The organism is Seonamhaeicola sp. NFXS20, from assembly GCF_049132085.1.
Lineage (GTDB): Bacteria > Bacteroidota > Bacteroidia > Flavobacteriales > Flavobacteriaceae > Seonamhaeicola.
Genome location: NZ_JAFMPU010000015.1, coordinates 1 through 100,296 on the forward strand (window position 1 = coordinate 1; position 100,296 = coordinate 100,296).

Consider the following 100,296-nt stretch of genomic DNA (forward strand, 5'->3'; position numbering starts at 1 on the left):
TCTTTGACAATTTTTAAAATCAGTCGTTTGTCATAGCGTTCTTGTTGGTTTGATCGTAATACATAATTTTCCTGTTTTGATGTTTCCATACACTTGTTTTAGTGTATAGCTATTCTAGGACAAGACATATACAGGTTAATAAATAAATCCTGATATTATTAGGTACACTAAACTATTTATACACTCTAACACACAACTTTTTAGATTGCCCTGAAGCTTGCTTGGACCCGGATAGGTAAAATGTGTCCTCCACGAGTTCCTGAGCCTTTCTACCACATACTTCGAGACTGGCACAAAAAAAGCTCCTAAAAAGGGCTTAAAAAAGGTTTTTTTTGCTGTTCAAGCACTTCTGCAACGCTTACCGGCTCAAGTTTGATTTTTTTGATTGGCTTAAAGTTTATTTAAGTGAACTCTTGTTCCATATTTCATAATAATTAAAGAAGTAATTTCATTCGAGCTATCTCTTATAAACTCTCCTTTAAAGTAAATATCAGTTTGACCAAATATCTTATCAGTTGTTTCAAAATAGAAAAAATCCATATCTTCAAGATCTCCATTCATAACGCCTATTAAGTCATTGTCTTGTATCTGAATTTTATAGTTCCAATCAGGAAATTGACCATTAAAACCTTCAACCTTTACAACCTTAAAAGTACCCACATATTCTTTTAGTTGTGCTGTTGTTAGATGAACTAAATTATGTGGTATAAAATCGGGAAGCGGTTCATTACTTTCAACAAGTGTGTTAATTTGTTTGTATGCATTAATTGCGTTTTCTCTAAATTGCATAACATGATAACTTGCCAAATTTTCACAGCCAGCATTTTGGTATAGATTTACATCATTTTTATAGTAAGGGTCATTCAGGAAAAAATCAATCATCTCATCTTCTAATTGAGGTCGTTCTAATCTGTAATACCAGTCTTTACTTTTGGCTAACTCGTCAATCACTCTATCTGTAATCAAGTCCATTCGATTATCGAACTTGTCTATTTCGTATTTGTTATAAATATAGATCTCGTTTAATGGCTCAATAACTGCTTTTAGCTTTTTTGGAACATTATCAACATTTTCTGTGAGGTTAGTATATCCATTTTCATGAATTTTCATATGAAAAGCGTCCATAATAGCATATCTTAAAGCATTTTGATAATCATTTTTATAATCATCATAGGTTAGTTTATCTGTTTGTATTAAGTTGATGATTGAATCTTTTGTTTTATAATAGGCAATTAGTTCGTCCGATTTTTGAATATCTAGCCCTAAATCATGTTGTACTTCCTTTAAAATAGAAACAATCTTATTTTCGGATTTACGCTGTTCGTTTTTATTATTTATTTGAAGTGCGATAAGAATACCGATAATAACAAGTACAATCTCGCCTATAGCGTATAGTAAGTATTTACTTAATTTATTTTCTGAGAGCAGTTGTTGTCTTATACGTCTGAAGAGTTTTATCATTTGGTTAATGGTTGGTTATAATGAAGTATGATGGTAAATATGTTACTAGTAAGCGATTTAGAAGCACTACATTCAATACGGGCTAACCCCCTTTTATTTATAGACATTTTGCCTATACATTATTGGGGAGTACTTATTTTACCAGTATTTCATTGATATAGATTGAACGATATTTTTCAGGATATTCAACTTGTACGCCGTGTGTTCCATTTTCAAATAAAAACCATTTTTTAGAGGGTGCGATAAGTGTATCGAAATATGCCTTTGCTACTGACGTTTCGGTAAAATGATCATTGTCTCCCTGTAAAATATAAACGGGCACTTTCAATTCCGGAACATCACGCATTAAATTCATATCGATAGCAGTAGATTCTAAAATTTTAGATGCTGGATAGTAGGATTCAGGACTATTTATCATATCAGTAAATTTTTCCTTAAATGTCAATCCGTTATCTAAAAACATACTTTTAATAAAATTAAAATCGGTATCCAATTTTATCGGAGCATACTTCATTACAATTTGTCGTTCTATTTCAAAGGCCTCGGTTACTGAATTTTTTGAATTTTTAACATAAGGCGGTCTTCCAATTTGTTTTAATTGGTTAATTGAAATGGTGTCATTGTGTTTTTGCGATTCCGACATGGCAAATTCATAAGATAATTCTTCCGAAAGTGATTGGTTCGCCATCAAACCGCTACCAATATAGGCGTGATATAATTCGGGTTTCTTTTGAACCATATAAGCTGCTACCGCTGTTCCCCACGAAAGACCTTCGATGTAAATTTTATCTTTTTTGAAAGTTTTTCTTAAGTGATTTGATAGTTCCAAACCATCATTTACAATATGGCTTAGGGTAATGGACGAATCAGGTATACTGTCATTATAAGCTAGTCCAGAGCCTCTTTGTTCCCAATAACAAACCGTAAATAGATCTTCCAAATTAACACCTGTGAGTTTGTATATTACAGGTAAAATGGGTGCTCCTGGTCCTCCGTGAACTATTAGTAGCACGGGATTATTCTTGTCTTTTCCTCTAATGGTAATCCTTTGTGGTACTCCGTTTATGGTCATATCCTCGTGCATGGCGATACTATTTGGTAGCACATTGCCTTTTTCGTCTAAAAAAGGCTCTTCGTCTCCAGAACTATTAATTCGGATTGCTAGTAAAACAACTAAAATAAAAGCAACAAAAGCTCCAATTAAAATCAAAAACCATTTTCCTATTTTCTTTAATATTTTCATATGTTCTTAATATTAGTTCTATGGTTTTTCTTATTACATTCAACGTTAAGCATAAGAATCCCTTTCAATACTGAAACAAATTCAGCACAGGTAATTTATATCCAATAGGAAGCTAAGTTAGAATTTTCTTATTAAAAAGCCAATACTTACTTACACGTAAATTTTTATTGATATGATTTTGAGATGATAAAAGCAGTTTAGTTGGTCTCAATTAACTTTATTTCACAATCTGTAAGAATGTAATTAAAATGCTCTACATCATCAGCATTTAATTTTAATTTTCCTGTTACCGTTACAATATCATCGGTTCTAAGGTTTTGTTTTTCACTAAACTGAAGTTCTATAGCAGTTTCGGGGCCACCAACACCACAAAAAAAGCAAGCAGACATTGGTCCTTTAGATAGCATATATAATTTGTCTTTTGGTGAAATATGCAAAAAATAACCCGATATATTTACTGTTTTTCCTTCTAAAGCTTTTACAGATTCTGAAAACTCTGGAACTAGAAAACTTTCATCATAGGCAGGGAAGTATTTTTCAACAAATTTTACTTTAGCTAAATCATCCCAAGTTATTTTATGTTGAGAAAAACAAGAAGAAAATGTTAGAAGATAAAAAAGTATTATGATGTTATTTTTCATTGCTTAATATTGTTGAAATATTCATTTTTAAAATAGGGTAAATAGCTAATGCTACCGACAAAGTTACCATTATAAAAACTAATACACCAATTTGTAATATGTCTTGAAATTCTAATTCTCTAATTATGTTTTGTTTATACCCAAGGTTTGTGAATTTTAACATAAAGTACAAGCCTGTTTTTACAAGTATAAACCCTAATGCAAAAGCTGTAAAAGCAACAATTAGCGCTTCATAAGCTACCATTTTTATAATTTGAAAATTACTAGCTCCATAGGTTCTTAAAAGAGCCAAATCAAAGGCACGTTCTTTAATCATTTTATATAAATTAATAAAAATAGTAATACCAGAAATTATTAGAATTAAGTAGGCTATCCAAGTTATGGTTTTAAAACCAACACTTGTGTATTGGTATAATCTATCTAATTCATATCTAGGGATTGCAGCTTGTAAATTACTACTTTCGTTAACTTTTCTAGGAAAAGTTAAAAATGCTGCAGGACTTCTAAACCTTATTAATAAAGAGGTGATTTCTTTATCATCATCGTGGTGTTCATGTGCATGATGCTCTTCTAGTTTGTGAGTTTCTTCATCGTGCTGTTCATGCTCATCTTCATCATGATCATCATGCATATGAGTATCTTCATTTTCGTTATGGTCTTCTTCATGCGCGTTGTGCTCACTTTCGTCATGGTCTTCATGATTATGTACATCCCAAACACTTTGTAAATTTGTAATAATTAGGCGGTCTATAACTTTTTGTGTAGGTTTTAAAATACCTACTACGGTTAATTCATCATCATGAACATCTATAGTATTTTCAACCAGACCATGAGAGCTTACAAATGTATCGCCTATTTTAAGGTTTTGTTGGTTTGCAATATTACTACCAATAACAACTTCCATAGATTTTTCTACTAAGCGTCCTTTTTCTAATTCGGCATTATAAAATGAAAAGAATTCATTGGTAGTTCCCACAATTCTGTATCCTTTGTAATTATCGCCATAAGAAATGGGAACAGCAGATTTAACTAAAGGGTTTTTACTTAGTTTTTTAGCTTCATTGTACTTAATATTTCCAGTAGGATTGTCTAAATGTAGAACCGAAGCTAAAATAAGTTGTAGCGGGCTTCCTTTAGCGCCTACAACCAAATCTATATCTCCTAAATTGTTTTCCATTTGGTATTTAAATGAACTTTTAAGTTGCTGAATACCTAATAGAAGCGTTATACTTAATGCTAATATAATGATACTTAAAAACGTATAAAATGATTTAGATTTTAGATTTTTTATACTAATCTTCCAAATATTCATAATGTTATTGTGTTTTGAAAGAAAGGTTTAATTCTTTGGTCGTGCGTAATTACAATTAAATTGGCTTTGTTTTTTTTGGCTTGTTTTTTAAGAAGATTTATAACTGCTTTACAGTTTTCATCGTCTAAACTAGAGGTAGGTTCATCTGCTAAAATAACTTGCGGATTGTGTACTACAGATAAAGCAATGCCTAATCTTTGTAATTGTCCTTCGCTAATTTCGTTTACTTTACTGTTTTTACAGTTGCTTAAATTTAATTCTTCTAGTAATGCGTTAATAGTATTTTGTTGTTTACTTTTTTTACAAAAAAATAAACGAGCTTGTAAATTTTCATAAACACTTAACGATTGTATGGCATGCTTTTTTTGAAACACTAAACCAATATTTTGGCCTCTAAACTCGTCTAATTTACTATTGGTAAGTGTATTTATATTAACATTGTTAATGGTAATGTTGCCAGTTTTGGGTTGTAATAAACCCGCTAATAAATGCAGAAGAGTTGTTTTACCTATACCAGAATTACCCAGAATAAGTAAGCTTTCTTCTTCTTTTAAGTCTATTTCAGGAAAGCTAAAAACGTGTTCTTTATTATTATATTTAAACGTAAGATTATTAGTTTGTATCATCTTAAATTTTAAGTGTGTGTGTTATTTAACGAACTCATAAGAGGTTTAATATTTTTGTATGGCATTTTTTAAAGTAGCAGGTTCACTGCCAGAACCAATGGTTAAAAGTTTACAACCAGTAATGGGAATGCCATTAAATGGTCTAATATAAATTTCTCCATCAGGGGTGCGTTCAAAATACGTGTATTTTTCATTTTTACCAATTTTTGTACATCCTTTAACCCTTAAGATACTTTTAGGTAAAGCATTGCAGATTTTATATATGGCATTTTCTGTGTCTAAGTATGGTAAATCTACAGAACAAGATGCCCAATGTACTTTGAGATGTTCAAATTTTTGGACTGAATTATTAGATGGTAATAATTCTGGCAGCAGTAGAACATCTAAATCTTGAATAGGGATAATTTTAGCTGTAGGATTTAATTTTTTTAGTTCTTTAATAACAATGCTTTTTCGTGTTGCATCTGTTTTTTTAAGATGTGTAAGAACAATGAGAGAAGATACTTGAATTTGGTTTGCTTCTAGCTCATTATGATCTTCTCTTTTTTGCCAGTTCTTAACATCTACAACCGAAATTTGAATAGGAGGTAAGAACCTATCTTGAAGTCCAACACCTAAAAACTCCATTAGCGAGCAAGCATCAGATGTTCCGTTAGCTTCAATTAAAGTGATACCATTTTTACGCTGGGGTATTCGGTTAACTGTTTCTCTAAGTTCTACAATACCACTGCAACAAATACAACTTCCACTTAAAGGTTTAATAGTGTTTAAATTTAGTTGCTCCCTAAAATGTTGTACATCTATATTGGCATTCTCATAATCGTTAAGAATAACATAAGGATTCCAGCCCTTATCGGTGAAATTTTTAATTAAATATTTTAGCAGTGTTGTTTTACCAGCACCTAAAAAACCAACAATTGTAATGATAGCTTCCATTATTTTTTCTTGGGTCTAAAGGGTTTAATAACAGCTTCGTTACATTCTAAATAAGGACCTTCCATTAGGTCTATACAATAGGGTATAGCAGGAAAAACAGCATCTAAACATTCTCTAATAGATTTTGGTTTTCCAGGTAAATTTATAATTAAACTACTGCCTCTAAGTCCAGCGGTTTGCCTTGATAAAATGGAGGTTGGTACGTATTTTAAAGATTCAGCTCTCATGAGTTCACCAAAACCAGGCATCATACGGTCACAAACAGCCTCTGTAGCCTCTGGGGTAACATCACGTTTTGCGGGACCTGTACCGCCTGTACTAATGACAAGGCAGCAATTTTCATTATCAACCAAATCAATCATTGTTTTTTCAATAAGGTCTTGTTCATCTGGAACAATTTTATAAACAGATTGCCACTCTGAAATTAAATAATCATTAATAGTATTTATAATGGTTTTGCCACTTATATCTTTGTAAATACCTGTGTTTGCTCTATCACTTACAGTTATAACTCCTATTTTGGCTATTGGCATATTTTGTATTTGTACTGCAAAATTAACTTTATTTATTACTTACAAGATTTTTGTGAGGTTAACTCTTTTGCTATTGCACTAAGAATTTTATGAGTTGTGTTTTATGAATTCTAAACAAGAGATACTTTTTTTATTTTCAGCAGGTAATGTTAGTTCACAGTTTTATTAGTATTTGTTTTTACTCTTTTTGCAAAGCGTTTAAAAATTCAGTTCTTATTTTGGGTTTATTAAATTCGCCTCCATATTCTATAGTGGTAGTAAAACTATCTTTATCTTTTATACCTCTAGAAGAGACGCAGAGGTGCTTAGCAGAAATCATGACTATAACATCTTTAGTCTCTAAAGTGTTTTGAAGGTCTTTTAATATTTGAAGTGATAAACGCTCTTGTACTTGAGGACGATGTGCGTAATAATCAACCAATCGGTTAATTTTAGACAATCCTATGACTTTGTTATTGGGTATGTATGCAATGTTTGCGTGTCCAGTAATTGGTAGAAAATGGTGCTCGCAAGAAGAGTCTATTGTAATGTTTTGTTCAACAATCATTTTTTTATAATGATACTTGTTTTCAAACACCGATAATTTAGGTTTGTTTTTTGGGTTTAAACCGTAAAACAATTCTTTTACATACATTTTAGCAAATCGATAGGGTGTGCCAGATAAGCTATCATCTGTTAAATCTAGTCCCAATTCTTCCATGATTTTAGAGAAGTGAAACTGAATTGCTTTTATTTTTTCATCATCAGATTTATCAAATGCAGTTGTAACCATAGGTGTTTCTACACTTGATGAAATATGGTTGTCTCCTATTATTTCTATTTGTTTTTTATCCATTATTTGTACAGCATGAATTGGTTTTACACTGGCAGTAATTTAAATTGTAAATGTGTAGGCTAACTAAAGTTAAAGCAGCTATGTACATTATTGTTTCAGGTATAGCAAACCATTCTAATTTTTCATTTAATATTAAAGTAAAAAGTATAGCCCAACTTAGCCAAAGTGCTTTTTTTAATATTAGATTAGTTGATGTTTTATTGGAACGATAAACAGCAACAAATGAAATGATTATAAAAATAAAATCTATAGCATGCCACCATGTGGGTACAGCCTCATGTGCACAACATGCAGCAACAGTTGATTGAGCCATAAATACAAAAGGTGTAGCAATGCAATGTATTAAACAAATAGAACTTGCTAATGCACCTAATGTATCGGGTTTTTTAATAGATATGTTCATTTATGTTTACGTTAATGCAACTAAGTTGCAAATATACTTATAATATTTGTTAATGCAACTTAGTTGTATTAAATTTGTGATATGGGAGTTGTACGTAAAACGCAATCGGTTAACTTAGTTCTAGAAGCTTTTAAAGTTGAAAATAAGGCTATTTCGGTTATAGATTTAGTTGATAGGTTTAATAATAAAGTAAACAAAACTACGGTGTATCGTGTTTTAGATAGGCTAGAAGACGATGGGGTTTTACATTCTTTTTTAGGAACCAATGGCATAAAATGGTATGCCCCTTGTAAAGGTTGCAGTGAGCATAAGCATACTGATGTGCATCCGCATTTTCAATGTACTGATTGCGGAAAAATTGATTGTTTAGATGTAGATGTTAAAATACCAAGCCTGCCAAATAGGGAAGTATCAGGGGCTCAAGTGTTAATTCAAGGAAGGTGTGAAGCTTGTATTAAAAATTAGCTTTTAATAACCTCTTTGTATTCTTCAAAAAAAGCTTCAAAAAGGCTCATTTTTTCATTGAAAAATTCCATAACTATTTGCCATGAGTTTTTGTTGTGAATAGACACTTTTGCATCTAAAGGCACATAAATTCTTGAGATTTCTTTGTAATTATCTAGTATATATGCTTCATCAAAAATAGCATTGGGTAAATAATCATTAATTAAAATAGATTTTAGTGCATTAAGTTTTTCCCAGTATTTTATGCGGTGTTCTAAATCATCTTCTAAATCAAGCGCTACCAAAGCTTTTTTTGTATCAAAATAAAATTTAAAACTAAATCCTTTTAGTTTGGTGTTATATAATATCCATTTTCTTGGAAATGATTTTCCAAAGCTTGTCCAAAATTCTTGTCGTAATAATCTAGATTCTTCCTTACTAAACATAAATCTATATTAAATAAGCTATACCAACACCTAAAATAATGGCAATAAATTTAGACATGTTAAACTTATGTCCGTCACTACTTTCAAATAAAATAGTTGTGGAAATATGAAAAAAGATACCAATAACAATAGCATTTAATATATGACCGTAATGAGCTATTGTTTCTGAAGTATTAGATATAAGCGTGCCTAAGGGTGTCATAAAAGCGAATATTGTTAAGAATATAAAAACCTGAAATTTGTTATAATTGGCTTTAAATAAAAACATGCTAATTATAATAGCAATGGGTATTTTATGTACTAAAACACCATAAACCATATCATTATGTTCATGTATAGCAAACCCTTCTAAAAAGCTATGAATGCATAAACTAATAAATAATAACCAAGGAAAAAGAGTTTTGTCTTTATTGGCATGCATATGGCCATGTTCTGCACCTTTAGAGAATAGTTCTAAAATAATTTGGAGCAAAATACCACACATAATATACAGTCCAGCAAGTTTAGTATTTAAATGATGATACACTTCTGGTAGCAATTCAAAAAGCGTTAAAGCTAATAGAAAAGCACCACTAAAAGAGAGTAGTAGTTTGGTATTCCAAGATTTGCTAGTTTTAGTAAAACTAGCAATAATAACGCCTATAACCACGGCAAGAAAAGGAAAAAGATAATCGCTCATTTAAAAAATATACTAGTAAAAATTAAATAGTGCCTAAAAAAGATTTATTTAAAAATCATAACCAATCGTTCAGAGGTTTTAACATCAAACTTATGCAAGTTATAATCTCCAAAAACATCTAGCAAATGTACATCGGCTTTTTTAAATAAATCTTCAAAATCATTTAAAGTAAAAGCTCTAACGCGTTCTTGATAATGGTGTAAGCGTTCATTAACGGTAAATTTAATGTCTTTAATTATGTAACCGTCTTCAACATAACGTTTTAAATTAAAGGCTATATCATCAATAACCTTTACTTCTTCGGGTACTAAATTATTAATTACATATTCACTATTCATGAAATCTATAACCCCAAAACCATAGGTGTTTAAATTAGCTTTAATAGCTTTAATAGTATTAAGGTTATCGTCGTCGTCGTCAAAATAACCAAAGCTGGTAAATAGGTTAAAAACGGCATCAAACTGTTTGCCGTAAGGCTTACACATATTGTGTACATCAAATCTTAAACGATGATTTTCAAATTTTTTAGCAAAGGCAATACTGTTTTCACTTAAATCAACCCCAGTAACATCGTATCCAATTTTGTTTAAATAGCGCGCATGTCTTCCGCGTCCACAAGCTAAATCTAAAATGGTACCGTTCTCCGGAATATTTAAATACTCAGTAAGTTTTGCCATAAAGGCATGTGCTTCGGTATCGTTTCTATCCTTATATAAAATATGGTAATATGGTGTATCAAACCAAGAAGAAAACCATGTGGTAGTATTTGCTGTCATTAATCATTTTTATGGGGTTACCACGCTTTAGCGCGGTCAGGCTTTTCGTTATATCTTTTGTAAACAAAAGGAAGCCACTTTAATTCTTAACCCAATTTCACTTATCCAAATATTAATCAAAATTACGCTATTTTTGCAACCTATTAAAGTAAACCAAATAAGTAGTAGCAAAAAATGGATGGAAATTTCAAAATGGTAGCCAAAACCTTATTTGGTTTTGAAGACTTATTAGCAAAAGAACTTACCCAATTAGGAGCACAAGAGGTTAAAAAAGGTGTTAGAAATGTAAGTTTTGTAGGAGATAAGGGGTTTATGTATAAAGCCAACTTAGGATTGCGTACTGCCATTAAAATTTTAAAACCCATCCATACGTTTAAAGTGAACAATGAGCAAGATTTGTATAACAACATATACAAAATGACTTGGGAAGATTATTTAAAACCAACGGGCTCATTGGCTGTAGATGCTACCATACACTCGCATTTATTTAAACACTCACTGTACATTGCTTTAAAAACAAAAGATGCCATTGTTGATAGATTTAGAGATAATACTGGACAGCGCCCCAATGTAGATTTAAAATTCCCCGATTTAAAAATAAATATACATATAGACCGAAACCAGTGCACGGTGTCTTTAGATACTTCGGGAGATTCATTACACAAGCGTGGTTATAAAACCGCAACCAATATTGCACCCATTAACGAGGTGTTGGCTGCAGGTATGATTATGCTATCTGGTTGGGATGGACAATGTGATTTTATGGACCCCATGTGTGGTTCTGGAACCATGCTTATAGAAGCTGCTATGATTGCCTGTAACATACCACCAAACCTTATGCGTAAAGAGTTTGCTTTTGAACGTTGGGAAGATTGGGATGTAGATTTATTTGAAAAAATTGAAGCATCTTTACTTAATAAAACCAGAGATTTTCACCATAAAATTATAGGGTATGATAAAGCTCCAAGTGCCGTTTATAAAGCTAAAGACAATGTAAAAAATGCGCAGTTAGACGATTTTATAACTGTTAAACACGAAGACTTTTTTAAAACCCAAAAAGGAGGCGATGAAAAGCTGCATATGGTATTTAATCCGCCCTACGGAGAGCGTTTAAATATAGATATGGAAGCCTTTTATAAAAATATAGGCGATACCCTTAAACAAAAATACCCTAATACCAATGCGTGGTTTATTACTAGTAATTTAGATGCTTTAAAGTATGTTGGTTTACGCCCCAGTAGAAAAATACAACTCTTTAATGCTAAATTAGAATCTAGATTAGTTAAATATGAAATTTATGCTGGTAGTAAAAAGGGGAAGTATATGAAGTAGTTTTTTGGGAGTTGAGTTTATTGGATTGATTAGCTATAAGGTTCGGTGTTGGGTTTTGTTAGTGTGGGACGATTAATTTTTCAAAGGAGATGTTTCAAAATTGACGTAAAAAGTAATGATTTGTAACCTTGTTGTGTTTAGTTTTTTATGTCAGATACAGTTACTGACTAAGATGTAGATTCTATATCAAAGAGTTTCTTTATCATAATCTTACAAAAGATAATTAAACCTTTTTAAGGTATATTTTCTGAAAGTTTAAATAACTTTGAAATAATACAAAAATCAAATTATTTAGATGTTTTAATTTATGTGTTTATGGTAAAGTATAATATTATCAGCTCTATGCATTTATTCTTCAAAATCATCACTATTTAAAAGGTTTAAAAAATTTAGACAAATACTTTCTTCTTTTTGACTGTGAACCTCTTTATCATATATCGAAAATTGTTTATTAACGTGGTCAAAATAGTATGTTACATTTAGATTTGGATTTTCTTTTTTAAAATTATTAAAAATGGTTTTTGTTCTTTCAAGAATTCCTACATATTCTTCTTTGTAATTTTTATTGATGTCCATAACATCTAAATTACTATATACCATTGTTGGCCCTGACTTATTCATATTGAATTATGTGTTAAATATTGTTTGCTCGTTTTATGTTATTTACATATTTCCATCTTACATCACTTGGTTTTATCCTATCAAAAAACACTAATAAATTATCAAAACCATTAGTGAATTTAATTATTATACTGCCTAATGAAAGCCTATGATAATGCCAAGTATAAGGGAAGCTTTCTGATGCAATAAGTTTATTACAACGATTTTTCATATCTCCCATTGAGGGAATTAAAGAGGCATACGTATTTCCTAAAATAGCAATAGGGATACCAATAATTGCTATTGGTGCCCTAAGTATTGTTGCTTTTTCGTAAACATAAGAAAGTCCGATGAGTGGATATAAAAACAATATATTCCAAACAAAACTTAGAGGGAATAGTAATAGTCCAAAAGTTAGATGTATTAAAATTCCGAGTATAAAAGTCGTTATAAGTTGAATAGGGGCAACTACAAATCCTAAAAGACCTAAAATTATTTCTAAAATTCTATTTGTAATCATTTTTTCTTCTTGAAATCAATCTCAAATTAAGTCCAACATTAAGGATACAAATCCAGTTCAACACTGAGACAAGTTCAGCACAAGTGATTTATGATTTATATCTACTGACTAGCGAAGTTAGAATTTTCTTACTAAAAAATCAATATGTACTTATAACTATTTATAAACAAGTTGTAAACCAAATTAACGCAAGTATTTGGTGCTATGTAGTTTAGTTAATTTCAATTGTATTTTAAGAGGTTATTAATTTACAACAGTTTGGTATAAGTTATTTTTATCCAAAACATAAATGTTTTCATTCAAAATTTGAATACCATAAGATTTTCCCTCAAATAGAATGGAATCCTCTTTTTTAGTTAAAAATGGAGTAACATTTTTACCGTTATTATCAATTTTAAAAACAAAAGGGTTTCCTTCATCATAAAATGTAATTGAGTTGGTAACAAAAGCTGAATTATTATAAATTGCTATATCAGACACCTCACCGTAAGGCATATTAATTTTGTTCCAAGTTTTTCCTGAATCATCTGTATATAGCAACAAGCCGTTTAAACCTCCAATGAACCCTTCTTTAGAGTTAAAAAAGGCTATGGAAGATAGTACGCTTTTTTTATCTGAATAAAGTAATTCCCAAGTAATAGCCCCATCTATACTTTTATAACAATTTCCTGATAATGTAGTAATTATTATTTCATTAGCAGAAAGAATCTCTAAATCTGATATGCCTTTATCGTTTTTTAATTGATTAGTTGTATTAATTAATTCCCAGTTATCACCTCCATTTGTTGTTTTTAAAATAACAGCTTTTTGTTGGTGTTCTCCAACTATAAACCCTATTTTTTCTGATAAAAAACGAACTTTATAGTACTTGAATTTTTGAAACCTACTTTGGTCATCTTTAAAAAAATACTTTGTATCAAGAACGCTCCAAGTTTCACCTAAATCCTTACTCCTAAAGATATAATTACTGGCTCCTACAATAAACATGGTATTTCTTGAAAAAGCAATAGATTCAAATTTGTTAGCAAATCTTGAAAAGCTAAATTCTTTCCAACTTTTTCCACCATTTTCAGTAATTCTTGCTCTTAATCTGGTGCCTCCAACTATAACGCCTATATTTTTATTTTTAAATTTTACATCTTGGTAAAAATGAAATCCTGTTTCATCTAAATGATGTAATATTTTAACACCCTTTTTTGTTGCGGTATTAGTAAACTTATTTTGTTCTTGTTGGATATTAGTGAGCGTGCTAAACTCTATATCTCCAGCTTCTTTTAAGGGGATAAAACTTTTGCTTATCTCTTTTGTTTTTATTGCTAAATCATTTTTATCTGAGGCTTTATTTAAACATGAATAGAAAAATATACAGATGAAAGGTAAAATGGTAAGTAGGTTTATTTTCATAAAATGAAGTAATGATTTTTTATAGTAACTTTAAAATTTATCTTTTGATATTTTATTGAGAAAAAATGATAAATTAGGTAGTACTCAGTTTTTAACTAAAAATTTGAAAGTATTTTATTAACTAGTAAAATTAAAATTTTTCATCAAAAAATCAATATATAATTCATGGTGTTTTGGTTTAAAAAGGCTTTTAGTTACAGTTGTTTAATTTTTCATCAATTTGTTCCATTAAAGCCCATAAATAGATATGATAGTCTTTAGTGTGATAGCCCCAGTTTGGATAATTAGGGTGACTTTTTTCATCTTCTAAATCGTTTGGTCTTTGGTCGTTTACAAGTGGGTTATGGCTAACGCTTAATACCACTTTTTGCATGCCTTCTCTTTTATGTTTTACAGAATAAAGGTTATTAAAAGCAATAAAATTATTATCACCACCTAAATTATAGCTAGCATCTGGTGCTATGTAGTTTTTTAAGGTAGAAGTATTTTCATTATAATAACTAAAATCTTGAACAAACCAATCATTGGTTTCATTAAAAGCTCTGTAAACAAGTCCGCTATTAATTAAATAGGGATTAAATTCAGGTAAACCATAATTAATTTCTGGTATAGTTTGTTCATCATCAAAAGAAGCCCAATTATGTACACATCCACATTCATTAGTGTTTGTGCATAAGGGTATGTTTTTAAACCAACCACCACTGTATTTACCTTGTTCTGCATATATATAGCCCATACCTCCTAAAGCGGCAGTTACTAATTTGCTTCTTAAACTTTCGTTGGTATCAAATAAATCTCTTAACAGTAAAGCAATAAGGTAAGAGCCTTGAGAGTGTCCTGCTAATATAATTTTGTTACCATTGTTATAGTTATTAAGATAATTTAAAAATGCTGCTTTTACATCGCTATATGAGGTAGCAATAATGTTTGCTTGTAATTCTTTATCTATGTTATCACCGTATGTTATTCCAGATGATTGCCTGTAATGTGGGGCAAACATGCGTCCATATTTTGATAATAAGCCACCTTGAGCTATAATGGTAAGTCCTATGTTAATTTTATCTTGCTCTTCTATAGGTATTACTTTAACAGAGCTTATACTTTGAGTGGTGGATAGTAGTGTAGGGTGTACCCAAAACACATCAACACCTGTATTTGTAGCAGCATTATTGATAATAGGAATAGATTCTTCTATTTGTAAATCTTTATTAATAACAGAAATATCTAAATTGTAATAGGGCAGGATAGTAGTTTTATTGGGGTGAAAAGACCAATTTTCTAAATTAGTATAATCTATTATAGAAGTTGGTATTTCTATTGTTTCAAGTTCTGTATCTTCTTTAGTTTCTACAGGTTCGTTTTTAGAACAGGAGAAAAATAACATGGCAAGTATTAAGAGGGTATTTTTCATTTTATAATACATTTGGGGCTTCTTAATGTTTTAAAAATACAATATAAAATGTAAAATAAAACTTATTTTTTAAATATGTGTTTAAGGCAACGAAGTATTGAAAGTTATTAGAGTATTGTACTTAAAAAGATTACGTAATATAAGTCTAAAGATACAAGCTTCAACTTAATAGATATATTATTAGTTAGATAGGGTAAGTTTTTAATTTTTTGTACTAGCTATTAAAGTATCTTTTTGTTCTTTCATCCACTGTTTTATGGCTTCTTTAAGTTCTTCAATTTTAGAATAATACACTGGATTGTTTGCAAGATTATTCATTTCTTCCGGATCTTTACTTAAATCGAAAAGTTGAAATTCAGGGCGTTTTCTATAGCGTTGTACTAAATTATTAGCTGTTTTATCATAGCCAGCTTTAGTAAGCCAAGAAAGGTACATTTTACGCACATGTCTGTCCTCCATTTTATCTACATAGCCAAAATCAAATCCATTTATGGTTCTTACTGCATACAGATTATTTGGTGTTAAATTCCAAATTAATTTATAACGACCATCGGTTACGGCTCTTGTGGCAAATTCGGGTCCTTCGGGTCCGCTATTGTATAAAAAAAATGCATAATCTCTGTGTTTGGTTGTGTTTCCTTTAATTACAGGAAGTAAGCTTTTTCCATCTAAATATTCAGGAACGGTCCCACCAGCTGCATCAATTAAGGTTGGTAAAATATCACAATATTGTGCAATTGCCGAAGTTACTAACGCATTATTATTAGCTGAAGGCCACTTCATTACACAGGCAGAGCGTACTCCCCAATCATAAGTAGTCCATTTTCCCCCTGGCATTCCTGCACCATTTTCATCAAGTACCATTAGGGCTGTATTAGTATCAAGTTTATTTTTCTTAAGAAGTTTTCTGGCTTTACCTACTTGTTCATCAAAAAGCCTAATTTCACCTAAATATTCTTTAAAGTAAGTTCTTGTTTTTTCTGTATCTACTAAGTTAGAAGGTAAAACTATTTTGTTTGCATCCCAAAGGTCTGAATTTCCAGCATCCCAAGGCGAATGTGCATTAATAGAACAAATAATTAAACAAAATGGTTGGTCTGGATTACGGGTAATAAATTCTTCAACTCCATCCCAACTTTCTGGAACTGTACCACTTTTGTTACAATTTTTTTCAAAACCATCTATAAACTCAAATGGGTAAACAGATTGTGGTTTAAAATGTCTTTTTCCTGTTAATGCAACACGGTACCCATATTTTTGTAAATGTTGAACAATACTTAGTGTACCAGTTTTTGTTGCTGCATGATTTTTAGAACAGCCATTTTTGTAAGGCATTAATCCGGTATATAATTCGGCTCTGGTTGGTGCACATATGGCTTCGGAAACAAACATATTTGTAAACCTGATTCCCTCATTTGCTAAAGCATCAATATTTGGAGTTGTATTTGGATTTTTAGAATTATAACACCCAATATTAGAAGCACTTATATCATCACCAAGGATAATTAAAAAATTAGGCTTTTTTACTTGACTTAATAAGAGGTAGTTAGAAAGTAAACCACTTAAAAGTATTACGGTACAAATAAAATGTTTCCTCATGAGCTTGTTTTGTGTAATATATCAGTAGATTAGATTTACTAAATTATATTTTTATAAACACAATTTAAACCAAAAAAGAGTTTAACAGTGTTATTTAGCTTTTTTATAAAGCGGTATTCTGTAGGCTAGGGTATAGCTGTAGCTAGTGCCTATGCTGCTACTATCATAGGTTTTACCAAAACCAGGTATAAATACATTCTGAAAGTTATCTGGTTCTTTTTCAGTAACTAAGGTTTTAAGCTGTACGTTTAAACCCATGTAAAGGTTGTTAAAGAGTTCTACCTTCATTCCTAAAATGAGTTCGCCCCAAAAAGCGGTTAAGCCACTAAATTCTTGCACTTCATCTGATGAATATTGAGGTTCCCAATATTGATTGGTATGATAAACAGTAAAACTGTTTAAATCATGACTAAAGGTACTGGCACCCACTCTAAATCCGGCATAAATCATATTATCCATGTCTAACCAATTATCATACATATTAAGGTCTATACCTGCTTTTAAATAAGATCCTGTTGTGTTAATATCTAAATAATCGTTAACGGTACTTTTTTCTTCAAAACCTAATTCTCCAGCAATGTATAAGTCTTTTTTTAATCTAAAATCTGCTGCTATTTCAAAGCCTGTGTACTCATCATCAAGAAACGAGCGTGCTAGCTTGCCAATATCGCCAGCAATTCTAAGTCCGTATTTCTGTTTTATTACTAAGGAGTCATTAACCGCTTTAGGGATACTATCATTTTGTGCATTAACAGACACACAAAATAAAATCATTGTACTAATGAAAAATGTAAAAATGCGTGTCATAGTCATCTTCTATAGGTTCGTTATCGGTTAAGTTTTCTGTTGAAATTATCCAATTGTCACCATCGTCTTCAACAGTTATTTCTACACTCTTATAAATGGTTTTATAGCCACATGCACGAGAAACATATATCTCTTCTGTTAGATAATTTATAGTGATAATATCTTGGTTTCCGCCAATAATATCATCGCTGGTGTCATCGGGAGTGTCATTATCATCATAACTATAATCTTTATGAAGAATGTATGTGGTTGAGTTGGCATCAGTTTTTAACGGTAGTACTAATTGATTGGTAGTAACAGATTCATAATCAGATAAAATTTCATCATTGTCTTCTCCGTATACCACCATATTATAAGCATTTTTAGAGCTATCAGGGTTATCGCTATCGTATAAATCAATAATTAAATTTGGTGTTGTAGAGGTGCTTTCGGGACAAATATCATCTCGTTCGCAACTTATACTAATACCAACTATAAGCAGTATAATTGGGATAATAATTAATTTTATTTTTTTCATTCTTTGTTATAAAATAGATTCTGCTTTACTTACCTTTTTTCCAAAAGTACAACATTTTCTACATGGTGCGTTTGCGGAAACATATCTACAGCTTGTGTTTTAGTAACCTTATAAACAGCATCCATAAGAGCCAAATCTCTAGCTTGTGTAGCACTATTACAGCTTACGTAAACTACTTTTTTGGGACTAATGTTTAGTATTTGTTGTACTACGTCTTTATGCATACCATCCCGAGGAGGGTCTGTTATAATAACATCGGGTTGCCCGTGAGTTTTAATAAACGCAGTGTTAAAAACGTGTTTCATATCTCCTACAAAGAATTCAACGTTATTTATATTATTTAATTGTGCATTTTCTTTGGCAGCAGCAATGGCATCTGGAACCGATTCTACGCCTACTACTTTTTTAGCTTTTTTTGAAACAAATTGAGCAATGGTACCTGTGCCTGTGTATAAATCGTAAACCAATTCATTACCAGATAGTTTTGCAAAATCTCGTGTTATTTTATAAAGCTCATAAGCTTGTTCTGAGTTGGTTTGGTAGAAAGACTTGGCATTTATTTTAAAGCGAAGTCCTTCCATTTCTTCAAAAATATGATCGGTGCCTTTGTAGCAAATAACGTCTTGATCGTAAATAGTATCATTTGCTTTTTGGTTAATAACATATAGAAGGGATGTTATTTCAGGAAAGCTTTCAGATAGGAAATCTAACAACAATTCGCGTTTAGTTTTATTGTCTTTAAAAAACTGAATAAGTACCATAATATCACCAGTTGATGATGTTCTAATCATCATGGTACGCAACAAACCTGTTTGATTTCTGGTATTAAAAAACTCTAAACCATTATCTATAGAAAATTGTTTTACTGCATTGCGTATGGCGTTAGATGGGTTTGCTTGTAAATGACACTTTTTAATATCTAATATTTTATCCCACATTCCCGGAATATGAAATCCTAAAGCGTTTTTATCATCTAGATTTTCATTACTGTTAATTTCTTCTTGTGTTAACCAACGGCTATCACTAAAAGAAAATTCCATTTTATTACGATAAAAGTATTGCTTTTTAGAGCCTAAAATAGGAGTGACTTTGGGTAACTCAATATGGCCTATTCTGGTTAAATTATTAGTAACCTCGTTTTGTTTGTACTCTAATTGGTACTTGTAATCCATGTGTTGCCATTTGCAACCACCACAAGTACCAAAATGCTCACAAACAGGTTGTGTTCTTTTGTCTGATAGTTTATGAAATACGGTTGCTTTACCCTCGTAATATGCTTTTCGCTTTTTAAAAGTTTGCACATCTACCACATCGCCAGGTACAGCGTTTGGTAAAAAAATAACTTTGCCGTCAGGCGCCTTAGCAACTGTTTTGCCTTTAGCTCCAGCATCAATAACTTCAACGTTTGTAAAAACTTGTTTTCTTTTTCTTCTAGACATTGTGCAAAAATAATAATAGCCGCAAATAAATGTCCTTTTATTTCTGTTAACTTTAAATGATTTTGATTTTTATAATGAAAAAAAGCAAATTTCTTAGTTTTCTGTAAAACAATGAAAATAGTTTTTTGTAAATAATATTTGCTACCTTGCAAACCTATCCAGGGATGATTTCTCTCCCACGCTGAATTTTCGGAACTTTCTGAAAGGATAAAGGTAGAGCAGGAATGGTTATTTTATTAATTAAAAACTTTTTAAAATGGCTGTTTTAGAAAAAATAACATCACAGCAAGCAATTGAATTAGAAACAACGTATGGATCCAACACATATCATCCGCTACCAGTAGTTTTAAGTAGAGGGGAAGGTGTATATGTTTGGGATGTAGATGGAAAACGTTATTACGATTTTCTTTCGGCATATTCTGCGGTAAACCAAGGGCATTGTCACCCTAAAATTATTAATGCTATGGTTGAACAAGCCAAAACGTTAACGTTAACGTCTAGAGCATTTTTTAATGACAAATTAGGGTTATATGAAAAGTATGCCTGTGAGTATTTTGGCTTTGATAAATTATTACCTATGAATTCTGGTGCCGAAGCAGTAGAGGCTGCTATTAAGGTGTGCCGTAAATGGTCTTATGAGGTAAAAGGAATTCCAGAAAATCAAGCTAAAATAATAGTATGCAATAGTAATTTTCATGGGCGTACCACAACCATAGTATCGTTTTCTAGTGATAGTACATCTAATAAAAACTTTGGACCTTACTCTGATGGTTTTATAAGTATAGATTATGATAATTTAGAACAATTAGAGTTGGCTTTAAAAAATAATCCAAATATAGGAGGATTTTTGGTAGAGCCTATTCAAGGTGAAGCTGGTGTATATGTGCCTTCTGAAGGCTATTTAGTAAAAGCAAAAGCACTTTGTGAAGCACATAATGTTTTATTTATAGCCGATGAAATACAAACGGGTATTGCTAGAACTGGTAAGCTATTGGCGGTTCATCATGAAAATGTAAGACCAGATATTTTAATTCTAGGTAAAGCCTTAAGTGGAGGCGCTTACCCAATTAGTGCGGTTTTGGCAGATAACCCAATTATGGATGTTATGACTCCTGGAACTCACGGAAGTACATTTGGTGGCAATCCATTAGCAGCAGTTATAGCTATTGCAGCTTTAGAGGTTATTAAAGAAGAAAATTTAGCCGAAAACGCTGCTACTTTAGGCGAAATTTTTAGAACAGAATTAAACAACTATATTAAAACTAGTAATATAGCCACTTTAGTTCGTGGTAAAGGTTTGCTTAATGCAGTAGTAATTAATGATACAGAAGATAGTGATACCGCTTGGAATATTTGTTTAGCCTTACGTGACAATGGCTTAATAGCAAAACCAACACATGGTAATATTATTAGGTTTGCGCCACCTTTAGTGATGAATAAAGAACAACTATTAGATTGTGTTAGTATAATAACTAAAACCTTTAAACAGTTTGAATCATAAAAAAAGCGACCTAAATGGTCGCTTTTTTTTATTTAATAGCATGATTATTGTTGTCCCATTTGTTTTAAGGCTTCTTGATATTGTTCCATTATTCCAGAGTAACCAACTGTAGCAAACATAAATATTACATAGGCTACATATATAGCACTAAGTATTACACCTATTATTGCTAGTATTTTTCCAGTTTTCACGTTAGAATATCCTGTATAGGCTTCTGGGTTTTCTGCATATACTTTTGTAGCTTTATTAGCTAATACTATTGCAATAATACCTAGAATTAAACCTATAATACCATAGCAACAGCAAGTTACTATTGATAAAATTCCGAAAACTAGAATAAGCGTTGAATTTGGTAATTTTTGTTGTTCCATTTGATTGGTTTTAGTGTGTTATTTTTATTAAGTAGCTAACCACAACTATTAAAACCGTTAAGAATATTAACCCCATTTTAATTTTATAGTCGTGTTTAAATTTTATAAACAGATTAAATATAAGAAAAATCAGTAATATGAAAATATTGTAGATGGCAGGATACATATAAAAAGCCTCTACAAATTCTCCTTTAAAAATTAAAGCAATAGATCTTTGTATGCCACAACCTAAGCATTCAACTCCAAAAAGTTGTTTGTTTAAACATGGTAGCATAAAATCGTTTAAGTTCTCCATTTTTTATCTAGGGACCTAAAATATTAAAAGGGTAGTGGTTAATATTTCTTAATACCCAATTAATAATTACTATTAGTTTTTGAGTGAATAAATATAATAAAAAGTCTTACTTAAACTCTCAATTAATAAATTAAATTAAATAACAGTTGTTAGTTTATTATTACTTTTTTAGTAATTGCTTCTTTGTTTTCAAGTGTAATTTTCACTACATAAATACCATTACTAAAAGTTTTTGTTGAAATTTGGTGTTCTTTGTAATTAGGAAGTCGTTTTCTACGTACAACAGATTTTCCTAAAATATCATAAATATAAATAGAGCTTATCTCGTGTAAATTAGGATTTAAAATGCGTAGTTGAGATTGGTTGTTATTTTGAAAAACTGTTAAATCTTCAATTTTGGTATCAATAGTTGTTAAAGTTTGTTGACTGAAAACAATTTCAAAGCGTTCGTTATAATTACCAGCAGATAGGTTAATTTCAAAATTTTCATTTCTTAAATCTGTATATGTATTTGTTTCTTTATCAACAATATAAATAGATTGATTTGAGTCGAAATTTTGAATATCTACTATTCTTATTCTAACAGGTATTTCGTTTTGAATTTTAAAATATAGCGGAATCTTTAAACTTTCATTAAATGGCAAGGCTTCAGCAAGATAAGTGTTTTCACCAGAGTTAAAGTATGCATCATTATCTAACAATTCACTTGGGTGAGCTTTAATCTCTAAGCCATAATCAAAACCTTTTGATGCAGATTCATGGAATGTTTGTACTAATTGTCTGGTGTAGGTGTCATTAAAATCAATATTTAATCTAAAACGTTTATAATCATTTGGTACACTAGAAAATGTATTGTCTGTATTGGTTTTAGATTTGGTAGTTTTAAAAAATTCACTATTTGCATCAGTTTCTTTAACAAATACTCTGTGGGAGTTTTTAGCTTTTACGTAACCTGTTGCAATGCCTTCTACCATAAAACCTTGCCCTATAGGAATGTATCTACTAGCTGTTTTAGATCCCGAACCCGTATTACTAACGTTAATGCTACCATCTCCGTTATAGGTATTAAAAACTGCATGAATAAAAGTTTCTGTACCACCATCAGAAGAAATAGTATAAGTAGCATAACCTCCTTCATAATCTGAAATATAATGAGAGTCTACACTAGGGTCTTGTTCCCAGTAGTGTAAAACACCAGTAATTGCAGCTACATTATCAGGATCATGAATATAAGCAACAGCATCTATTGCAGATGGGTAAGGGTTACCTGTAAGTGTAAAATTATTATTTAACACCTTTGTGTTAATGGTTCCGTTATTAGGTTTTCCTCTAAAATCAAAAAGTTGATTAGATCCAGAACCTGTTGTTCCTTTCATGGTAAACCCTTCGCCTGGGTTTATAGTGGTTGCAGATTTAACATGTATCCAATCTGAATAGTCGTCAGATGCAATATACTTCCAAATCCAATAGGGTTCAATATTTAAAGGGCTTGAAGTTCCTGTATAACTTGGGGAGCTATTGTAGGTAGCAGGTGTTGATGTAATTAATCCTGTGACATCGTTTAAAAGCGATATTCCGAAAGCATTATTATTGTTGTTATCTGTTTTGTCTCCAATAGGAGAGCACCAATAATTATATTCATAAGCTCCAACATTGGCGTTTTGATATACACTTAACTCACCAATACCAGAGTTTCCTGTTGTACCAGCCCCTTGAATAACTTGAGCTTCGTTTCTTAAATATATACGACTATTACCTTCATTAAGGTTTATATAATCTTCAACAAAAACTATAACATCGTTAGCAAAAACATAATTATCATTACGCACCGAAAGTTGGGCATAAATAGCATTACTGGCAAACAGTAACAGTAGAGAGGTCTTAAAGTTCATAGATTTGTGAGAATAGCAAAATTACCTTGCAAATATATAAATATTTTGATTTATAATGTATTTTATCGTTAATAAATGTATTTAAACGTTATTTATGCATAATAAATTAATAAGTATAAACTGTTTATAAAATTAATTTTAGCGTAATTTTGTAATTTAAATTCCCAAGTATTTTTATAATGAAATATTTAAATTATATATTAATTGTTATTGGTGCCATTGTTGCGTTGTATGCTAATAGTGAAGAGGAACAAAACCAATATATATTAATAGCAGGTATTGTTTTGCTTATGGTAGGTATTTACAGAATTTCTAAAACAATACCTAGTAAAATAGATAAAGACGATAACCAAAATACTTTAAATTAAGTGAATTTTAAGATAGGAGATACTGTTTTTGTTTTAGATGAAGATTTATCTGGAATTGTAAAAAATATTAGTGCTGATACAGTTTCTATTGAAACAGAAGATGGTTTTTTACTAGATTTTAAACCAGAAGCTTTGGTAAAAGCCAAATCAACCTCTTTTAAAAATGATATTTTCTCGCATTCAAATTTAAGTGCAATTGTTTCTGAAAAAGAACAAGCCAAAAAGCGAAAACAACCAAAGGTAAAAGCAAAAGAGCGTTTTCAACCAACATTAGAGGTAGATTTACATATAAATCAGTTAGTGAAATCTACAAAGGGTATGACTAACCACGAAATGTTAACATTACAACTAGACACTGCTAAACGGCAATTAGAATTTGCAATAAAAAAACGTATTCAAAAAGTGGTGTTTATTCACGGTGTAGGTGAAGGTGTTTTAAAATTAGAACTAGAATATTTATTTGGACGTTACAACAATATAAAATATTATGATGCCAACTACCAAAAATATGGTTTAGGTGCCACAGAGGTTTATATCTATCAAAATGTAAAGCCTAATTAAATACAGGAGTAAGAGTCTCAGTTTCACTTGTATTACTATCACTTAAAGTACCAAAATATAGACTTTCTATTGATGCTTCGTTTATAGAAATATCATTTACAGTTACTGTTACTAAGTAAGATTTAGATACAGTATGAGTTCTATACTCGGTAGCTGGGATATTGTTTGAAACTTCTGGATTTAGATAATCTGGACCAACATCTTCATTAGTAACATCATTAGTAGGGTTATTATCTTGACTAGAAGTTTCTTCATCACGGGTGTTTACGCCATCACCATCATCATCAGCATCTAAGTAGTCTGGAATACCATCATTATCTGTATCTTGAGCATCACTTAAATCGCCATCGCCGTCTGGGTCTGGGTTTTCATCTTTAGTTAGTACATTATCGCCATCGTCATCAACATCTTTATAGTTTGGTATACCGTCATTATCTGTGTCGTCATCTGTTAAATCGCCATTTCCATTAATATCCTCTAATTCGCTATCAATACCATCGCCGTCATCTTCTGTTAATACAGTGAGTATATCTATAGTACTATCATCACTCACTTCGTTGCGGGTTATGTTAACAACATCAGGGATATCTTCGCAAAATAAATTAGAGACGCTTTCATCACTATATGTTCTGTAATAAAAAGTAACCGATTTATCTGTAATCTCAAGTGTGTCATTATCTGCAACATCAATAAGGTCTTCTATCGTAAAGTTTGAAATAAGTATTGATAATGATTCTGAAGGATCATCTTTAGTTTTATAAAGAACCAAATCTGATACACCTTCGCAAGCATAAAATTCATCGTCAAAATCAAGATTAAATTCAATAATATCGCCATCATCACATGAATAAACACTGATTAAAAAAATAGAAAATAAAACAAAAATTAACTTGCACATTGAGTATATATTTTAAAGCAAAAATAATAGAATTGTTATTTATAACGTATCATATTGAAAATAATTTTATTTCAAGTATTTTTGAGCCCTAAAAGGAAACAAATCCTTAAATTTTTTTACCATGAAGCCTGTTTATTTTGATAATGCAGCTACCACTCAATTAAGAGAAGAAGTAATTATTTCTATGCGTAGTGTTATGGAAGGAAATTACGGAAACCCTTCATCTTCACATAGTTTTGGAAGAGCTTCAAAGGCTTTGGTGGAACAATCTAGAAAAACTATAGCTAGTTTTTTTAACGTGTCTGCTAGTGAAATTATTTTTACTTCGGGAGGTACAGAAGCCGATAATTTAGTATTAAGAAGTGCTGTTAGAGATTTAGGTATTGAGGAAATTATTACTTCAAAAATTGAACATCATGCCGTTTTACATACTATTGATGCACTTGCTAAAGAGTATAATGTTACTGTTAAATATGTAAAATTAGATTTAAATGGTAGTATAGATTTACATAATTTAGAAAGTTTGCTGCAGAATACAACCAAGAAACAGTTAGTTAGCTTAATGCAAATTAATAATGAAATAGGTAATATTTTAGATTTAAATACAGTGGCAGAAATGTGTGAAACGCATGGTGCTTTGTTTCATACCGATGCGGTACAATCTGTGGGGCATTATAATTTAGATTTACAAGAAGTTAAAATAGATTTTTTAGCTGCATCTGCTCATAAATTTCACGGACCAAAAGGGGTAGGTTTTGCTTTTATTAGAAAAAGCACAGCTTTAAAGCCGCTTATTTTTGGAGGTGAGCAAGAACGAGGTATTAGAGCAGGAACCGAAAGTGTTCACAATATTGTGGGTATGGAAACTGCTTTAAAATATGCCTATAGTAATTTGGAAAAAGAAAGCCAATACATAAAAAATTTAAAACAATATTTTATAGACAAAATAAAGAACACTATACCTGAAATTACATTTAATGGACTTTCTGATGATATAAACAATAGTGCCTATACACTAGTAAATGTTTGCATGCCTAAAACCTTAGGTAGTGCTAGCATGTTACAATTTCAATTAGATTTAAAAGGAATAGCATGCTCTAGAGGTAGTGCCTGCCAAAGCGGAAGTGCACAAGTTTCTCATGTTTTAGCAGAAATTCTATCTGATGATGCTATTCAAAAACCATCATTGCGTTTTTCTTTTAGTATATATAACACAAAAGAAGAAGTTGATTATGTAGTTGAAACTCTAAAAAGCTTTATTAAAGCCTAGTTTGATGATACTAATATTTTTCTTGTAGCAATCTCTTTTTTATCTAAAACTAATTTAGCATAATAAACGCCATTACTTAGGTTTTTAGATTTCCATTTAAATTTGGTTTGCCCATTAATAAATGGAGATGTATAAACTATTTGTCCTAAGGTATTGTATATTAAAATCTCAACATTTCCAGTAGTGTTTTTAAATGAAAATGTAGTTTCATAATTAAAAGGATTAGGATAGTTGGTAAGGTTAACAGATTCATTTTTAACCAAATTATTAATTCCTAAATTACTGTCTATGGTAAGCTTTAATGCAACGGGTCTGTGGTCTGATACATTTTCATCATATTCAGAAAAACCGCCAGAAAGGTAATTGTCAATTTTAATGGTTTCAATAGTTGCACTGGGTAATTGAAATTCATCAAATAATTCGTTAGTAATTAAAATATGGTCTAAATGCGAAGGCCATGAAGGATAAGACCATTCTGTATTAACGCCATTAGCAATATTGTAATCTGTAAAGAAATAATTGCTAGAATCATCAATTAAATTTTGAAAAACGTTATTGCTTTCGCTATCAGAAAGTGAGTCATTTAAGTCGCCTAAAAGGATAACATTCTCATTAGCAAGGTTAGTGTCAATATAACTTTTAAGTAAATTCAACGCTTGGTATCTTCTGTATTCTTCATCGGCAGTATTACCAGAATCTAAATAACCATCACCACAACATTTTAAATGATTATTAATGATAAAGAGTTGTTGGTTATTGTAAGTAATATCAATTACCATAGGGGCTCTAGGGAATGTGTTCCAATAATCTGATGTCTCAAAAATTCGGTAAACATAATTAATTTGAATAGTATTGGTTTTATATAAAAAGGCTAATCCATCATAATCGGTAGATTCAATAAACCCACTATAATTAGTTAAATCTGTTTTTAATTGATTAAAATTTGTTTCGTTATTTATTTCTTGAATGGCTATAAAATCAACATCAAGAGCTTCAATGATTTGTGAGGTATAATCAATGGTAGTTTGTCCGTTTTTTGGAAACGATTCTATGTTCCACGTCATAATTTCAAACGTATCTTCAGTTCCAAAATATAGGTTGTTAATACTTTGAGCAGGTACTAAAAAGTACGAAAAAAACAGAGCTACCTTTAAAAGATATTTCATTAAAAAAAATATAACAGAAAATTACTGAAATTTATTAGAATTTCATAGTAGTTCTCACGTTAAAAACACGTGGTGTTAAATAATTTGGAATAGCGTATTGTTGCTTACTATATACATCTCTTACCCAAGTGTTTGTGATAGAGTTTTGTACATCAAACATGTTAAAAATTTCAAAGCCAAAAGAAAGTTCTTTAAAAGGTTTTTTCCATCCGCGGTTAAATTGCTTTTTATCATCAACTAAAACCCATTGCAAACCAAAATCGGCTCTTTTATAATCGGGTAATCGGTTTTGGTACACATAAGGGTCTGCGTAACTAGGTGAGCCACCCGGAACCCCAGTGTTATAAACCAAATTTAGGTACATTTTTAGGTTAGGTACGTTGGGTACATAATCTTGAAACAAAGCCGCAAATTTTAAACGTTGGTCTGTAGGTCTTGCTATGTAGCCTTGATTATCAATGTTTTCTTCGGTCTTTAAATAACCAAAACTAAACCAAGATTCTGTGCCAGGAACAAACTCTCCATTTAATCGCATATCTAATCCGTATGCATAAGCTTTGGCGTTGTTATTAGCGCTGTAACGAATTCTTACATTTTCTATGGTGTACGGGTTTACATCTGTTAAATTTTTATAATAAATTTCAGAGGTTAGTTTAAAAGGTCTGTCCCACATTTTAAAACTATAATCATTTCCTAACACCAAGTGGAAAGATTTTTGAGCTTTAACGTTGGGTTGAACCGTTCCTGTAGCATCTCGCAATTCTCTGTAAAAAGGTGGTTGATAGTACAAACCTGAAGCAACTCTAAAAAGCATGTCTTTTTCCCAATTTGGTTTAATTGCAAATTGAGCTCTTGGGCTAAAAACAGTTTGGTTAGATGAGGAAATGCCATCTCCTTTAACAGACCAATTATGCACTCTAACACCAGCATTATACCAAACATCATTATTGCCTAATGTAGCGCGTTTACTCCACTGGGCATAAGCTTGTATTCTGTTAATTTGTGTGTTATTTGTTGCTCTTATATTTTGATAAGGCTCTAATGGACCACTATATGGCGCGTAAGGTTGTTGGTTAGTTGGTTCTGTTTTTGGAGGTCTTATTGAAAAACCTGCAGAGTCAATTACCTCCCATTCAACCAAGCGGTCTCTAATATCTTCATGGGTGTATTTTACAGACCATTCAATGCGGTTGTCATCAATTTTAAAATCACCTTTATGTTCAATATTAGTAATCAGTGCGTCTAAATCATTTCTACCATGATTTAGTTGGCTTCCTATACCTTCGCTAAATTCTACTTCACCAATATCTTCATCGCCAATATTGGTGTTTACTTCACCTAAACTGTATTGTGCTAAAATATCAAAATACTCTTCTTCAGTGGTGTGATAGGTTGAGGTTATAAGTTTTAGGGTTAGGTTATCATTAGCAAAATAAGTGCCTTTAAATGCTCCAAAATAGGTTTGGTACTGGTCTTTTTCTTGTCCTTCGTAAAACACTAAAAGCGCAATAGGATCTGTTAGTGTACCAAAATTAGTTTGACGAGTTTGTGGCTGGTAATTATATTTATTTATTGAGGCGTTTCCTAAAAAACTTAAATGAAATTTATTTGTGAATTTATAGGTTAGGTAAGCCTGAATATCTGCAAATGTGGGGTTAAAATTGGTTTCGGTTTCTTTTGCATTTACAAGTAAACTGTTATCACGATAACGAGCACCTATAATGCTTGTAAATTTTGAGTCTTTACTAATGTTTTCTAAAGAAACACTACCACCTAACAGACTTAAATCTGCATTTACTTCAAATTGATAAGGTGTTTTGTAAGTTATGTCTAATACAGATGATAACTTATCTCCATATTTTGCTTGAAAGCCTCCCGCCGAAAAATCGACATTTTGAACCAAATCGGTATTAACAAAACTCAATCCTTCTTGTTGCCCAGAGCGAATTAGAAACGGCCTGTAAACCTCAATATCATTTACATATACTAAGTTTTCGTCATAATTACCACCTCTAACAGAGTATTGCGTACTTAATTCATTATTATTGCTAACCCCAGGAAGTGTTAAAAGTAAATTTTCAACACCTGCATTGGCTCCAGGTATTTTTCTAATAACTTCTGGTTGAAGGGTTACAATACCTTCTACTTCTTTTCTTCTGGTTGAATTGATGATTACCGTTGAAATTTGTTCTAACGATGTTTTCATAACCGGATTAAACTCAAACGCTTCACCATTTTTTAAATTAAAAGTACTTACAATTTTTTTATAAGAAAGATGGGTGAATTCTATTGAAACACCTATGTTAGAAGGGATTTCTAGTATATAAAAGCCATTAGAGTTGGTTTTAGTCCCCAAGCCATTTGCTTTAATATTTACATCTACTATAGGTAAATTATTTTCATTTAAAATAACCCCTCTAATGGTGGCAGTTTGCGAAAAACCTGTTAATGTGATTAAAAAAAATAAAACAAACCAAAAGCTTTTGTGGGATTTATTGAGAAGGTACTCACAAGAAGTGGTTTTTAATTTTAATAAAAACTTAGAAGTAATTAAATCTCGATTACCGAGTGGAAATTTTGTTCTCAAGGGTGGTTAAAGTTTATTTTCTGTAAAACAACGCTTCAAAAGTAGAATTATTTCCAACATTATCAGTAACAATTACTTTTAAATTGTTCTTTGTATCGGTAACAACACCATCGTTAAAATCGTGAGTTAAGGTTTTTGTTTTGTAATCATACTCCATTAAAATCCATTTTCCATTTACGGTAGCTCTGTAATTTGATACTCCAGAGAGTTTATCGTCAATTTTAACTTTTAAATATCTATACTTACTTAGCCATTGTCCGTTTTTAAAATTTAAAGGAGAAATGGTAGGTTTTATGGTATCTGTAGCTAGGGTATAAGTACCAAGGTATTTTGTGGTAGCTGTTAATAAATTACCTTTTCTTTTTGTTGATGTATATGCCGGATATTTTTTGTAACCTAATAATCTAGCAATGTATAGTTTACTTTTATCTGGGTCTTTATAGTTACTAATATCATAGGTTATTTTAAAACTCTTTTTGGCAGGTATTACATTTTCATGAAGTTTTAACGTATCATTATTAACTTCAAAGTCTATATAAAAGTCTTCGTAAAAGGTGCCTTTATAAAAATCAACAGTTACTTTTTGTTGTTTTAAATTAATGGCTTGGTCTGCTTTTATGTAATAAGGAGTTGTTTTTGGTTTTAAAGGGGGTAATGCTTTGTTTTTAGTTCCTTTTATATTTAAAGTTACCCAAGTTTCATTGTTTTTATAATCTGCAACTCTAATTTTATAGACAGAATAAGTGCTATCTTCTATATTTAAAATACCATTATTTAAGACTTCTTTATAAATACTAAGTGGGTTGTTTATTTTGAATAATTTTTGAATGCGCTGCTTTTTAGTAACATAGTGTTCATAATCTATTAATTGATTAATATGTTTAGTTTCAGCAAAAGAAAAGCGTTTAAAATCTAGCTCAAAATTATTATTACCATTAAAAAAGGTTCTAATATTATACACACCGTTAGAATTGGCTGCAAGGTTTTGTCTATCATTAGTTTCAATTCCAAAACCAATATTTCCAAAAGCTTCAATATTCTCTACCACATAATCGCCATTTTCTATCGGAATTAAGCGTAGTTTTTGTTTTTCATGAGAGTTATTAACAAAAGAGTTTTCATCTAAAGGATATGCGTAAATTGATTTTACGTATGGTTCTTTAGTGTCTGCTATATCAATTCCAAAAAGCATAGGATTTATAGGGCGTTCTGCATTATCTCTAATTTCAAAATGTAAATGCGGGCCACCAGAACCACCAGAATTACCACTGTAAGCAATTAAACTACCTTTTGTTATAGGTAAAGTTTCAGCGCTTGGAAACATTTCAACTTCATAAGATTCCTTTTTATATTGCTGTTTTTTTACATAAGCTTCAATAGCAGGAGCAAATTTTTGTAAATGAGCATAAACCGTAGTGTAACCGTTAGGGTGGGTTATGTAAAGTGCTTTACCGTATCCATAATGAGACACTTTAATTCTACTAACATAACCATCGGCAGCTGCCTTTACTTTTAACCCAACACGTTGCTGTGTTTTAATATCTAAACCAGCGTGAAAGTGATTAGAACGTAACTCTGCAAAAGTGCCAGATAATATTAAAGGAATATCTAAAGGATTACTAAAATAATCCTGTGGATATTTATTTTGAGCACCAATTAAAAAAGGGAAAACAAAAGTAAGTAATAGGATTAATCTCATAGAATTCTTTAATGGCTAAAATATTAATTTGATATGAATAAGCAAAGAGAAAACAAAAATCAAGCCATTGTTTTATGTGAAAGCCCATTTGACATACTTTTAAAAATTTTATAAAAACAATTGTTATTTAAGTTCAGGTATGTTAACTTTGTGAGATAAGTATTGAATTTTGTAAATGAGTAATATTGAAGATATTGTAGATTCTTTAGAAAACAAAATTAGCAAGGTATTACACAAACTAGAGCTTTTAAAGCAAGCTAATTCAAAATTATCTGAAGAATTGGAAGCTTCAAAACAAGAAATTCAGAACCAAAAGAGGCTTAATGCCCAATGGGAAGAAAAGTATGAAGCTCTAAAAGTTGCAAATACAATACTTGGTAGTGACGATAATAAAAGAGAAACTAAGCTTAAAATAAACGCATTAATTAGAGAAATAGATTATTGTATTGCACAACTCTCAGATTAATGTAACATAAAATTCAATGTCAGAAAAGCTTAAAATAAAGCTGTCTATAGCTAATAGAGTATATCCTTTAACTATTGAAGCGAGTCAGGAAGAAGGATTGCGTAAAGCTGCAAAAAACATTGAGTATATGATTAAACAGTTTGAGCAAAGTTATTCTGTTAGAGATAAACAAGATGTATTGGCAATGTGTGCCCTACAATTTGCATCTCAAGTAGAACAGAAATCTATTGATAAAGAGAATGTGAATAACCATGTAGAGGTAAAGCTTAAAGAGCTTAACCAATTGTTAAATTCACATTTAAACTCTTAAACGTTCTTTAAAATAAACTAAAGTTACTGCCTGCATTAGTTATTTTTTTTGATAAACTCAACGTTAATTCTTTAAAAAGGGTGAGTTTAAGTTGTAAAAGCAAGCCACCTTGTAGTGGATCCTTGATCAGCTTGTTAGCCCTAAACTTGTTTTTAAGGAGTTTATACAAAACTTTATACTAGTGTAGGCTTTTTTTATATATATAATACAACTAAATTTAAGAATGGATAACCCAATCATAATGGCCGTAGGAGGCGCAATTTTAGGCTTAATAATAGGATTTATAATAGCCAAAGCGTTAGAGAAAAGTAAAGCTTCTAAATTAATTAAAGAAGCTAAAAAAAATGCCACCTTAATATTAAAAGAGGCAAGGAGTGAAGGAGAAAATATTAAAAAAGATAAGATTCTTCAAGCTAAGGAGAAGTTTATAGAACTCAAGGCAGAGCATGAAAAAGTAATTTTGTCTAGAGATAAAAAAATGGCTGAGGCCGAAAAAAGAACAAGAGACAAAGAGTCTCAAATTTCTAGTGAACTTTCTAAAGGGAAGAAATTAAATCAGAGCCTTGAAAGTAAAATAAAAGATTACAATTACAGGCTTGATGTGCTAGAAAAGAAACAAGAAGAGCTTGATAAACTACATAAAAGCCAAGTTCAGCAATTAGAAGTTATTTCTAGTCTATCTGCCGAAGAAGCTAAAGAACAACTTGTAGAGTCGTTAAAAGGAGAGGCTAAAAATGATGCTATGGCATTTATTCAAAGTACTTTAGAAGAAGCTAAATTAACCGCAGAACAAGAGGCTAAAAAAGTTATAATTAACACCATTCAGCGTATTGGAACAGAGGAAGCAGTTGATAATTGTGTGTCTGTTTTTAATATAGAGTCTGATGATGTTAAAGGTAGAATTATTGGACGTGAAGGACGTAATATTCGTGCTATAGAAGCGGCAACTGGTGTAGAAATAATTGTAGACGATACACCAGAAGCAATCATATTATCTTGTTTTGATTCTGTAAGAAGAGAAATTGCTCGTTTATCTCTACATAAGTTGGTTACAGATGGTAGAATTCACCCTGCACGTATTGAAGAGGTTGTTAAGAAGACTCAAAAACAAATTGAACAAGAAATCATTGAGGTTGGTAAAAGAACTGTTATAGATTTAGGTATTCATAACCTAAACCCAGAGCTTATTAAAATGGTAGGACGAATGAAGTATCGTTCGTCTTACGGACAAAATTTGTTACAGCACTCTAGAGAAGTAGCAAAACTTTGTGGTGTTATGGCTGCAGAATTAGGGTTGAATCCTAAATTAGCTAAACGAGCTGGTTTGTTACACGATATAGGAAAAGTGCCAGATGCTGAAGCAGATATGGAAACACCACATGCTATTTTAGGTATGCAATGGGCTGAAAAATATGGAGAAAAAGTTGATGTTTGTAATGCTATTGGAGCTCACCACGATGAAATTGAAATGAAATCGTTATTAGCACCAATTATACAGGTTTGTGATGCTATTTCTGGTGCACGCCCAGGGGCTCGCCGTCAGGTGTTAGATAGTTACATTCAACGTTTAAAAGACCTTGAGGATATTGCTTTTGGGTTTAATGGCGTTAAAAAAGCCTATGCCATTCAAGCAGGTAGAGAACTTCGTGTTATTGTTGAAAGTGAAAAAGTAAATGATGATAAAGCAGCAGATTTATCATTTAATATTTCGCAAAAAATTCAAACAGATATGACGTATCCTGGTCAGGTTAAAGTAACCGTTATTAGAGAAACCAGAGCAGTAAATATTGCTAAATAAAATAATTCAAGATTTTAAAATATTGAGAATCCGGTTTATACCGGATTTTTTATTTTCTAGGATGATACTTTTCAACCACTTTAGTTAAGTGACTTTTGTCTACATGTACATAAATCTCGGTGGTAGTAATGCTTTCGTGCCCTAACATAAGTTGAATGGAACGTAAATCGGCATCATTTTGTAATAAATGTGTCGCAAATGAATGTCTAAACGTATGTGGTGATATGCGCTTTTTTAATCCTATTTTTTCGGCTAGTTGTTTTACAATAGTAAAAATCATAGCTCGGGTGAGTTGTTTACCTCTTCGGTTTAAAAAAAGCGTGTCTTCACACCCCGATTGAATTTGTAAATGATTTCTAACATGATTTTTATAAATATTGATATATTTTTGTGTAGATTCTACTATGGGTACAAACCGTTGTTTATCACCCTTACCAGTTACTTTTATAAAACCTTCATCAAAGAAAAGATCAGATATTTTTAAATTAACAAGTTCGCTAACACGTAAACCACAGCCGTAAAGTGTTTCTAACATAGCTCTGTTGCGTTCTCCCTCAGGTTTGCTTAAATCTATGGCTGCAATTATTTTATCAATTTCTTCTTCTGATAATGTATCAGGAAGTTTTCTTCCAATTTTAGGAGATTCAATAAGTTCTAAAGGGTTTTCTTTTCTGTAATCTTCAAAAACTAAATAAGAAAAGAAACTTCGTAAGCCCGAAATAATTCTAGACTGTGAACGTGCATTTACTGTTTTAGCAACTTCATAAATAAATTGCTTAATAGTTTCGGCTGGAATTGAAATGGGAGAAATGTTAATCTCATTTTCTTCAAGATATTTAATAAGTTTTATTACATCACGGGCATAATTATCTATAGAATTATCAGATAATCCGCGTTCTATTTTAAGATATAATTTATAATCTTTAAGTAATTGTTCCCATTTCATAATGAGTAAAAATAATATAATTAATTATAATATATAACTCCTTGAAACGCATATAAATTGGATTAAAAACATTTTTTTTGAAAGAATTTATTTGTTTTTACCAAAAATAAGAGCGTTTTTTGCTGTCAATTAAACAAACTTTAAACTTAAAAATTATGAAAAAATTATTAATGAGCGCTGCAATTGCAGTTTTAGCATTTTCACAAGTAAATGCTCAAGAATTAGATGGAAATCAAACGTCTAAAGGGAAATGGTTAATTGAAGTTAATACAGGTTTTAGTGGAGCAGGACAACTTAGCTTATATCAGCATACTGCTAACACGAGTTTTGGATTGAATTCAATAGAAGGTACGACCATTTGGTCTGTAGGAACAGAGGGTGGATATTTTGTTATGGATGACTTAGCTGTTAAAGCAGGATTAGGGTACACAGATTATGATGGAACTTCAATATTTTCTTATAAACTAGGGGCAAAATATTATGTAATTAGTCAAATACCAGTTCAAGTTGATTTAAGCGGTGCGAGCATACAAGATGAAGATGATAATCCACTTTGGTTAGGATTACAAGGAGGTTATGCTTTCTTTTTAGGTAAAAATGTGAGTATTGAACCAGGAATAAGATATAGTGTATCATTAAATGAAGAAGTGACAGATGAAGGAATTTTTGAAGCTCGTATAGGGTTTGCATTACATTTTTAATATTTAAGCTAAATAATTATAAGGCTGAAGTTTTTAAACTTCGGTTTTTTTATGCATAGATTTTAAATATATTTACTTTATGAAAAAAATTATCATTATTAACGGACCCAATTTAAATTTATTAGGTAAACGAGAACCTAATATTTACGGTAGTTTAACTTTTACTGAGTTTTTTGAAGAGCTAAAAGTTAAATACTCCAATGTAAACTTAAGTTATTATCAATCTAATATAGAAGGAGAATTGATTGATAAATTGCACGAAGTTGGTTTTAGTTATGAGGGCATAATTTTAAATGCGGGTGCATACACGCATACATCTATTGGTATAGGTGATGCTATAAAGGGTATAGAAACACCTGTTGTAGAGGTACATATATCTAATACTTTTGGTAGGGAGGAATTTAGACACCAATCTTATATTTCACCAAACGCTAAAGGTGTCATTCTTGGCTTTGGGTTGCAGAGTTATGAATTGGCATTAGAAAGTTTTCTGTAAAAACCCCTCCTAACCTCCCCAAAGGGGAGGAACACCTACTCGAATGGATAAAAAAATGCGATTCAATTTTGAATCGCATTTTTTTATTTATTGATGTTTTTTACTTGTAAGGGTTTAATTTCTCCCACTTTTGTGAGGGGAGGAAGGTCACACCACACCATTATCTAAATGTGTATACACTCATCATAAGCATCTGCAACAGCTTCCATAACTGCTTCACTCATAGTTGGGTGTGGGTGAACCGCTTTTAAAATTTCATGCCCTGTTGTTTCTAATTTTCTAGCTACAACAGCTTCTGCAATCATATCGGTTACGGCAGCTCCAACCATGTGGCATCCTAACCATTCGCCATATTTGGCATCAAAAATAACTTTAACAAAGCCTTCTTTATTTCCACCAGCACTAGCTTTTCCAGAAGCAGAGAATGGGAATTTTCCAACTTTAATATCTAAGCCTTTTTCTTTAGCTGCTTTTTCTGTTAAACCAACACTAGCAATTTCTGGGGTACAATAAGTACAACCAGGAATATTACCATAGTCTAATGGTTCTACATGCATACCTGCTATTTTTTCAACACAAATAATACCTTCGGCAGAAGCAACGTGAGCTAAAGCTTGCCCAGGAGTAACATCGCCAATAGCGTAGTAACCAGGTATATTGGTTTGGTAAAAATCGTTAACTAAAATTTTATCTCTATCTATAACAATACCAACGTCTTCTAAACCTATATTTTCAATGTTAGTTTTAATACCAACAGCACTTAAAATAATATCGGCTTCTAGAATTTCTTCTCCTTTTTTAGTTTTTATGGTTGCTTTTACGCCATCTCCAGAAGTATCAACACTTGTTACTTCGGCAGAGGTCATAATTTTAACACCATTCTTTTTAAATGAGCGTTCTACTTGTTTAGATACGTCTTCATCTTCAACAGGAACAATATTTGGTAAATATTCTACAATAGTTACTTCTGTACCCATAGAGTTGTAGAAATATGCAAACTCTACACCAATAGCACCAGAACCAACTACAATCATTTTCTTTGGTTGTTTTGGTAAGCTCATAGCTTCGCGGTAACCAATTACTTTTTTTCCATCTTGTGGTAAACTAGGTAATTCTCTAGAGCGCGCACCCGTTGCTATTATAATATGATCTGCACTATATTCAGTTCCATCAACATCAATCTTTTTTCCCGGTTTTAAAGTACCGTAGCCTTTTATAACGTCAATTTTATTTTTTTTCATTAAAAACTGAACGCCTTTACTCATACCATCTGCAACACTACGGCTGCGCTTAACAACAGCATCAAAATCGTGAGAAGCTTCTTTAACATTTAAACCGTAATCTTCAGCATGTTTTAGGTATTCAAAAACTTGTGCAGATTTCAATAGAGCTTTTGTAGGGATACATCCCCAATTTAAACAAACACCGCCTAAGCTTTCTTTTTCTACTATAGCTGTTTTAAAACCTAATTGAGAGGCTCTAATGGCTGTTACATATCCGCCTGGGCCACTTCCAAGAACAATTATATCGTATTTACTCATGTGTTAAAATTTAGGCTACGAATTTACAAAATGCTTTTTGAATAAAGAATTTAGAGCACCATAAATTTATATCTTTTACTACATTTGCACTATATGAATATTCCAAGGACAAGTTACCCCAGAGTTATAATTATTGGAGGCGGTTTTGCAGGTGTAGCTTTAGCTAAAAAATTATCTAAACAAGAAGTTCAGGTTGTTTTATTAGATAAGCACAATTATCATACATTTCAACCTTTACTTTATCAAGTTTCTACAGGTGGTTTAGAACCAGATTCTATTGCTTACCCAATTAGAAAAATATTAAAAGATTTTCCTAATTTTTATTTTAGATTAGCCAATGTTGAAGAAATAAATACCGAAAAGAATAAAGTAAAGACTAATATTGGTGATTTAAAATTTGACTATTTAGTTATTGCTTCGGGCTCTACCACAAATTATTTTGGTAATGCACAAATAGAAAAGTATAGTATGGCTATGAAAACCATACCTCAATCGCTTAATCTCCGTAGTTTAATTCTTGAAAATTTTGAAGAGGCTTTACTAACTTCAGATTTAAATGAACGCAATGCACTTATGAACTTTGTGATTGTTGGTGGTGGTCCTACAGGAGTAGAACTAGCAGGAGCTTTGGCCGAAATTAAGAAAGGTATCTTGCCTAAAGATTATCCAGATTTAGATACACGCTTAGCGCAAATACATATTGTGCAATCTGGCGGTTGTATTTTAAAAGGAATGAGCAATAAGGCTTCTCAAAAAGCTGAAGACTTTCTTGAAAAGTTAGGGGTAAATATCTGGAAAAATGTACGTGTTACTAACTATGATGGCAAAACGGCAACAACAAATACAGATTTAACTTTTGAAACGGCTACACTAATTTGGGCTGCAGGTGTAAAAGGAGCAACAATTAACGGTTTAGATGGCGAAAATTTTGTAAATAAAGGAAACAGAATTCTTGTAAATGAATTTAACCAAGTAAAAGGGTTTAACCATATTTTTGCCATTGGAGATGTAGCTTGCATGGAAACAGAAGCTTTTCCGTACGGTTTACCAATGATGGCACAACCTGCTATACAACAAGGTGAACAATTAGGCGACAATTTATTGAATTTAATTGAAGCTAAACCTATGAAACCTTTTGAATATAAAGATAAAGGTGCTATGGCTACTATAGGAAGAAATAAAGCGGTAGTTGATTTAAAAAACTGGAAATTTCAAGGAGTTTTTGCTTGGTATGTTTGGATGTTTGTGCACCTATTTTTTCTAATTGGTTTTAGAAACCGTATGGTGGTTTTTATAAATTGGGTATATAATTATATCAGGTTTGATAGAGAAGCTCGATTAATTATTCGTCCTTTTAAAAGAAAAAATAATGGATAATTTATAAGTCGTCTGTAAAGAGGCGTTTACCTTTTTCGTTACTAAATTTTTCTTCATTATAACTATTAGAATTACCTTTAGGTATAGATAACGATTGCCAATCATTACCTTTTAAAAGTTTTCCTAAAAATACAATTTGCCCTATGTGATAGGAGTAATGAGCGAGTTGTCTATTAATAGCTTCAATTACCGTGTGTCCGCCATTTCTAATAAAAACAATATGTTCTAAATCATTTTCATTGAGAGCTTTAATAGTTTTAAAAAGACAAGACCAGCCACTTTCCCAAGCAGCTATAAGTTCTTCTTTGGTGTTAAAAGAACTTATAAATTCATCATCACGATTTCTCCAAGGTTTTTCACCGTCTTCAGTCAAAAAATTTGTCCACCTACTTAGCATGTTTCCAACCAAATGCTTTACAATTATAGCTATGCTATTAGCATCTTCATTACTTTGCCAAAGCATTTCATCAAACTCTAGTTGATTAAAAGTTTTATCTCCTAAACTTTTGTAGTATTCAAATTGTTTTATAATACTTGCTAAGTAACTTTCCATAGAGTAAATATAAATTATTTCTTTGGAATAAATTTTAAAGCAACTCCATTAATACAATGCCTTTTACCGGTGGTTTCTTTGGGGCCATCATTAAATACATGTCCTAAGTGGCTACCGCATGTTGCGCAATGTTCTTCAGTTCTAGCATAGCCCAAATTATAATCTGTAGAGAAGGCAACATTTCCCTTTATTTCTCTATCAAAACTTGGCCATCCGCTACCCGAATCATACTTATATTCACTTTTAAATAAAGGTGTTTCACAGGCTTTACAAACATAAATACCTTTTTTGTAGTTTTTGTTTAACGGACTAGAGAAACGTTGCTCAGTTCCAGATTTTCTTAGTACATAATATTCTAAATCTGTTAATTGAGCTTTCCATTGTGCTTCAGTTTTTGATATTTCAAATGATTGTTGAGTCTTATCATTTTTTTGAGCAGACGTGTTGCAACTATAAGCAATTAAACATAAAAGTGAAACTATTAATCTTTTCATAATGTCTATTTTTTATAGATAATAGGTCGGTATTACTTATAAAACTTATCAAAGTATTTGAAAATAACTGTGACTAATAAAAAAACAGAGTGTCATAAATACATGAAGGTACAATTTTTGTATTTTTATAAATAAAATAAATACTTAAAATGAAACTGAAAAATACATTTATATTAATAGCTTTTGTGGTATTATGCTTTGCATGTGCAACAAATCCTTTTACAGGAAAAAAAACGATGGCTTTAGTGCCTAATTCACAATTATTTCCAACGGCGTTTGCGCAATATGACCAGTTTTTAACAGAGAATAAAGTTGTTACAGGTACAAAAGATGCTGAAATGATTACTAGAGTAGGGCAACGAATAGCAGTTGCAGCAGAACGTTGGTTAAATGCTAATGGGTATGAAGGGTATTTAGAAGATTATAAATGGGAGTATAATTTAGTAGATGATAAAACAGTAAATGCTTGGTGTATGCCTGGAGGTAAAATAGTTTTTTACACAGGAATTTTACCAATTGCTAAAAATGAAGCAGGGGTTGCTGCCATAATGGGGCATGAAGTGGCGCATGCGCTTGCAAATCATGGGCAACAACGTATGAGTGCAGCCTATATTCAAGCAGGTGTAGCCTTAGCAGGAAATATTGCTATTAAAGATGAACAAGATAGAAATGCGTTTAATCAGTATTACGGTGTAGGTAGTCAAGTAGGAGCGATGTTGCCTTTTAGTAGAGCTCATGAAACTGAAGCAGATAAAATAGGTATCTATTTAATGGCTATTGCAGGCTATAACCCAGATGAAGCTTCGTTGTTATGGGAACGTATGAAAGCAAACAGTGGAGGCAGTTCTACACCAGAAATTTTAAGTACACACCCTTCAAATGATTCTCGTATTGCTAACCTTAAAGCATTAGCACCAAAAGCAAAGGAAGAAGCTGCCAAATTTGGTGTAACAACGTTTAGAGAATAATTTTTTAACATAGGAATAAAAATAATTGTTTACTTTAGGAGCTGCTCATAAAAGAGCAGTTTTTATTTATGGCAGTATTAGAAAAGGGTAGTAAAAAATTACTTCACGCTTGGGCGTTTTATGATTGGGCAAACTCTGTTTACCCCTTAGTTGTTTCTTCGGCAGTTTTTCCAATTTTTTACGGAGCTTTAACAATTATTAAAGATGCAGACGGTAATAAAATAAGTGATACGGTTACTTTTTTTGGTTACGATTTTAATAACGATTCGTTAATAAGTTATGTTACTGCTTTAAGTTTTTTAATAGTCTCTTTAATTTCTCCAATACTATCTGGTATTTCAGATTATGTAGGTAACAAAGAAAACTTTATGAAGTTTTTTTGTTATTTAGGTTCATTATCATGTATTGGTTTGTATTGGTTTTCTTTAGATAATTTATTTTTTGGACTCTTATGCTACCTATTAGCATTGGTTGGGTTTTGGGGAAGTTTGGTGTTTTATAATTCGTATCTTCCAGATATAGCATATCCTGAGCAACAAGATAAAGTTAGTGCCAAAGGATTTTCTTTAGGTTATATAGGTAGTGTTATACTATTGGTGGTTAATTTAGTAATGATTCTTTATTATGATTTATTTGGTTTTGCAGATGCAGGAGTGCCTACTAGAATAGCTTTTATTATGGTAGGTATTTGGTGGATGGGGTTTGCGCAATATACTTTTAAACATTTACCAACGGGAACTCATGAAGGGCATAAAGTAACACGCTCTGTTTTGGTTCATGGTTATAATGAATTAATAAAAATTTGGAAAGCTGTAAAAATAAATAGAGTTTTAAAGACATATTTAAGCGCCTTTTTTGTTTATAGTATGGCGGTTCAAACTATAATGATTGCCGCAACTTATTTTGCTGTTGAAGAATTAGATTGGGGAAAGCAAGACTCTACAACAGGATTAATTATTAGTATTTTATTAATACAATTAATTGCCGTGGTAGGAGCAAATTATACTGCTAAGGTTTCAGAGAAATATGGTAATATAAAGACTTTAATAGTGATTGTTTTTTCTTGGATTGTTATTTGTGCGTATGCTTATTTTGTGGTTACACCAATTCAGTTTTATATCACTGCAGCTTGCGTTGGTTTGGTTATGGGAGGCGTACAATCATTATCAAGATCAACTTACAGTAAACTAATCCCGTTAGATACTGAAGATTCGGCATCTTATTTTAGTTTTTATGATGTTTCTGAAAAAATAGGAATTGTAATAGGTATGTTTATGTATGGTTTTGTTGCAGAATTAACGGGTAGTATGCGCTATTCTATATTATTCTTAATCACTTTTTTTATTATAGGATTAGTGCTTTTATATAGAACAAAAAAAGTAACAAAAATTTAAAAAAGAAAAGCCGCTCATTGAGCGACTTTTTCAATACAAATTAAATTATTTTAAGATTCAGTAGGCTTTTCAGCTTTTTCAATTGATATTTTAAGTTCATCAATCTTTTTATCTAAATCTATTTTAATTTTATCACCTTCTTGAATGTTAGAAGCAACAATTTCTTCAGCTAAAGCATCTTCAATGTATTTTTGAATAGCTCTTTTTAAAGGTCTAGCTCCGTATTGTTTGTCAAAACCTTTTTCGGCAATATAATCTTTAGCACTATTAGTTAATTTTAAAACATAACCTAAGCCTTTAATACGAGCTAATAGTTTTTCTAATTCAATATCAATAATTTTATTGATGTCTTCTTTTTCTAACGGATTGAAAACAATAACATCATCAATTCTATTTAAAAACTCAGGAGCAAAAGATTTCTTCAAAGCATTTTCAATAACGCTTCTAGCATTGGCGTCTTCTTGCGCTTTTTGTGCTGCTGTACCAAAACCAACACCTGTACCAAAATCTTTAAGTCTTCTAGCACCAATATTAGATGTCATGATAATAATAGTGTTTCTAAAATCTATTTTTCTTCCTAAGCTATCTGTTAAATATCCATCATCTAGTACTTGAAGTAGCATATTGAATACATCAGGATGTGCTTTTTCAATTTCATCTAATAATATAACAGCATAAGGCTTGCGTCTAACTTTTTCGGTTAACTGTCCACCTTCTTCATAACCAACATATCCTGGAGGCGCACCAATTAATCTTGAAATTGCGAATTTCTCCATGTATTCACTCATATCAATTCTAACAAGAGCATCTTCGCTATCAAATAATTCTCTTGATAAAACTTTAGCTAACTGTGTTTTACCAACTCCTGTTTGACCTAAAAATATAAATGAACCAATGGGTTTGTTTGGGTCTTTTAATCCAGCACGATTACGCTGAATAGCTTTAACTACCTTACTAACAGCTTCGTCTTGACCAATTACTTTACCTTTAATTAAGTTAGGTAATTCTGCTAATTTATTTATTTCGGTTTGTGCAATACGGTTTACAGGAACTCCAGTCATCATAGAAATAACATCGGCAACATTGTCTTCTGTTACAATTTCACGATGTTGTTTAGTGTCCTCTTCCCATTTTTCTTGAGCTATGGCTAATTCTTTTTCAAGACGCTTTTCGTCATCTCTTAACTTAGCAGCTTCCTCGTATTTTTGTTTGCGTACTACAGCATTTTTAGTTTCCTTGATGTCTTCAAGCTGTTTTTCTAGTTCAATGATTTGTTTAGGAACATCAATATTTGTTATATGAACACGAGAGCCTGCTTCATCTAAAGCATCAATGGCTTTGTCTGGAAGAAAACGTTCTGTCATATATCTATTGGTTAATTTCACACAAGCCTCAATAGCTTCTGGTGTGTAATCTACATTATGGTGTTCTTCGTATTTACCTTTAATATTATTTAAAATTTCAATGGTTTCTTCCACACTGGTAGGTTCTACAATCACTTTTTGAAAACGACGTTCTAAAGCTCCGTCTTTTTCTATGTATTGTCTGTATTCATCAAGTGTAGTAGCTCCAATACATTGAATTTCACCTCTTGCTAAAGCGGGCTTAAACATGTTAGAGGCGTCTAAACTTCCTGTAGCGCCACCCGCACCAACAATAGTATGAATTTCATCAATAAAAAGAATAACGTCATCATTCTTTTCAAGTTCATTCATAACTGCTTTCATACGTTCTTCAAACTGTCCACGGTATTTAGTTCCTGCAACTAAACTTGCTAGATCTAAAGTAACTACACGTTTGTTGAAAAGTATTCTAGACACTTTTCGTTTTACAATTCTAAGCGCTAATCCTTCAGCAATGGCTGACTTACCAACTCCAGGTTCTCCAATTAAAAGCGGATTGTTTTTCTTTCTTCTACTTAAAATCTGTGAGACACGTTGTATTTCCTTTTCTCTACCAACAACTGGGTCTAGCTTACCTTCTTCGGCAAGAGCTGTTAAATCACGACCAAAATTATCTAAAACAGGTGTTTTAGACTTTTTGTTAGACTTACCAGTTGTGGGGTTAAAAATATCTTTTGAAGATGAATCTTCGGGATTTGGATTGTCATCTTGAAAAGATTCTGATTTTGGTTCTATATAATCGTTGTCGTTTGTAATCATAAATTTAAATTGTTCTTTAACATTATCGTAGTCTACTTTTAGCTTATTTAAAAGCTTGGTAGTGGGGTCGTTTTCGTTTCTAAGAATACACAATAGCAAATGTGCTGTGTTAATTGATGAGCTTTGAAATAATTTAGCTTCTAAAAACGTGGTTTTTAAAGCGCGTTCTGCTTGCCTTGTTAAGTGTAGGTTCTTTTTTTGGTTTGAAGCTACAGATATATTGGGGTTTGCAGGACTTAATATTTCTACTTTTCGCCTTAAATGATTTAAGTCAATATCTAAAGCGTTTAATATATTAATGGCTTTACCATTACCATCACGTAAAAGCCCAAGCATTAAGTGTTCAGTACCAATAAAATCATGACCTAAACGCAATGCTTCTTCTTTGCTGTAAGCAATAACATCTTTTACTCTTGGTGAAAAATTATCATCCATAATTAAGTTCCTTTCTGCATTAAAAGTAATAAAACATTTAACTAAAGGCAAAAACTATACCTTAAATTAACTGAGAAATGCTAATTGACGAAAAAAACTTTATAAAATCAAAATATTTGGGTACATACTTATTAACTAAAAAACACGTTAAAATTGTTAATAAAATACGTTAAAAAACTAACTCAAATCAGTTATTGTCACTAACGAAATGCGTATATTAGCATGTTTTGAAAAATTCTTAAAAATTTAATAGATAATTTATGGCAGAAGGAGAAAAATTGATACCTATTAACATTGAAGATGAAATGAAATCAGCCTACATTGATTATTCAATGTCGGTCATTGTGTCACGTGCGTTACCAGATGTAAGAGATGGTTTAAAACCAGTGCATAGACGTGTTTTATACGGAATGCATGAGCTTGGAGTTAGAGCAAATTCGGCACATAAAAAATCTGCTAGAATAGTAGGTGAAGTTTTAGGTAAATATCACCCTCATGGAGATACATCAGTTTATGATACTATGGTGCGTATGGCTCAAGAATGGAGCCTTCGTTATTTATTAGTTGATGGACAAGGAAACTTTGGTTCTATAGATGGAGATAGTCCTGCAGCAATGCGTTATACAGAGGCGCGTATGCAAAAAATATCTGAAGACATGTTGGCAGATATTGATAAAGAAACTGTAGATCATAAATTAAATTTTGATGATACACTACAAGAACCAACCGTATTACCAACTAGAATTCCAAATCTTTTAGTTAATGGAGCATCAGGTATTGCCGTAGGTATGGCAACCAATATGCCACCTCATAATCTAAGTGAAGTTGTAGATGGAACCATAGCTTACATTGAAAATAATGATATTGAAGTTGATGAGTTAATTAAATATGTAAAAGCTCCAGATTTTCCAACGGGAGGTACTATTTATGGGTATGATGGTGTAAAAGAAGCGTTTCAAACGGGGCGAGGTAGAATAGTTATTAGAGGAAAAGCCAATGTTGAAGAAGTACAAGGAAGAGAGAGTATTGTTGTGACAGAAATTCCTTATCAAGTTAATAAAGCTGATATGATTAAAAAGACAGCAGACTTGATTAACGAAAAAAAATTAGATGGTATTTCTACTATTAGAGATGAGTCTGATAGAAATGGGATGCGCATAGTGTACGTTTTAAAGCGTGATGCCATTCCAAATATTGTACTAAATAAATTATATAAATATACCGCATTACAGTCATCTTTTAGTGTTAACAATATTGCATTGGTAGATGGTCGTCCTCAACTGTTAAACCTAAAAGATTTAATTCATCATTTTGTAGAACACAGACACGAAGTTGTTGTTAGAAGAACAAAATACGAACTAAGAAAAGCAGAAGAGCGAGCACATATTTTAGAAGGATTAATAATTGCTTCAGATAATATTGACGAAGTAATAGCTTTAATTAGAGCATCATCTAATGCAGATGAAGCTAGAGAAAAGTTAATGGAGCGCTTTAAATTAACCGAAATTCAAGCTAAAGCAATAGTTGAAATGAGGTTGCGTCAATTAACTGGTTTAGAACAAGATAAGTTGCGTGCAGAATATGAAGATTTGTTAAAAACTATAGAAGATTTAAAAGATATCCTAGATAAAAAAGAACGTAGAATGGATATCATTAAAGAAGAACTAGCTACAGTAAAAGATAAATATGGTGATGAGCGTCGTTCTACTATAGAATATGCTGGTGGAGATTTAAGTATAGAAGATATGATTCCTAATGAAAAAGTGGTTATTACCATTTCTCATGCGGGTTATATTAAACGTACTTCTTTAACAGAATACAAAACACAAAACAGAGGAGGCGTTGGTCAAAAAGCATCAACTACCAGAAACGAAGATTTCTTAGAACATTTATTTGTGGGCACTAATCACCAATATATGTTGTTTTTCACTCAAAAAGGAAAATGTTTCTGGATGCGTGTTTATGAAATTCCAGAAGGAAGCAAAACATCTAAAGGAAGAGCTATCCAAAATCTTATAAATATTGAGCAAGATGACAAAGTGAAAGCATTCATTTGCACACAAGATTTAAAAGATTCAGACTATATCAACAGCCATTATGTAATTATGGCAACTAAAAATGGTCAAGTTAAGAAAACCGCTTTAGAACAGTATTCTCGCCCAAGAACTAACGGCATTAATGCTATAACCATTAAAGAAGGCGATGAACTATTAGAAGCTAAGTTAACTACAGGAGATAGCCAAGTAATGTTAGCGCTTAAATCTGGTAAAGCCATTCGTTTTGAAGAAGCCAAAACAAGACCAATGGGTCGTGGCGCTTCTGGTGTGCGTGGTATTACATTAGCAGGACCAGATGATGAAGTAATAGGTATGGTAACCATTAACAAACCACAAGAAGAAACTGTATTGGTGGTTTCAGAAAATGGTTATGGTAAACGTACCTATATTGATGATCCAGAAGATGGAGAACCAGTATATAGAATAACTAATAGAGGTGGTAAAGGTGTTAAAACTATCTCTATTACAGAAAAAACAGGAAGTCTTGTTGCAATTAAAAGTGTTACAGATAATGACGATTTAATGATTATTAATAAATCAGGAATTGCCATTAGGTTAAGTATTGAGAATTTAAGAACCATGGGTAGAGCAACTCAAGGTGTAAAATTAATCAATCTTAAAAATTCAGATTCTATAGCAGCGGTAGCAAAAGTTATGAAAGATGAAGATGATGTTGAAGAAACTAACGAAGCTGAAAGTACTGAAAACACTAGCAATTCAGATGATGGCACAACTCTTGATAACAAATAAATACACAACACAGATAATTAATTTAATAGTATTAAAAAATGAAGAAACAAATTATTATAGCTTTATCATTAGCGATATCTAGCTTTTCATTTGCTCAGAAAAAAGAACTAAAAGCTGTTGAAAAGGCTATTAAAAGTGGTAATTATGCCGAGGCTAAAGCAGCAATTACTCAAGCAGAATCTTTATTATCTGCAATGGATGATAAATTAAAAGACAAGTTTTATTTTCTAAAAGGAAAAGCTTTATATGCAAATGGAGCGGGTTCTATGGCAGATTATGATAAGGCTATAGAAAATTTTGACAAAGTAAAATCTGCTTATGCGGGTGAAATTGGTAATCTAAAACAAGATATTGCTAATAGTTTAATAAAGAAAGGTAATACTTCATACGAAGGAAAAGATTACTCATCTGCATCAAAATATTTTGAAAAAGTATATAATTTAAAAAAGCAAGACACAGTTTTTCTTTATTATGCAGCAGCAACAGCAGTAAATGTACAAGAGTATGATAGAGCTTTATCATTATATGAAAAATTAAAAGATTTAGGATATACAGGTATCACTACACAGTATTACGCTATTAACAAAGAAACTCAAAAGGAGGAGTCTTTTCAAAGTAAAGAAATGCGTGATATTAATGTAAAAGCAGGTACGCATATTAAACCAACTGAAAAAAAGACAGAATCTAAAAAACCAGAAATTGTTAAAAACATTGCGCTTATTTATGTAAGTAATGATGATAGCGAAAAAGCTATTGCAGCAATGAAAGAAGCAAGAGCAGAAAGTCCAGATGATGTTAATTTAGTTTTAACAGAAGCTAATTTGCATTATAAAATGGGTAATACTGAAGAGTTTAAAAAGCTTTTAGAACAAGCAACAGAGATGGATCCAAAAAACCCAGAATTACAGTATAATTTAGGGGTAATAGCTGCAGAATCTGATCATCCTGAAGAAGCTAAAGCTCATTATGAAAAAGCTATTGAATTAAACCCTGATTACGTTAATGCCTATATAAACTTATCTGCATTAATTTTAAGTAAAGAGGAAGCTATAATAGATGAAATGAATGGGTTAGGAGCTTCAGCAGCTGATGACAGACGTTATGAAGAGTTAAGAGTGCAGAGACAAGAACTTTATAAAGAAGCTGTACCATTTTTAACAAAAGCACTTGAAATTAATCCTGAAAGTCTAAGCGCCGCAAAAACATTAATGAATATTTATAGTGTTTTAGGGGAAACTGATAAGTATAAGGAAACTAAAGAAATAGTTGAAGCTTTAGAGGCAGGTAATTAAAATAAAATACTTTAGTAAAAAAAAAGTCGCTATTAATAGCGACTTTTTTTTATATAATCTTTTTAATAACTCTTAGTTTATGAGTATGCATTTTTTTATCAACATTATAAATACCAGAATGGTCTAATCTGTCAATTCTAACTTTTCCGTGTGCGTGAATAATGTAGTTATCTTTCATTATAATACCTACATGCGTAATGATGCCTTCGGTGTTATCAAAAAAAGCTAAATCACCAGGTTCACTTTCTTCAATAAAACTTAAGGCTTCTCCTTGGGTTGCTTGTTGAGATGCATCTCTTAAAAGTTTATAACCATTAAGTTTATAAACCATTTGTGTAAACCCAGAGCAATCAATACCAAAAGGCGTTTTGCCTCCCCATAAATAGGGGGCTCCTAAATAAAGAAAAGCCGTTTGTATTATATTCTTTTTATCTGTTTTTTCTTGAATGGAGTTACCGTCATGTGAATGGTTTAAAAGATTTAAACCATTTAAAGTAGAACCAATTAAAATTGGGTGTAATTGACTAGCAGAATCTTGAATAAATTCTACCATATCTACGGCAAGCTTAGGGGGTTCATTATTTAGTAATTGGTAGTTTTCTTCAGGAATTTCTATATACTGCTTACTGTCTATCCATCCTTCATAGCCATCAAAAGCTAAACGAATTCTACTCCAATTTTTGCGTTGTTCTAGTACTTTAAAAAACTCACCATATAGAACCTGTGTAACAAGTTCACTAACATCGGTAGGTTCATTTCTTAAAGGCACTACACTTAAACTACAAATTCCGTACTGCATTAAATAGATTTAATTTCGTTCTAAAACAATTGCTGATGCGCCACCACCTCCATTACAAATAGCTGCAGCACCAATTTTCCCATTGTTTTGCTCTAAAATATTTAAAAGTGTAACTATAATTCTAGCCCCAGAACAACCCAAAGGATGTCCTAATGAAACAGCGCCACCATGAACGTTTACTTTAGAATCATTTAACCCTAAAATTTTCATATTAGCTAAACCAACTACAGAGAAAGCTTCGTTAAATTCAAAGAAATCTACATCTTTAATATCAATACCAGCTTTATTTAAAGCTTTCGGAAGTGCTTTTGCTGGAGCAGTTGTAAACCACTCTGGTTCATGAGCAGCATCTGCATAACTTTTAATAGTGGCTAAAGGTTTTAAACCTAACTCATTGGCTTTTTCTTTACTCATTAACACCATTGCTGCGGCACCATCGTTTATGGTTGAAGCATTAGCTGCTGTAACAGTACCGTCTTTTGTAAAAGCAGGACGTAGATGAGGGAGTTTATCCATTTTTACATTTTTAAACTCTTCGTCCTGATTCACTATAATGGGTTCTCCTCTTCTTTGAGGAACTTCAACAGGAATAACTTCGTTATCAAATTTACCAGCTTTCCAAGCTTCAGCAGATCGTTTGTATGATTGAATTGCAAATGCATCTTGGTCTTCTCTAGTGAAACCATATTTAAGGGCACAAGCATCGGCACAAACCCCCATAGCATTTTGGTCATAAGCATCTACCAAACCATCTTTTTGCATACCGTCTATTAAAGTGGTTGGCCCAAATTTGGTAGCTGTTCTAGAATATAAGTAGTGTGGTATTAAACTCATGTTTTCCATTCCTCCGGCAACTATTATATTAGCATCTCCACACGTAATAGCTTGAGTTGCTTGCATAACAGTTTTCATACCAGAAGCACAAACTTTATTAATGGTTGTACAAGGAACGGTATTTGGTATTCCAGCATATATAGCAGCTTGTCTTGCAGGTGCTTGACCTGTTCCTGCTTGTACTACATTACCCATTAAAACTTCTTCAATCAGTTCTGGTTTTAAGTTAATTCTACTTAATGCCGCTTTAATGGCTGTAGCGCCTAATTTAGGAGCAGGAATAGTAGATAGATTGCCTAAAAAACTACCAATAGGAGTTCTTACAGCAGAAACAATTACCACTTCTTTACTCATTTTTTAAATCTTTGAAATACTTGCAACGAAAATAATCAATTTTTAATACATTTTAGAACGATTTCTGTTATTATAAAAAAGTAAAAACCTAAGAATTTACTACATTTGGAAACATTAACTTATTAGATGAAAGACTTTATAAATAAATTATACAGAAACCATTCCCTAATTTATAAAGCCCTATTATTTATAACTACCACGTTTTTAATAGTATATCTTTTTCCTAAAAGTGGTAAGTTTAAATATAATTTTGAAAAAGGGAAACCATGGCAATCTGAAAATTTATTGGCACCTTTTGATTTTGCAATAAAAAAAACGGAAGAGGAGATTAATATTTCAAAACAAGAAATACATGATAATGCGGTTCTTTATTTTAATCTTGATAATACGGTTTATCCAAAAGTTAAATCAAATTATGAACAGCAGTTTAAAAATACATTTTCAGATTCTCTACAAAATAAACTACTTAGAAAGTTAAAAACTACGGGTAGAACTGTTTTAGAGGAATTATATGCTTACGGTATTTTAAATGAAGAGTATGATTTTTCAGAAAACACAAAAGTTGCTATTCTAGAAAATAGAACAAAAAAACAAGATGCTTTCTTTTCAAATTTAGTAGAACAAAATCAAGTCTCTTCAGTTATAGAAAGGGTATTAAATAAAGAAGGTTTATTTAGGTATAAAGGCGAGTTTACATCACTTTTTTTTGATTTGGTAGAGCCGAATTTAACTTTTGATAAATCATTCACAGAAAAGGTCATTCAGGAAGAACTCGATAAGATTTCATATACAAGAGGTAGCGTAGCTAAGGGTACCTTAATAGTTTCTAAAGGAGAAGTGGTTGAAGGAAATAAATATCAAATTTTAAAATCACTACAATCAGAATATGAATCTCAAGTTTGGAGTAAATCTAACTACACATGGGTTTTAATTGCATACGCACTATTAGTGGCTTTAGCCATGTTAATGTTACTGTTATTTTTAAGAAAATATAGAAATGAAGTTTATGAAAATAACACCAAGGTAACCTTTATTTTCTTCAATATATCATTAATGGTTTTTATTACTACTATGGTTGTAAACTACAATTCAAAATATATCTATATTGTACCTATTTGTATTTTACCATTGGTTTTAAAAGCTTTTTTTGATGCGCGTTTAGGTTTGTTTACGCATGTTTTAACCGTTTTACTTTTAGGTTTTGTAGTTCCTAATAGTTATGAGTACATGTTTTTACAAATAATAGCAGGTATTGTTACTATATTAACTGTATCTGAGTTGTATAAACGTGCTAATTTATTTATATCTGTAGGGCAAATAACACTTATTTATATTGTTGCTTATTTTGCATTTTTTGTAATTCATGAAGGAAGTGTAACAACTTTAGAATGGGAAACTTTCATTTGGTTTATTTTATGTGGTTTAGCAACTCTTTTTGTACAACCATTAATTTACGCCTATGAAAAACTATTTGGTTTAGTTTCTGATGTTTCTCTTTTAGAATTATCAGACACCAATTCAAAATTACTAAAGGAATTATCAGATAAAGCTCCAGGTACTTTTCATCATTCTTTAAATGTAGCAAATTTAGCAGAGTCATCTGCAAATGAAATAGGAGCCAATGCTATGTTAGTTAGGGTAGGTGCATTATATCATGATATAGGTAAAATGAAGAACCCTACTTATTTTACAGAAAATCAATCTACAGGAATTAATCCGCATGATGTATTATCTGCAAAGGAAAGCGCTAGAATAATTGTTAATCATGTAATAGACGGAATTGAAATAGCAAGAAAAAATAATTTACCAGATAGAGTAATAGATTTTATAAGAACACATCATGGAACTAGTGTGGTGTATTATTTCTATATGAAAGAAAAAGAAGATTTTGAAGATGTAGATAAACAAGATTTTAGTTACCCTGGTCCTAAACCGTTTAGTAAAGAAACAGCTATTTTAATGATGTGCGATAGTATAGAAGCAGCTTCAAAAAGTTTAAAAGAGCCAACATCAACCAAAATAGAGGCTTTTGTTGAAAATATTATTAATAAACAAGTAGAAGAAGGACAGTTTTTAAATGCAAATATTACTTTTAAGGAAATTCAATCTATAAAAAAAGTGCTAAAACACAAGCTAGCAAACATTTATCATTTACGTATAGAGTACCCAGAATAAAATTTATAAAAAAATAAATAAAATAGTTGCGTTCTTTGAAAGGATGAATTACATTTGCAACCGCAATTTTTAATTGCAAAGGTTCTTAAAAAAATAATAGGAGAGGTGCCAGAGTGGTAATGGAGCAGATTGCTAATCTGTCAACGCGTAAGTGTTGCCCGGGTTCGAATCCCGGTCTCTCCGCATTTTTTATATTTATTCGGGGTGTAGCGTAGCCCGGTTATCGCGCCGCGTTTGGGACGCGGAGGTCGCAGGTTCGAATCCTGCCACCCCGACGAACCTAGTAATAGGAAACATTAAAACACTGTTAATTGTATGATTATCAGTGTTTTTTGTTTTTTACACACTTCTTAGATTTCATTTAAAACCATAATAAAGGTGTGCAATTCGGTGTGCAATGTTTCATCAAAATTGTACTACCTTTATAGGGCTTTCGGGTATGATTTGACTTTTGATTTAACAAATATTGTTTAACTCAAAGTCATTGAAAATGAAGACAAAACAAACTTTTTCGGTAATCTTCTTTACCAGAAAATCAAGGAGTAATCCTAAACAACTTTGTATTTATGTACGTATTACGATTAACGGAAAACGCTCAGAAATAAGTTTAAAGCGAGTTGTTCTAGTCAAAGAATGGGACAGTAACAAAAGCCGAGGCAGAGGCTGTTCGCAAAAAATAAGAATCCTAAACGCTTATTTGGACGAAGTATATAGCAGACTTTTGGAATGCCATAAAGAACTTTTGGCAGAAGGTGAGTTTATATCTTCGGAAGCTATCAAAGCTCGGTATTTGGGAGAAGACGATAACAGTAAGACATTACGAGAACTCATTGCGTACCATCACGAGAATATGGCATTTGTCCTAAAAAGTGGGACAATGAAAAATTATTATACCACCGAAAAATACCTGTTCAAATTCCTACTAAAGAAAAGTAGGTTAAAGGATATCTATGTGAAACAATTGAACTACGAATTTGTAACCGATTTTGAACATTTCCTTCGAAATTACAGGAATTCAAAGAAACAGCTCATGTTAAGTAACAATGGGGTTATGAAACATTTGGAACGCTTCAAAAAAATGGTAAATCTGGCTGTTAAATTGGAATGGATGCACAAAAACCCCTTCAACCAATTCCAAATGAAGTATCATAAATATGATAGAGCTTACTTGACTGAACGAGAATTACAGCTTTTAGAAGGAACAGAATTTACAAATGAAAGATTACAGCGGGTAAAAGATTGTTTTGTGTTTTCTTGTTATACGGGACTGTCTTATGTGGATGTAAAGGAACTTACCGAAAACAATATAATAAAGGGTATAGATGGGAACTATTGGATATTTACCAATAGAGAAAAGACAGACGAACGTGTTAAAGTACCATTACTGCCAAAAGCATTGGAGATTATTGAAAAGTATAGAGTTTTTCAAAAAGTAGATTTTACAGATGGTCTATTGCCCATCAGTTCTAACCAAAAAACCAATAAATACTTAAAAGAGATAGCAGGATTATGTAACATCCATAAGAATATTACATTCCATGTGGCACGACACACCTTCGCTACTACGGTGATGCTTTCCAATGGCGTGCCTATCGAAACTGTATCTAAATTATTGGGGCATTCCAAGCTTACTACTACGCAGCTATATGCAAGGGTTGTCGAGACTAAGATAGGAGAGGACATTCGGAACCTGTTGGAGCGGTTCAAGGAAAAAGAGACCAAAAAAAGTTTAAGTAAAAATTGAAGAAAAAGGGAGTGAAAATAAAGCTCCCTTTTCAATGAAAAACCGTAAGTTAGAGAGAAACTTTTACAAATTATATATTGGCTTGTGCAACGATTACCATTGTTGTAAACAGTTTTTTTATTCGTTATCGTAAAATTCTATTGTATTCAAGAGTTGTTTTTCGAAGCGATAAATGTCATCTACAGATTCGATTTTCTCTCGTGTTTCATTTTTGTCTTGGTCAAACAGGCTTATGTATTTGACTCCTCCATTTAAATGAAGTCGACAAATCGGTTTTCTATTGTTGTCGTCTAATAAAATTCCGAAATAAGATTGAGTATCTCTATGGACAATTCTCTCTTTTCCGATTTTTCTTCGCAGAATAGCAACAACAATTTGATAGCCTTCCATTTCTTCTTCGGTGGTTTCAACCTTACTTTTCGGTTGTTCTACAACTTGCTCTTCCGCTTGTTGTTTTTCCTGTTCTTTGTTTAATGCAGAATTCAGTCTGTCGTTTACTCTTTCGCTGATTATTTGGTTAAACGCTTTATTTACAATTTCTGTAAATTCCTCCATTACTTTTGAAGTCAGCCGTCCACCATAAGCTCTGTTTGCAAATAGTTTTACAAAATCTTGTGAAGGTTCTGCAATTTCTTGGTCAATCAGAGATTTTATTTCACGAGTGTATTTTAAGTTACTTGCATTATCAACGATTGAAGAAATGTCAAATTTTGACTTATGGAATTTTTCAATTTCCTTAACTGTACTTTCTTTGAGTTTTGTAATGTCAAATTCCAAGAATGGTTTTTCGTCCATTTTGTTGGTTTCCTCCAAATCCGTGTAAAACCTGTATTGTATTCCGTTTGTTAAAAGAGCGAAACGTGTTTTTGTGACGTGAAAATATCTAAAAAGTTGAGAGTTATGAACATCTAAATTTTGTTTCCAATGTTTGCACTCAACAATTAAAATCGGAATTCCGTTTTGAAATATAGCATAATCAACTTTTTCTCCCTTTTTTAGACCTAAATCGGCTGTAAATTCAGGCACAACTTCTGTCGGATTAAAAGTGTCGTATCCTAAAATATTGATAAAAGGAAGTGTGAAAGCATGTTTAGTCGATTCTTCAGTATCGATCTTGTCTTTCAGTTGGTCGACTTTCTCTGCAAGTCCTTTAAGTTGGCTATGTAATTCCATATTTTTTATTTTATGTTTTTTGTTTCGTTTGTCTAATTACTTTGTCATTTTTGTACATAATGTTTAAAATTATGTAGCCTTTATTCAGGACGGGGCATAGGCGGGGCAACGGTTTGACTATGATTTCTTTGCGGAAAAATCTGTAGGATTCTTATCGCTGTAAACCAAAGATAGTAAATTTGCAGGAATTTTCCACATAAAAAATCCGAAGTAATGAATTATAGCTCCTGTTACCAAATGTTGATTTATGAACAAAAAAAGCAGAATAGTTTAAAAAGCGAAAACATTGTGCAGCGGTTACCACATGTTTTTATTTCAGTTTACAAGTTTCAGCTTCGTTATTTATTTTCGAAGTCAGAGTTGAGTCAGTAAATTAAGGTATTTCCATATAAAAAGTGTTCCATAAATTCATTTTCTATATGTAAGTTTCGATTTTTCTTTTTGATTTCCGTATACACTTAATCTCCTTCTTTTAAAATCATAAATAATACTGTATCTAATATCTTTCATATTCTCAAAGAAAACTAACTCCCAGTTAAAGAATTTTTATGATTAATCCATTCATACTTTTCAAGTTTAGTTGGGTTTTCTATTTAAGAGAATTTTATAGGTTCGGATTTACAAGAAGTTACAAGATTAAAATTCCAATTCCAAAAGTTAAAGTTTTGCTCATAAGTATATTCTTTGCAGGTAACGTGTTTAAGATTAGCTGCGGCTAAAATCCTCAATGATTTTCTTAAGTAGGCGAGAACTAGCCTTTAATTATAAACGGATATAGGGTTTTACCATTCAGAAATAGGTTTAGAATATTCAATTGACCATTCATTGTTTTCTTTTTTTAATATATAGAGGGTGCTACTCCCTGCTAGTCTACTTCTACTAACTCCAAGATTAAAAAGTACTTTTTTATTGTTTTTAGAGAAATGGAAGTTAGAAAACCAAAATAACAAATCAAAGTCTTTAAAATCCTTAAATTTTTTCAATTCAATTGTGTCAGCAATCACAATTTTATGACCTTTTTTGCTTGATATACCATTTAACGTAATTTTTTTTGGGGAATTATCCAGAATTTTGAATTTATCAAGATATTCTTCAGGAATCTTTATTAATTCTTTTTCTGAAAAAAAATCGGTTGTTGGATATAAGGCTACTTTAAGTTTTATTTTTAGTAAAGAGTCTGCTATTTTTTTGCTAATAATTATTGTTGAATCGTTTATAGGCGGAGGAGGAGGCAATGGAAACGCTTTTTTATCAATCATAAATGATATAACCTCATTAATGTCTGAACAATCTGTTTTGTGATTACAACTTGTGATTAATAAAACAAAGAACAGTATAATTAAGTTTTTCATGATTAATTACAAATTTGAATATTAGTTTCTACAATACTACGTAAGTTATAATATTGGGTGTCTTCTGCTTCTGTAAGTCTTTTAGCAGTATATCCAGCATCTCTTAAACCCTCCCAACCATAAGCCATATAATAATCCAGAGTATATCTATTACTGTCTAATTTCTGTATAGCACTCGCTATTGGTTTTACATAATTTTCAACCATATAGGCATGGTGTGCATCATTTTTCCAATTATAATCTGCATCTTGGCTGTTTTCAGCCCATTCTTTATAATATGCATATAGTTGGAATAATCGGGGTCGATTATTTGGGTCAACACCAGATTCATACCTGCTAACAAATCTATGGATTTCAGCATGTATTGATTCATGTAAGATTAATGCGGCAATACTTAAAGCACTTTGATTAACATCTTCTATAGTAATAACAATATTATTAACGTCGCTAGCATCTGTGCAGGCATCATTAGTTGTAGTACAATTTCCATTTTGCAAAATTAAGTTATACTTAGGGTCATCAATGAATTCACCAATTGTTTTTTTGAATAAATTATTATTTGTTTCTTTTAGATTATCATAGACGCATTTAGCTTTTCCTGTTAGCTCATTTATGACTTGGTCGTCCTCTTCAGTACTCCCACCGCCTCCGTATTCCTCATCATCGCAAATTCCGTTCCAGTTTTCATCAATACAATCAATTGTTTCATCCTCATCGCAAATTCCATTCCAATTATAGTCAGCACAACCGACCTCTTCATCTTCGTCACAAATTCCATTGTAGTTATCGTCTTGACAACCATTAGGAACGTTAATTATCACTTCGTCCAATTCCTCGTTACATCCTAGTGGTTCTATGCTATAAAAATAGTATTCCAACTCGTCTAAAGTACCATCACTATTAGTATCATATTCAAAAAAATGGCATTTTAAACCTTCATAACTCTCAGATTCCTCATAACTTATAAAACCATCCCCATCACTATCTAGTTCTTCAAAGAAAACTATAGTTTCATATTTTGCATAAAAATTGTTGTTCTTGAGGTACTTTTTTTGCTCGTTTTCCTTGTTTATTAGTGCAAACTTAGTTTGCTTCTTAATTGTATCAGTGCCTTTGGGACGAAACACTTTAGTGTAAATATAGCTTTTGGATTCTTTGGATTTAAATGAGCTTACTAAATTTCCTTTTATAGTATAATTAACTGTTGTTGTTATAGTAGTATTATTACTTTGTTTTTTATCGTAAAAAGAATAAAAAGCACGAAATGAATTACCTTTTATTGTGGCTTTCAATTTAACTTTGGAATATTTGCTTCCAAGTTCCAAAGGAACATAAACAATAGATTCGTCTTCATAGTCATATACAGTAGCATTTTCCCATTCGATAAAATTTGTCAAATCAGAATTTCCAGTTATTTCTATGTAGTTTTTTAGTTCTTGAAGGTTGTTATTAGTTTCTAGTAGAACGTTATTTTTTTCACAGCTTGTCAGCAAAAAAGAAATCTCAAAGATTAAGATTCCAAGTTTAAGATAATTTTTCAGTTTTTGCTTTTTCATGTGTTTCATTGTTTAAAATTAGTTAAAAAGTTTCTAAGTGGATATATTGTACTTAAATGGTGATTTTTTTCGTTTTTTTTTTTTTTTTTGTATTGTTAAATGAACTTCGGTTGATTTTCTAAAATCTATGCTGAAATGTGTTCTTAGTGTGCTATTTTTTTGTGCTAATTCAGTGTTTATGATGGTTTGCTTTAATCCATATAAGAGCTCCTATGCAAAGGATGGTAACATCTACAGACAAACTTACCGAGCCTGCTGATTGGTCTTTTGGGATCTCCCCATCAATAGCATTACCTATTTGGGTTTGCCCAAATAAAACTGTAGTAGATGCTGCCAAAATTAAAAAAAACGTAATTTTTTTCATAATAAATAAAGTTTATTAAATACTGTTTTATGGATACCTTTTGTTAATTAAGAACATATATCCATCCGGGAAATTAGGGCAATTGTTTCTATAGTTGTTAGTCTACTGTAATAACTATGCTTGTTTTTGTTGTAACTGTATGTGTTTTTGTTGTGACCTAGCTTTTTAATTACGCCACCAGCACTTTAACGATTCTATTGTATTTATAACCTGTAACAATTACAATTAAAAACAAGTCCTATAAGGTGATACTTACAACAATAGAGCTTATAAGCACAAAACACTTGTCCTTGAATCTTTGTTAGCGTATAATTCACCCCTATCCGTTTGGTCACAGCTAATAATTATTGAGCGTTTTTCCCCTATAGAAAGTTACTCATTACAAGCACTGACTATTATAAAAAGTTCTCTATACAAAGTATATTTGCTAATCTAAGGGAAGAGCAAGAGGGTAACACGCTGCGCGATGTTACATTTTCATGTTCCTCCGGAACACCAGTGAAATAAGGCAGTTTAAAAGGTTGTCCGCTTTTTAGTTTTGTTTTCAATGAAGAATTTGCAGCAAATATTGTGGAAAGCCCTATTAAAAGGTTCTTTTTTGCAGCAAAGAACCACAGAAAAACGTTCTTAACCTATCAATAGATACATTTTATGTATGGATGTCTAGTTAAATACAAGATTATTTTTTAGTTCAAAATTATAATTTGTAACTTAAATTTCCTTTCAATGCACTCCCGTCGTTTAGGTGAGAAGTGCATTGAAAGGAAATTCATTATTAAGCCTAAAAAATAATTGATTGGATTGGTATTGTTAAGTCGATGTAGAACTTTTGTTTATATCAAAATAGTACCTCATGAAGTCTTTTTAAGTTCTGAGAGTTGTTCTGTTACTTTATCTAAAAAACACATTTGGCTATCAGGCAATATGTCTAAAACCATTTCCAGTACGCGACAAATACTATCCTCTTTGGTTATGTGTTTATTGCTAGGGGATAGTAACATGCCATTGCCATCTAGTGCAAAAACACAAACCTCTAATAAACTGGCGATATTAAGTATCAGACCATTATTATCGCTTACGTTAAAACATACCTTGTAGGTTTCCATATCTCTTATTTTTTCAGGGCATAGCAAGCCTTCTAAATTTTTGTGAAGTTTCTGAATGTTTTTGAGTGCTCTTTTTTTCTTCTTTTTCATCTGTTAATTTTTTTTGTTTTTAAAGTTTCATCCCATTATTGCCTGTGACTGCAATTCGTTGTCTGCATTGGTTAAGATGTTTTCTGTACAATGCTTCTACCTCATTGATAAAACCATTAAATTCAGAACGTATACTGTGAATCTGTGCTTCACTTATTTGATATTCATCACCATACCGTGCCACACTATAGGCATGTTCTAAAAGAAGTAGCAATTCATTATTGTCTTGTTTTGAATCTTTTAAAAAGGGTTTAAGTTTGGGAAAGTAGGGCTCACAATATTTTATATGACTGATGATACTATGGGTGATTTTACTTTTACCTATGCACATCTGCTCTATAAACCGAAAGCTGAGTTCAAAGGCCTGATGTAAATTGAAAGCGGCAATGCCTAATTGTTTTTCGGTTATAAGTCGGTCAGCAGTTTTATTAAAGGCAGCTATTTTACGCATTTCTAGACTAAAGTACCTAACTGTTCTTTTAAGTAGTTTATTTACAGGTAAGCTTTGGTAATCTAGAGTGGTCTCCCCTTCTGAATTTGCGTATACGATAAAGCCTAAACAGCAATGCTCAACAAAATAAAGACTGCCTCGCTCCAAAGCTGTTTCCGAGGTAGCTTCTGTATATATCCGTATTTTAAAATAAGGGTATTCCTTTTCTATTTTAGCAATAATATTTATCACTTCATTGGGGATAGGGTCTATATTAGCATCAACAAATGCCGTGATAAAATAATAGGGATTTCCTCCTTCGTTTTGAAGTTCTGATAAAAATATAGTATCAAGAGTTAGCATATTGAGTATGCTATCTAGTAAGGCTGATAGTTTTTCTTCCTGATCAAAATGCTCTGGGATGTTAACGTAATTGTTCATGATTATAAGTTTTAAGTGTTACCATTGATTTATTAGTTGATGAATCTTAGCTTTGGGTATGCTTCTTTTTACTAGTTCTTTAAACCTCATGCGTTCCCAAACAAGACCTTCGTTTAACCTTAAGACTTCTTTAAAGCAGTTTATTTTAGAGATTACATATGGAACTAGGTTAAAAGGAATCTCAATTTCACAGATGTCATTATGTTTCTTGTCAATCCTAAGTATCGTATACCTCGTATTAGCATAATCATTTGAAAATATTGGCCATTCAAAATATTTTATGATAGCAATGGGCTCTTGGCTATTGATGATTTTTTTTAGAAGTTTAGAATCCATTTTATTATGCTTTTGGTTCTTATAAAGGAACTATTGAATTTTGGTGTACCGAACCAAAGGAGCTTGTACTTTACAAATTAAATCTTGTATTTTACCAATAATATTTAAGAAAATTCAACTAACTTTACTTACAGAATAAATGTAAATTGTATTATATTTGAACTATGAGTACAGCAACAAAACCAAATCATATAGGCAGAAAGATTAGTCGAATCAGGGAATTACGTGGAATGAAGCAAGAAGCTCTTGCTATGGAACTTGGCATTAGCCAGCAGAGTGTTTCTTTAATAGAACAAAGCGAAACTATTGAAGATGATAAACTGGAGGAAGTAGCAAAAGCTTTAGGGGTAACTAAAGAAGCAATAGAAAATTTTTCAGAGGAATCCGTTCTTAATATAATGTCTAATTCTTTTCATGACAACTCAGTTTTAAATGGGGTTTTATACAACCCAACATTTAATCCAATCGATAAAATTATGGAGTTGGTTGATGAAAATAAGAAACTCTATCAAGAGTTGTTAAAAGCTGAGAAGGAAAAAAATGCTTATTTAGAGAAACTATTAAATAAAAAATAATTTTTCTTTGTTAATAGAGAATTTAAAGTGTTAAAAACCATAAGTGATTTCACCTAAAGACGAATTGTTTATGGGTTTAAAATTTTATACAAGAAATAACCCCTTTGCAACTATCTACAGCAAAGTAAGATGTTTTTACAAAGGCAATAATACATCTTAAATTGCTATTCAAAATATCCTTCGGAATTTATTTTAATCTACTTAGGGTTTCCCAATAAGCCATTTTGCTGTAAAATAAAAATGAGTTAATTTACATTTTTCACACAGTTTTCTGAGATAATTAAGCTATATATACTATTTTAGATACTTAAAAATGGAATAAGCGAAGCGAAATCAAAAAGACTTACGAACACCTATAAAAATTAATTGTGCGTGAGTATTCAATGAGCCAATTAAAAAATAAACAAGACCGAATGAAATGAACAGAATTAAAGAAGTGTTGGAACAGAAAGGAATTAAGCAGACTTGGTTGGCTGAGAAGCTTGGAAAAAGCTACAATATGGTAAACGCTTATGCTCAAAACCGACAACAACCGCGTTTGGAGACCTTAATGGAGATAGCGGAAATTTTAAATGTGGACGTGAAGGAATTGATAATATCAAACAAGGAAAAATAGATGCCAGTAGACTTTTCAAAAATATTAGTGGTAGGTGTTTCTTCGAGAGCACTTTTTAATCTCGAAGAAGAAGAGCAAATTTTTAGAGAAAAAAATATTCGGGGATTTCGGGAGTACCAATTAGCTAATGAAGACAAGCTACTCGAAAAAGGAACGGCATTCCCTTTGGTTGAAGCATTATTAAAACTGAATACACACGTTGACAAGAAATCTCCAATTGTAGAGGTGGTCATTATGTCAAAAAATAGTCCTGAAACAGGCGTAAGAGTTTTAAAGGCTATTGAACATTACAAACTTCCAATTACAAGATGGGCGTTCGCAGCAGGTGAACCTTTAGCTCCATTTATAAAAGCATTTAACGTTGATTTGTTTCTTTCAAAAGACGAAAAAGATGTTCAAAAGATTATAGACACATCAGATTGTGCAACTGCTTTGATTTATGATCCCCCAGAAAACTTTAAACCTGAAACAGACCGCGTAAAATTTGCTTTTGATGCAGATGTGGTTGTGTTCTCGGAAGAATCTGAACAAATCTACAAAGAACAAGGCATAGAAGCATTTCACAAGCACGAAAAGGAAAACGAGGATGTTGCTTTGAATGATGGACCGTTTGCGGCATTATTGAGAAAATTATCTTATATCCAAGATTTTTTGCCAGTTGAAAAAGAACTGTCCCCTTTAAGAATTGCAATAGTTACTGCAAGAAACTCACCCAGCCATATGAGAGTGATAAAGACCTTCCGTAAATGGAATGTATATGTAGATGAAGCTTATTTTATGGGTGGTTGGCCTAAAGCACCAGTTTTAGAAGCTATCGGAACACACATCTTCTTTGATGATCAAGACAGCCATTTAAGCGATTCTAAAACAAAAGTTCCTTGTGGTAAAGTATTGTATAAAACGAACTCCATTCTCAAAAACTATGAGAAGGAAATTATTGTTGAACCCAAGAAAGTAAAAGAGAAATAATATGCCAACACTCCATTGGATAGGAAAAGAAAAAGTGGTGAGCCACCACCAAGATGTGCCATACCGAGTATTGGAACACAAATACGGATTTACAGCCGACAATGGCGAACAAACTGAACCAACCAACAGCGGAAACAAAATCATACACGGAGACAACCTGGAAGCCCTCAAAAGCCTGCTGCCCGAATACGAAGGAAAAATAAAGTGCATTTACATAGACCCACCTTACAATACAGGGAACGAAGGTTGGACTTACAATGACAATGTAAACCACCCAAAGATAAAAAAATGGTTAGATGAAACTTTAAAAGCCAAAGAACAAGATAGAGTAGCTGCAATTGGAGTTGACGACCTAACAAGACACGACAAATGGTTGTGTATGATGTATCCAAGACTTCAATTATTACATAGACTGCTTTCTAAAGATGGGGTGATTTTTATATCCATCAATTTTCCAGATGAGCATCATCATCTAAAATGTATTTGTAACGAGATTTTTGGTGAAAATAATTATTTAGGAGACTTAACTTGGGAATCGACTACACAACCAATTAATTCAGGTTCAGCAAGGTTCAATCTTCAACAAAAGACAGAACCAATTTTATTCTATTGCAAAAACAAAAAATTTCAAAACGGATTTATCCTTGAAGAAATAGAATCAGGATTAAAGTACCCTCATCAGGGTAAATTGGGTAAATGCCGTTTTGAAATAATCGAAAAGTCTGATGCGGGTGATTATCAAAGAGACACAATGAAATTTCCAATCTTAGGTCAGTTACCAAGAGAAGGAAAACGATGGCAAATTGGAGAAGATACTGCTAAAGACTTGGTAAGTCGAGATAGATTGGAAATCGTAGATGGTATGATTAAAAAAGCAGTATACCCAGAAGATGAATTAGACAAAAAGAAATTTTATCCGTTTTGGTCACACTTCAGTGCTGCCGATGTTGGGTCAGCTCTGCTTGGAAAAGATATTTTAAATGAAGTTATGGGTAGAGCAATTGGTTTTGATACAGTTAAACCACCAAAATTAATTGAAGAACTAATATCTCATTTTTCACCTGACTCTATTATTCTTGATTCTTTCGCAGGTTCAGGCACAACAGCACACGCAGTTCTAAACTTAAACAAGCAAGACGGTGGCAATCGCAAATTCATTTTGGTAGAAATGGAAGATTATTCAGAAGAGATTACCGCACAAAGAGTAAAACGAGTAATGAATGGTTATGACTTCCAAGGAAAGAAAAAGGAAATCTATAAAAGCTATTCTGTTAATGTTACGAATTTGAAAAAATCTGATAAAATACTTGAAGAATATGAAAACCTAAAAAAAGATGACTCATATTCAAACGTATCTATTGAATCCAAAAACGGAAACATTTCAATTATTACAGAAAAAGAAGTAACGGGTAAAACAGAAGGTCTTGGCGGGGCATTTGACTTTTACGAACTCGGTTTACCGCTCTTTGACGAAAACCAAAACTTAAATGAAGAAGTGGGCTTGCCAAAAATTAGAGAATACATTTGGTTTTCAGAAACACGCACCTCGTTTACAGAACCCGATGCTGAGAAATACTTTTTAGGTAAAAAAGAAGACTCTGTGTACTATTTCATTTACGAGAAAGACCAATTAACCACCTTGGATTATGATGCATTGGAGCTCATAAAAACCAAAGGCGAGCAATACATCATTTATGCCGACAATTGCTTGTTGCCAAAAGATTTTATGGCAAAGCACAACATCATTTTCAAGAAGATTCCAAGAGACATCACAAGATTTTAAGCTATGGATGAAATAAAAATACAAAACCTGCCACCAAGTGTTGATTGTGAGTCTGTAGCTATTTTAAAACAGCTTAACAAAGCTTCACGCGCTTTAGGCCAATTAAAAGGAGAGGTTTCTAAAATACCTAACTCCCAAATATTGCTCGATACACTTACTCTACAGGAAGCAAAAGACAGTAACGAGATTGAGAATATTGTTACAACGGATGATGAAATGTACCAAGCCAGTATTGACGAAACGGTAGCTTCGGTAACGGCAAAAGAAGCTCTCAATTACTCAAATGCGATAAAATTGGGATTGGATATTGTTCGTAAGAAAGGTTTGTTGACCATTAACGACATTTCCCGAATTCAGCATATCATTTCGCCCAATCACCCCATTCGGAAAATTCCAGGAACGGTTTTAAAAAATCCAAGAACTCAAGAAGTAGTTTATACGCCACCACAACATTACGATGAAATAAAGAGTTTGCTCGATAATTTAGAACGTTATATCAACGTACCAGAGTTTCACGACACCGATGCATTGATAAAAATGCCCATCATCCATTTTCAGTTTGAGAGCATTCACCCTTATTTAGATGGTAACGGAAGAACTGGCCGCTTGCTGAATATCCTGTATCTGGTACAGCAAGGTTTATTGGATATTCCTGTGCTCTACCTGAGTAGCTACATCATAAAAAACAAAAGCGATTATTACCGCCTGTTGCAGGAAGTACGAACCAAAGGCAGTTGGGAAGAATGGATTATATGGATGCTAAAAGGGGTGGAAATTACCGCCAAAGAAACCATTGTGGTGGTTAATAAGATAAAAGTGCTGATGGACGGCTATAAAAAGGAAATACGTGACAACTATAGTTTTTACAGCCACGATTTAATCAACATCCTTTTTAAACACCCTTATACCAAGAACAGCTTTTTGGAACGGGAATTAAATATACATCGAAATACAGCAAGTAGTTATTTGAATACGCTGGCTGATGCAGGGCTGCTTACCAAAGTAAAAGTGGGCAACAGAAACTATTACTTGAATGAACCACTACTCAAAGTTTTAAAAGAAAGATGATAGGTGAATCAAAGTATGCACAAGAAATATCGTTTTGTTGTGCAAAGAATCAAAGTATGCACAAGAAATGGCGTTTTGTTGTGCAAAGAAATAGGGTGTGCACAAGAAATGGCAGCTTATTGTGCACGTTAAAATAGTAGAATATGGAATTAAAAAGTTATCAACAAAAGGTCATCGAAGACCTTGAAGAATACTTGAACTATGTTCAGGAATACAAGGATTTACGCAAAGCCTTCAACCAATATTGGGAAGACAAGATTGGTCCGTACAACCCATTGGATGGAACAGGGATGCAACCCTATAAAAACAACATCCCGAATGCAGCCCACGTATGCGTTAAGGTACCGACCGCAGGAGGTAAAACCTTTATAGCGGTCAATGCCTTACATTCCATTTTTCAGGCTTACGATTCCAGCAAACCGAAAGTAGTTATTTGGCTGGTACCGTGGAGTAACCTATTGCAGCAGACCGTAGATGCACTTTCCAATCCCGAACATCCATACCGGCAAAAACTTAATGCCCTTTTTAACCACCGGGTAGAAGTGTATCAAAAAGAAGATTTGTTACAAGGCTCCAACTTTAACCCAACAGTGGTAAAAGACCAGTTGAGCATTTTTGTAGTGAGCTTTGCCAGTTTACGGGCAAGAAAGAAGGAAGATCGAAAGGTTTATCAAGAAAACGGACAGCTTGATTCTTTTGTCTCCCAGTTTAAGAACGATGAACATATTTTAGAAGGTATAGACGACACGGCATTAATCAATGTTTTGCGTTATCTCAACCCCGTTTTGGTAGTGGACGAAAGCCACAATGCCGAAAGTGAATTGAGTGTGGACATGCTCAAGAACCTAAATCCATCCTTTATTTTAGATTTAACGGCAACACCTAAAGAAAATAGCAATATTGTAAGCCTTGTCCCGGCCATAGAATTAAAAAAGGAACACATGGTGAAACTTCCCGTAATCGTGTATAACAACCACGACAAAACGGAAGTCATCAATAATGCCTTGCACTTACAGCGCAAATTGGAGAATTTGGCGAAACAGCAAGAGGTCGACGGCGGTAAATACATTAGGCCCATAGTTTTGTTCCAGGCACAACCCAAGACAAAAAATGATAATACAACTTTTGAAAAACTAAAAGAGCAGTTACTTGGTTTGGGCATTCCGGAAAATCAAATAAAGATCAAAACCGCCAACATTGACGAGCTAAAAGGCGTGGACCTAATGAGCAAGGAATGTGAAGTCCGCTATATAATAACGATCAACGCCTTGAAAGAAGGTTGGGATTGTCCTTTCGCTTACATCTTAGCTTCCTTGGCAGACAAATCGAGTGCTGTAGATGTAGAACAGATTTTAGGTCGTGTATTGCGTCAGCCATATGTACAAAGACACAAGTCTTTTCAATTAAATCTTTCTTATGTTTTGACGGCTTCTGCCAAATTCAACGAGACTTTGCAAAGCATTGTAAAAGGTTTGCAAGAATCGGGATTCAGCGAAAAAGATTATCGCAAAGTCGATAAGATGACAGAAGAAGAAAAGAAAACGGTTACTGCTGACCCAGTGGAATCTTTCCTTTTCCCTGAACAACAAACGGAACAAGAAGAAGATGAAAACATTGACACCAATCGAGTAACGTTTGACCCAAATGCAGTTGAAGAAGAAACCGAATCTACAACGGTAATTGAAGAAATTGAAGCATTAGCGGAAGAACAGAACCGACAATTAGAAGAACAAATAAAAGAACAGGAACAACAGCCTGTTGACGAAAATATTTTTCAAGAAATGGGTGATAAAGTAAAACGCTACAAGGTCAAAGAAGCCTACAAGGAGTTTATAGACAAAATCGAGTTCCCGCAGTTCTTCATCAAAGTAACTGCAAGCGACATTTTTGGAACAGATGAAGAATTACTGAATAGAGAATCTTTGCTCAAAGACTTCAAGCTATCAGACGAAGACACTAAAATTGACTTTGACAAAATTTCTTCGGACTTATACAAAATTGACTTGGAAGAAGCAAAGAAAAACGAGTATAGACCTTCATTCACAAAGATTGAAGATAATTTGGTGAAAGACCCAATTGCCGAATACATTTTAGCAAAACCAAAGGAAAATCAGATAACCGATATCACACATCAAATGATGCAGATTATCGGAAATATGTACCCAATTCCTGACCAAGAAATCAAGGTTTACATTGGTCGAATTCTCAACAGTATGACTACTGAGCAACTAAGAGATATTTTGGTACGTAAATGGAGCTATACGGACAAAATAAAAACCAAGATTAGACAATTGGCTGATGCGTATGCAGAAGGACGTTTTATGGATTTAATCAAATCGAAAAGAATCAGTACCAAAGGCAATTGGAATTTAAGCAAAGAGATAGTTCCAGGAAATACAGGTTCTTCGATTGGTAACTCACTTTACGAAAAAGAAGGCTCAATGAACAATTTTGAAGAACGAGTAGCAATGGAACTCGGTACATCTTCAAACATTGAATGGTGGCATAGGAATTTAGAACGTGGAAAAGGTTTTTACATCAACGGCTTTAAAGCCAACCACTACCCTGACTTCATTATGCGGACAAAATCGGGAAAAACGATTTTAGTAGAAACGAAAGGCGACCATTTGGATAATGCCGACAGTGCTGCAAAATGCCGACTTGGAAACGAATGGGAAAAGCAAGCAGGCAATGACTTTGCTTACTTTATGATTTTTGACAAGAAAGAAGTGGACGGAGCATATACGTTGGATAAAGCCAAAGAGTTAATAATAGGGATGTGAGATATTAACCTAAATAATGTAGCGAGTTGCTAAACTTTAAGTATCTAAACTAATATGGACTATTAGCATTTAAAAAGATTATAAAAATTCTTGATTATATAGAAACAGGAATCTATTATGAAATGGAAAAACTTGATTTTCTTGGTTAGAAAAGAAGATAAAACAGGTTTTAATTAAATAAAATAAATACTGATTAAGTCCTTCAAAGTTAATATTCAATAATTTTCATACCTTTATAATATCATAGGAGTTCAAATTATATCTCCAAAGTTCTTTTTTTAGTTTTAGTGTGCAATCAGGTGTACACAAACAAATGAAATTTAAAGAATAACAGTAGTAATAAGGGTAGGAGACCTTAAGAATAGGCCTGCCACCCCGACAAAATTGATTTATTGAAAACTAAATAAACATTAAATAAATGATTTTCAGGAATTTAATGTTTATTGTTTTCAATTGATTTCATACGAATTCATTGCTAAAGATGTCCTATAGGGTGTCCTATTCATTTGAGATGGATTTCGTAAATTGTCTTTCCTACGGGACTTTCCAGAGATTTGACTTTCACTTTAATCATTGTTTAACTAAAGTGAAAAGTAATGAAAACCACAAAATCATTCAGTATTGGCTTTTGGCTGAAAAAGACAGCAATCAAAAGCGACGGACAAATTCCTATTTATGCACGTATCCGTGTCGATGGAAAAAGTGCGGACATCAGTGTTAAGCGTACAACCTTGGAAACCCATTGGTGCTCGGAATCTTCAAGACTTAATCCACGGGTTAAAGGCGCACAGAGTATAAACTTGTATTTGGATGATGTTTATGCCGATTTAATGGATTGCCATAGACAACTGTATTCCGAAGGTCGGCCCATAACTTCCCAGAAAATTAAACTCCGTTATTTGGGAAAGGATAAGACTTTTGATAAGCTATCCGATATTATAACTTACCACAAGGAAGTTGAAGCGCCAAAATTATCAAAAGGCACTTTAAAAAACTATGGAGCTACGGAAAAGTATCTTAAACGGTTTATACAACATCAATATATAACCAGCGATATCCAGTTGCACTTTATCGATTACCTCTTTATTGTAGATTTTGAAAATTATTTAAGAACCTGTAAGCCGCTAAGGTCTTCACAACCATTGAACAATAACGGTGTTATGAAACACATGGAACGGTTTCAAAAACTAATCAATATTGCTGTTAAATTTGGGTGCTTTACGACCAACCCTTTTAATCTGTATAGTTTAAGGTATGATGATTATGATAGCGCCTTTCTGGAATTAAAAGAGCTAAATAAATTAAGGTCTGTTAAGTTAAAGGAGCCAGGTTTACTACTTGTAAGGGATTTGTTCTTGTTCTCTTGTTATACAGGCTTAACCTATACCGAGGTTGAATTGCTTAAAAAAGATGATATAGTAGAAGGTGTTGATGGGGATTTATGGATTGATATTAAGCGAAAGAAGACCAAAACAACAGTAAAAGTCCCTTTATTGCGCCAGGCTAAAGAAGTTTTGAAGCGTTATGCTAATTATCCAAACCACATTAATCAAAACAGACTTTTACCCGTAATTTCCAATCAGAAGGTCAATAAACATTTAAAAACCATTGCAAAGCTTGCAGGGGTAAACAAACACCTTACGTTTCATGTAGCCAGGCACACCTTTGCAACAACAATTACCCTGCTTAACGATGTTCCATTTGAAACGGTGTCTAAACTATTAGGACACACTAAATTGTCGACTACCCAGAGGTATGCCAGAGTAGTTGAAAAGAAAATAAGTAAGGATATGGGGAAATTGAAAGATGTTTTATGTAAGGAGGAAACTAAAATTGCTTCAATACCAAAAGGACAAAAAGCTCATCTACGAATTGTGTAAAACCTTTTGCAGATGCAGATTGTTTTGCAGCAAAAGCTTTGGTTTTTGAGGGAACTCATTTGGTTTTAAGGATTACTCTAATTGGATGTAAAAAAATTAATTGTGTTATCTTTATTCAATTGGGGTTAACGCTTTTTAATTTGTGTTTTCTGCCATATTGACATTGCAAAAGGTTGGTTTTCAAAATTGTTAAGCTAAATGTTGAATTTTCTTAAAGTGGTTAGGTTTTTGATTTGTTAGAAGCAAACTAATTTACCAATGGGAGATAGATTAAAAAGTGCGTGGGAGATTTCTAAAAATTTTCTAAAAGATTTAAAGGTTGTGTTTTCAAATAAAAATGAAAATCAAGAACAAAATAATGTTAGCTTGTTTGACTCTTTATCTCCAAAGTCGTTAAACCCTGATAAAGTAAAAATTTACTTAGAAGCACTAACAAAAGGAGTTGAAGATAAAGGCATAAATAATATTGCTTTAACAGGTTCATACGGTTCTGGAAAAAGTAGCTTAATTAAAACTTTTGAAGAAACAACAAAAGGTAAATTTAGCTTTTTAAAGGTTTCTTTAGCAAGTTTTGAGAAAGCCAATTTAAATAAAAATAAAGATTTAGATAGACAATTAGAACTGAGCATTCTTCAACAAATTTTTTATCATGTAAAATCTGAAAAAATTCCAGATTCTCGTTTTAAAAGAATTAAAAATATTACAACAGGACAACTTGTTAAATTTTCTCTATGGTTTGCTATTTGGTTTTTAAGTGCTCTAATCATATTTAGTTTTAATTATTTGCAAAAGCTTAATCCAGCAAACTGGACATGGAGAATTATTGAGTTAGATTTTCAAGCATTAATAGTGTTTATCCTCTTTTTTTTAGGTGTTGCTTTATTGGCAAAGAACATAATTAGAGTTTTAAATAATTCGAAAATTAGTAAAGTAAGTATAAAAGGAGAACTAGAATTAGGTAAGGATATTGATAAATCAATATTAAATCAATACTTAGATGAACTTATTTACTTCTTTGAAAGAAATTATTATAATGTTGTTGTTATAGAGGATTTGGATAGATTTGAAAGTGTAGAGATTTTTACAAAATTGCGTGAGATTAATACTTTATTAAATAATTCAGAACAGCGAAAAGGAGATGTGGTTTTCCTATATGCTGTAAGAGATGATATCTTTACAGGAAAAGACCGAACTAAGTTTTTTGATTTTTTAGTACCAGTAATTCCAATAATTAATAAATCTAACTCAAACGAAAAATTAAGGGAACGGATAGCTTCATTTGGATTCGACAAAAAACCAACCCTGAAATTTATTGACGATATAGCATTATTTATAGATGACATGCGTTTATTAAATAACATATGTAATGAATATGTTATATACAGAAGTAACTTAAGTTCAAAACTAATTCAGGACAATCTTTTAGGTATGATTGTTTATAAAAACATGAGACCTGACGATTTTGTCGAACTACATAATAGTGAAGGTAAATTATATAATATATTAAGTAATAAAAATCAGTACATAAAGGAAAGGGTTAATGAAATTGAAAAGGAAATTGAGAGATTAGGTGAAAATGTATTGAATATTGAGAGTGAAGGAATAAAAAGAGTAGAAGAATTGAAAGCCATATATATAAACGAATTAAATAAGGTTTTGGATAAACCGGTTTCAATTAGAGTCAATTCAAAATATTATTCTTTGGAAGAATTAATGGAAGATGAAGTATTTGAGGAGTTTAAAGAGTTGAAGAGGTTCGTTTATAAACGGTATGATGCGGTTTATGATAGAATATTAAATATAAATTCAGATAAATCATTTAATAGTTTAGAATTGTCTGTTGATTCAGAACGTAGCTTTGAAAAAAGATTGTCTTATGTGAATTCAACTAATTTTAATGAAGTCTATTCGATAAATGATGAGATAAAAAAGCTAAAGGAAGAAAAGGGGGAAGTTCAAAATTATACTTTAAAACAGTTATTTGAAGAAATTAATTTAATGGATATTCTTGGAAGCGAGTCGTCAAAAGATAAGCTTACAATTTTTCTTTTGCGAAATGGTTACATTGATGAGAACTATTACGATTATATTTCATATTTCCATGGTATTAGTATGACAAGAAGTGATAATGAATTCATGCAAAGTGTTAAAAGTCAAATACCAAATTCGTTTAACTATCGATTAGAAAAAGTTGAAGCTATCGTAAAGAGGTTAGATACTGAATATTTTAAAAAAGAAGCTATTTTAAATTTTGATTTGGTAGATTTTATATTCAAGAATAATAGTAAGTACAAAAGAAAATGTAATGCTATTATTAAACAGATTTCTAATAAAAAAGAGTTAGCTACTAAGTTTTTAGACGAATATATTGATAAAGGACAGCAGGTTAGCGAAATCATAAAATCATTATCTAGCTGGCGTGATTTTTGGAAATATGTTGAAGAAGCCAAATTCACAGAAAGTCAAAAAGACAAGTATTTAAAATTAATATTTGATAACTGTAATGTAGGAGATTTATGGAGTTTATCATTATCTTCTAATCTAAAATTATATTTGGCTGAGAAGAGTAACCCTTTAGCTCTTTTGTCCTCATTTGAAGACCGCGAGAAAACAAAGAAAGCTATTTCTGAATTAGATTTAGAATTTGAAAAATTAGAAGTTCCTAAAGTTGAACATAAAGATATGTTTACTTTTCTGTTAGAGAACGAATTCTATAAATTGAATCTTAACAATATTAAATTAATTCTAAAAAAAAATAATAAATATTTAAAAGATGCTGAAGTTCTTGAAAAGAATTTCACGACAATTATTAATTCAAAAAACACAGATTTAATAAAGAAAGTAAATAATAATATTGAAGAATACGTTAATGATGTCTTTTTGAATTTAGAAAGCAATCATGAAGAATCCGAAGAAGCTTTAATTTTATTGTTAAACAATAAAGATTTGAGCTTAAATATAAAAGATGCAATTATTCTATATTCGATTACTTCAATATCTGATTTATCAAAAATTGATGAAATAGAGGTAAAAGAAAAACTTATATCAAATGAATCAGTTAAAGTTTCATGGAATAACGTGTCTAGCTATTATAAATCTTATGAAACAAAAAATTTAGATTCAATACTTATAAACTATCTCAACAAAGAAAATGTCTATGAAGAATTAAACAAGTCATCGTTATCAATTATAAATGAGGATTATGAATATAAGAAGGAATTAACTCTATCAATACTTAATTGTAATGATTTAGACTTTGATTCATTTGTTAATTTTGTTCCTAGTACTCCACATACATGGGACAGTTTAAGCTTTGATGAGTTAGACTCTAATAAGGTTGAGTGGTTAATTAGAAGTAAAAAGCTTAACCTTACCATAGAGAATTATGATAAATTAAAAGAAAACTTTGTTGATTTTAATATTCTCCTTATAGAATTACATTTTACAAAATTTATTCAATCTTTTGAGGATTATGAGTTAGATGAAGAAGATTATAAAAGCTTATTTAGTTCTGAATTCTTATCGTCTAAACAAAAGGGGGAGTTGTTTGATAAATTAGATGAAGAATACATTTTGGGTAATAAGTCACTATCTAGTTTGATTGTTGAATTACTATCAAATTATTCATATAAATCATTATCTTTTGATTTTGTAAATGGACTTTTTGGTCAAAGTGATTCTAATCTTGATAGAGTTAAATTGTTTAATTTACAATCAAATAATTTAACATCATCCGAGGCAAAAACTTTAGTCACAAAATTAACTGCTCCTTTTGGTCGTTTGTTGATTCCAAGAAAAAGAACAAGGTTGAGTAAGACAAAAATAAATTTAGAATTTGTTGATAATTTACTTAATAAAAACCTTATTTCTTCGAGAGAAGTAGGTGAATCTTACATTAAAGTAGTTTCCAAATATTAGAGGTTTACATGTTGAAACCTAGCAGATTTTTGTATTAATAATGGTTCTTTACATCCGTGGAAAGCAGGAAGGAATAAGGGAAGGTGTAAACGTATGATTAATAGTTTTTGTGTCTAAAATTAGGGAAGGCTACAGATTGGGTAAGGCTACAGAATAGGGTAGTTTTAATTCCATTTTGGCGTGACTCCACTTGCATTTTTTTGAAGGAAAAATGCAAGCGGGTCGGGTCATCCGCTATATCTTTTGTGGTTTTATGAACCGCAAAAGGATGCCGCTGCTACCCCTCACGCAAGATGCGAGCCAGATACAGATAATTTAAATAATATTTTCAGTACGTTTCTATGCATACCGACAAGCTCCATTTCGGGAAAAGCACTTCACAAAACTATCTTGGACACAAGCTTAATATCAAAAGCGTATTTAATTGGTACGGAGTTTTGATTTTAAGCCAGAGTCCGCTGCCACCGCCCAGCCCTAACAAAAAAGGAAAGGGTTAATATTTTTGATTTAAAAACATAATAAGGAAAGCCAGCTCTGGCATTTTCTTGACCGCCCTGTTGGCAAAGCCTTCTCGGGACTTTGCTCGCCAGTTCTCAAAAATACCACAGCTGTCAAAGCATTTTAAGGGGTTTGTAATGTTTGGGGCCTTTGTTGGTTTTTGGTACAGCAAAAACCAGGCATAGCCCAAGGTACTTCTATCATGAACCGCCATACCGCCCTTTGCTCAACTTCCCGTACCCGCAGGTCGCCATGGGGTTCATAAGAAGGCCTAAGGCTATTGTGGAACTTGTCAAGACCATGCGGATTTTATCAAAACTTAAGGTTTCTACTTCCTTGAAAATCCAAGGATTTTGCTACGTCGCAGACACTCCTGAACTTTTGATAAAAGTCTTGACAAAACCCAGCCCAAACATGGTCCTCTTTTAGAGAGAACTGAACAAAGCACCCCTTAAAATTCAAGTTCAATTGAAATCTAAACAAGGGGCATTTATTAACCTTTTAAATTTTTTAACCATGAGTACATTAAGAAACAAAGTACAGTTGATTGGGAACGTAGGCCAAGAACCTGCCGTTACCAAGTTGGACAGCGGTAAAAAAGTTGCCCGAATTTCACTGGCTACCAATGAGAACTACAAAAACTCCAAAGGCGAAAGACAGAACGAAACCCATTGGCATACGATTGTCGCTTGGGGCAAGACCGCCGATATTATCGAGAAGTATGTTGGCAAGGGCAAGGAGATTGCCATTGAGGGGAAACTGACCTCCCGTTCCTATGACGACAAGGAGGGCGTAAAACGCTATGTTACCGAAGTGGTGGCTTCTGAAATCCTTTTGCTGAGTAAATAGCCCTAAAAACAAGAGGGTGCTCCCTTTTAACTCAGCACCCTCTTTTGGTTTTAAACTTCAAAAATTGAAGCTCATGAAAAGCAAAGTTAACGAAATACAGATAAGCTACAAGGAGCAATTAAAAACTTCGGTAGCCATAACCAGCTCGAAAACGGCCCATGAGGTCATTTATGGACATTGGGACAAAAACACAATCGCGGTCTACGAATCTTTTAAAGTGGTACTGCTCAATAATGCCAATAAGGTGAAAGGTATCTATCAATTATCCACTGGCGGTATGACCGGCACTTTGGTCGATGTCCGCCTGTTGTTCGCCATTGCATTGAAAGCCCTGGCAACGGGAATAATTTTATGCCACAACCACCCTTCGAATAAATTAAAGCCCAGTGATATGGACAAGCAGATTACGGAGAAAATCGTAAAAGCTTCCAAACTGTTGGACATCAAAGTACTGGATCATATCATCGTTACGCCAGAGGGTGGTTTTTTCAGCTTCGCCGATAATGGACTAATTTAAAATACAGAACCATGATCTATTTGAATTATACCAATTTGGATGGCGAGACGCAAGAGCGATTGATGCAGACATCAAAAGCTGATATTGAACACAAATTTGGCAACTCGCTAAAAGCCTATGTACTAAAGCACCATTTGAACTATCAATCGGTTTTGGAAGAAGAAGCGACACGGAATTTATACCGTTATAAGTTTACTTTTAGGATATAAAACACCATTTAACTTTAAACAAAGCGGCCTCCTTTTCAGGGGGCTTTTTTCTTTTCAAAAGTTGCACTTTTCCCAAAACCATATTTTTGGTGCCAAAACCAAGTATTTGGAACCTAACGGCGGTTCGTTTTGCGCCCCAATCAATACCTATAAAAGAGCTGGAATACAGTGAAAAGCAACTGACTTTTTCAGTTAGGTTGTATGAAAATTTTGTTCGCCTGCAGCGAACGAAATCGAATAGCAAGAGGGTAACACGCGTTGCGGTGTTACGGTTTGATTTTTATATTTAACCACCTGAATATCAGTTATTTGTGTTTGTTTTAATTGTGCTGGTTTTCAGGGGGTTGCAGCAAATCTTTTGAAATCCATTGTAAACAGGCTATTTTTTGCAGCAAAAACCACAGTCAAAGTTCTCACACTATTATTTTAAAAGGCAGGCAACATGTATAGTAAGCCTAATTAAATAGGAGGCTATATTCAGTTTGAATTATATTTATAGCACAAATTTCCTTTCAATACCCTGCCGTTTTTTTTTTTTTTTGAGGAGTGCATTGAAAGGAAACTCTTCTTTAAACCAAAAATATTGTTTTTGAAATCGTGAAGAAACCTAGGGCCACAATCAGCAAAAGCCAGAACAGTCTGGATTTTGATGCCAGGATCAGTAGGGGCGATAAGGAGGTCGGCAAAACACGTTCGGATGTGTTCTTTCGGTTGAAGGAAGGTGAGTTTATCGCTTTTGCAGATTGAAAGGACCGTAAGGTAAAGCTTAAAACCCCAGCATTCTTAGGGAATTTCCACCACCGAGACATCGTATAATGATGCGGAGATACAAGCTAACTTTGAACGGGACTACCTGGAGGTACGACAGCTCTTCCAGTTAAAGTCCTAAATTAAGGCCTGTCAAAATCCAGGGCATAAAAAAGGGAGCTGTTTGAAACAATTCCCTTTTCAGTAGAATATTTATATTGAGGAAATTTATTTTTCTTTCAAAAGCTTTTCTAGATAAGCAATTTTATCTTGTTCAGTTTTCAATAAACGTTCGTAGAGTTTTTTATTCTCTTCATGGGATTCCATAAGTTTATCGAGGGGATTAAAAGTACAGTGACTATTGAAAGTGCCCGCACTGCTATCATTGAAATTATTAAAGTAGTTAATTGCCATTTCCTCATTAAAACTTTCGATAGCTTCTTTAGTTACCCCTAAAACTTTAGCCACCTGTTCCAGTTTTTCATCTTCGATAATTTCACTTTGTTCCATCAGTGAAACACTTTGTTGGCTAATGCCAAGTTCCATGGCGAGGGCTTCCTGTTTCATCCCCCGTAATTCCCTTATTCGGCTAATCTTTCTGCCGATATGATTTGGTTTTGTTGCTGTTTCCATAACTCAAATATAATACTAATTACATGTGTTCGATACGTAAAGATAGTAGAAAATCTATAAATAGTATTGGTAAAATATCAGATATCATTGGTAATCTACAAGTGCTGTTGGTTCGGTACACCAAAATTCAATAGTTCCTTTATAGAAACCAAAAGGGAAATCGAATGGATTCCAAACTTATAAAAGAAATTATCAATAGCCAAGAGCCCATTGCCATCATTAAATATTTTGAATGGCCGATATTTTCAAATGACTATGCACATTCAAGGTATGCCATACTCAGGATCGACAGGAAGTATAATGATATCCGTGAAACTGACATCCCTTTTGACCTCGTTTCCTTTGTAACCTCCCAAACAGGCTGCTTTGAAGAAGTCTTAAGATTAAGCGAAGGTGTTGTTTGGGAACGCATGGGATTCAGGGAGCTGGTAAAAAGCAGCATACCCAAGGCTAAGATCCATCAACTTATAAATCAACGGTAACACTTAAAACTTATAACCATGAAGAACTACATTAACATACCGGATAATTTTGGACAGGAAGAAAAACTATCAGATTTACTGGACAGCATGCTCAATATGCTGACCTTTGATATCATATTTTTATCAGAGCTCCAAAACGAAGGGGGAAGCCCTTATTATTTTATAACGGCGTTTGTCGATGCCAATATCGACCCTATCCCCAATGAGGTCATAAACCTTATTTTTAAAATGGAAAAGGAATACCCCGAATTTAAAGTACGGGTATACACCGAAGCCACATCGGAAACCGCTTTGGAGCGTGGCAGTCTTTATTTTGTGGAGCATTGCTGTTTGGGCTTTACCATATATGCGAATTCCGAAGGGGAGACCACTCTGGATTACCAAAGCCTGCCAGTAAATAAGCTGCTAAAAAGGACTGTTCGGTACTTCAATGCAGAAATGCGGAAAATCAATGCCTTTGTCAAAGCGGCCGACGGACTTTTTTCCGAGAAACAATTTTGCATTGCTACTTTCAACCTTCACCAAGCTTTTGAGCTTGGCTTTCGGCTTATTGAGCAAATGTGCCTCGGGAAAAGCAAAACCACCCACAGTATCATCAGCCATATCAAATATTGTGAACCCTTCTTTCCTGAACTTAGACCCTTTTCAGAAGTTTCAAAAATGGACAACAACGAATTGCTGCTCCTATTGGAACATGCCTATAGTGTGGCACGGTATGGCGACGAATACCAAATAAGTGAATCACAGATTGACAGAATACGTTCCGAATTCAATGCTTTTATCAAAGCAGTTGAAGGCTTGTACAGCAAACACCTTGACCATTGCAGACAACGGATTGATGGAACGGACAATAAAGGCGATAAAGCTTTAAAAACAGAAACAGCGGATGATTCCCCTAGAAAAGATGGTTTAATCCTGGAAAAAATTAATGAACTGGTCGATAAAAAGATGTACAGGTTAAGTCCAGGTTCAGATAAATATTATTACAAAACAGATTTCATGGTGATTGGACTTTCGGATATCCTTTATGATATAGCGGGGATCATGAAGGTCTGCATCATAGCCTTGGAATACGCCGATACTAGGTTCGGTAGGCTGATTCCCCAGCCCCATGTCAACATCCAAACGGCACTGGAGCATATCCTACAGCTGATCCCGTTCGAAGAAATGGAATGTCTGGAAGAAATAATAAAAGAAAATGGATTGCCTTATGAAAAAGAAAAAACAATTAAAGAAACTGAAAAAGGGAGCTAAAGGCAAGCTTAATGTGCTGCGCCCCTCACAGTCCCGAAAAGGTGAGTTCATGCCATCGTTTGTGTATTTCGATGGTTACTCGGATTTATTTACAACCATCGAAGCACTGATCAATGTCTGTGTCCTGGCCACCCAAGGGGACAACCATTGTCCGCCCCACAGCAAGGCACTTGAAGTGGACATCCGCAAGACCTTGGAACTGGCCAGTAGCCTGATGCCCTTTGAGGAAGGGGAGTTCTTGGATGAAGCCTACCAAGTGTTGGTTGAAAATGAAGAGCTTAAATGAAACTGATAACAAACCAATATTTTTAGACTTGATAATGAATTTGCCTTTTTTAGATAATCGCAGAGAACATATTTCCATGATTTTACTGCGAAAAAATGCCATTAATAGGGGGCAGCTTATTTGACGTAACTCCAAAAAATTACAAATTGCAGATACGAATATTTGTTGATAGTCAATAAAACAAAAAGCGTAACATCAAGCAGCCAATTATCCCTCTTGCTTTTGCCCTTAGATTCGCAATGTCATTTACATGGGGTTTTTATGGACATTACCCACTATACGGGGGCATGTAAATGACATTAGAACGATTAAGATAGGAACGCTACATCTTAAATATTTTGGTAAATATTTGAAATAGAAGTGTTTAATTTGATTTTGAACGATAATTTATACAAGTTGAATCATAATTTACACGATTTAAATCATAATTTACGTTGTAAAATATGTTAATTTTGTAGGTTTGAACCTATAAGTCTCTCAACAATTAATTAATCTATACTTCTGTCCATTATGGTCGAAGTAAGTTTTGAAATTACTGATTGTCGTGAATCGTATAATTCGGGTTCAATTATAAAAAAGAACCATGCGGGGTTAGTTTTATATAGTTTACGATAGTGTTGTTAAATATTATTGATGGATTTATTTAAAAATTATGGTTTGTTTTATAAAGGGTTGTTGTTAACCCTTTTTCTATTATTCTTATATCTTCCTTCAATAAACCAGACAGATTACGTTAATTCGACCATAACATCAAAAACAGTGTTTTTTCTTTATGCGCTCATCGTTACACTAAGTTGCTGGGTGCTTCAAATGGTTGTCAACAAGAATAAACAACGGGTAGTAAAAATATCTACCCTAGATGTTTTACTAGCTCTATTATTGGTTTTTATCTGTGTTAATAGGTATGTTTTACAATCTAACTACGGGTTTTCAATTCGATTTATAGAACTATTAGGTTTAAGTTTTTTGTATGTGGTGTTAAGGAACTTGCCTGTGAAGCATTTTATTTGGGTTTTATTGGCGGTAGTGCTTTCTGGCGTTATACAAGCGGTTTACGGAAACTTACAGCTGCTGGGTTACTACCAGTCAAACCATTCTGGCTTTAAAATGACAGGAAGCTTTTTTAACCCAGGACCTTTTGCTGGTTTTTTAACAGCAGTATGGCCGATAACTTTTGGTGGTTACCTATATAGGGAGCAAATTCTCAAGCAGTTTTTATATGTAAATCGTTCTTCTTCATTAAGGCTAAACACGTTAATAAAATACATATTCGAATATACCTTATTGCTAGCCGTTATAGCCATTCTGTTGGTAGTCCCCGCATCACAATCCAGAGCGTCTTGGTTGGCCATTGCAATAACTACCATAATACTATTAGAGTTTAGGTACTGTTATCTTAAAAAACTTTTTTCTAAGATTTCAAGCTTTAAAAAAGTAATGCTTTCTATAGGTCTATTGGTGGTATTAGGCTTAAGTCTATTTGGTGTTTATAATTTTAAAAAAGGGTCTTCGGATGGGCGATTATTTATATGGAAAGTTTCCTCTGAAATAATTAAAGAGAATCGTGTGGTCGGCGTTGGCTTCGATAGGTTTAAAGCACACTACATGGATGCCCAAGCCAATTATTTTGCTGAGCATGGCGAAACGGCTGAGGCTATGATGGCAGATAATTCATATTATGCATTTAATGAGTTTGTGCAGTTTGTTGTTGAAAATGGCTTAGTGGGATTTTTGTCTCTTATAGTTCTTATCGTTCTGCTATTTAAAACAAAAGCAGCGCATGGAAACATATACATTTCTAATATTCTTAAAATATGCTTATTGGCTATTAGTGCTTTTGCATGTTTTTCATACCCCATGCAAATATTGCCCATTAAAATGATAGGAGTGACTGCTCTGGCTATGTTGGCTAGTATGGATGTGAATTTCAATTGCGTAAAAACACCCCGAAATACTACTGTTCTAAGAGTTGCTAAGGTGTCATTTGTGTTAATAGCAATACTGGGGGTAACTAAAGTGGGGGTGTATGCCAGCACACTTAGTGAAGGATTTAAAACTTGGCAATTTGCGTTAAGCCCCTATTACAATTATGATGATGTTTTAAAAGAATATGAAACTGCTTATCCACTTTTTAAAAAAGACGGTGATTTTTTAATGAATTACGGAAAAACATTGTCTTTAGCAGAAAAACATACTGAAGCTATATCTATTTTAAATCAGGCAACACAACATTTAAATACCACCATTATACAAACCGCTTTGGGTGACGCCTATAAAGGAACCAAACTGTACAAAAAATCAGAATTAGCATATAAGCAAGCTCATAATATGATTCCGTCCAGGTTTTATCCGCTGTATTTACAAGCCAAGTTGTATGATGAGTGTGGCAATAAAGCTATGGCTGTAAAAATGGCGAACAATTTGCTTAATAAAGAGGTTAAAGTATCGTCAACAGCCATAAAAGAAATGAAGGTTGAGATGAAAACCATTGTCAATGATAATTCCATAAAGTAAATTCTAAAGATTTAAATAAAAGTCAAGTCAATATCAATGAAAATATATTACAAGTCTAACATTATAAAGCTTTTTTTAGGTATTTGTTTTTTGCATCTTATTAACTGCAAAGAAAAACCAGCAAATGCAGAAGAGGTGCTTATCGATAAAAAAGCATATAGTATCCAAAAAAATGAAGTTCAAGTAGAATTACTAGAACAAGAACCTTTTAAAAAAGAATTGGTTAGTAATGGGAAACTTATTGCCATTCAAAAAAATGCCTTAAAGTTTGAAGTTAGTGAACATCTGGAAAAGTTATATGTGTCGAATGGCGATCAAGTAAATAAAGGGCAAACCTTGGCGGTATTAAAACCCTATAAATTCCAACAAAAGCTGGATAAGGCTACTATAAGTTTAAAAAAAGCCACTTTAGATTTTAAAGACCAACTTTTAGGTAGAGGTTATGATTACGATGTAAAAGACAGCATTCCCAAAAGCATATACGAAATGGTGGCCATACGTAGTGGTTATGATGACGCCCTGAGAACCTTGGAAGATGCCCAATATGAACTTCGCTCTTCTAAACTAATAGCTCCTTTTAGTGGCAGGGTAGCTAATATTGAAAGCAAACAGTTTGAACAAATAAGTGCAGGAAGGGAGTTTATGACCTTAATTAATGACTCAACTTTTGAAGTTGAGTTTTATCTTATAGAATCTGAAATCGCGGATGTAAGCGTTAACGACCAAGTAGAGGTTATACCCTTTGCTCTTGAAAAAAGATACCAAGGTAAGATTACCACAATAAACCCCATAGTAGAAAAAAACGGAACGATTTTGGTAAAGGCCATTGTAAAAAACGATGGCAGCTTGATGGAGGGTATGAATGTAAAAGTGTTAATACAAAAGGATATACCGGAACAGCTTGTCGTGCCAAAGGAAGCTGTTGTGTTACGACAAAATCAAGAAGTTCTGTTTAAAGTGGTTGATGGAAAAGCTTACTGGACCTATGTGCTGACCACCAATGAAAATAGCAGAAACTACGCCGTCATACCGCATCCCGATAAAAGCTCTGCAGTATTAACCCCTGGGGATTCTATCATTGTATCGGGCAATTTAAATTTAGCTCACGATAGTGAGGTGTTTGTTAAGAAGAGTAAAAGATAAATGGTAAAATTCCTTATAAATAAACCTATAGCGGTTTTAATGACAACTCTGGGCGTTTTAATTTTAGGGTTTTATGCTTCCAGTTTTATACCAATATCTTTAATGCCAGATATTGATATCCCTGAAATAACAGTACAGATAAGCGATGAAAGTATGTCTGCACGCCAATTGGAGGATGGTGTTGTAAAGCACTTGCGCAATCAATTAAAACAGGTCAGCCATTTAAAAGATATAAAAAGCGAAACCACAAACGGCATGGCGGTAGTCAGGTTGCTTTTTACTCATGGAACTAAAATCAATTATTCTTTTATCGAGGTTAACGAGAAGATAGACCGTTTTATGGGACGCTTACCCAAAACCATGAAGCGTCCAAAAGTTATTAAAGCCAGTGCTACAGATATTCCTGTGTTCTACATAAGCGCGACATTAAAGGATAACCAAAAGAAAAGTACCATTCGCAATAAAGACTTGTACCCTGTACCACAAGAGTTTGTAGATTTTAATCGTTTTACCAATCAGGTTATAAAGAAACGCATAGAGCAGGTTAACGAGGTGGCGATGGTGGATATAAGCGGTTTGGTAGCTTCAGAAATTTTAATCATTCCTAATCTAGAAAAATTACAGTCTTTAGGTTTCAGTTTAGATGAATTGGAAACCGCCATTAAAAGAGCGGATGTTGAAATAGGTAATTTATCAATTAAGGACAGTCAATATCAATACAATATTCGATTGGGAAGCCAAGTTGTTGATATTAGGGATGTTCAAAATTTATACATAAAAAAGCACAATCGTGTATTCCAATTAAAAGATATTGCCCAAGTTGTAGAACATCCCCAAAAGCGAAAGGGTTTGGTGCTGTCCGACGGTAAGGAAGCCGTTACCATGGCGATTATAAAGCAACACGATGCCCGTATGGGCGACCTGAAAGAAAAACTTGAGGAGCTATTAAAACGACTAAGAAAAGACTATAGAGCTATAGACTTTAGGGTCACTCGAAGTCAGACCAAGTTGTTGGATTACGCTATTGGTAATTTAACGCAGAGTTTGTTGTGGGGTGTTATTCTAGCTTTCGCCGTGATGTTCCTGTTTTTAAAGAACATAAAATCCCCATTTTTAATTGCCATTGTTATTCCTGTTTCTATGGTGGTTTGTCTGCTGTTTTTTCAGCTTTTTAATATATCTATAAACATCATTTCGCTTTCAGGCTTAGTTTTAGGGATTGGTTTAATGATAGATAACTCCATTATTGTTATCGATAATATCACCCAGTATATCGAGCAAGGAAACTCCTTGTCCAAGTCATGTGTTTTAGGAACAAACGAAGTGTTCAAGCCATTGTTGAGCTCCGCCTTGACTACTTGTGCGGTGTTCTTGCCCTTGATATTTATTAGTGGTGTTACTGGTGCTTTGTTTTACGACCAAGCCATGGCTATCAGTATTGGGCTTTTTGTGTCGTTATTGGTGTCCCTAACCTTGCTTCCTGTATTGTACTATTTGTTTCATAAACGGCAGCGGACAAAACAAGGAAAGGTTTCAAGGTTTTTAGAAAAAACAAACCCTATAGACTATAATTCGGTTTACGAGAAAGGGTTTCGTTGGGTAATGCGAAAGCAAAAACTATCTTGGTTAATCATTATCATACTGCTTACTTCGGTAGCCGTTCTCTATACCATGCTGCCAAAAACACAGATGCCAGAATTTTCAAAAACAGAAATTTTGCTAAAAGTAGATTGGAACGAACAAATTAATACAGATGAAAATAAACAACGCATTCTAGAGGCTTTAGAGCTTGTTAAAGGTGATATCAAAGACCATACAGCTTTAGTAGGTAGTCAACAATTCGTGCTAGATAAAGAAGCCCTCGCCAAACCATCTGAAGTCACCCTGTACTTAAATTGTGGTAATCAAAAAACTTTAGAAAATATAACCAAAAGATTGAACGCCTATCTACTTGAAAAGTATCCTAATGCCCTATACAAATATGAAGATGTGGACAATATCTTTAGCACTATATTTTCTGACGACGAACCTGCTTTGGTGGCGAGAATGCGTAATGTAAGCGGTTTAAAAAATCAGAAAAATAAGCAATTGCAAGAACTCTGGTATCAGGTAAATACCAGTGCAGAACATATTCAGCTAAAGCCTATAGTATGGCAAGAGTCCATGGTGCTCGTGGCTGATAAAGAAAAATTAATGATTTACGATGTTAACGAAAATCAGTTGTTCAATAAACTAAAGAGTGCATTTGGTGAGCGCTCTGTGTTTTCCATAACAGATAATCAGGATATCGTACCCATAGTATTGGGTGGCAAAGTGAAGTCTATTGAAGCTGTACTTGATGAAACGGTGGTTATATCCAGAGATAGTGCTCTAATACATGTAAAAGAGTTTGTAAAAGTAGTTCGCACTAAAGATTTAAAAACCATTGTAGGGGGAACAGAGGGAGAATACTACCCTATGGATATAGAAGTCAATAGCGATAATGCAGAGCGTACCCAATCTACAATAAAAGGAATTGTTAACCATAATAAATGGTACGAGGTTAACTTTTCGGGCAGTATTTTTTCCAATAAAGCGATGTTAAAAGAATTAATGGTAGTGTTGCTAATTTCTTTGCTATTGCTCTATTTTATATTGGCTTCGCAATTTGAATCTTTCTTACTTCCTTTTATAGTGTTGTTGGAGGTTCCCATAGATTTAGCGGGTGCATTTTTGTTTTTAAAGTTATTTGGTATGAGCATAAATTTAATGTCGCTCATCGGTATTGTGGTTATGAGCGGTATTATAATAAACGACTCTATATTAAAAATAGATACGATTATTCAGTTGCAGCGTCAAGGGGACCCATTAATAAAAGCATTGTTAATAGCAGGTAAAAGAAGATTGAAGCCCATATTAATGACGAGCCTAACGACCATTTTAGCTTTAATTCCATTGTTGTTTTCTTCAGGGTTAGGAGCAGAATTACAAGCGCCTTTAGCAGTGTCACTAATAGGAGGAATGGTGCTGGGTACCATCGTTAGCCTTTACTTTATACCTTTATGTTATTATTATTTTTCAAAAATCACCTATAAAAAAGCTAATAATGAGTTTGTTTAAAAAAATCGATAGAAAAACATCAATAGCAGTAAGGTGCTCGGTGGTATTTGCTTTTTTTATGTCTACTGCTTTTGCTCAAAGCACGCTAACGGAAACAGGGCAAAAAATCACTCTTGAAGAGGTATTGAAAATAGCGAGCAAAAATTCCTTAGATGCTTATAAAGCACAACGAAAACACGAGTATAGTTATTGGGCGTTCCGGTCTTTTAAGGCTAGTTTATTGCCCAAAGTTACGTTTAACACTCAGCCATTAACTTATAGGAGTTCAGTTGTGGAGCGTTACGATTCTGATTTAAACCAAGATGTATTTAGGCCAATAAGGAGCTTAAATTCGTATGCTGGTTTGTCATTGAGCCAAAATATTTCTCCAACAGGGGGGCGTATCTCGTTAAATTCTACTTACAATAAATTGATAAATTATAACGAGTCTACTATTAAAAGTTACAATGTAACCCCTGTGAGTATAGCCCTGTCCCAACCATTAATGGCATATAATAGTTTTAAATGGTTAAAAAAAACAGCGCCTCTAGAGTATAAAAAGTCTCATAAGGAGTTGATATACGAACTTCAAAATATCAATATCAAAACGGTGCAATACTTTTTTAACTGGGCATTGGCATCTAAAAGAAAGGCTATGGCAGAAGAAAAATTAGCATCCTCGAAAAAGCTGTTTAAGATAGGTGAAAAGCGTTACGATATAGGTAGTGTTGAAAAAGAAGATGTTTTGAACTTAGAGCTGCAGTTGTACAATGCTGAAACCGATTTGGCTATCCAAGACAAGAACCTACAGCGCATAAAAGAAGATTTGGAACTGTTTTTAAGGAGCGATTTATCGAATTATTCCGTGCCAGTGCTGCCCGAGTTGATTTCAAGTTTAAAAATTGATGTTGAAAACGCTATAGAGTTATACAAAAAAAATAATCCAGATATGCTGGATTTAGAAATCAGCAAAATTGAAGCCCAAAGGGATTTGGACAAAGCCATTAAAGACAACCGTTTCGATTTGTCGCTATCGGCCAGTTATGGTTTAAACCAACAAGCTGAAACATTTTCCAATGCTTATGTTAACTTGTTGCAGCAAGAATTGGTATCCATAAAATTTACAATGCCCATTTTAGATTGGGGAGAGCGTCGGGGAAATATAAAAAAAGCCCGGATGAACAAAGCCGTTCAAGATATTGATGCCGAACAAACGGCAAGTAAATTAAAGCAAGAGATCGTAGCTAAGGTTACAGATTTTAACCTTCAGGAAAAGTTAGTGCTAAGTGCGCAACGTGCTAGTGAGATAGCCCGTGAATCTTATTTAATAACAGAAAAGCGTTTTTTGGCTGGTCGAGTTGACCTGTTGCGATTAACAAGTGCCTTAAATGCATGGCAATCCAGTAACGAGAGTTATATGACCAAATTGTCTAACTATTGGCGGTATTATTACGAAATACAACAGTATACACTTTATAATTTTAGAAAATCGAGAGAGTTAACAATAGATTTAGAACAAGGAATTTTAGATTAGAACTCATTTAAATACAAAAACAAACTAAACTATGACCTATCTAGAAAAAAAAGAAAAGGAAAAGCATCTTTTGTTTTTAATTGAAAGGAACATGTTGGTGTCTTTAGAGCATGTAGCCTCAGATTATAGATGTAGCAAAAAAACAATAAAAAGAATGATAGCAAATTTAAGGTTGCAAGGGCATAACATTGTTTATTGTAGGGCAAAACGTAAATATTGTATAAAAAAATAGCACAAGGACAAAATTTGTCCCAGCGACTTGTTTTCTTTGCCAAACGAATGATAAAAACCTCTGGGTTTAAAAAAGTTAAAATAGCTAAAAATGTATAACCTTTAAAATGAAAGCCTATGTCAATAAACTAACACCACCCAGAGGATAGATTAATTCCTGCGAAGGCAAGGAGTCTTATAAATTGAACTTCAAATTTCAAATGTAAGAATTAAAATCTATTATAACAACCAAAAAGGATACGGTTGTTGTTGTGTTTTGCAAAGTGGCATGCCTCTTTAGACTTTGAAAATTATAACAATTATTTAAGGGTGTTGTAGCCTTAAGAAAATTAATAAAATGAAGAGAATTAAAAAAATGAAGAGAATAATAGGAATTTTAGGTATTACTTTTATTGCTATGTTCATGTCTTTTAATACAAATACTAAGGATAGTTTTAATAGTGATTTCGATTTATCTGACATAATAAACGTTAAAATAGCAAATGCAGAATGTAACATGACATTAGCGCAACAACAAGAAGATTGCGATTATTTTTGTGAAGGACATCCAAATGACAGTTGTAACATAGTTTTTATATGCGACGATGGAAGTGGGTGGCAGATCATCTGTGATTATATGACGGAAGAGTATATTTAATTAATAAAATTTTTTAAAAAAATGAAAAAATGTATTTTTCTAGTAGGAGTTGGTCTAATGTCTTTGTTAATGTTTTTAAACACGCCTTCATTAAATGAATCAAAACAGGATTTTGATTTGTCAAGTTTATTGAATATTAATAAAGCAAATGCTGAGTGTGGAATATCTTCAGATCATGTATACGATGATATAGATTATTTTTGTGAAGATCATCCACTTGAATCATGTACTGTTACTTATTTATGTGACGATGGAACTGTGACAGGGACATACACCGCTAACTACAGTACTTATAAAGATTTTTAATTTTAAAATAAAAAACTTAAGACATAAGTGATATCTCACCACGTTGTATTACTTATGTCTAAGTATAAAAATTGAATATGAAAATAATAAAAGTTACGCTTATAATGTCAATTTCACTGTTTTCTTGTAAAAAAAAAACAACGTTAAGTTTAGAGAACAAAGACACTATTAGTTTTTCTAATGATTCGTTTAGTATTGTTTCTAAGTTGAAAAGTGAAGTACTAAAAAGGGTGTCTGATTCTATATTAGTGTCATACAGAATTAAAATTGACGAAGAATATATGTACTTGAATGAAATTAAATCGAACAAATACTTAAACATAGTTAAATTACCTGAGGAAGATTTTATTGGAACGTTTGGAACTAAAGGGAAAGGTCCTTGTGAAACCATTGTGGCTTGGTCTATTTCTAAATCCGACAACGAGACGTTATTAATTCTAGATCCTAAACAAAAGAAAATAGTAGAATATAATGTTGATTCACTAATAAATAATAAGCCCTGTATAAAAGAATATAAAGTTGCAGATTCTGTTAATTGTCGTAACGCGTTTATTTATGAAAACAAGGTTTATTATACTGACCAAAATAATACCGAGTTTAGATTTTTTGAATCTAATTTTGAAGGGGGAAATGTTAAAGGGCATGGAAGTTTAGAGACAAATATATCTTTTAATGATTTTCGTAAAAATAGTGGTAAAATTAATAATGCTCATATGGTACATAATGATGATTTGTTTGTTTTTGGATATCACTATTTTCCATTGATAGAACTATTTGATTTAGAAAACAATAAATGGAAATCCATTGTAGGGCCTACAAATGAAATTCCAGATGAAGAATTTAAGGGTAGAGATTTTGTTTATAATTCCATTAGAGTAACAAAAAAATTTATATATGCTTTATATGCTAGTCGAATGGGTGAAATTGATGTAGACGTGATTTTTGTTTTTAATTTAAATGGTCAACCAGAAAAAAAGCTAATTTTGGACAGAGGGATATTTACTTTTGATGTTTATAATGATAAATACATTTATGGCCTGAATTATGAAGAAAATAAAATTTTGAAATTTGAAATTTAAGGTTCTTTTATTAATATACATATTCATAAATTCTTGTAACGGTTTAAGGGAAAAAAAAGAAAACACCTCTAATGCTAAAGAAGTAGTTGTATTAGGCAGTATTTTAAATTCTTATCAGTCAATAAAGCCGTTAGCTGTTTCTAATGATTCGTCAGGATTAGAAAAAAAATATAGAATTGTAGCTTATTATAATGGTGATTGTGGTGTTTGTTATTTGCAATTGTTTAAATGGAAAAAAATGGTTCAAAAATTTGCTTCATTTGACGTTGATTTCAAATTTATTTTATCAGGAAATAGTAGTGCTGTTATTAAAGCTAATTTAGAGGAAATAGGTTTTCCTTTAGAGGTTGTATACCATGATCAAAAGGATGAATTTGGTAAAGCACATACATTTTTTTTAGACAGGGGGTATAAAAATTCAGCAGTTTTATTAAATAAAAAAGGAGAAATATTACTTATTGGCAATCCTACGATTTCAACTGATATTATGAATAATTATTTAAAATTCTTGAAAAACTAAAATCTAGATAATAACAGTTTACATGTAGACTAAATACCACGATCCTTACTTAAACTATGTTTTGAGATATTGGTGTTGAATATGATTTTATATGAAAAAAAACATTAATAATGTCGTATATAGATAAAAAACATTTAACATTAATAGCTATGTTGATTTTTTTGTCTTTTTTAGGCCTGTTTTGGTTATGCATTGTGGTACTTATCGTTGCATTAGTATATAGGGGCGTAAACTATATAAAACACAAATTTATAAGAAAAACAGCCAATGTATTGTTTTCATTTTTAATGCTGCTTTTTTTAGCAATTGGTGTTCGTGTTTTTATAGTGGATATTTACTTAATTCCAAGTTCGTCCATGGAAAACACGTTATATCCAAAAGATGTAATTCTGGTTAATAAGTTAAAATATGGTCCTAATTTGCCACGCTCGCCTTATGAAATCCCTTGGCTAAATTTATTTTACTTTTTACAGGATAACTCTAAAGAAGCCGTTACAGAAAAAATATGGCCGGCCAAACGACTAACAGGAACAAGTGAAATTAAGCAAGGTGATGTCGTGGTTTTTAAAAATTTTAGAAAAGATGTAGTTCTGGTGAAACGTTGTGCAGCTATTGCAGGCGATACCCTTAAAATAATAGATGGCGAGGTGTATACCAATAAGGTCCACTACCGAGCACCAAGTCATATACGTAATACTTATGCTTTTAAGGTTAACACACCGAAATGGTTTTATCGTGCTATAGACTCTTTACATATTAATTCTAGTGTTTATGGCATAAATAAGGATAGCGATTGGAAAGAGGCAGAATTATCATATTTGGAAATGGAAACATTAAAAGATTTGAACCTTATAGATTCTGTACAAAAAAGCCCTGAGGCTTATATTTTAAATAAAAGAAAGTTATATGGGAGAGGGGGTGAAAACCAAGCATGGACACTGGATAATTATGGCCCAGTTGTAGTACCCAAAGCGGGTATGGAGATACGATTGACCAATGAGACCTTTCGTTTGTATAGGGGGGTGATAAAACATAATGAAGGTGTTTTTATTAAAAGGGACAAGAATAACATTTTTAAGGTAAAGGGAAAGCCAATAACAAGTTATACCTTTAAGAAAAACTATTATTTTATGCTGGGCGATAATAGAAAGCAATCTAGAGATTCTAGATATTTTGGTTTTTTACCCGAAGAAAAGATCATTGGTAAGGCCACTTGTATTTTATTTTCTAATAAAGATGACCGCTTTCAGTGGAGCCGTTCGTTTAAAAGTATTTAGCGTACTATGAAGCTTAAGTTGTCGTCTTTTAGCATTTTAACGATTTTTGTCTGTCTTTCCATAATAGGACTGAGTCTAATACCTTTATTGAGTGTACAGCTTAAACCTTCCCAACAAAAAACATCTTTAAATGTTAGCTTCAGCTGGCGTAATGCTTCGGCAAAGGTTTTGGAACAAGAAGTGACCTCTAAACTGGAAGGTGTTTTTAATACCGTTAGGGGGATTAGAAATATAAGGTCTGTATCCCGAAAAGGTAGAGGTTCTGTTTTTTTGGATTTTAAAAAGGGTGCCGACATGGAAGCGATTCGTTTTGAACTCGCTAACCTTATTCGTCAAACCCATGAAGAACTTCCAGAGGGGGTTAGTTACCCTTATATATCCGGTAGCATCCAAGACGACGATGTGGATAGAAAAAAAGCGATATTGAATTATAGTATCAATGCCCACGAAAACCCATATTATATAAAAAAATATACCGAAGATAAACTCGTGCCACGGCTTTCTGAAATTAAAGGGGTTAATGAAGTTAGTGTTAGAGGAGCCACATCATACGAGTGGGTGGTGGAATATAGTACTAACAAGTTATTACAGCTCAACTTGTCGGCTGATGATGTTTCTCAGGCTATTAATTCCTATCTTCAAAAAAGGCAATTAGGCGTTGGTAGCTTTTATTCCAAAAACACTTCCCAAAAAGAGGAAGTGGCCATGGCCATGGTTTTTAATTCCGATGAAACTATTGATTGGGCGTCTATTCCTATAAAGAAGATTGGGGATAGGATTATTTATTTAGACGATGTAACTAAAATTAGATTTCAGGAAGCTGAGGTAAATAGTTACCATCGAATTAATGGATTAAACTCCGTATCCATAGTGGTGTTTTCTGAAAAGGGTGTCAACACCATTGAACTGGCAAAACAAGTAAGAGCGGTAGTTGATAATTTAAAGGATGAGGTATATCAAGATGGATATTCCTTAAAATTAACAAACGATACTACCGAATTTTTAACAGAAGAGATAAGTAAAATAGAAAGGCGTACCCTGTATTCCTTACTCATTTTATTGGTGTTGATTGTACTGATAAATAGAAGTATAAAATACGTATCGGTGTTACTTTTAAGCATTATAGCCAATTTGTCTATTGCCGTTATTTTTTATTATCTCTTAGATGTTGAATTGCATATATACTCCTTTGCAGGTATTACCATTTCGTTCGGTATTATTATAGATAATAGCATCATTATGATAGACCACCTGAGAAACAAAGGTGATAAAAAGGCTTTTCTGGCCATATTGGCGGCAACTTTAACCACCATTGGCGCATTGATGATTATTTTCTTTTTAAAGGAAGCGCAACGTATCAATCTATGGGATTTTGCTTTTGTTATTGGGATAAACATTGGTGTGTCTTTGGCGGTATCTTTGTTTTTCGTGCCAGCACTATTAGAAAAGTTCAAGATAGAAAATAAACGTGTTAATTTTTCAAGAAAACGCAAACGCCGGGTTGTAAAATTTACCCATACCTATGCACGGATCATGACCTTTTTTAAGCGTAAATCTGTAAAGTGGGCATTTGTTTTACTATTTGTTTTGGGGTTCGGTTTGCCTTTGCATTTAACACCAGATGAAATTAAGGGAAAGGATTTTTGGGCGAACACTTATAATAGAACCCTTGGTGATGAGTGGTTTAGAAAAGAGGTTAAGCCAACGCTTGAAAAAATTGTTGGAGGATCTTTGCGTCTTTTTTCGGAAGAAACATTTGCAAATTCGTATCATGCTGAGCCTGAGAAGACGATGCTAAGAGTAACTGGAAAAATGCCGCCGGGATGTTCTATTGAACAATTAAATGAAGCGGTAGAGCGCATGGAAAATTTAATTTCCAAATATGATGAAGTAAGCCTGTATGAGACCAATGTTTACAATCCGCAAAATGCCAGTATCAATATTTATTTTAAGGATGCATTTGAGTTTGGGAGTTTTCCGTTTACTTTAAAGAGCTTGCTGGAGTCTAAAGCCATTAGTTTAGGGGCTTCGGATTGGACGGTCTCAGGAGTAGGGCGTGGGTTTTCCAATGCCTTGGGTACAGGGTATAAAAGCCAAAGAATTACTATGGAAGGTTATAATTATGATAAGTTGTATAAATATGCAGAGGCCTTTAAACAACAACTTATCGATAGTTCCATGTCTAGAATTAGGGAGGTTGAAATACAAAGTGGCGGTCGTTCTACTACGGCATTAGGGGAGTTTTATCTAGATTTTGACTTGGAAAAAATAGCAGAGGTAGGGGTATCTCAATCTAATATTTATCGATTTTTAAAAAATCAAGTGTATTCTAATAGCGTGGCATCTATCGTTAACAATGATGAACTGCAGTCTGTGAAATTAGTGTCCGACAATTACAAAAAATTTAATGTGTGGGATTTAAAAAACACGCCATTATGGATTAGAAACCAACAATATAAATTGAATCAATTAGCCACTATTGATAAGCGGCATTCTGGTAACACGATTTCTAAAACGAATCAAAAATACAGTTTGACTATTGCTTATGATTTTATTGGAACTTACCAGTTGGCAAAGAAAGTAAAAGATGATAATATTAAATCTTTTAAGGAAAAGTTGCCTATCGGTTTTAATATGGGGAAGACCAAAAATGGTAATTGGGACAAAGATGGTACAAACCAGTACTACGCTCTTTTTGTTGTTATTTTAATCATATTCTTTATATGTGCCATCGTACTGGAGTCTTTAAGGCAACCCTTTGCGATAATAAGTATGATTCCTATTTCATTTATTGGTGTTTTTTTAACGTTTTATTTTTTCGAATTCAATTTCGATCAAGGAGGCTATGCGTCATTTATTTTATTATGCGGCATCAGTGTAAATTCTGCATTATACATTATTAATGACTATAATAATTTAAAAAAACAATACCCAAACCGAAATATTCAATTACTATATTTTAAAGCGTTAAACTATAAAATCACCCCCGTTTTTTTAACCATAATATCAACAGTTGTTGGGTTAATACCATTTATTTGGAATGGGCAGAATGAGGCGTTTTGGTTCTCTTTTGCTGCTGGTTCTATAGGTGGTCTAGTTTTTTCTTTAATAGGTATACTTATTTATTTGCCAATATTCATTATAAAAAGGACAAAAAATACATGAAAAAAAGAATTATTTTATTGAATGTTTTTATCGTAACGATGGTCCTGATATTTGGTTTTACAGGTTGCGACTCTAGAAAAGAAGAAAAAAGATTGAAAATGGCGTTAGAATTAGCCGGTGAGAATAGGGGGGAATTGCAAAAAGTTTTGGACCATTACAAAAGGCCTAAGGATAGTTTAAAATTAAAAGCAGCGAAATTTTTAATATCCAACATGCCTTATCATTCCCATAAAACAATAGACCAAAGGTTTAATAGTGTATTTCGAAAAATGGCTGGAGGTAAGTTATTAACGGCTGATCCAGAATATCGCAAATCAGAGTTTAAAAAAAGGATGCGTAATCATAAAAATTATTTAACTGAACGTGATTCTATGCCTAGCAATAAGGTGGTTAAAGAAATTGAAAGTTTAAAAGCAGATTTTTTAATAAATAATATTGAATTGGCTTTTGAGGCATGGTATAAAATCCCTAAAAGTAAACGAGCTTCTTTCCATGATTTTTGCAATTATATTTTACCTTACAAGTCATTTAATGAACCCGTTGAAATGGATAGCCGTTCTAAACTTTACAAAAAGTTTTCTTGGGTGTATGACGAACTTGATAAAGGAATCGCTCTGAACAAAGTTGTGGAACAAGTTGCTTTGAAATTTGATTTTAATGTTCGAGATGTTTCACAGTATTACTCTGTACCACAAAGTGTTAGTCAGTTAGAAAAATCTAGATTGGGAGTTTGTGATGATGCCGTTAATTATTTGGTTAATGTTTTTAGGTCATTGGGGATTGTCAGTGCGAAAGATTATGTTACCCATATGGGTAATCACTACTCCAAGGGACATTCATGGGTTTATTTAAAATATGACGATATAGAATATTCACTTACTATAGGTGGAGATAAAGATGCTAAAGAGATTTATAAAGATGAAAGTATAGGGAAAGTGTACAGAGTGTCTTTTGAATATCAAGATATGTCATGTTTTTCTCCACTAGCTATAGATGTGACCCCCAGTTATTTAACAACAGCCAATATCAAAATAGATAATTTATTTAAAATAGATATTGAAAAACCTGTGCTATGTGTTTATGACGGGGCTAAAGAGTGGGAAGTTGTTAGTAGCGGTACTAATTCATGGGGGAAAAGCAAATTTTTAAATGTAGGTGTAAATGTATTGTATTTAGCAGCCTCTATTAATAACTATGGTAATATAACGCCATTTAACTATCCTTTTTATATAAATAGGGACAAAGAAATACAGTATTTTAACCCAAAAGATTCTATGGTAAACTCCGTCGAGTTATTAAGGAAATATGGATTAAGTAGTGCTAGAGATAGAAGAAAGGTAGATTGGATGATAAACTTGAATGGTGCTGAAATACAAGTGTCTAATGACAAAGATTTTAATAATTTTGAGGTACTTTATAAGATTAAAAACTTTCGTAGTTCACATTTGCAAAAAGTAAATTTTAAATCATCGGAGAAATATAAGTATGTAAGATTTAAATCCAATAACAAAGAAGAGTCTTATTTAGCAACGTTAGCCTTTTATGATGATAAAATGAATAAATTAAATCAAAATCCTTTTGAAGAAAATTTAATTATAGGAAATAGAAGGAATAAAATAAATATTATTCTAGATGATAACCCTTTAACCTTTGCAGGTGGAGAAGATTTTGTGTTAGGAATGGAATTTAATGAACCTACATTAATTGGAGCTATTGAGTTTCAAGCTAGAAATGACGGTAATCATATAGATATAGGCGATGATTACGAACTATTTTATTGGGATAAAAATTGGAAGTCTTTAGGGATGCAAAAAGCAAAGGATACTGTACTTTATTATGATGTTCCTAAAAATTCTTTGTTATGGTTAAAAAACCTAACTAAAGGAAAAGAGGAACATGTTTTTACTATTAACGAGAATAAAAAACAAAAATGGTTAGGGTTTGATAACTTTTAATAGAATGTTATAATAAAGAGATGGTAGTGCTTATGGTAAAAAAATGTTCTTATTACAAATTCCTCTATCGAGGATTTTATAGTATAGAAGGTCATCTTGCCTGTATAGGTTATAATTTAGACGGACTGTTGGAGGGGACGATTTGATGTCATTTAATCTTGAATAACTATATTTGTAATCTGCGATACAAGACAGGAGAAACTAGTCTATAATTCGTTTAGTAACAAAAACATAGGTAAGAGAAATTTAGCAAGTATAGGAACTAAAGAAATAAGTTCGAATTCCTTCGTTGTTTACTTATAAGTTGTCAAAAGCGATTAAAAAGCTGTCATAAACTATTAATTGGTAGTTCTCTAGTAATTATGGTTTGTTGAATGTTTTCAAATTATATAAAATATAAAGTAAGCAATTTGGTAAAATAAGTTCTTTTGGAGATTAAAGTTTAACTTATGAGTTAACTTTTAATATTAATTCAATCAATTTGTTTAATTTTATATCGTGAATGTCAAAAACTCATTTGACTATGTCCTATAGAGTGTCCTATTTGAAATTTTTAATTTTAAATAGCTGAAATGCAGTGGTTTGGGTTGTGTTTGAGAATCCTGCCACCCCGACAAAATAGTATATCAATCATCATTAAAAACCTGTTAATCGTGTGATTACCAGGTTTTTGCATTTTTAACGGTTTCATAAGAAAGTAAAAAATACTGTTAAAAAAGTCAAC

The 100,296-nt window shown here is 32.5% G+C and carries 84 protein-coding genes, 2 tRNA genes and 1 other RNA gene; 45 read left to right on the forward strand and 42 right to left on the reverse strand.

Features of this window, described 5'->3' with window-relative positions:
• Positions 1 to 390: 390 nt before the first annotated feature.
• The 9 genes from J1D01_RS16040 to J1D01_RS16080 all read right to left on the reverse strand — a co-directional run bounded on the left by J1D01_RS16040 (position 391) and on the right by J1D01_RS16080 (position 7,990).
• Positions 391 to 1,461 carry a DUF6090 family protein gene (locus tag J1D01_RS16040; RefSeq protein ID WP_421151556.1) on the reverse strand — a complete coding sequence of 357 codons (1,071 nt, stop codon included), beginning with the start codon at positions 1,459 to 1,461 and terminating at the stop codon, positions 391 to 393.
• A gap of 133 nt (positions 1,462 to 1,594) precedes the next feature.
• Positions 1,595 to 2,704, reverse strand: a complete 1,110-nt coding sequence (locus J1D01_RS16045; protein WP_421151557.1) for a hypothetical protein — start codon at positions 2,702 to 2,704, stop codon at positions 1,595 to 1,597.
• 197 nt (positions 2,705 to 2,901) lie between these two features.
• On the reverse strand, positions 2,902 to 3,345 hold the full coding sequence (locus J1D01_RS16050; protein ID WP_421151558.1) for a hypothetical protein: 444 nt from the start codon (positions 3,343 to 3,345) through the stop codon (positions 2,902 to 2,904).
• Entirely contained in the window at positions 3,335 to 4,657 is a 1,323-nt protein-coding gene (locus J1D01_RS16055; RefSeq protein ID WP_421151559.1) for an ABC transporter permease, read from the reverse strand. Before J1D01_RS16055 ends, J1D01_RS16050 begins: the two co-directional genes overlap by 11 nt.
• Positions 4,654 to 5,283, reverse strand: coding sequence for an ATP-binding cassette domain-containing protein (locus tag J1D01_RS16060; RefSeq protein ID WP_421151560.1), 630 nt, complete (start codon positions 5,281 to 5,283; stop codon positions 4,654 to 4,656). Before J1D01_RS16060 ends, J1D01_RS16055 begins: the two co-directional genes overlap by 4 nt.
• 45 nt (positions 5,284 to 5,328) lie before the next feature.
• Positions 5,329 to 6,219 (reverse strand): GTP-binding protein, encoded by an 891-nt coding sequence (locus tag J1D01_RS16065; protein WP_421151561.1) that lies wholly within the window; start codon positions 6,217 to 6,219, stop codon positions 5,329 to 5,331.
• Positions 6,219 to 6,752 carry a molybdopterin adenylyltransferase gene (mog, locus tag J1D01_RS16070; protein ID WP_421151562.1) on the reverse strand — a complete coding sequence of 178 codons (534 nt, stop codon included), beginning with the start codon at positions 6,750 to 6,752 and terminating at the stop codon, positions 6,219 to 6,221. Before mog ends, J1D01_RS16065 begins: the two co-directional genes overlap by 1 nt.
• Positions 6,753 to 6,930: 178 nt before the next feature.
• Entirely contained in the window at positions 6,931 to 7,587 is a 657-nt protein-coding gene (folE, locus tag J1D01_RS16075) for a GTP cyclohydrolase I FolE (protein WP_421151563.1), read from the reverse strand.
• The gene (locus J1D01_RS16080) at positions 7,580 to 7,990 is read right to left on the reverse strand and encodes a MerC domain-containing protein (protein WP_372938609.1); all 411 of its coding nucleotides are present in this window, start codon (positions 7,988 to 7,990) and stop codon (positions 7,580 to 7,582) included. Before J1D01_RS16080 ends, folE begins: the two co-directional genes overlap by 8 nt.
• Before the next feature lie 81 nt (positions 7,991 to 8,071).
• On the opposite strand from J1D01_RS16080, the gene J1D01_RS16085 reads away from it, so the two are divergent.
• Positions 8,072 to 8,455, forward strand: coding sequence for a Fur family transcriptional regulator (locus tag J1D01_RS16085; protein ID WP_372938608.1), 384 nt, complete (start codon positions 8,072 to 8,074; stop codon positions 8,453 to 8,455).
• Here the strand turns inward: J1D01_RS16085 and J1D01_RS16090 are convergent.
• The 3 genes from J1D01_RS16090 to J1D01_RS16100 are packed head-to-tail and all read right to left on the reverse strand — an operon-like array spanning position 8,452 to position 10,335.
• Positions 8,452 to 8,880 (reverse strand): DUF4268 domain-containing protein, encoded by a 429-nt coding sequence (locus J1D01_RS16090; RefSeq protein WP_421151564.1) that lies wholly within the window; start codon positions 8,878 to 8,880, stop codon positions 8,452 to 8,454. The two genes, J1D01_RS16085 and J1D01_RS16090, sit on opposite strands and share 4 nt — an antisense overlap.
• Positions 8,881 to 8,884: 4 nt before the next feature.
• Positions 8,885 to 9,559: a ZIP family metal transporter gene (locus tag J1D01_RS16095; protein ID WP_421151565.1), complete on the reverse strand. Its 675-nt coding sequence runs from the start codon at positions 9,557 to 9,559 to the stop codon at positions 8,885 to 8,887.
• A 44-nt stretch (positions 9,560 to 9,603) separates the two neighbouring features.
• On the reverse strand, positions 9,604 to 10,335 hold the full coding sequence (locus tag J1D01_RS16100; protein WP_421151566.1) for a class I SAM-dependent methyltransferase: 732 nt from the start codon (positions 10,333 to 10,335) through the stop codon (positions 9,604 to 9,606).
• 174 nt (positions 10,336 to 10,509) lie between these two features.
• Here J1D01_RS16100 and J1D01_RS16105 point away from each other — a divergent pair, with 174 nt between their 5' ends.
• Positions 10,510 to 11,667, forward strand: coding sequence for a THUMP domain-containing class I SAM-dependent RNA methyltransferase (locus J1D01_RS16105; RefSeq protein ID WP_372938405.1), 1,158 nt, complete (start codon positions 10,510 to 10,512; stop codon positions 11,665 to 11,667).
• A 348-nt stretch (positions 11,668 to 12,015) separates the two neighbouring features.
• Here J1D01_RS16105 and J1D01_RS16110 read toward each other — a convergent pair whose 3' ends face one another.
• From J1D01_RS16110 to rlmD, 8 genes are all read right to left on the reverse strand, one after another.
• Positions 12,016 to 12,288 carry a hypothetical protein gene (locus J1D01_RS16110; protein ID WP_421151567.1) on the reverse strand — a complete coding sequence of 91 codons (273 nt, stop codon included), beginning with the start codon at positions 12,286 to 12,288 and terminating at the stop codon, positions 12,016 to 12,018.
• Positions 12,289 to 12,301: 13 nt separating this feature from the next.
• Positions 12,302 to 12,787, reverse strand: coding sequence for a hypothetical protein (locus J1D01_RS16115; RefSeq protein WP_421151568.1), 486 nt, complete (start codon positions 12,785 to 12,787; stop codon positions 12,302 to 12,304).
• A 243-nt stretch (positions 12,788 to 13,030) separates the two neighbouring features.
• Entirely contained in the window at positions 13,031 to 14,191 is a 1,161-nt protein-coding gene (locus J1D01_RS16120; protein WP_421151569.1) for a YCF48-related protein, read from the reverse strand.
• Between the two features lie 190 nt (positions 14,192 to 14,381).
• The gene (locus J1D01_RS16125) at positions 14,382 to 15,602 is read right to left on the reverse strand and encodes a DUF3089 domain-containing protein (protein ID WP_421151570.1); all 1,221 of its coding nucleotides are present in this window, start codon (positions 15,600 to 15,602) and stop codon (positions 14,382 to 14,384) included.
• A 201-nt stretch (positions 15,603 to 15,803) separates the two neighbouring features.
• A complete protein-coding gene (locus tag J1D01_RS16130) occupies positions 15,804 to 17,201 on the reverse strand; it encodes a sulfatase family protein (RefSeq protein WP_372936939.1) in 1,398 nt (465 codons plus the stop codon).
• Between the two features lie 90 nt (positions 17,202 to 17,291).
• Entirely contained in the window at positions 17,292 to 17,975 is a 684-nt protein-coding gene (locus J1D01_RS16135; RefSeq protein ID WP_372936940.1) for a DUF6048 family protein, read from the reverse strand.
• A gap of 4 nt (positions 17,976 to 17,979) precedes the next feature.
• Positions 17,980 to 18,525, reverse strand: a complete 546-nt coding sequence (locus J1D01_RS16140; RefSeq protein WP_372936941.1) for a DUF6452 family protein — start codon at positions 18,523 to 18,525, stop codon at positions 17,980 to 17,982.
• Positions 18,526 to 18,554: 29 nt separating this feature from the next.
• Positions 18,555 to 19,964, reverse strand: coding sequence for a 23S rRNA (uracil(1939)-C(5))-methyltransferase RlmD (gene rlmD / locus J1D01_RS16145; RefSeq protein WP_421151571.1), 1,410 nt, complete (start codon positions 19,962 to 19,964; stop codon positions 18,555 to 18,557).
• A gap of 256 nt (positions 19,965 to 20,220) precedes the next feature.
• Between rlmD and rocD the strand changes: the two genes are divergently transcribed.
• The gene (gene rocD, locus J1D01_RS16150; protein ID WP_421151572.1) at positions 20,221 to 21,465 is read left to right on the forward strand and encodes an ornithine--oxo-acid transaminase; all 1,245 of its coding nucleotides are present in this window, start codon (positions 20,221 to 20,223) and stop codon (positions 21,463 to 21,465) included.
• Between the two features lie 44 nt (positions 21,466 to 21,509).
• Here the strand turns inward: rocD and J1D01_RS16155 are convergent, their stop codons facing one another.
• From J1D01_RS16155 to J1D01_RS16165, 3 genes are all read right to left on the reverse strand, one after another.
• Complete coding sequence (locus tag J1D01_RS16155) at positions 21,510 to 21,836, reverse strand: CCC motif membrane protein (RefSeq protein ID WP_372936944.1); 327 nt, start codon at positions 21,834 to 21,836, stop codon at positions 21,510 to 21,512.
• A gap of 10 nt (positions 21,837 to 21,846) precedes the next feature.
• Complete coding sequence (locus J1D01_RS16160) at positions 21,847 to 22,131, reverse strand: DUF2752 domain-containing protein (RefSeq protein WP_372936945.1); 285 nt, start codon at positions 22,129 to 22,131, stop codon at positions 21,847 to 21,849.
• 149 nt (positions 22,132 to 22,280) lie between these two features.
• Positions 22,281 to 24,023 (reverse strand): T9SS type A sorting domain-containing protein, encoded by a 1,743-nt coding sequence (locus J1D01_RS16165; RefSeq protein ID WP_421151573.1) that lies wholly within the window; start codon positions 24,021 to 24,023, stop codon positions 22,281 to 22,283.
• Between the two features lie 179 nt (positions 24,024 to 24,202).
• On the opposite strand from J1D01_RS16165, the gene J1D01_RS16170 reads away from it, so the two are divergent.
• Together J1D01_RS16170 and J1D01_RS16175 are read left to right on the forward strand one after the other, a co-directional pair.
• Positions 24,203 to 24,391, forward strand: a complete 189-nt coding sequence (locus J1D01_RS16170; RefSeq protein WP_372936947.1) for a hypothetical protein — start codon at positions 24,203 to 24,205, stop codon at positions 24,389 to 24,391.
• Positions 24,392 to 24,952, forward strand: coding sequence for a Smr/MutS family protein (locus J1D01_RS16175; RefSeq protein WP_372936948.1), 561 nt, complete (start codon positions 24,392 to 24,394; stop codon positions 24,950 to 24,952).
• On the opposite strand, the gene J1D01_RS16180 is transcribed toward J1D01_RS16175, so the two are convergent.
• Positions 24,945 to 25,850 (reverse strand): hypothetical protein, encoded by a 906-nt coding sequence (locus J1D01_RS16180; protein WP_421151574.1) that lies wholly within the window; start codon positions 25,848 to 25,850, stop codon positions 24,945 to 24,947. The genes J1D01_RS16175 and J1D01_RS16180 overlap by 8 nt on opposite strands.
• A 121-nt stretch (positions 25,851 to 25,971) precedes the next feature.
• On the opposite strand from J1D01_RS16180, the gene J1D01_RS16185 reads away from it, so the two are divergent.
• The gene (locus tag J1D01_RS16185) at positions 25,972 to 27,120 is read left to right on the forward strand and encodes a cysteine desulfurase family protein (protein WP_421151575.1); all 1,149 of its coding nucleotides are present in this window, start codon (positions 25,972 to 25,974) and stop codon (positions 27,118 to 27,120) included.
• On the opposite strand, the gene J1D01_RS16190 is transcribed toward J1D01_RS16185, so the two are convergent.
• The 3 genes from J1D01_RS16190 to J1D01_RS16200 all read right to left on the reverse strand — a co-directional run bounded on the left by J1D01_RS16190 (position 27,117) and on the right by J1D01_RS16200 (position 32,572).
• Entirely contained in the window at positions 27,117 to 28,286 is a 1,170-nt protein-coding gene (locus tag J1D01_RS16190; RefSeq protein ID WP_421151576.1) for an endonuclease/exonuclease/phosphatase family protein, read from the reverse strand. The two genes, J1D01_RS16185 and J1D01_RS16190, sit on opposite strands and share 4 nt — an antisense overlap.
• Positions 28,287 to 28,320: 34 nt before the next feature.
• Positions 28,321 to 30,741: a TonB-dependent receptor gene (locus J1D01_RS16195; protein ID WP_421151621.1), complete on the reverse strand. Its 2,421-nt coding sequence runs from the start codon at positions 30,739 to 30,741 to the stop codon at positions 28,321 to 28,323.
• Positions 30,742 to 30,886: 145 nt separating this feature from the next.
• Complete coding sequence (locus tag J1D01_RS16200; RefSeq protein ID WP_421151577.1) at positions 30,887 to 32,572, reverse strand: peptidoglycan DD-metalloendopeptidase family protein; 1,686 nt, start codon at positions 32,570 to 32,572, stop codon at positions 30,887 to 30,889.
• Between the two features lie 175 nt (positions 32,573 to 32,747).
• On the opposite strand from J1D01_RS16200, the gene J1D01_RS16205 reads away from it, so the two are divergent.
• The 4 genes from J1D01_RS16205 (at position 32,748) to rny (ending at position 35,146) form a co-directional block, all read left to right on the forward strand.
• Positions 32,748 to 33,038, forward strand: coding sequence for a hypothetical protein (locus J1D01_RS16205; RefSeq protein ID WP_372937697.1), 291 nt, complete (start codon positions 32,748 to 32,750; stop codon positions 33,036 to 33,038).
• 16 nt (positions 33,039 to 33,054) lie between these two features.
• Positions 33,055 to 33,348, forward strand: coding sequence for a cell division protein ZapA (locus J1D01_RS16210; protein WP_372937698.1), 294 nt, complete (start codon positions 33,055 to 33,057; stop codon positions 33,346 to 33,348).
• A gap of 55 nt (positions 33,349 to 33,403) precedes the next feature.
• Positions 33,404 to 33,511, forward strand: a non-coding RNA gene (gene ssrS, locus J1D01_RS16215) — 6S RNA.
• Positions 33,512 to 33,571: 60 nt separating this feature from the next.
• The gene (gene rny / locus J1D01_RS16220; RefSeq protein WP_372937699.1) at positions 33,572 to 35,146 is read left to right on the forward strand and encodes a ribonuclease Y; all 1,575 of its coding nucleotides are present in this window, start codon (positions 33,572 to 33,574) and stop codon (positions 35,144 to 35,146) included.
• Positions 35,147 to 35,195: 49 nt separating this feature from the next.
• Here rny and xerD read toward each other — a convergent pair whose 3' ends face one another.
• Complete coding sequence (xerD, locus tag J1D01_RS16225) at positions 35,196 to 36,092, reverse strand: site-specific tyrosine recombinase XerD (protein ID WP_421151578.1); 897 nt, start codon at positions 36,090 to 36,092, stop codon at positions 35,196 to 35,198.
• Positions 36,093 to 36,247: 155 nt separating this feature from the next.
• Between xerD and J1D01_RS16230 the strand changes: the two genes are divergently transcribed.
• Positions 36,248 to 36,793: a hypothetical protein gene (locus J1D01_RS16230; protein WP_421151579.1), complete on the forward strand. Its 546-nt coding sequence runs from the start codon at positions 36,248 to 36,250 to the stop codon at positions 36,791 to 36,793.
• A gap of 79 nt (positions 36,794 to 36,872) precedes the next feature.
• The gene (aroQ, locus tag J1D01_RS16235; protein WP_421151580.1) at positions 36,873 to 37,289 is read left to right on the forward strand and encodes a type II 3-dehydroquinate dehydratase; all 417 of its coding nucleotides are present in this window, start codon (positions 36,873 to 36,875) and stop codon (positions 37,287 to 37,289) included.
• A gap of 164 nt (positions 37,290 to 37,453) precedes the next feature.
• Here aroQ and lpdA read toward each other — a convergent pair whose 3' ends face one another.
• Positions 37,454 to 38,830, reverse strand: coding sequence for a dihydrolipoyl dehydrogenase (gene lpdA, locus J1D01_RS16240; RefSeq protein ID WP_421151581.1), 1,377 nt, complete (start codon positions 38,828 to 38,830; stop codon positions 37,454 to 37,456).
• A 93-nt stretch (positions 38,831 to 38,923) separates the two neighbouring features.
• Between lpdA and J1D01_RS16245 the strand changes: the two genes are divergently transcribed.
• Complete coding sequence (locus tag J1D01_RS16245) at positions 38,924 to 40,207, forward strand: NAD(P)/FAD-dependent oxidoreductase (RefSeq protein ID WP_372938666.1); 1,284 nt, start codon at positions 38,924 to 38,926, stop codon at positions 40,205 to 40,207.
• Between the two features lies 1 nt (position 40,208).
• Here the strand turns inward: J1D01_RS16245 and J1D01_RS16250 are convergent, their stop codons facing one another.
• Both J1D01_RS16250 and msrB read right to left on the reverse strand, forming a co-directional pair.
• Positions 40,209 to 40,760, reverse strand: a complete 552-nt coding sequence (locus J1D01_RS16250) for a DUF1572 family protein (RefSeq protein WP_421151582.1) — start codon at positions 40,758 to 40,760, stop codon at positions 40,209 to 40,211.
• A gap of 14 nt (positions 40,761 to 40,774) precedes the next feature.
• A complete protein-coding gene (gene msrB / locus J1D01_RS16255) occupies positions 40,775 to 41,254 on the reverse strand; it encodes a peptide-methionine (R)-S-oxide reductase MsrB (protein WP_421151583.1) in 480 nt (159 codons plus the stop codon).
• Between the two features lie 149 nt (positions 41,255 to 41,403).
• Between msrB and J1D01_RS16260 the strand changes: the two genes are divergently transcribed.
• Both J1D01_RS16260 and J1D01_RS16265 read left to right on the forward strand, forming a co-directional pair.
• Positions 41,404 to 42,222, forward strand: coding sequence for a M48 family metallopeptidase (locus J1D01_RS16260; RefSeq protein ID WP_421151584.1), 819 nt, complete (start codon positions 41,404 to 41,406; stop codon positions 42,220 to 42,222).
• A gap of 68 nt (positions 42,223 to 42,290) precedes the next feature.
• Positions 42,291 to 43,616 (forward strand): MFS transporter, encoded by a 1,326-nt coding sequence (locus tag J1D01_RS16265; RefSeq protein ID WP_372938693.1) that lies wholly within the window; start codon positions 42,291 to 42,293, stop codon positions 43,614 to 43,616.
• A gap of 50 nt (positions 43,617 to 43,666) precedes the next feature.
• Here J1D01_RS16265 and J1D01_RS16270 read toward each other — a convergent pair whose 3' ends face one another.
• On the reverse strand, positions 43,667 to 46,213 hold the full coding sequence (locus tag J1D01_RS16270; RefSeq protein ID WP_421151585.1) for an ATP-dependent Clp protease ATP-binding subunit: 2,547 nt from the start codon (positions 46,211 to 46,213) through the stop codon (positions 43,667 to 43,669).
• Positions 46,214 to 46,473: 260 nt separating this feature from the next.
• Between J1D01_RS16270 and gyrA the strand changes: the two genes are divergently transcribed.
• Together gyrA and J1D01_RS16280 are read left to right on the forward strand one after the other, a co-directional pair.
• Complete coding sequence (gyrA, locus tag J1D01_RS16275) at positions 46,474 to 49,020, forward strand: DNA gyrase subunit A (protein WP_421151586.1); 2,547 nt, start codon at positions 46,474 to 46,476, stop codon at positions 49,018 to 49,020.
• Positions 49,021 to 49,058: 38 nt separating this feature from the next.
• A complete protein-coding gene (locus J1D01_RS16280) occupies positions 49,059 to 50,312 on the forward strand; it encodes a tetratricopeptide repeat protein (RefSeq protein WP_372938041.1) in 1,254 nt (417 codons plus the stop codon).
• A 49-nt stretch (positions 50,313 to 50,361) separates the two neighbouring features.
• Here the strand turns inward: J1D01_RS16280 and J1D01_RS16285 are convergent, their stop codons facing one another.
• Entirely contained in the window at positions 50,362 to 51,111 is a 750-nt protein-coding gene (locus J1D01_RS16285; protein ID WP_421151587.1) for an NlpC/P60 family protein, read from the reverse strand.
• A gap of 9 nt (positions 51,112 to 51,120) precedes the next feature.
• Positions 51,121 to 52,299 (reverse strand): acetyl-CoA C-acyltransferase, encoded by a 1,179-nt coding sequence (locus J1D01_RS16290; protein WP_421151588.1) that lies wholly within the window; start codon positions 52,297 to 52,299, stop codon positions 51,121 to 51,123.
• A 126-nt stretch (positions 52,300 to 52,425) separates the two neighbouring features.
• On the opposite strand from J1D01_RS16290, the gene J1D01_RS16295 reads away from it, so the two are divergent.
• The 4 genes from J1D01_RS16295 (at position 52,426) to J1D01_RS16310 (ending at position 56,218) form a co-directional block, all read left to right on the forward strand.
• Positions 52,426 to 54,474: an HD family phosphohydrolase gene (locus J1D01_RS16295; protein WP_421151589.1), complete on the forward strand. Its 2,049-nt coding sequence runs from the start codon at positions 52,426 to 52,428 to the stop codon at positions 54,472 to 54,474.
• A 99-nt stretch (positions 54,475 to 54,573) separates the two neighbouring features.
• A tRNA-Ser gene (locus tag J1D01_RS16300) sits at positions 54,574 to 54,657 on the forward strand.
• 17 nt (positions 54,658 to 54,674) lie between these two features.
• Positions 54,675 to 54,749: transfer RNA gene (locus tag J1D01_RS16305), tRNA-Pro, on the forward strand.
• 215 nt (positions 54,750 to 54,964) lie between these two features.
• The gene (locus J1D01_RS16310) at positions 54,965 to 56,218 is read left to right on the forward strand and encodes a site-specific integrase (RefSeq protein ID WP_421151590.1); all 1,254 of its coding nucleotides are present in this window, start codon (positions 54,965 to 54,967) and stop codon (positions 56,216 to 56,218) included.
• 117 nt (positions 56,219 to 56,335) lie between these two features.
• Here the strand turns inward: J1D01_RS16310 and J1D01_RS16315 are convergent, their stop codons facing one another.
• The 7 genes from J1D01_RS16315 to J1D01_RS16345 all read right to left on the reverse strand — a co-directional run bounded on the left by J1D01_RS16315 (position 56,336) and on the right by J1D01_RS16345 (position 63,066).
• Entirely contained in the window at positions 56,336 to 57,391 is a 1,056-nt protein-coding gene (locus J1D01_RS16315) for a type I restriction endonuclease (protein ID WP_421151591.1), read from the reverse strand.
• Between the two features lie 782 nt (positions 57,392 to 58,173).
• Complete coding sequence (locus J1D01_RS16320) at positions 58,174 to 58,743, reverse strand: hypothetical protein (RefSeq protein ID WP_421151592.1); 570 nt, start codon at positions 58,741 to 58,743, stop codon at positions 58,174 to 58,176.
• Between the two features lie 2 nt (positions 58,744 to 58,745).
• Positions 58,746 to 60,140, reverse strand: coding sequence for a hypothetical protein (locus tag J1D01_RS16325; RefSeq protein ID WP_421151593.1), 1,395 nt, complete (start codon positions 60,138 to 60,140; stop codon positions 58,746 to 58,748).
• A gap of 328 nt (positions 60,141 to 60,468) precedes the next feature.
• Positions 60,469 to 60,663: a hypothetical protein gene (locus J1D01_RS16330; protein WP_421151594.1), complete on the reverse strand. Its 195-nt coding sequence runs from the start codon at positions 60,661 to 60,663 to the stop codon at positions 60,469 to 60,471.
• Between the two features lie 851 nt (positions 60,664 to 61,514).
• Complete coding sequence (locus J1D01_RS16335; protein WP_421151595.1) at positions 61,515 to 61,859, reverse strand: hypothetical protein; 345 nt, start codon at positions 61,857 to 61,859, stop codon at positions 61,515 to 61,517.
• A gap of 19 nt (positions 61,860 to 61,878) precedes the next feature.
• Positions 61,879 to 62,730: a HEPN domain-containing protein gene (locus J1D01_RS16340; protein ID WP_421151596.1), complete on the reverse strand. Its 852-nt coding sequence runs from the start codon at positions 62,728 to 62,730 to the stop codon at positions 61,879 to 61,881.
• 18 nt (positions 62,731 to 62,748) lie between these two features.
• Positions 62,749 to 63,066: a hypothetical protein gene (locus J1D01_RS16345; protein WP_421151597.1), complete on the reverse strand. Its 318-nt coding sequence runs from the start codon at positions 63,064 to 63,066 to the stop codon at positions 62,749 to 62,751.
• A 164-nt stretch (positions 63,067 to 63,230) separates the two neighbouring features.
• On the opposite strand from J1D01_RS16345, the gene J1D01_RS16350 reads away from it, so the two are divergent.
• From J1D01_RS16350 to J1D01_RS16395, 10 genes are all read left to right on the forward strand, one after another.
• Entirely contained in the window at positions 63,231 to 63,641 is a 411-nt protein-coding gene (locus J1D01_RS16350; protein WP_421151598.1) for a helix-turn-helix domain-containing protein, read from the forward strand.
• A 418-nt stretch (positions 63,642 to 64,059) separates the two neighbouring features.
• Entirely contained in the window at positions 64,060 to 64,257 is a 198-nt protein-coding gene (locus J1D01_RS16355) for a helix-turn-helix domain-containing protein (RefSeq protein WP_421151599.1), read from the forward strand.
• On the forward strand, positions 64,258 to 65,226 hold the full coding sequence (locus tag J1D01_RS16360) for a 5'-nucleotidase (RefSeq protein WP_421151600.1): 969 nt from the start codon (positions 64,258 to 64,260) through the stop codon (positions 65,224 to 65,226).
• A gap of 1 nt (position 65,227) precedes the next feature.
• On the forward strand, positions 65,228 to 67,009 hold the full coding sequence (locus J1D01_RS16365; protein WP_421151601.1) for a site-specific DNA-methyltransferase: 1,782 nt from the start codon (positions 65,228 to 65,230) through the stop codon (positions 67,007 to 67,009).
• Positions 67,010 to 67,012: 3 nt separating this feature from the next.
• Positions 67,013 to 68,077 (forward strand): Fic family protein, encoded by a 1,065-nt coding sequence (locus tag J1D01_RS16370; protein ID WP_421151602.1) that lies wholly within the window; start codon positions 67,013 to 67,015, stop codon positions 68,075 to 68,077.
• A gap of 143 nt (positions 68,078 to 68,220) precedes the next feature.
• Positions 68,221 to 70,860: a DEAD/DEAH box helicase gene (locus J1D01_RS16375; protein WP_421151603.1), complete on the forward strand. Its 2,640-nt coding sequence runs from the start codon at positions 68,221 to 68,223 to the stop codon at positions 70,858 to 70,860.
• A gap of 596 nt (positions 70,861 to 71,456) precedes the next feature.
• Positions 71,457 to 72,740 carry a site-specific integrase gene (locus tag J1D01_RS16380; RefSeq protein ID WP_421151604.1) on the forward strand — a complete coding sequence of 428 codons (1,284 nt, stop codon included), beginning with the start codon at positions 71,457 to 71,459 and terminating at the stop codon, positions 72,738 to 72,740.
• 258 nt (positions 72,741 to 72,998) lie between these two features.
• Positions 72,999 to 76,658, forward strand: a complete 3,660-nt coding sequence (locus tag J1D01_RS16385) for a hypothetical protein (RefSeq protein ID WP_421151605.1) — start codon at positions 72,999 to 73,001, stop codon at positions 76,656 to 76,658.
• Positions 76,659 to 77,672: 1,014 nt separating this feature from the next.
• Positions 77,673 to 78,005 carry a single-stranded DNA-binding protein gene (locus J1D01_RS16390; RefSeq protein ID WP_421151606.1) on the forward strand — a complete coding sequence of 111 codons (333 nt, stop codon included), beginning with the start codon at positions 77,673 to 77,675 and terminating at the stop codon, positions 78,003 to 78,005.
• Between the two features lie 73 nt (positions 78,006 to 78,078).
• Complete coding sequence (locus J1D01_RS16395; protein WP_076698201.1) at positions 78,079 to 78,522, forward strand: JAB domain-containing protein; 444 nt, start codon at positions 78,079 to 78,081, stop codon at positions 78,520 to 78,522.
• A 1,184-nt stretch (positions 78,523 to 79,706) separates the two neighbouring features.
• Here the strand turns inward: J1D01_RS16395 and J1D01_RS16400 are convergent.
• Entirely contained in the window at positions 79,707 to 80,111 is a 405-nt protein-coding gene (locus J1D01_RS16400) for a helix-turn-helix domain-containing protein (RefSeq protein WP_421151607.1), read from the reverse strand.
• A gap of 164 nt (positions 80,112 to 80,275) precedes the next feature.
• Here J1D01_RS16400 and J1D01_RS16405 point away from each other — a divergent pair, with 164 nt between their 5' ends.
• The 14 genes from J1D01_RS16405 (at position 80,276) to J1D01_RS16470 (ending at position 99,572) form a co-directional block, all read left to right on the forward strand.
• Positions 80,276 to 80,593, forward strand: a complete 318-nt coding sequence (locus J1D01_RS16405; protein ID WP_421151608.1) for a hypothetical protein — start codon at positions 80,276 to 80,278, stop codon at positions 80,591 to 80,593.
• An 18-nt stretch (positions 80,594 to 80,611) separates the two neighbouring features.
• Positions 80,612 to 81,847 carry a HEPN domain-containing protein gene (locus tag J1D01_RS16410; RefSeq protein ID WP_421151609.1) on the forward strand — a complete coding sequence of 412 codons (1,236 nt, stop codon included), beginning with the start codon at positions 80,612 to 80,614 and terminating at the stop codon, positions 81,845 to 81,847.
• Entirely contained in the window at positions 81,804 to 82,133 is a 330-nt protein-coding gene (locus tag J1D01_RS16415; RefSeq protein ID WP_421151610.1) for a hypothetical protein, read from the forward strand. Before J1D01_RS16410 ends, J1D01_RS16415 begins: the two co-directional genes overlap by 44 nt.
• A 633-nt stretch (positions 82,134 to 82,766) precedes the next feature.
• The gene (locus tag J1D01_RS16420; protein WP_421151611.1) at positions 82,767 to 84,647 is read left to right on the forward strand and encodes an O-antigen ligase family protein; all 1,881 of its coding nucleotides are present in this window, start codon (positions 82,767 to 82,769) and stop codon (positions 84,645 to 84,647) included.
• Positions 84,648 to 84,683: 36 nt separating this feature from the next.
• Positions 84,684 to 85,790 carry an efflux RND transporter periplasmic adaptor subunit gene (locus J1D01_RS16425; RefSeq protein ID WP_421151612.1) on the forward strand — a complete coding sequence of 369 codons (1,107 nt, stop codon included), beginning with the start codon at positions 84,684 to 84,686 and terminating at the stop codon, positions 85,788 to 85,790.
• On the forward strand, positions 85,791 to 88,889 hold the full coding sequence (locus J1D01_RS16430; protein WP_421151613.1) for an efflux RND transporter permease subunit: 3,099 nt from the start codon (positions 85,791 to 85,793) through the stop codon (positions 88,887 to 88,889). It abuts the gene before it with no gap.
• Positions 88,876 to 90,402, forward strand: a complete 1,527-nt coding sequence (locus J1D01_RS16435) for a TolC family protein (RefSeq protein WP_421151614.1) — start codon at positions 88,876 to 88,878, stop codon at positions 90,400 to 90,402. The genes J1D01_RS16430 and J1D01_RS16435 overlap by 14 nt, the downstream gene beginning before the upstream one ends.
• Before the next feature lie 586 nt (positions 90,403 to 90,988).
• A complete protein-coding gene (locus J1D01_RS16440) occupies positions 90,989 to 91,270 on the forward strand; it encodes a hypothetical protein (protein ID WP_421151615.1) in 282 nt (93 codons plus the stop codon).
• Positions 91,271 to 91,291: 21 nt separating this feature from the next.
• Positions 91,292 to 91,576 carry a hypothetical protein gene (locus tag J1D01_RS16445; protein ID WP_421151616.1) on the forward strand — a complete coding sequence of 95 codons (285 nt, stop codon included), beginning with the start codon at positions 91,292 to 91,294 and terminating at the stop codon, positions 91,574 to 91,576.
• 104 nt (positions 91,577 to 91,680) lie between these two features.
• Positions 91,681 to 92,655, forward strand: coding sequence for a BF3164 family lipoprotein (locus J1D01_RS16450; RefSeq protein ID WP_421151617.1), 975 nt, complete (start codon positions 91,681 to 91,683; stop codon positions 92,653 to 92,655).
• On the forward strand, positions 92,645 to 93,175 hold the full coding sequence (locus J1D01_RS16455; protein WP_406969755.1) for a hypothetical protein: 531 nt from the start codon (positions 92,645 to 92,647) through the stop codon (positions 93,173 to 93,175). Before J1D01_RS16450 ends, J1D01_RS16455 begins: the two co-directional genes overlap by 11 nt.
• Before the next feature lie 110 nt (positions 93,176 to 93,285).
• A complete protein-coding gene (gene lepB, locus J1D01_RS16460; RefSeq protein WP_421151618.1) occupies positions 93,286 to 94,452 on the forward strand; it encodes a signal peptidase I in 1,167 nt (388 codons plus the stop codon).
• Positions 94,453 to 94,458: 6 nt separating this feature from the next.
• On the forward strand, positions 94,459 to 97,617 hold the full coding sequence (locus J1D01_RS16465) for an efflux RND transporter permease subunit (protein WP_421151619.1): 3,159 nt from the start codon (positions 94,459 to 94,461) through the stop codon (positions 97,615 to 97,617).
• Positions 97,614 to 99,572, forward strand: coding sequence for a hypothetical protein (locus J1D01_RS16470; protein WP_421151620.1), 1,959 nt, complete (start codon positions 97,614 to 97,616; stop codon positions 99,570 to 99,572). The genes J1D01_RS16465 and J1D01_RS16470 overlap by 4 nt, the downstream gene beginning before the upstream one ends.
• Positions 99,573 to 100,296 lie beyond the last annotated feature (724 nt).

Excerpts from the sequence above, each read along its gene's own strand:
- J1D01_RS16140 (WP_372936941.1), bottom strand. The coding sequence starts at position 18,525 with ATGAAAAAAATAAAATTAATTATTATCCCAATTATACTGCTTATAGTT.
- J1D01_RS16315 (WP_421151591.1), bottom strand. The coding sequence starts at position 57,391 with ATGGAATTACATAGCCAACTTAAAGGACTTGCAGAGAAAGTCGACCAA.
- J1D01_RS16415 (WP_421151610.1), top strand. The coding sequence starts at position 81,804 with ATGAAAAAGAAAAAACAATTAAAGAAACTGAAAAAGGGAGCTAAAGGC.
- J1D01_RS16265 (WP_372938693.1), top strand. The coding sequence starts at position 42,291 with ATGGCAGTATTAGAAAAGGGTAGTAAAAAATTACTTCACGCTTGGGCG.
- J1D01_RS16405 (WP_421151608.1), top strand. The coding sequence starts at position 80,276 with ATGGATTCCAAACTTATAAAAGAAATTATCAATAGCCAAGAGCCCATT.
- J1D01_RS16385 (WP_421151605.1), top strand. The coding sequence starts at position 72,999 with ATGGGAGATAGATTAAAAAGTGCGTGGGAGATTTCTAAAAATTTTCTA.
- J1D01_RS16250 (WP_421151582.1), bottom strand. The coding sequence starts at position 40,760 with ATGGAAAGTTACTTAGCAAGTATTATAAAACAATTTGAATACTACAAA.
- J1D01_RS16045 (WP_421151557.1), bottom strand. The coding sequence starts at position 2,704 with ATGAAAATATTAAAGAAAATAGGAAAATGGTTTTTGATTTTAATTGGA.
- J1D01_RS16165 (WP_421151573.1), bottom strand. The coding sequence starts at position 24,023 with ATGAACTTTAAGACCTCTCTACTGTTACTGTTTGCCAGTAATGCTATT.
- J1D01_RS16260 (WP_421151584.1), top strand. The coding sequence starts at position 41,404 with ATGAAACTGAAAAATACATTTATATTAATAGCTTTTGTGGTATTATGC.
- J1D01_RS16450 (WP_421151617.1), top strand. The coding sequence starts at position 91,681 with ATGTCAATTTCACTGTTTTCTTGTAAAAAAAAAACAACGTTAAGTTTA.
- J1D01_RS16185 (WP_421151575.1), top strand. The coding sequence starts at position 25,972 with ATGAAGCCTGTTTATTTTGATAATGCAGCTACCACTCAATTAAGAGAA.
- J1D01_RS16210 (WP_372937698.1), top strand. The coding sequence starts at position 33,055 with ATGTCAGAAAAGCTTAAAATAAAGCTGTCTATAGCTAATAGAGTATAT.
- J1D01_RS16080 (WP_372938609.1), bottom strand. The coding sequence starts at position 7,990 with ATGAACATATCTATTAAAAAACCCGATACATTAGGTGCATTAGCAAGT.
- J1D01_RS16465 (WP_421151619.1), top strand. The coding sequence starts at position 94,459 with ATGAAGCTTAAGTTGTCGTCTTTTAGCATTTTAACGATTTTTGTCTGT.
- J1D01_RS16410 (WP_421151609.1), top strand. The coding sequence starts at position 80,612 with ATGAAGAACTACATTAACATACCGGATAATTTTGGACAGGAAGAAAAA.
- J1D01_RS16125 (WP_421151570.1), bottom strand. The coding sequence starts at position 15,602 with ATGAAAAATACCCTCTTAATACTTGCCATGTTATTTTTCTCCTGTTCT.
- J1D01_RS16295 (WP_421151589.1), top strand. The coding sequence starts at position 52,426 with ATGAAAGACTTTATAAATAAATTATACAGAAACCATTCCCTAATTTAT.
- J1D01_RS16380 (WP_421151604.1), top strand. The coding sequence starts at position 71,457 with ATGAAAACCACAAAATCATTCAGTATTGGCTTTTGGCTGAAAAAGACA.
- xerD (WP_421151578.1), bottom strand. The coding sequence starts at position 36,092 with ATGAAATGGGAACAATTACTTAAAGATTATAAATTATATCTTAAAATA.
- J1D01_RS16470 (WP_421151620.1), top strand. The coding sequence starts at position 97,614 with ATGAAAAAAAGAATTATTTTATTGAATGTTTTTATCGTAACGATGGTC.
- J1D01_RS16090 (WP_421151564.1), bottom strand. The coding sequence starts at position 8,880 with ATGTTTAGTAAGGAAGAATCTAGATTATTACGACAAGAATTTTGGACA.
- J1D01_RS16340 (WP_421151596.1), bottom strand. The coding sequence starts at position 62,730 with ATGAACAATTACGTTAACATCCCAGAGCATTTTGATCAGGAAGAAAAA.
- J1D01_RS16355 (WP_421151599.1), top strand. The coding sequence starts at position 64,060 with ATGAACAGAATTAAAGAAGTGTTGGAACAGAAAGGAATTAAGCAGACT.
- J1D01_RS16105 (WP_372938405.1), top strand. The coding sequence starts at position 10,510 with ATGGATGGAAATTTCAAAATGGTAGCCAAAACCTTATTTGGTTTTGAA.
- J1D01_RS16430 (WP_421151613.1), top strand. The coding sequence starts at position 85,791 with ATGGTAAAATTCCTTATAAATAAACCTATAGCGGTTTTAATGACAACT.
- J1D01_RS16425 (WP_421151612.1), top strand. The coding sequence starts at position 84,684 with ATGAAAATATATTACAAGTCTAACATTATAAAGCTTTTTTTAGGTATT.
- J1D01_RS16285 (WP_421151587.1), bottom strand. The coding sequence starts at position 51,111 with ATGCAGTACGGAATTTGTAGTTTAAGTGTAGTGCCTTTAAGAAATGAA.
- J1D01_RS16200 (WP_421151577.1), bottom strand. The coding sequence starts at position 32,572 with ATGAGATTAATCCTATTACTTACTTTTGTTTTCCCTTTTTTAATTGGT.
- folE (WP_421151563.1), bottom strand. The coding sequence starts at position 7,587 with ATGGATAAAAAACAAATAGAAATAATAGGAGACAACCATATTTCATCA.
- J1D01_RS16370 (WP_421151602.1), top strand. The coding sequence starts at position 67,013 with ATGGATGAAATAAAAATACAAAACCTGCCACCAAGTGTTGATTGTGAG.
- J1D01_RS16440 (WP_421151615.1), top strand. The coding sequence starts at position 90,989 with ATGAAGAGAATAATAGGAATTTTAGGTATTACTTTTATTGCTATGTTC.
- rny (WP_372937699.1), top strand. The coding sequence starts at position 33,572 with ATGGATAACCCAATCATAATGGCCGTAGGAGGCGCAATTTTAGGCTTA.
- J1D01_RS16365 (WP_421151601.1), top strand. The coding sequence starts at position 65,228 with ATGCCAACACTCCATTGGATAGGAAAAGAAAAAGTGGTGAGCCACCAC.
- gyrA (WP_421151586.1), top strand. The coding sequence starts at position 46,474 with ATGGCAGAAGGAGAAAAATTGATACCTATTAACATTGAAGATGAAATG.
- rocD (WP_421151572.1), top strand. The coding sequence starts at position 20,221 with ATGGCTGTTTTAGAAAAAATAACATCACAGCAAGCAATTGAATTAGAA.
- J1D01_RS16135 (WP_372936940.1), bottom strand. The coding sequence starts at position 17,975 with ATGATTTTATTTTGTGTGTCTGTTAATGCACAAAATGATAGTATCCCT.
- aroQ (WP_421151580.1), top strand. The coding sequence starts at position 36,873 with ATGAAAAAAATTATCATTATTAACGGACCCAATTTAAATTTATTAGGT.
- J1D01_RS16375 (WP_421151603.1), top strand. The coding sequence starts at position 68,221 with ATGGAATTAAAAAGTTATCAACAAAAGGTCATCGAAGACCTTGAAGAA.
- J1D01_RS16230 (WP_421151579.1), top strand. The coding sequence starts at position 36,248 with ATGAAAAAATTATTAATGAGCGCTGCAATTGCAGTTTTAGCATTTTCA.
- J1D01_RS16445 (WP_421151616.1), top strand. The coding sequence starts at position 91,292 with ATGAAAAAATGTATTTTTCTAGTAGGAGTTGGTCTAATGTCTTTGTTA.
- J1D01_RS16245 (WP_372938666.1), top strand. The coding sequence starts at position 38,924 with ATGAATATTCCAAGGACAAGTTACCCCAGAGTTATAATTATTGGAGGC.
- J1D01_RS16155 (WP_372936944.1), bottom strand. The coding sequence starts at position 21,836 with ATGGAACAACAAAAATTACCAAATTCAACGCTTATTCTAGTTTTCGGA.
- msrB (WP_421151583.1), bottom strand. The coding sequence starts at position 41,254 with ATGAAAAGATTAATAGTTTCACTTTTATGTTTAATTGCTTATAGTTGC.
- J1D01_RS16100 (WP_421151566.1), bottom strand. The coding sequence starts at position 10,335 with ATGACAGCAAATACTACCACATGGTTTTCTTCTTGGTTTGATACACCA.
- J1D01_RS16330 (WP_421151594.1), bottom strand. The coding sequence starts at position 60,663 with ATGAAAAAAATTACGTTTTTTTTAATTTTGGCAGCATCTACTACAGTT.
- J1D01_RS16395 (WP_076698201.1), top strand. The coding sequence starts at position 78,079 with ATGAAAAGCAAAGTTAACGAAATACAGATAAGCTACAAGGAGCAATTA.
- J1D01_RS16130 (WP_372936939.1), bottom strand. The coding sequence starts at position 17,201 with ATGAGGAAACATTTTATTTGTACCGTAATACTTTTAAGTGGTTTACTT.
- J1D01_RS16270 (WP_421151585.1), bottom strand. The coding sequence starts at position 46,213 with ATGGATGATAATTTTTCACCAAGAGTAAAAGATGTTATTGCTTACAGC.
- J1D01_RS16345 (WP_421151597.1), bottom strand. The coding sequence starts at position 63,066 with ATGGATTCTAAACTTCTAAAAAAAATCATCAATAGCCAAGAGCCCATT.
- J1D01_RS16435 (WP_421151614.1), top strand. The coding sequence starts at position 88,876 with ATGAGTTTGTTTAAAAAAATCGATAGAAAAACATCAATAGCAGTAAGG.
- J1D01_RS16390 (WP_421151606.1), top strand. The coding sequence starts at position 77,673 with ATGAGTACATTAAGAAACAAAGTACAGTTGATTGGGAACGTAGGCCAA.
- J1D01_RS16360 (WP_421151600.1), top strand. The coding sequence starts at position 64,258 with ATGCCAGTAGACTTTTCAAAAATATTAGTGGTAGGTGTTTCTTCGAGA.
- J1D01_RS16180 (WP_421151574.1), bottom strand. The coding sequence starts at position 25,850 with ATGTGCAAGTTAATTTTTGTTTTATTTTCTATTTTTTTAATCAGTGTT.
- J1D01_RS16170 (WP_372936947.1), top strand. The coding sequence starts at position 24,203 with ATGAAATATTTAAATTATATATTAATTGTTATTGGTGCCATTGTTGCG.
- J1D01_RS16290 (WP_421151588.1), bottom strand. The coding sequence starts at position 52,299 with ATGAGTAAAGAAGTGGTAATTGTTTCTGCTGTAAGAACTCCTATTGGT.
- J1D01_RS16060 (WP_421151560.1), bottom strand. The coding sequence starts at position 5,283 with ATGATACAAACTAATAATCTTACGTTTAAATATAATAATAAAGAACAC.
- lpdA (WP_421151581.1), bottom strand. The coding sequence starts at position 38,830 with ATGAGTAAATACGATATAATTGTTCTTGGAAGTGGCCCAGGCGGATAT.
- J1D01_RS16040 (WP_421151556.1), bottom strand. The coding sequence starts at position 1,461 with ATGATAAAACTCTTCAGACGTATAAGACAACAACTGCTCTCAGAAAAT.
- J1D01_RS16050 (WP_421151558.1), bottom strand. The coding sequence starts at position 3,345 with ATGAAAAATAACATCATAATACTTTTTTATCTTCTAACATTTTCTTCT.
- J1D01_RS16160 (WP_372936945.1), bottom strand. The coding sequence starts at position 22,131 with ATGGAGAACTTAAACGATTTTATGCTACCATGTTTAAACAAACAACTT.
- J1D01_RS16115 (WP_421151568.1), bottom strand. The coding sequence starts at position 12,787 with ATGATTACAAATAGAATTTTAGAAATAATTTTAGGTCTTTTAGGATTT.
- J1D01_RS16085 (WP_372938608.1), top strand. The coding sequence starts at position 8,072 with ATGGGAGTTGTACGTAAAACGCAATCGGTTAACTTAGTTCTAGAAGCT.
- lepB (WP_421151618.1), top strand. The coding sequence starts at position 93,286 with ATGTCGTATATAGATAAAAAACATTTAACATTAATAGCTATGTTGATT.
- J1D01_RS16420 (WP_421151611.1), top strand. The coding sequence starts at position 82,767 with ATGGATTTATTTAAAAATTATGGTTTGTTTTATAAAGGGTTGTTGTTA.
- rlmD (WP_421151571.1), bottom strand. The coding sequence starts at position 19,964 with ATGTCTAGAAGAAAAAGAAAACAAGTTTTTACAAACGTTGAAGTTATT.
- J1D01_RS16350 (WP_421151598.1), top strand. The coding sequence starts at position 63,231 with ATGAGTACAGCAACAAAACCAAATCATATAGGCAGAAAGATTAGTCGA.
- J1D01_RS16190 (WP_421151576.1), bottom strand. The coding sequence starts at position 28,286 with ATGAAATATCTTTTAAAGGTAGCTCTGTTTTTTTCGTACTTTTTAGTA.
- J1D01_RS16110 (WP_421151567.1), bottom strand. The coding sequence starts at position 12,288 with ATGAATAAGTCAGGGCCAACAATGGTATATAGTAATTTAGATGTTATG.
- J1D01_RS16120 (WP_421151569.1), bottom strand. The coding sequence starts at position 14,191 with ATGAAAATAAACCTACTTACCATTTTACCTTTCATCTGTATATTTTTC.
- J1D01_RS16205 (WP_372937697.1), top strand. The coding sequence starts at position 32,748 with ATGAGTAATATTGAAGATATTGTAGATTCTTTAGAAAACAAAATTAGC.
- mog (WP_421151562.1), bottom strand. The coding sequence starts at position 6,752 with ATGCCAATAGCCAAAATAGGAGTTATAACTGTAAGTGATAGAGCAAAC.
- J1D01_RS16400 (WP_421151607.1), bottom strand. The coding sequence starts at position 80,111 with ATGGAAACAGCAACAAAACCAAATCATATCGGCAGAAAGATTAGCCGA.
- J1D01_RS16320 (WP_421151592.1), bottom strand. The coding sequence starts at position 58,743 with ATGAAAAACTTAATTATACTGTTCTTTGTTTTATTAATCACAAGTTGT.
- J1D01_RS16095 (WP_421151565.1), bottom strand. The coding sequence starts at position 9,559 with ATGAGCGATTATCTTTTTCCTTTTCTTGCCGTGGTTATAGGCGTTATT.
- J1D01_RS16310 (WP_421151590.1), top strand. The coding sequence starts at position 54,965 with ATGAAGACAAAACAAACTTTTTCGGTAATCTTCTTTACCAGAAAATCA.
- J1D01_RS16065 (WP_421151561.1), bottom strand. The coding sequence starts at position 6,219 with ATGGAAGCTATCATTACAATTGTTGGTTTTTTAGGTGCTGGTAAAACA.
- J1D01_RS16280 (WP_372938041.1), top strand. The coding sequence starts at position 49,059 with ATGAAGAAACAAATTATTATAGCTTTATCATTAGCGATATCTAGCTTT.
- J1D01_RS16335 (WP_421151595.1), bottom strand. The coding sequence starts at position 61,859 with ATGAAAAAGAAGAAAAAAAGAGCACTCAAAAACATTCAGAAACTTCAC.
- J1D01_RS16055 (WP_421151559.1), bottom strand. The coding sequence starts at position 4,657 with ATGAATATTTGGAAGATTAGTATAAAAAATCTAAAATCTAAATCATTT.